Origin of the sequence: Amycolatopsis sp. cmx-4-83 (assembly GCF_046548815.1) — a bacterium.
Lineage (GTDB): Bacteria > Actinomycetota > Actinomycetes > Mycobacteriales > Pseudonocardiaceae > Amycolatopsis > Amycolatopsis pretoriensis_A.
In genome coordinates, this window is record NZ_JAEBEF010000003.1 from 563041 (window position 1) to 678383 (window position 115343).

General features: G+C 71.0%; 90 protein-coding genes and 1 pseudogene (2 of these 91 only partly in view). 41 read left to right on the plus strand and 50 right to left on the minus strand.

Features of this window, described 5'->3' with window-relative positions; all coding sequences use genetic code 11:
* The 3 genes in view from ACLJQM_RS12110 to ACLJQM_RS12120 are tightly spaced (at most 57 nt apart) and all read right to left on the minus strand, a layout consistent with a single transcriptional unit that may run on beyond the window.
* A protein-coding gene (locus ACLJQM_RS12110) for an MFS transporter (protein ID WP_410631245.1) crosses the window boundary here: on the minus strand, positions 1–417 show its start. It extends 969 nt beyond the left edge of the window; the window shows 417 of its 1386 coding nt (coding positions 1–417); it begins with the start codon at positions 415–417; its stop codon lies beyond the left edge, outside the window.
* 41 nt (positions 418–458) lie between these two features.
* Complete coding sequence (locus ACLJQM_RS12115) at positions 459–917, minus strand: MarR family winged helix-turn-helix transcriptional regulator (RefSeq protein WP_410631246.1); 459 nt, start codon at positions 915–917, stop codon at positions 459–461.
* Positions 918–974: 57 nt separating this feature from the next.
* Complete coding sequence (locus tag ACLJQM_RS12120; protein WP_410631247.1) at positions 975–3581, minus strand: fibronectin type III domain-containing protein; 2607 nt, start codon at positions 3579–3581, stop codon at positions 975–977.
* A 196-nt stretch (positions 3582–3777) separates the two neighbouring features.
* Between ACLJQM_RS12120 and ACLJQM_RS12125 the strand changes: the two genes are divergently transcribed.
* Both ACLJQM_RS12125 and ACLJQM_RS12130 read left to right on the plus strand, forming a co-directional pair.
* The gene (locus tag ACLJQM_RS12125; RefSeq protein ID WP_410631248.1) at positions 3778–5703 is read left to right on the plus strand and encodes a hypothetical protein; all 1926 of its coding nucleotides are present in this window, start codon (positions 3778–3780) and stop codon (positions 5701–5703) included.
* Positions 5700–7361 (plus strand): hypothetical protein, encoded by a 1662-nt coding sequence (locus ACLJQM_RS12130; protein WP_410631249.1) that lies wholly within the window; start codon positions 5700–5702, stop codon positions 7359–7361. Before ACLJQM_RS12125 ends, ACLJQM_RS12130 begins: the two co-directional genes overlap by 4 nt.
* Positions 7362–7452: 91 nt before the next feature.
* Here the strand turns inward: ACLJQM_RS12130 and ACLJQM_RS12135 are convergent, their stop codons facing one another.
* On the minus strand, positions 7453–7884 hold the full coding sequence (locus tag ACLJQM_RS12135) for a MarR family transcriptional regulator (protein ID WP_410631250.1): 432 nt from the start codon (positions 7882–7884) through the stop codon (positions 7453–7455).
* 45 nt (positions 7885–7929) lie between these two features.
* On the opposite strand from ACLJQM_RS12135, the gene ACLJQM_RS12140 reads away from it, so the two are divergent.
* Complete coding sequence (locus ACLJQM_RS12140; protein WP_247022420.1) at positions 7930–8616, plus strand: class I SAM-dependent methyltransferase; 687 nt, start codon at positions 7930–7932, stop codon at positions 8614–8616.
* A 92-nt stretch (positions 8617–8708) separates the two neighbouring features.
* On the opposite strand, the gene ACLJQM_RS12145 is transcribed toward ACLJQM_RS12140, so the two are convergent.
* Together ACLJQM_RS12145 and ACLJQM_RS12150 are read right to left on the minus strand one after the other, a co-directional pair.
* Positions 8709–8909: a hypothetical protein gene (locus tag ACLJQM_RS12145; RefSeq protein WP_410631251.1), complete on the minus strand. Its 201-nt coding sequence runs from the start codon at positions 8907–8909 to the stop codon at positions 8709–8711.
* Positions 8887–9450 carry a GNAT family N-acetyltransferase gene (locus ACLJQM_RS12150; protein ID WP_410631252.1) on the minus strand — a complete coding sequence of 188 codons (564 nt, stop codon included), beginning with the start codon at positions 9448–9450 and terminating at the stop codon, positions 8887–8889. Before ACLJQM_RS12150 ends, ACLJQM_RS12145 begins: the two co-directional genes overlap by 23 nt.
* A 2-nt stretch (positions 9451–9452) precedes the next feature.
* On the opposite strand from ACLJQM_RS12150, the gene ACLJQM_RS12155 reads away from it, so the two are divergent.
* Entirely contained in the window at positions 9453–9950 is a 498-nt protein-coding gene (locus ACLJQM_RS12155; RefSeq protein WP_410631253.1) for a hypothetical protein, read from the plus strand.
* Here ACLJQM_RS12155 and ACLJQM_RS12160 read toward each other — a convergent pair.
* Positions 9842–10738 carry an alpha/beta fold hydrolase gene (locus tag ACLJQM_RS12160; protein ID WP_410631254.1) on the minus strand — a complete coding sequence of 299 codons (897 nt, stop codon included), beginning with the start codon at positions 10736–10738 and terminating at the stop codon, positions 9842–9844. The two genes, ACLJQM_RS12155 and ACLJQM_RS12160, sit on opposite strands and share 109 nt — an antisense overlap.
* An 89-nt stretch (positions 10739–10827) precedes the next feature.
* On the opposite strand from ACLJQM_RS12160, the gene ACLJQM_RS12165 reads away from it, so the two are divergent.
* From ACLJQM_RS12165 to ACLJQM_RS12185, 5 genes are all read left to right on the plus strand, one after another.
* Positions 10828–11418 carry a TetR/AcrR family transcriptional regulator gene (locus ACLJQM_RS12165; protein WP_410631255.1) on the plus strand — a complete coding sequence of 197 codons (591 nt, stop codon included), beginning with the start codon at positions 10828–10830 and terminating at the stop codon, positions 11416–11418.
* A gap of 387 nt (positions 11419–11805) precedes the next feature.
* Positions 11806–12252: a hypothetical protein gene (locus ACLJQM_RS12170; RefSeq protein ID WP_410631256.1), complete on the plus strand. Its 447-nt coding sequence runs from the start codon at positions 11806–11808 to the stop codon at positions 12250–12252.
* Between the two features lie 486 nt (positions 12253–12738).
* Positions 12739–13314 (plus strand): TetR/AcrR family transcriptional regulator, encoded by a 576-nt coding sequence (locus ACLJQM_RS12175; protein WP_410631257.1) that lies wholly within the window; start codon positions 12739–12741, stop codon positions 13312–13314.
* The gene (locus tag ACLJQM_RS12180; RefSeq protein ID WP_360783646.1) at positions 13311–13742 is read left to right on the plus strand and encodes a DUF3237 family protein; all 432 of its coding nucleotides are present in this window, start codon (positions 13311–13313) and stop codon (positions 13740–13742) included. Before ACLJQM_RS12175 ends, ACLJQM_RS12180 begins: the two co-directional genes overlap by 4 nt.
* Entirely contained in the window at positions 13739–14647 is a 909-nt protein-coding gene (locus tag ACLJQM_RS12185; RefSeq protein ID WP_410631258.1) for an alpha/beta hydrolase, read from the plus strand. Before ACLJQM_RS12180 ends, ACLJQM_RS12185 begins: the two co-directional genes overlap by 4 nt.
* A 13-nt stretch (positions 14648–14660) precedes the next feature.
* Here the strand turns inward: ACLJQM_RS12185 and ACLJQM_RS12190 are convergent, their stop codons facing one another.
* The 4 genes from ACLJQM_RS12190 to ACLJQM_RS12205 form a co-directional block, all read right to left on the minus strand.
* A complete protein-coding gene (locus ACLJQM_RS12190) occupies positions 14661–15782 on the minus strand; it encodes an epoxide hydrolase family protein (RefSeq protein ID WP_410631259.1) in 1122 nt (373 codons plus the stop codon).
* A 42-nt stretch (positions 15783–15824) separates the two neighbouring features.
* Entirely contained in the window at positions 15825–16643 is an 819-nt protein-coding gene (locus ACLJQM_RS12195; RefSeq protein ID WP_410631260.1) for a family 1 encapsulin nanocompartment shell protein, read from the minus strand.
* 1 nt (position 16644) lies between these two features.
* A complete protein-coding gene (locus ACLJQM_RS12200) occupies positions 16645–17196 on the minus strand; it encodes a hemerythrin domain-containing protein (RefSeq protein ID WP_410631261.1) in 552 nt (183 codons plus the stop codon).
* Positions 17197–17334: 138 nt separating this feature from the next.
* Positions 17335–17736 (minus strand): DUF3253 domain-containing protein, encoded by a 402-nt coding sequence (locus ACLJQM_RS12205; RefSeq protein WP_410631262.1) that lies wholly within the window; start codon positions 17734–17736, stop codon positions 17335–17337.
* A 116-nt stretch (positions 17737–17852) separates the two neighbouring features.
* Between ACLJQM_RS12205 and ACLJQM_RS12210 the strand changes: the two genes are divergently transcribed.
* Together ACLJQM_RS12210 and ACLJQM_RS12215 are read left to right on the plus strand one after the other, a co-directional pair.
* Positions 17853–18446: a TetR/AcrR family transcriptional regulator gene (locus tag ACLJQM_RS12210; protein ID WP_360783664.1), complete on the plus strand. Its 594-nt coding sequence runs from the start codon at positions 17853–17855 to the stop codon at positions 18444–18446.
* Between the two features lie 67 nt (positions 18447–18513).
* Positions 18514–19203, plus strand: a complete 690-nt coding sequence (locus ACLJQM_RS12215; protein WP_410631263.1) for a type 1 glutamine amidotransferase domain-containing protein — start codon at positions 18514–18516, stop codon at positions 19201–19203.
* 33 nt (positions 19204–19236) lie between these two features.
* Here ACLJQM_RS12215 and ACLJQM_RS12220 read toward each other — a convergent pair whose 3' ends face one another.
* Entirely contained in the window at positions 19237–19803 is a 567-nt protein-coding gene (locus ACLJQM_RS12220) for a sigma-70 family RNA polymerase sigma factor (RefSeq protein ID WP_410631264.1), read from the minus strand.
* 44 nt (positions 19804–19847) lie between these two features.
* Between ACLJQM_RS12220 and ACLJQM_RS12225 the strand changes: the two genes are divergently transcribed.
* On the plus strand, positions 19848–20597 hold the full coding sequence (locus ACLJQM_RS12225; protein ID WP_410631265.1) for a zf-HC2 domain-containing protein: 750 nt from the start codon (positions 19848–19850) through the stop codon (positions 20595–20597).
* 48 nt (positions 20598–20645) lie between these two features.
* Positions 20646–21716 (plus strand): annotated as a pseudogene (locus ACLJQM_RS12230) (HAD-IC family P-type ATPase); the annotation flags it as partial.
* On the opposite strand, the gene ACLJQM_RS12235 reads toward ACLJQM_RS12230, so the two are convergent.
* Positions 21701–22726, minus strand: a complete 1026-nt coding sequence (locus tag ACLJQM_RS12235; RefSeq protein ID WP_410631266.1) for an MBL fold metallo-hydrolase — start codon at positions 22724–22726, stop codon at positions 21701–21703. The pseudogene ACLJQM_RS12230 and the gene ACLJQM_RS12235 sit on opposite strands and share 16 nt — an antisense overlap.
* 223 nt (positions 22727–22949) lie before the next feature.
* Here ACLJQM_RS12235 and ACLJQM_RS12240 point away from each other — a divergent pair, with 223 nt between their 5' ends.
* On the plus strand, positions 22950–27818 hold the full coding sequence (locus ACLJQM_RS12240; RefSeq protein ID WP_410631267.1) for an RHS repeat-associated core domain-containing protein: 4869 nt from the start codon (positions 22950–22952) through the stop codon (positions 27816–27818).
* Between the two features lie 436 nt (positions 27819–28254).
* Positions 28255–31071, plus strand: a complete 2817-nt coding sequence (locus ACLJQM_RS12245; protein WP_410631268.1) for a PQQ-dependent sugar dehydrogenase — start codon at positions 28255–28257, stop codon at positions 31069–31071.
* A 501-nt stretch (positions 31072–31572) separates the two neighbouring features.
* Here ACLJQM_RS12245 and ACLJQM_RS12250 read toward each other — a convergent pair.
* Positions 31573–32043, minus strand: a complete 471-nt coding sequence (locus ACLJQM_RS12250) for an ATP-binding protein (protein WP_410631269.1) — start codon at positions 32041–32043, stop codon at positions 31573–31575.
* A gap of 60 nt (positions 32044–32103) precedes the next feature.
* Between ACLJQM_RS12250 and ACLJQM_RS12255 the strand changes: the two genes are divergently transcribed.
* Positions 32104–32955 (plus strand): MerR family transcriptional regulator, encoded by an 852-nt coding sequence (locus ACLJQM_RS12255; protein ID WP_247022465.1) that lies wholly within the window; start codon positions 32104–32106, stop codon positions 32953–32955.
* Here the strand turns inward: ACLJQM_RS12255 and ACLJQM_RS12260 are convergent.
* The gene (locus ACLJQM_RS12260) at positions 32924–33343 is read right to left on the minus strand and encodes a hypothetical protein (protein WP_410631270.1); all 420 of its coding nucleotides are present in this window, start codon (positions 33341–33343) and stop codon (positions 32924–32926) included. The two genes, ACLJQM_RS12255 and ACLJQM_RS12260, sit on opposite strands and share 32 nt — an antisense overlap.
* Positions 33340–34908: a cytochrome b gene (locus ACLJQM_RS12265; protein ID WP_410631271.1), complete on the minus strand. Its 1569-nt coding sequence runs from the start codon at positions 34906–34908 to the stop codon at positions 33340–33342. Before ACLJQM_RS12265 ends, ACLJQM_RS12260 begins: the two co-directional genes overlap by 4 nt.
* A gap of 158 nt (positions 34909–35066) precedes the next feature.
* On the opposite strand from ACLJQM_RS12265, the gene ACLJQM_RS12270 reads away from it, so the two are divergent.
* Positions 35067–36020, plus strand: coding sequence for an SDR family NAD(P)-dependent oxidoreductase (locus ACLJQM_RS12270; RefSeq protein ID WP_410631272.1), 954 nt, complete (start codon positions 35067–35069; stop codon positions 36018–36020).
* On the opposite strand, the gene ACLJQM_RS12275 is transcribed toward ACLJQM_RS12270, so the two are convergent.
* The 5 genes from ACLJQM_RS12275 to ACLJQM_RS12295 all read right to left on the minus strand — a co-directional run bounded on the left by ACLJQM_RS12275 (position 35998) and on the right by ACLJQM_RS12295 (position 44986).
* Complete coding sequence (locus ACLJQM_RS12275; protein WP_410631273.1) at positions 35998–36609, minus strand: hypothetical protein; 612 nt, start codon at positions 36607–36609, stop codon at positions 35998–36000. The two genes, ACLJQM_RS12270 and ACLJQM_RS12275, sit on opposite strands and share 23 nt — an antisense overlap.
* Before the next feature lie 202 nt (positions 36610–36811).
* Positions 36812–36955 (minus strand): hypothetical protein, encoded by a 144-nt coding sequence (locus tag ACLJQM_RS12280; RefSeq protein WP_410631274.1) that lies wholly within the window; start codon positions 36953–36955, stop codon positions 36812–36814.
* A gap of 3 nt (positions 36956–36958) precedes the next feature.
* The gene (locus ACLJQM_RS12285) at positions 36959–41908 is read right to left on the minus strand and encodes an AAA family ATPase (RefSeq protein WP_410631275.1); all 4950 of its coding nucleotides are present in this window, start codon (positions 41906–41908) and stop codon (positions 36959–36961) included.
* A 443-nt stretch (positions 41909–42351) separates the two neighbouring features.
* Positions 42352–42789 (minus strand): hypothetical protein, encoded by a 438-nt coding sequence (locus ACLJQM_RS12290; protein WP_410631276.1) that lies wholly within the window; start codon positions 42787–42789, stop codon positions 42352–42354.
* 127 nt (positions 42790–42916) lie between these two features.
* A complete protein-coding gene (locus ACLJQM_RS12295; RefSeq protein ID WP_410631277.1) occupies positions 42917–44986 on the minus strand; it encodes a PQQ-dependent sugar dehydrogenase in 2070 nt (689 codons plus the stop codon).
* Between the two features lie 141 nt (positions 44987–45127).
* Here ACLJQM_RS12295 and ACLJQM_RS12300 point away from each other — a divergent pair, with 141 nt between their 5' ends.
* The gene (locus ACLJQM_RS12300) at positions 45128–47941 is read left to right on the plus strand and encodes a glycoside hydrolase family 2 TIM barrel-domain containing protein (RefSeq protein ID WP_410631278.1); all 2814 of its coding nucleotides are present in this window, start codon (positions 45128–45130) and stop codon (positions 47939–47941) included.
* A gap of 43 nt (positions 47942–47984) precedes the next feature.
* On the opposite strand, the gene ACLJQM_RS12305 is transcribed toward ACLJQM_RS12300, so the two are convergent.
* A complete protein-coding gene (locus tag ACLJQM_RS12305; RefSeq protein WP_410631279.1) occupies positions 47985–50756 on the minus strand; it encodes a ricin-type beta-trefoil lectin domain protein in 2772 nt (923 codons plus the stop codon).
* Positions 50757–51185: 429 nt separating this feature from the next.
* On the opposite strand from ACLJQM_RS12305, the gene ACLJQM_RS12310 reads away from it, so the two are divergent.
* From ACLJQM_RS12310 to ACLJQM_RS12320, 3 genes are read left to right on the plus strand one after another with little or no spacing between them, the layout of a single operon-like run.
* On the plus strand, positions 51186–52091 hold the full coding sequence (locus ACLJQM_RS12310; protein WP_410631280.1) for an ABC transporter ATP-binding protein: 906 nt from the start codon (positions 51186–51188) through the stop codon (positions 52089–52091).
* Positions 52088–53440, plus strand: a complete 1353-nt coding sequence (locus ACLJQM_RS12315) for an ABC transporter permease (protein ID WP_410631281.1) — start codon at positions 52088–52090, stop codon at positions 53438–53440. The genes ACLJQM_RS12310 and ACLJQM_RS12315 overlap by 4 nt, the downstream gene beginning before the upstream one ends.
* Positions 53441–53444: 4 nt before the next feature.
* Complete coding sequence (locus ACLJQM_RS12320; protein WP_410631282.1) at positions 53445–56201, plus strand: alkaline phosphatase family protein; 2757 nt, start codon at positions 53445–53447, stop codon at positions 56199–56201.
* Between the two features lie 60 nt (positions 56202–56261).
* Here the strand turns inward: ACLJQM_RS12320 and ACLJQM_RS12325 are convergent, their stop codons facing one another.
* The gene (locus ACLJQM_RS12325; RefSeq protein WP_410631283.1) at positions 56262–57014 is read right to left on the minus strand and encodes an IclR family transcriptional regulator; all 753 of its coding nucleotides are present in this window, start codon (positions 57012–57014) and stop codon (positions 56262–56264) included.
* A gap of 95 nt (positions 57015–57109) precedes the next feature.
* On the opposite strand from ACLJQM_RS12325, the gene ACLJQM_RS12330 reads away from it, so the two are divergent.
* Positions 57110–58054, plus strand: a complete 945-nt coding sequence (locus tag ACLJQM_RS12330; RefSeq protein ID WP_410631284.1) for a PDR/VanB family oxidoreductase — start codon at positions 57110–57112, stop codon at positions 58052–58054.
* A 17-nt stretch (positions 58055–58071) separates the two neighbouring features.
* Complete coding sequence (locus tag ACLJQM_RS12335; protein ID WP_410631285.1) at positions 58072–59286, plus strand: cytochrome P450; 1215 nt, start codon at positions 58072–58074, stop codon at positions 59284–59286.
* Between the two features lie 16 nt (positions 59287–59302).
* Here the strand turns inward: ACLJQM_RS12335 and ACLJQM_RS12340 are convergent, their stop codons facing one another.
* Positions 59303–59704, minus strand: a complete 402-nt coding sequence (locus ACLJQM_RS12340; protein WP_410631286.1) for a histone-like nucleoid-structuring protein Lsr2 — start codon at positions 59702–59704, stop codon at positions 59303–59305.
* Between the two features lie 465 nt (positions 59705–60169).
* Between ACLJQM_RS12340 and ACLJQM_RS12345 the strand changes: the two genes are divergently transcribed.
* Both ACLJQM_RS12345 and ACLJQM_RS12350 read left to right on the plus strand, forming a co-directional pair.
* Positions 60170–61525, plus strand: a complete 1356-nt coding sequence (locus ACLJQM_RS12345; protein WP_410631287.1) for an MFS transporter — start codon at positions 60170–60172, stop codon at positions 61523–61525.
* Positions 61522–62283: an N-acyl homoserine lactonase family protein gene (locus tag ACLJQM_RS12350; protein ID WP_410631288.1), complete on the plus strand. Its 762-nt coding sequence runs from the start codon at positions 61522–61524 to the stop codon at positions 62281–62283. Before ACLJQM_RS12345 ends, ACLJQM_RS12350 begins: the two co-directional genes overlap by 4 nt.
* On the opposite strand, the gene ACLJQM_RS12355 is transcribed toward ACLJQM_RS12350, so the two are convergent.
* On the minus strand, positions 62261–62935 hold the full coding sequence (locus ACLJQM_RS12355) for a TetR/AcrR family transcriptional regulator (RefSeq protein ID WP_360781630.1): 675 nt from the start codon (positions 62933–62935) through the stop codon (positions 62261–62263). The two genes, ACLJQM_RS12350 and ACLJQM_RS12355, sit on opposite strands and share 23 nt — an antisense overlap.
* Before the next feature lie 120 nt (positions 62936–63055).
* On the opposite strand from ACLJQM_RS12355, the gene ACLJQM_RS12360 reads away from it, so the two are divergent.
* Positions 63056–63988, plus strand: a complete 933-nt coding sequence (locus ACLJQM_RS12360; RefSeq protein ID WP_410631376.1) for a shikimate dehydrogenase — start codon at positions 63056–63058, stop codon at positions 63986–63988.
* Entirely contained in the window at positions 63975–65804 is a 1830-nt protein-coding gene (locus tag ACLJQM_RS12365) for a bifunctional sugar phosphate isomerase/epimerase/4-hydroxyphenylpyruvate dioxygenase family protein (RefSeq protein ID WP_410631289.1), read from the plus strand. Before ACLJQM_RS12360 ends, ACLJQM_RS12365 begins: the two co-directional genes overlap by 14 nt.
* Positions 65805–65906: 102 nt before the next feature.
* Here ACLJQM_RS12365 and ACLJQM_RS12370 read toward each other — a convergent pair whose 3' ends face one another.
* Complete coding sequence (locus ACLJQM_RS12370) at positions 65907–66437, minus strand: TetR/AcrR family transcriptional regulator (protein ID WP_410631290.1); 531 nt, start codon at positions 66435–66437, stop codon at positions 65907–65909.
* A gap of 89 nt (positions 66438–66526) precedes the next feature.
* Between ACLJQM_RS12370 and ACLJQM_RS12375 the strand changes: the two genes are divergently transcribed.
* Positions 66527–67423 (plus strand): TIGR03564 family F420-dependent LLM class oxidoreductase, encoded by an 897-nt coding sequence (locus ACLJQM_RS12375; protein ID WP_410631291.1) that lies wholly within the window; start codon positions 66527–66529, stop codon positions 67421–67423.
* A gap of 4 nt (positions 67424–67427) precedes the next feature.
* On the opposite strand, the gene ACLJQM_RS12380 is transcribed toward ACLJQM_RS12375, so the two are convergent.
* From ACLJQM_RS12380 to ACLJQM_RS12445, 14 genes are all read right to left on the minus strand, one after another.
* On the minus strand, positions 67428–67913 hold the full coding sequence (locus tag ACLJQM_RS12380) for a flavin reductase family protein (RefSeq protein WP_410631292.1): 486 nt from the start codon (positions 67911–67913) through the stop codon (positions 67428–67430).
* Complete coding sequence (locus tag ACLJQM_RS12385; RefSeq protein WP_410631293.1) at positions 67910–70135, minus strand: molybdopterin-dependent oxidoreductase; 2226 nt, start codon at positions 70133–70135, stop codon at positions 67910–67912. The genes ACLJQM_RS12380 and ACLJQM_RS12385 overlap by 4 nt, the downstream gene beginning before the upstream one ends.
* Entirely contained in the window at positions 70132–71289 is a 1158-nt protein-coding gene (locus tag ACLJQM_RS12390; protein WP_410631294.1) for an LLM class flavin-dependent oxidoreductase, read from the minus strand. Before ACLJQM_RS12390 ends, ACLJQM_RS12385 begins: the two co-directional genes overlap by 4 nt.
* Positions 71286–71639 (minus strand): 4Fe-4S binding protein, encoded by a 354-nt coding sequence (locus ACLJQM_RS12395; protein ID WP_410631295.1) that lies wholly within the window; start codon positions 71637–71639, stop codon positions 71286–71288. Before ACLJQM_RS12395 ends, ACLJQM_RS12390 begins: the two co-directional genes overlap by 4 nt.
* Positions 71636–73099 (minus strand): FAD-binding protein, encoded by a 1464-nt coding sequence (locus tag ACLJQM_RS12400; protein ID WP_410631296.1) that lies wholly within the window; start codon positions 73097–73099, stop codon positions 71636–71638. Before ACLJQM_RS12400 ends, ACLJQM_RS12395 begins: the two co-directional genes overlap by 4 nt.
* Positions 73096–73794, minus strand: coding sequence for an ABC transporter ATP-binding protein (locus ACLJQM_RS12405; RefSeq protein ID WP_410631297.1), 699 nt, complete (start codon positions 73792–73794; stop codon positions 73096–73098). Before ACLJQM_RS12405 ends, ACLJQM_RS12400 begins: the two co-directional genes overlap by 4 nt.
* Positions 73791–74759, minus strand: coding sequence for an ABC transporter substrate-binding protein (locus tag ACLJQM_RS12410; RefSeq protein WP_410631298.1), 969 nt, complete (start codon positions 74757–74759; stop codon positions 73791–73793). The genes ACLJQM_RS12405 and ACLJQM_RS12410 overlap by 4 nt, the downstream gene beginning before the upstream one ends.
* Before the next feature lie 9 nt (positions 74760–74768).
* Complete coding sequence (locus ACLJQM_RS12415; RefSeq protein ID WP_360781611.1) at positions 74769–75557, minus strand: ABC transporter permease subunit; 789 nt, start codon at positions 75555–75557, stop codon at positions 74769–74771.
* Positions 75554–76522, minus strand: coding sequence for an ABC transporter substrate-binding protein (locus ACLJQM_RS12420; protein WP_410631299.1), 969 nt, complete (start codon positions 76520–76522; stop codon positions 75554–75556). Before ACLJQM_RS12420 ends, ACLJQM_RS12415 begins: the two co-directional genes overlap by 4 nt.
* Positions 76523–76623: 101 nt before the next feature.
* On the minus strand, positions 76624–77355 hold the full coding sequence (locus ACLJQM_RS12425) for a DsbA family protein (protein WP_410631300.1): 732 nt from the start codon (positions 77353–77355) through the stop codon (positions 76624–76626).
* A gap of 3 nt (positions 77356–77358) precedes the next feature.
* Positions 77359–77787 (minus strand): cupin domain-containing protein, encoded by a 429-nt coding sequence (locus ACLJQM_RS12430; RefSeq protein WP_247022503.1) that lies wholly within the window; start codon positions 77785–77787, stop codon positions 77359–77361.
* Entirely contained in the window at positions 77784–78215 is a 432-nt protein-coding gene (locus ACLJQM_RS12435) for an RrF2 family transcriptional regulator (protein WP_247022504.1), read from the minus strand. Before ACLJQM_RS12435 ends, ACLJQM_RS12430 begins: the two co-directional genes overlap by 4 nt.
* A gap of 8 nt (positions 78216–78223) precedes the next feature.
* Entirely contained in the window at positions 78224–78880 is a 657-nt protein-coding gene (locus tag ACLJQM_RS12440) for an alpha/beta hydrolase (RefSeq protein ID WP_410631301.1), read from the minus strand.
* Positions 78877–79986, minus strand: a complete 1110-nt coding sequence (locus tag ACLJQM_RS12445; protein WP_360781601.1) for an LLM class flavin-dependent oxidoreductase — start codon at positions 79984–79986, stop codon at positions 78877–78879. The genes ACLJQM_RS12440 and ACLJQM_RS12445 overlap by 4 nt, the downstream gene beginning before the upstream one ends.
* A 160-nt stretch (positions 79987–80146) precedes the next feature.
* On the opposite strand from ACLJQM_RS12445, the gene ACLJQM_RS12450 reads away from it, so the two are divergent.
* Positions 80147–81283 (plus strand): acyl-CoA dehydrogenase family protein, encoded by a 1137-nt coding sequence (locus tag ACLJQM_RS12450; RefSeq protein WP_410631302.1) that lies wholly within the window; start codon positions 80147–80149, stop codon positions 81281–81283.
* Between the two features lie 20 nt (positions 81284–81303).
* On the opposite strand, the gene ACLJQM_RS12455 is transcribed toward ACLJQM_RS12450, so the two are convergent.
* A complete protein-coding gene (locus ACLJQM_RS12455; protein WP_410631303.1) occupies positions 81304–82134 on the minus strand; it encodes a TIGR03620 family F420-dependent LLM class oxidoreductase in 831 nt (276 codons plus the stop codon).
* Positions 82135–82222: 88 nt separating this feature from the next.
* Between ACLJQM_RS12455 and ACLJQM_RS12460 the strand changes: the two genes are divergently transcribed.
* Entirely contained in the window at positions 82223–83089 is an 867-nt protein-coding gene (locus ACLJQM_RS12460) for a LysR family transcriptional regulator (protein ID WP_410631304.1), read from the plus strand.
* On the opposite strand, the gene ACLJQM_RS12465 is transcribed toward ACLJQM_RS12460, so the two are convergent.
* Positions 83080–84882 (minus strand): GH25 family lysozyme, encoded by a 1803-nt coding sequence (locus ACLJQM_RS12465; RefSeq protein WP_410631305.1) that lies wholly within the window; start codon positions 84880–84882, stop codon positions 83080–83082. The two genes, ACLJQM_RS12460 and ACLJQM_RS12465, sit on opposite strands and share 10 nt — an antisense overlap.
* A gap of 211 nt (positions 84883–85093) precedes the next feature.
* On the opposite strand from ACLJQM_RS12465, the gene ACLJQM_RS12470 reads away from it, so the two are divergent.
* From ACLJQM_RS12470 to ACLJQM_RS12490, 5 genes are all read left to right on the plus strand, one after another.
* Positions 85094–85600, plus strand: coding sequence for a hypothetical protein (locus ACLJQM_RS12470; protein WP_360781591.1), 507 nt, complete (start codon positions 85094–85096; stop codon positions 85598–85600).
* A gap of 195 nt (positions 85601–85795) precedes the next feature.
* Complete coding sequence (locus tag ACLJQM_RS12475; RefSeq protein ID WP_410631306.1) at positions 85796–96562, plus strand: LamG-like jellyroll fold domain-containing protein; 10767 nt, start codon at positions 85796–85798, stop codon at positions 96560–96562.
* A gap of 33 nt (positions 96563–96595) precedes the next feature.
* The gene (locus ACLJQM_RS12480; RefSeq protein WP_410631307.1) at positions 96596–97552 is read left to right on the plus strand and encodes a hypothetical protein; all 957 of its coding nucleotides are present in this window, start codon (positions 96596–96598) and stop codon (positions 97550–97552) included.
* Positions 97553–97819: 267 nt separating this feature from the next.
* Positions 97820–98884 carry a polymorphic toxin-type HINT domain-containing protein gene (locus ACLJQM_RS12485; RefSeq protein WP_410631308.1) on the plus strand — a complete coding sequence of 355 codons (1065 nt, stop codon included), beginning with the start codon at positions 97820–97822 and terminating at the stop codon, positions 98882–98884.
* A 5-nt stretch (positions 98885–98889) separates the two neighbouring features.
* The gene (locus tag ACLJQM_RS12490) at positions 98890–99381 is read left to right on the plus strand and encodes a hypothetical protein (RefSeq protein WP_410631309.1); all 492 of its coding nucleotides are present in this window, start codon (positions 98890–98892) and stop codon (positions 99379–99381) included.
* Positions 99382–100150: 769 nt separating this feature from the next.
* On the opposite strand, the gene ACLJQM_RS12495 is transcribed toward ACLJQM_RS12490, so the two are convergent.
* The 3 genes from ACLJQM_RS12495 to ACLJQM_RS12505 form a co-directional block, all read right to left on the minus strand.
* A complete protein-coding gene (locus ACLJQM_RS12495) occupies positions 100151–100492 on the minus strand; it encodes an NUDIX domain-containing protein (RefSeq protein ID WP_410631310.1) in 342 nt (113 codons plus the stop codon).
* Positions 100493–102099: 1607 nt separating this feature from the next.
* Complete coding sequence (locus tag ACLJQM_RS12500; RefSeq protein WP_410631311.1) at positions 102100–102639, minus strand: carboxymuconolactone decarboxylase family protein; 540 nt, start codon at positions 102637–102639, stop codon at positions 102100–102102.
* Between the two features lie 68 nt (positions 102640–102707).
* Positions 102708–104276 (minus strand): ArnT family glycosyltransferase, encoded by a 1569-nt coding sequence (locus tag ACLJQM_RS12505; protein ID WP_410631312.1) that lies wholly within the window; start codon positions 104274–104276, stop codon positions 102708–102710.
* A 170-nt stretch (positions 104277–104446) separates the two neighbouring features.
* On the opposite strand from ACLJQM_RS12505, the gene ACLJQM_RS12510 reads away from it, so the two are divergent.
* A complete protein-coding gene (locus ACLJQM_RS12510; protein WP_410631313.1) occupies positions 104447–105268 on the plus strand; it encodes a CPBP family intramembrane glutamic endopeptidase in 822 nt (273 codons plus the stop codon).
* Here ACLJQM_RS12510 and ACLJQM_RS12515 read toward each other — a convergent pair.
* From ACLJQM_RS12515 to ACLJQM_RS12535, 5 genes are all read right to left on the minus strand, one after another.
* Positions 105252–105926, minus strand: coding sequence for a response regulator (locus ACLJQM_RS12515; protein WP_247022523.1), 675 nt, complete (start codon positions 105924–105926; stop codon positions 105252–105254). The genes ACLJQM_RS12510 and ACLJQM_RS12515 overlap by 17 nt on opposite strands.
* Entirely contained in the window at positions 105923–107068 is a 1146-nt protein-coding gene (locus tag ACLJQM_RS12520) for a sensor histidine kinase (protein WP_410631314.1), read from the minus strand. Before ACLJQM_RS12520 ends, ACLJQM_RS12515 begins: the two co-directional genes overlap by 4 nt.
* Before the next feature lie 92 nt (positions 107069–107160).
* The gene (locus ACLJQM_RS12525; RefSeq protein ID WP_410631315.1) at positions 107161–108681 is read right to left on the minus strand and encodes an alpha/beta hydrolase; all 1521 of its coding nucleotides are present in this window, start codon (positions 108679–108681) and stop codon (positions 107161–107163) included.
* A gap of 84 nt (positions 108682–108765) precedes the next feature.
* Positions 108766–110139: an endo-1,4-beta-xylanase gene (locus ACLJQM_RS12530; RefSeq protein WP_410631316.1), complete on the minus strand. Its 1374-nt coding sequence runs from the start codon at positions 110137–110139 to the stop codon at positions 108766–108768.
* A 145-nt stretch (positions 110140–110284) separates the two neighbouring features.
* Positions 110285–111274 carry a PaaX family transcriptional regulator C-terminal domain-containing protein gene (locus tag ACLJQM_RS12535; RefSeq protein WP_247022531.1) on the minus strand — a complete coding sequence of 330 codons (990 nt, stop codon included), beginning with the start codon at positions 111272–111274 and terminating at the stop codon, positions 110285–110287.
* Positions 111275–111484: 210 nt separating this feature from the next.
* On the opposite strand from ACLJQM_RS12535, the gene ACLJQM_RS12540 reads away from it, so the two are divergent.
* The 5 genes in view from ACLJQM_RS12540 to ACLJQM_RS12560 are tightly spaced (each overlapping or abutting the next) and all read left to right on the plus strand, a layout consistent with a single transcriptional unit that may run on beyond the window.
* The gene (locus ACLJQM_RS12540; protein WP_410631317.1) at positions 111485–112402 is read left to right on the plus strand and encodes a transporter substrate-binding domain-containing protein; all 918 of its coding nucleotides are present in this window, start codon (positions 111485–111487) and stop codon (positions 112400–112402) included.
* Positions 112399–113274, plus strand: coding sequence for an amino acid ABC transporter permease (locus ACLJQM_RS12545; RefSeq protein ID WP_247022534.1), 876 nt, complete (start codon positions 112399–112401; stop codon positions 113272–113274). Before ACLJQM_RS12540 ends, ACLJQM_RS12545 begins: the two co-directional genes overlap by 4 nt.
* Positions 113271–114056 (plus strand): amino acid ABC transporter ATP-binding protein, encoded by a 786-nt coding sequence (locus ACLJQM_RS12550; protein WP_360781573.1) that lies wholly within the window; start codon positions 113271–113273, stop codon positions 114054–114056. The genes ACLJQM_RS12545 and ACLJQM_RS12550 overlap by 4 nt, the downstream gene beginning before the upstream one ends.
* Positions 114053–115192, plus strand: a complete 1140-nt coding sequence (locus tag ACLJQM_RS12555; RefSeq protein WP_360781572.1) for a CapA family protein — start codon at positions 114053–114055, stop codon at positions 115190–115192. The genes ACLJQM_RS12550 and ACLJQM_RS12555 overlap by 4 nt, the downstream gene beginning before the upstream one ends.
* On the plus strand, positions 115189–115343 hold the 5' portion of the coding sequence (locus tag ACLJQM_RS12560) for a CaiB/BaiF CoA transferase family protein (RefSeq protein ID WP_410631318.1). The gene runs 1084 nt beyond the window's last position; the window shows 155 of its 1239 coding nt (coding positions 1–155); it begins with the start codon at positions 115189–115191; its stop codon lies beyond the right edge, outside the window. Before ACLJQM_RS12555 ends, ACLJQM_RS12560 begins: the two co-directional genes overlap by 4 nt.

Consider the following 115343-nt stretch of genomic DNA (forward strand, 5'->3'; position numbering starts at 1 on the left):
GGAAACCACGGAGATCAGGGCGATCGTGGCCGCGCTGCGCTCCTCGGGGAGGTGGTCGCGGGCCACGCCCATCATCAGCGCGGTGAGACCGAGTCCGGCGCCTTGGGCCGCTCTGCCCGCGAGCAGCCAGGCGAACGGCAGCGGCAGCACGGTGAGCGCGCTGCCGACGACGACGATCGCCAGCGTGGCGAGGATCGTGGCCCGCCGGTGCGGGCCGGCTCCGAGCCGGCCGAGGACGGGTGTGGCGACGGCGCCGCTGAGCAGGGCGATGGTCAGCGTCCACTGCGCGCTGTCGAGGGAGACGGCGAAGGTGGTCGCCACGCTGGTGATGAGCGGCGTCCCGAGGCTGGCGACCGCCGCCACGACCAGGGCGACGAACAGCAGCGCGGGGACCAGCAGCCGGGCCTCGGAACGCATCGGGGCAGCGCTCGTGGGCCGGTCGTGCGGGCGGGCCGGGGTCATCGGTCCGACTCCGCCCGGGCGTGGCTTTCGAGCTCCGCCAGGTGAAGCAGCGCCGGAAGGGCCGCGGTCAAGGCTTCGACCTCGTCGGCGGTGAGTTCGTCGATCAACCGCGCGTACGCGTCGACGCCCGCCTGGTGCCGCGTCCGGACGTACGACGTGCCGGCCTCGGTCAGGCTCACCAGCGTGACCCGCTTGTCGGACGGATCACCCTTCCGCTCGACCAGGCCGGATTCCTCCATCACCCGGACCAGGACGGTCATCGCCGGCTGGGTGACGCCCTCGGCCGCCGCCAGCTCGGTGATCCGTCGCGGGCCGGTCTTGGCCAGGGTGGCCAGGGTGGCGGCGGACGTCAGGCTCAGGTCGCGGGGGAGGCGTCTCACGGCCCTGGTGGCCAGACCGTAGAGGGCTGACCCGATGGCATCGGAAGCGCGGCGCGCGGCGTCTCGGCGACTCACGCCTGAAGCATAGCAGCTTTATATAAGTCCTTTATGCATCTCTCGTCTCCCCGTCTTTCAGGCGGCCGCGGTCGTCGCGGTGAAGGTCGCCGCCGGGCCGGTGCCCGTCGCCGTCACCGCGGCCACCGTGAACGTGTATGCCGTGGCCGGCTTCAGGTCGTCGACCACCCGGGTCATGCCCTTGACCGTCGGCTGGGTCACCAGTGCGTCCCGGCCGGTGACCGGGATGGTGCGGCCGTCGGACACGGTGATCAGGTAGCTCAGCACCGGCGTGTCGCCCGCGGCTGACGGCGGGTTCCATCGGATCGAGGCCGCGGTGGCGCTCGGCAGGGCCTTGCCGCCCGTCGGGACGCCTGGCAGCGCCCCGCCCTTCGCGCCCGGGGTCACCGGAGCCGCGGGCAGCGACGGCTCGCTCGTGCCGTAGGCGTTGCGCGCCGCGACCGTCACCGTGTACGCCGTCCCGTCCGTCAGGCCCGGGACTTCCGCGTACGCGCGCTCCGAGAAGTCGGCTGCGGAGATCGTCGCCGACTTCGTCTCGCCGCCACCGGTCGCGGTCACGACGTAGTCGGTGACCGGCGCGTTGTTGAACGCGAACGTCGGGTTCCACGTCGCGTACAGCTTGCCCGGGACCGCGAAAGTGCCGACCCGCGACGGCGCTTCGGCCGGTGCGGAGCCACCGGCCCGGCGCGTCAGGAGGCCGCGGTAGGCCGGTTCGAGGCCCGCGTTCGCGACGACCGCCGCCGGGGCCGCGGCCGGGTCCGCCAGGAGCTGGTTGCCGCGCAGGACCACGCCCTTGTCGTCCTTGTCGCGGTCGCCCTGTTCCCAGTAGTTGCCCTCGATCAGCGTCGGGTCGTTGTTGCGGAGGTCGTCCCGGTAGTCGACGTGCGTCGAGCCGACGTTCGCGTACGCCGTCCGGTAGAGGACGTTGCCGCGGATCGTCTCGTAGGTGTTCCCGTTGTCGGTGTAGACGCCCTTGCCGAGCCCCCACTGGTCGTGGATGACGTTGCCGGTGACCTGCTCGCCGTCGGCCAGGGAGCTGCCGGTGATGCCCTGGGTGTAGATGCCGCCGCCGTCGTCGAGCATCAGCATGTAGTCGAAGATCAGGTTGTCGGAGACGGTGTTGCCGTGCGACAGGTTCGGCGTCGCCGGGCGCTGGATCTTGTCGGGCCAGCCGCCCCAGCCGAGCGAGACCGCCGAGTAGCCGACATGGTCGATCTGGTTGTGGGAGATGGTGTTCCGCACGGTGTAGCCGTCGACGATCGGCACGCCGCCGTGGAATTCGCGCGGCAGCCCGTAGAGGTGGTTGTCGGTGACCCGGACGTCCCGGACCACGTCGGCGTCGGTGTCGGTCACCGGGTTGTCGACGCCGCCGACCTGCACACCGTTGCCGGAGATGTCGGTGAAGACGTCGCCGCGGACCTCGGACTCCTTCGTGCCGTCGATCAGGTCGAGCCCGGCGCCGCCGAGGTGGGCGAAGACGCTGTCACTGAACTCGACGTGACGGCCTCGGGACACGGAGACGTTCGCGGGTTCGCGGGTCCACGACGCGTACGGGCAGGTGCCGCCGGGCACGAACTGGCAGAGGCCTTCGGTGGCCCAGCCGTTCGCGCCGGTGATCGTGTAGCCGGCCTGGATCTCGGAGAACCCTTCCGGTGACGACGGCGTCAGCCACGTCGCGTACGAGAACCGCAGTTCGCGGAAGGCGACGTCGTGGATCCCCCGCGCGTCGACGAGCTTCTCCAGCACCGGCACCTCGACGTCGGCGCGGCGCAGGTCCTGCCCCGGCTTCGGCAGGTAGTAGACGACGTGCGCGGACCGGTCGAGGTACCACTCGCCGGGGGTGTCCAGCAGCTCGAAGGCGTTCTCGGCGTAGGTCGGGTGGCGGCCGTTGGTGAGGTCCGCCGGGCCGACCATGTTGACGCTGCGGCCGGGGATGTCGGGGAACAGCACGCGTTTCGTCGAGTTGTCCCAGCACGGCTGGGCCATGGTGATCGTCGTGCCGTCGGCCGCGGCGAGCGGGCAGCGCGGCTCGGTCCACTGGCCCAGCCCGTCGCGCTGGACGTTCCAGAGCGCCTCGCCGGCGGTGTAGACGAACTCGATGTCCTTCGGGTTGCGCCAGTGCGCGAGAGTGTCGGCGCTCGCGGTGTACCCGGTGGCGGTGGCCTGGACGGTCACCGGCAGCGGGCCGCGGGCGCGCTGCTCGCGGACACCGTCGACGTAGAGCTGCCGCGTGTTGTCCAGCCCGGCGGGCGCGGGCGCGGCGAACAGCCCCGGCCGGCCCGGCACCGGCCGCCAGCCGCCGACGCGCACGCCGCCGTTCAGCTCGGTGTCGCCGCTGCCCTGCCAGGTGACGCGGTGCCCGTTGCCGCCGGAGTCCCGGACGTCCAGCCGCAGCGGCTGGTCCAGCCGGAACACACCGGGCGCGAGGTGCACCGTGAGGTCCCGGGTGAGGTGCGGCGCCCGCTGCCGCACGAGGTCCCGGGCCTCGCCGAGGGTGCGCACGGGCCGGTGCGCGGTGCCCGGAGCGTGGTCGGAGCCGCCGGGCGAGACGTAGACATCGCGGCTCGCGGCGGCCGCGTCCGCGCCGGCCACCGAGCCGGCCGTGGCGAGCAGCGCGCCCGCCCCCAGGAGAACGGTCGCCGCGGCGCCCCACTTGGTCAGCATGGGGGAAACATAGGATCTCTCGCGGTGGATGTCGACTGTTTCCCGCTCAACGGGGCAGGTGGATCAGCCATTCATCAGATGGGTGGAGTTGAGCGGTCGAATCAGGGCCTGGTTGTCTACACCTCGACGTAACGTTCTGCGACGGGGCACGACTGTCTCCGTGACGCGCCGAGCGGCGGTGCGCTCGGGAGGTGTCGTGTCCGGCCAGCTCTACAACCGTACGGTTGAGCCGAAAATCCTGCGGCAACTGCTGATCCGGCCCGAGGACGGCGACCCGCGCTACGCCCCGGCCGTGCTCTTCGAAGGTGACGCGCGCACCGGGAAGACCCAGCTGCTGCGCACTTTCGCGCGAGGGTGGGCCGGCAAGATCCCGTACTCGTTCCTCGACGTCGCCGCCGTCGAAGACCGGCTGGGTGAAGACGCGCTCCCCGAACTGCTCGCCGCGATCGCCGCGCAGCTGTCCCGGCGGTGCGCGCTCTACGGCTCGTTGCGCTTCGACCGCCTGGTCATCGGCCTGAAGGCCGCCCAGCTCGACCTGGACGACGATCCCGCGGGCGCCCGCCGGCAGGTCGAGACCATGCTGACCGAGCGGCTCGGCCTCTCCACCCTCAAGAAGGTGCTCACCGGCGTCGCCCAGCAGGCCCTGAAACAGGTTCCGAGCCCGGTGGAGGCGCCGGGAGGGCTGGTGCAGGTCGCGGTCGACGCCGTCGTCGACGGTGCTGCCGGGCGGCTGCTGACCCGCAACGCTCTCGGACGCGCCCGAAGCTGGTACGCCCACCGGGATCGCCACGAGGTCGGCGACGCGGTCGGCCAGCTGATCGACCTGAACACCGCCCTGCGCACCCCCGAGCTGGCCGATGCCGCGAGCCAGGCCGGTGAACTGCTGTGCGACGCTCTGCTGGCCGACCTCCGCGACAACTTCCGGACCGCGCGGCACGCCGACGAGTGGGCGGCAGGCTGCCTGGTGCTGCTCGACAACGTCGACTGCGCGCTGGGCACCCGGTTCCTCGGCACGGTGGCGGAGTTGCGAACGCTGGACGCCGCCGCCGGGGTGAGCCTGCCGGCGCCGTGGGTGCTCGCCGGGACCAGCCGTGGCGCGCTCCTGGGCGCCCTTCCGCCGGCGCAGCGCGCCGCGGTGCTCGATCTCGGCGCACTCACTGACCTGAACACCCCGGAGGGAACCGATCCGCCGTGGGCGCGGCGCCGGCTGCCGTTCCTCACGGCCGACGACGTCCGCAAGCTCGTCTCGACCGTCCCCGAAGCGCGGCGGCACCCCAACCTCGGCAGCTGCGTGCACCTCGTCACCGGCGGGCACCCCGGTGCGGCCGTGTTCCTCCTCGACGCCGTCGCCGCGACCGCCCCGGGAGATCCCGAGCACCTGCTCGACGCCGCCCACGGCGCGTCCACGGTGCGCGACGCCTTGACCCACCACCTCACGGCCGGCCTCGACGAGACGGTCGTCGAGGCGCTGATCACCTGCTCGGCCGCCCGTGACCGCCACGACGGCCAGCGGCTCGCCACCCGGCTCCCGGCCACTGCCGGCGCTGACCTGCCCCTCGCGATGTGGGACGACACGGGCACCCACCCGACGACCGTGGTGCGGGCACTGTTGCTGCGCAACCTCGCCGACCGCACCGAAGATCACCTTTGGAGCTGGCGCCGGACCCACGAGTTCCTCGGTGGGGCCGGCCCGGCCGACTCCGCCGCACCGGCGCGACTGCTGCATCACACGTTGGCCCTCGGCGAAACCACCGTGGTGCTGGACGAGCTCGCGCGGCGCCTCGGCACGATGCCGCTGCCCGAGTGGCTGACGCTGCTGCTGACCGTCACCTCCGCGCCGGCCCGCGGTGCGCGGACCGTGGCCACCGGTCCCTGGCCGGGATTCCTGCCCTCGCTGGTGAACAGGCTGTGGACCGCGGCCGATCCGTTGTCGTGCGCGAACCGCCGGACCCTGCACACGCGCATCGCCGGCGGCTTGGCGGAACTCGCGAACCACCTCGACGACACCTGCGACGAACTGACCGACCTGATCGCCGACCACCAGGCGCAGGCTCGGCGGTGGCGACCGGCCCTCACCCGATCCGCGGCCGCGCCGGGCAACCGATTCGAAGGAGTTTCGTGAGCGACGCCGTCTACGACTACCCCGTCCGGCCGGCGACGCGGACCCGCGCGCGCCGCCGCGTGCTGGTGCTGGCCGCCGCTGTCCTGCTCCTGCTCGGCGGCGGGGCCACGTGGATCGTCACCTACGTCAAGGACCGGTCGTCGCAGTGCGACGGGACCCCGGGGCGCACGGGCGAGGGCTACGACCTGACCCGGCAGGACGGCGACGGCCAGTGCACCGGCTGGCTCACCAGCTTGGACTACGCGTTCGGCTCGACCGATCCCGCCGCGGCCGGCGTGATACACAAGATCGTCGCCGAGAACCAGCGTGTCGCTCAGCAGAGCGTGCCCTACGTCCGGGTCGCCGTGATGATGCCGATGACGGCCCAGCCGGACAGCAAACTCAGCGCGGGCCCGATCGTGCACGCCCTCGAAGGTGCTTACACGGCCCAGACCTACACCAACAGCGAGACCACCCCCTACGGCGAAGCCAAACCGCAGATCCAGCTGGTGCTGGCCAACATCGGCCGCGACCAGAACCAGTGGCCCGAGGTCGTCGAAGGGCTCGGCTCCCTGACCACCGGGGAGCACCCCCTGGTCGCGGTCACCGGGATGGGTGTCAGTGTGCCGCAAACCCGTGATGCCGCGAAGCGGCTGAACTCCGCATGGCACCTGCCCACCATCGGCAGCGTCCTCACCGCGGACGACATGACCACCCGCGAGATCGGTAGCGAAGACAAACCCGGTCTGTTCAAGGTTTCGCCGTCCAACCACGCCTACGTCACGGCGCTGCAGAAGGCCCTCGGCCCGGTCGGCAAGGGGTACCTGGTGCGGGACCGCAATCCGGACGACTACGTCGAAACCCTCGGCGACGACTTCGTCGACGTGTTCGCCCCGCTGAAGCTCAACGACCACCTGTCGTGGTTCAACGGCAGCACGGGTTCCAGCACGGGGTCCACCGGGCTCTTCGAGGATGCCGTCAACGCGATCGGCATCGGCGACCCCGACGTCGTGTTCTACGCCGGCCGCGACGCGGATCTCCCGGGGCTGGTCCGCAGTCTCAAGTTCCGCCAGGGCGACGGTGCGTCCCGGCAACTGGTCCTGGCCGTGGGCGTCACGGGTCTGGTCGTCGTGCCGACCGACCAGCCGGGCGCGGACGGGGCGCCGCTGACCACCCGCGACCTGCTCGATGCCCGGGTCACGGTGCTCGCCGCGTCGTCGACCGACCCCGACGGCTGGGCGCAGGGCGTGGCGACCCCGGAGCAGTACCCGGCCTTCCGCACCCGGTTCACCACGGGCAGCGCGGCGTTCCCGAGCGCGGACCTGGCCGACGGCTACGCGATCATGCAGTTCGACGCGGTCGCCGCCGCGATCACCGCGATCCACTCCGTGTACGTCCGAAACTCCGCGCACGTCCAGAAACCGGCACTGCCGACCGCGGCCGACGTCCGCGACAAGCTCACCAGCTACCGCGACACCCCGATCCGAGGGGCGACCGGCACGTTCTACTGGACGGAGCAGCAGCCGCCCAACGACCTCTGGCCGATCGGCCACCCGGTGCCGGTGCTGAGGTTCCCCGCATCAGGATCGCGGGGACCCGCTTACACGACGGAGTGCCAACGACTCGACGACCCGCTGAACCGGGCCGCCTACAAGGTGAAACCCTGCGCGACCAACTAGGGTTTCCGGCCGGGACGGCGATCATCGTGCTCGAGCCGGAAGGTGTGGTCGGCGGCGCGCGCGTGACCGTGGTGGCGGTGTCCCGACGGAATCACCGCCGGGACACCACCGCGCCGGCCGCGACGAGGAGCCGCCGGAGCTCGCGCCGGTCGCGGTCGTCGAGCCCGGCCAGGACGCGGTTCTCGGCCTCGGCCACCTCGGGGTCGAGGCGCGCGAGCACGCTCACCCCTTGGCGCGTCAACGTGGCAGGCAACGATCTCCCGGCCGGCACCGTGGCGGGTCGCGCCACCAGGCCGCGATCCTGCAGCGCGAGAACCACCTTGTTCATCGCCTGCGGCGACACCTGCGCCTCGCGGGCCAACTCGGCGTTGGACTTCGGCGACTGCGACAGCATCCGCAGGCAGAGGTACTCGGGCGTCGCCAGCCCCGCCGGCTCGAGCACGGTGGCGGCCACCTCCGCGCGCAAGGCTGCGGTGACCCGGTGCAGCAGGTAGCCGAGTGGTTCGTCCCGGGAGCTTTCCATGTCAACCATGTTGACATATATCAACCAGGTTGACACTCTGGGCGCATGACGAGCTCATCCAGCGACGCGTTGTTCGAATCCGCCTACCGTGGTCAGGCTCCTGAGCTGGGCCAGGGCCTCCGGCCGCCGTGGAGCATCGGCGAACCGCAACCCGAGATCGCCGCGCTCATCGACACGGGCGCGTTCCACGGTGAGGTCCTCGACGCCGGCTGCGGCGAGGGCGCAACGTCGTTCTACCTGGCCGAGCGAGGTTTCACGACGGTCGGTCTGGACCAGTCGCCGACCGCGATCGAGCTCGCGCGTGCGGAAGCCGCTCAGCGCGGCTTGGACAACGCGGGCTTCGCGGTCGCCGACATCAGCGCGTTCACCGGCTACGACGGCCGGTTCGGCACCGTTCTCGACAGCACCTTGTTCCACTCGATGCCGGTCGAGCTGCGCCAGGGATACCAGGAATCGATCGTGCGCGCCGCAGCGCCCGGCGCATCGTATTTCGTGCTGGTGTTCGACAGCGCAACCGTGCCCACCGGCAGGGTCAACTCGGTCTCCGCGGAGGAACTGCGGGAGGTGGTGGGCGCGTACTGGACGATCGACGAGATCCGGCCGGCCCGCATCCACGCCAACGTTCCCGAGAACTTCCCGGACTTCGCGGACTTCGCCGGCAGCGACGTCCGAAACGAGGGCAACGGCCGCAAGTCGACACCTGCTTGGCTGCTGTCGGCACACTTGTCCTGACCGCTTCGCGACGGCACCGATGTGCTATCGCTCCTGGTGAACGCGCTGCTCCGAGTCATGACGCGGGGGCACCACGGCCCCGCACGAGACCGTCACTGAGCCGTCAACCGCTTCAGAATCCAGTTCTCGGCACCACACGACGGACAGTGCAGCCGATACTCGCCACCGACGCCACCGGGATTCGGAAGCCATTCCACTGCCAGGAAGTCGTCATCATTTTCTGGACAGCGCAGTTCTTCCCGGGCGCCCTCGCTGACACGCTTGGCCGCCTCAATCCACGCCATGCGGGTCATCAGTACCTCCCCGGACGCGCTCGTGCTGGTCGACATCGAGGTGGAGGAACTGGAAAGTGCGACCGGTGCTGGGCGCTCGACGGAGTTCCGAAGTCCAGCTGTCACCGATGACCTCGGTCGCCACTTGCCTCCAGAAGCGTGCCGCCGGTTCGTTCTCCTCCACGAACGCGATTGCCCAGCGCCCGCGGCGTGACCGCAGCAGATCGGTGGCAGCCGCCCGTCCGACACCTTGCTGCCGCAGGGCGCGAACGACGAAGAAGGCGTGGATGAAGCTGCTTCCGCCGTCGAAGGGGTGGACCAGGCAGAAGCCTGCGAGCTGTTCGCCGGAGAGGATCAGGTAGGCGTGGTGGTCGGCGTCGGTGAAGAACCGCGACAGCCGCGGGAAGCCGAACTGCCCGTCCGGTCCGGGCAGGTCTCCCGTGAACTGCGACAGTTCGTGCCGTTCCAACTGGCCCAGCCGTTCGACCACCGACCGGGTGCTGGAGTCCGCCGGCTGGAGGGTAACGCTGCCGGAGTGACCCCTGCTGTCCTTGTTCCGCATGGATGCGACGTTGTCAGGTCGAAACGATCACTGCCATCGATTTCCCGATCGCGATCGACCACGACTCCTACCTCGCCGAGCATGTCGGCCGCACGGCTGACGGTCGGCAGTTCTTCATGACCATGCCGTTCATGCCGGCTGCGAAAGGACAGGGCAACGAGTTCGTCGCCCTGTTCCTGTCCGATCGGTCCGGACAGTTGCTGGAAGCCGGGATCGACGAGTTCGGGCCGCGAGCCCAGCTGGATCGGGACCGCCGCCAGAGTCGGTACAACGCCAGAATGCGGGAACTCGGCCAGGTCACTTTCACCCGGATCGAGGCCGCACCCTTCGCCGTCGAGCGGTTCGGCACCACCTTCGGCCTGATCCCCAGGCGAGCCCTGGGGGCTGCGGGTCAACCGATGAACGCGGTCACCGCATCGACGACCGCGCCGGGTTGCTCGTCGGGGATGAAGTGCCCGGCATCGGAAATGACGGCGCCGCGTGTGTCGGCCGCCCAGTGACTCAAGGAAGCAGCCATGTCCGGGATCGAGCCGTGGGAACTGGAGATGCCCAGGACCGGAACGGTCAACGGGCCCCGGCTGAGCGCCTCGTGGTTCCTGCGTCCCGATTCCGCGGCATCGCGGTAGTAGGCGAGAAACGCGCGCAAGCCGTCCTCGGCGGCGATGGCAGCTGCGTAGTGGTCGATTTCGGTGCTGTCGAACGTGTTCGCGGACAGTGCCTTGGCCTTCAAGAACCAGTCCACGTAGGCGCGCTCGTGGCCCGTGAGGAGCAGTTCGGGAACGTCGGGCACCGCGTGGAACGCGAAGTGCCAGGTCTTCCAAGCTCGGCCGGGGTCGGTCGGCACTGACTCCGGAAGGGTGATTCCGGGGATGCCGGCGTCCAGTAGCGCGACACCGTGCAGCCGCTGTTCGCGGTTCAGGGCGAGCGAGAACGCCACCCAGGCCCCGATGTCGTGGGCGACGAGCCAGTACTCGTCCACGCCGAGCTCGCTCACGGCGGCCTGGATCTGCGCGGCGACGGTGTGCGTGTCGTAGCTGCCGTGCGGCCGGTCCGAGTGGCCCTGCCCGGGCAGGTCGAGCGCGATGACCCGGAACCGCCGAGCCAGGTCCGGCATCACCTTGCGCCACGCCCACCAGGTTTGCGGGAATCCGGCGAGCAGAACGACCACGGGACCCGTCGGTTGACCGCCTTCCACGGCGTGCAGCCGGACGCCGTCCACCTCGGGCCAGCGGTGGGTGAAGCCGTCGAGGTCGGGCAGGGGCAGCTCGGGGATCGCGGTGTCGGCCATGTCCCGAGGCTAGCTCATCTTGAACTGTTCGGTTCAAGATAAGATGGGGGAGATCACCTGTCCTGACGCGAGAACGAGGTAGCTGCCGGATGGCCGGACGAAAGCAGTTCGACGTGGAGGTCGTCCTCGACGCGGCGATGGTCCAGTTCTGGCGGGCCGGCTACGCCGACACCTCCGTGGACGACCTGTGCCGGGCGACCGGACTGAACCGCAGCTCCATCTACTCCTCGCTCGGCGACAAGGATTCGCTGTACCTGCGCTGCCTGGACCGCTACGCCACGCGGTACGGCGACCGGTACGACCAAGCCCTCTCGGCCGCGTCCCACGATCCGTTGCGCGCGGTACGTGCCTTCTTCGACGTCACCCTGCAGCGCATCGCCGACCCGGACGTACCCGACGGCTGCCTGATCGCCCAGACCGCGATGGCGATCCCGGCCTTGAGCCCCGCCATCGCCGCGCGCGCGATCCAGGCACTCGACACCCAGCAGGCGCGGCTGCGGACCGCCTTGACCGCCGCGAAGCTGTCCCGCACCGACGCCGCCGACTTCGCTGTCCACCTCGCGGCGATCAACCAGTCGGTGGCCGTGATGAGCCGGGCCGGCGCGAGCCGGCGGCAGCTCCGCACGATTGTCGAGGTCAGCTTGAGCGCGCTCGGGCAAGCCGTGCGTCCTCAGAGCTGACCGGTCTCGCTCGGTGGTGGCCCGGTCGACGCTGGCTCCCGCCGCCGGCGGCGCCGGCCCAGCTCCCATTGGCAGCTTTTCGACGCGAGCTGCACGGTCGGACGCCGGCTGAGAGGTCGATGTGCACCACCCCGGGGTGGGCGGGCCGCGTCCGCTCGGCTGGGCGAGCTGGGCCTCCGACGACCTGGTGGCGGGTGTTCGGCTCGGGCGTGCCGGCGGCCCACGCGTCGCTGTCGCCGGCTCTCCGGGTGAACGAATCTTCGCTTGGCCGCGTCCGCGGTATGTGGGAGTCGTGGACGGGCGCTGAGCGAGTGGTTCGCCGCCGGCTCGTCCACCGACGAGAGGTACAGGTGGTTTCGCGAGATCATCCGGCCCTAAGGTGGTCCGGTGCGAACGAGGCTGCGGACGCTCCGCATCGGGGAGCGGACCTACACCTGGCGGGCCACGATCGGTCAGGTCGCCGGCGACGGAGTCGACCAGCACCGCTGTGTCCGGGTGCGCGCCTGGGGTGCCGGGAAGACCGGCCTCGCCCTGGAGGCCGACTTGCTTTCGAAGGCCACCGGGGTCGGCTGGACCCCGGCCGCGACTGACGGCTCCTACCCCGCGTCGGCCGACGTCCGGCGCCTCATCGAGCACGCGCTGGCCCTCGGCTGGGACCCCGGGGTGCTCGGCGGTACCTTTCGGCTCACCGAAGAGCACGGGGTGGAGCTGCCGGGCTTCCTGCTCACCGATCGGGTGCGCGACCCGGGTGCACCGGACCCGACCGCGCGGGTGATCCGGGCGGCCGGAGCCCCAGGACCGCCTCGGGTAGCAGCGCGAACCTCCCGGGGGTGATGCAGGATCGTCCAGGCGTTCCCGGTGCGGCCCACCCAGCGAGAGGTGATCTGGAAGTTATCGCGCCGGCGATGGGAGAACCGTGCGTTCCCGAGGGACCGACATGCGGCACGAGTGGGCTGTCCCGCGCGTACCTAAAGCGGGCGCTCTGGTGGAGCACATCCCCGGTGACGTGGAGTTCCTCAGTGTGGAGAGGGGGCGTCGCACTTCCCGCGCGGCCGAAGACTACCCACTCGCCCGGCGATCACCCCGATGACGGCGCGAGAAGGGGAACGCCGGCCCGGTGGATCGCCAGGTCGAACGACATCGGTTCGCGAAGGTGAAAGCTCGTCGGAGCGACAGCGACGTCTTGGCTGTCGCGGCGCAGAACTGCCACCGGAGACCGCGGGGTACGACCGACGGGGCCGGCCGGATGCCCGGTGAGGGGGCAGTGTCGAGCAGTCGTGAGCACTTGCCATTTTATTGACAGCTGTCCATTATCGGTGCATGACCGTCGAGTGGACGACCGTCGAGCCGGCCAAGGACCGCAGGGTTCGCCGGTCGCGGGCGGCCTTGATGCGGGCCGCGATCGACCTCGTCGGCGCTCGGGAGTCGGCGAACGTCCCGGTCTCGGACATCGCGGCCGCGGCCGACGTCAGCCGGCAGGTGCTCTACCTGCAGTTCGGTGACCGCGACACGCTGCTGCTGGAAGCCGCGCTGGATCTGGTGCGGCGGGAGCTCCTCGAGCCGCTGACCCGCCGCCCCGGCGGTGGCCGCGCGTCGACGCTGGCGCTGGCGACGCACTTCGCCGCCCACCGCCGGTTCTACCGCGCCATGCTGACCAGCTCGTCCGCCTTCGCCCTGAACAAGGCGCTGACCAGCCTGTTCGTCCCGATCAACCGGCGCTACGCGAGCCGGGTGCGCACCGGTGAGCAAGCGGTCGACGACCTGGCCGCGTTCATCACCGGCGGGGCCGCCGCGCTGGTCAACACCTGGGTGGTGGAGGGCGCAGACCCGCTCGACCCCGAGGAGTTCACCGACCGGCTGATGCGGATCCACCCGGCCCTCGAGGAGCGCCCGTGACCCATCCCGAACTCGCGATGGAGCTGGTGGCGAAGCTGGAAGTGCTGATCGCCGAGCCGATCGACGCCGGCACCACCCCCGCCGGCCACCGGCGCGTCATCCCGATCACCGGCGGCACCGTCACCGGCCCGCGCGTCACCGGCGAGGTGCTCGGGGTGGGCGCGGACTGGAGCGTCGTGCGCGGCGACGGCGTCGCGGTCGTGACGGCGCAGTACCTGATCCGCACCGACGACGGTGTCGTGCTGACCGTGACCAACACCGGCGCCTTCACCCGGCAGGGGATCGTCACGAGCCCGCGCATCGAAGCCCCGGAAGGTCCGTATTCCTGGCTCAACGACGCCGTGCTCGTCGGCACGCTCGTCCCGCTGCTCGACGGCGCGCGCCCGCTCGGGGTTTCGCTGGAGTTCCACCAGATCCGCACGAAGTGAGGTCGCCTGTGTCGATCCTGTCCAAGCCGTTCGTCGCCGACACCGTCGCTCGCCTGATGGCGGCGGGTGCCGCGCGCGTGCAGAAGCCCCGTCCGCTGTTCCCCGAAATCCCGGGCCGCACCGGCGAACTCGCGATCCCGACGCGGCACGGCCCGATGCCCGCGACCCTCTACCGCCCGCCGGGCAAGGCGAAGGGCGTCTACCTCAACGCTCACGGCGGCGGCTTCGTGGTGGGCGGCGCGATCGCCGACGACCCGCTCTGCCGCTACCTGGCCGAGCACGCGGGGGTGTTCGTGGTCAACGTCGACTACGTACTGGCTCCGCACAAGCGTTTCCCGGCTCCGTGCGAGCAGGTCTACGACGCGCTCAGGTGGGCGGCGTCGCCCGATCGCGAATGGGCGGGCGCGCGGCTGTGCGTCGGCGGTCAGAGCGCGGGCGGCTCACTCGCGGCCGCGGCGTCCCGGCTCGCGCTGCGTGACGGCGGCCCGGAGATCGTGTTGCAGGTGCTGCACTACCCGCCCCTGGACCTGGTCACCCCGGCGGCCGACAAGCCCGCCCGCGACGACCGGGTGGTGATCCGGCCGTGGATGGGGGAGGTCTTCAACACGGCGTACATCCCCGACGTCGCCCGCCGGACGGACCCGTTGGCGTCCCCGGCCTGGGGCACCAACGCCGACGACCTGTCCGGCATCGCCCCGGCGCTGGTGATCACGTGCGAGCACGACCGGCTGCGCGCCGAGGCGGTGACGTACGCGGGCAAGCTCGAGAAGGCGGGAGCCTTGGTGGAGCACTACGACATCCGCGGCGTGGACCACGGCTACGACCTGCTGGACGGCGAGCCGGAAGTGGTCCGCGGGGTGTACGAGTTCCTGGCCCGGCACGTCGAACGCGCGGTGACCGCCTGACCGGCGCTGCGGGTCAGCGGACCAGCCGGAAGAACCCGCGCACCTGCTCGACCAGCGATTCCGGCTGCTCCAGCGCGGCGAAGTGACCCCCTCGCGGCAGTTCCGCGAACCAGCGCAGGTCCGTGAACCGCCGCTCGGCTTCCCGGCGTGACGGGCGCGTGATGTCGCGTGGGTAGACCGACAGCCCCGACGGCGCGGTGACCACGTCTCGGAAGCGCGCGAAGCTCTCCCAGTACAAGCGCGCCGACGACGTGGCCGACGCGGTGAACCAGTAGACCGAGATCTCGTCGAGGATCTGCTGCCGCGTAACCGCGTCCTCGGCGTGACCGTCGTTGTCCGTCCACGCCCGGAACTTCTCCGCGATCCAGGCGGCCTGGCCCGCCGGGGAGTCGGTCAGGCCGTAGCCGAGCGTCTGCGGCCGGGTCGCCTGGATCGCCGAATACCCCCGGCCGGTGCGCTGGAATTCCTGCTCGGCTTCGAGGTTCGCGAGCTCCGCGGGGGTCGGGTCGTCGAACACGCCCGCCGCCACCGATCCCAGGTTCACGTGCACGCCGGCGACGCGCTCGGGCGCGACCTCGCCCAGTGCGCCGGACACCGCCGAACCCCAGTCGCCGCCCTGCGCGCCGTACCGCTCGTAGCCCAGGGAGACCATCAACGCGTCCCAGGCGCGCGCGGTGCGCGTGACGCCCCACCCGGCCGTCGACGGCTTGTCGCTCCAGCCGTACCCGGGCAACGACGGCGCGACCACGTGGAACGCGTCCGCCGGGTCCCCGCCGTGCGCGCGCGGGTCGGTCAGCGGGCCGAACACGGCCAGGAACTCGAGCACCGAACCCGGCCACCCGTGCGTGAGCACCAGCGGGAACGCGTCCGGCTCCGGCGAGCGGACGTGGACGAAGTGGATGCCCAGCCCGTCGATCGCGGAGCGGTACTGGGGGAAGGCGTTCAGCCGCGCGGCGAACCCGAAGTCGTAGTCCTCGGCCCAGCTGCGGCACAGCTCCCGCGCGTACGCCAGCGGCACACCCTGCGACCAGTCGTCCACCGGCTCGGGTTCGGGCCACCGGGTCCGGCGCAACCGGTCACGCAGATCCTCGATCTCGGCCTCGGTGATGCCGGCCTCGAACGGCTCGGCGGCCATGGGGAGACTCCTTCGCTGGGTCGAGGCGCCGTTCGTGGCCGGTCAGGGGGCCAGGGTGATGGCGGCGTCGGGTTCGACGACCCGGAAGCTGAAGCTCTCCTCCAGGTAGAGCGCCACCGTTTCGGCGTCGTGGTGGCTGTAGCCGACCGCGAGGTCCTGGCCGAGCTCGAGGGAGAAGCCGCCGCTGTCGAGGCTCACGATCAGCGCGCCTTCCAGGCCCGGGGCGCGCACGACCTTGCCGCCGCCCAGGACGCGGCGGAGGTGGTCGAACAGCAGGTGGCCGCCGTGTTCGGTGCTCTCCACGATCCGCGTGTAGCCGTCGGGGGCGATCGCGAGACCGTACGGGCCCTTGATGCCGGCCTGGCGCAGGGTGTCCACCGCGCGGGCGACGACCCCGGGGTAGGCGTCCGGGTCGTCGCCGAGCGACGGGGTGTCGTACGGGGAGGTTTCGGTGATCCCGGTGATGCCGGCCGCGGCCCAGCCGTGGAAGACGGCGTGGTTCTCGATCATCGCGATCTGCTTCGCCGCGCGGTCGAGGTCGTCGAACTCGAGGTCGTCGGCGCCGCGCTCGGCGTCGTCCAGCTCTTCGCGCGACACCGTGAACGGCACCCGCACCTCGGTGAGCGGCAGCACCCGCCGTTGCCGGACCACCGCGCCTTCGCCCAGCCCGGCCAGCGACCCGGCGGCGACGGTGGCGGTCCGCCCCAGGTCCGTGGCGGAGTGCCGCCAGCCGTGCGGCCCGGCCACGTCGACGAGGCGGCGGGCCGACAGGTGGGTCTGCAGCCGCTCCTTGGCCTCGGCGTCGACCTCCTTCCAGCCCGCGTCGGTGATCGGGGCCAGGTCGCGCATCAGGTGGTTCATGTCAGTCCTGTTCCTTGAGGCTGCCGATGCCGAGCGAGGCGTCGGCCGGACGGTCTCCGAGCTCCTGTTCGACGTACTCCCGCGGGTCGAGGTCGCTGACGTCGAGGTCGCGAGCACCCTCGTGCTGCCGCTTGAACTCCACGAACCGCCGGCCGAGCTCCTCGCGCAGCCCCGGGTCGGCGTGGCGCCGGAAGTCGGAGAGGCCTTCGTCCTCCTCCTCGGCCATGTGCTCGCTGTTGGCGAACCGGGCCTTGTGCACCGCCGCGTGCCAGGCGGTGCTGCCGACCGGGTGCAGGGCGGCCTCGTGGACGCCGTCGCGGATGTCGTTGTGGTCGCCGATGGCGTCGAGCGTCTCCTCTTCGGCGTCTTCGCCGCGGCGCAGGAGGTGGGGGTAGAAGATCTCTTCCTCGGCCCGGGCGTGCACGTCGAGCAGGTCGGCCAGCGGCTGCCAGACCTCGGCCAGCTCGGCCGGGTCGGTGAGGTCGTCGAGCCGGGCGAACTGGCGCCGGAACCAGTCGTGGTCGTCGAGGATGAGGCTGGTGATGTCGGCCATTTCGCATTCCTACCCCACCAGGGGCCTGGCGCAAACCTGAGGACGGGTGATCAGGACCGTCGCTCGTCGTGGTCCGTTTTCCGGATCACGGATTCTTTTGCGGCCGACTTGGGTAAGTTGCTCCCGCGGGCCCGGTCATCACCTCCCCCCTCGGTGACCGGGCCCGTCTCCACGCCTGGCTGGGGGGTGGCCCGTCTCCACGCCTGGCTGGGGGGTGGCCCGGATCCGGATCGGCCCGTGCCAGTCCTCGTCCGGGTCGAGCACGCGGCTCCCCTGGGTGATGCGCACCGCACCGGCCCTGGCCAGCTCCCGTGCGAGTTCGCGGGCCTGCGGCACCAGCGGCCGCCACTCGTCGGCGACCGCCCGCGCGGCGTCGGAAGGGCACGTGCTGCGGTCCGCTCCGCGGCCGATGGCCAGCGCGAGAATGGCGGCGCGCAGCTGGTCTCGCGGCGTCGTGGCGGTCAGGGCGAGCTGGGCTTGCGCGGCGCCGGGGCCGTCGCCGTCCTGGACTCGCCGGAGTTCCTGCCGCGGGCCGCTCACCGCACCACCGTACTCAGGGGAGTAGTGCTCCGGGTGTCCGGCGAGCGGGACGTCCTCCCGCCGGGGAGGGCGGTCGTTCTAGACGACCGGTCTAATCTGCTGCTAGGGTGGGTGCCATGCCGACCGCAGCAGGGAGCACCGACACTCGCCGGAGCATCCTCGATGCTGCCCAGCGGATCATGGGGCACAAGGGGTACGCCGCGGTCGGGATCAACGAGGTGCTCGCCGAGGCGAAGGTGCCGAAGGGGTCCTTCTACCACTACTTCGCCTCGAAGGACGCGTTCGGCGAGGCGATGATGAAGGCGTACTTCCAGGAGTACCTCGCCGACATGGACCGGATCCTGGAGCGGCGCGGCTCGCCGGCCGCCGAGCGTCTGATGGCCTACTGGCAGCAGTGGCACGAGACGCAGAGTCTCGACGAGTGCCACGGCCGGTGCCTCGCGGTGAAGCTGGGCGCCGAGGTGGCGGACCTGTCGGAGGCCATGCGCCTCGCCCTCAAGGAAGGCACCACCGCCATCGTCGATCGCCTCGAGCAGGTGATCGGCCAGGGTTCGCGTGACGGGTCCCTGACGATCGCCGGGGACGCCCGCTCGCTGGCGGAGGTCCTGTACGACATGTGGCTCGGGGCCAGTGTGCTGGCCAAGATCCACCGTGACCGCGGGCCGCTGGACACCACCATGGTGGCCACCCGGCGGTTGCTCGGCCTGTAATGCCCCCTTTTCCGACGCCGGATGCGTGTCCAGCCGGAGACGACCGGTCTAATAGCAGGAGGAAACCGTGAAGGTTCTCGTCGTTCTCACCTCGCACGACCAGCTCGGCGACACCGGGCGCAAGACGGGCTTCTGGCTCGAAGAGCTGGCCGCGCCCTACTACCGCTTCAAGAACGCCGGGTGGGACATCGTGCTCGCCTCGCCCCGGGGCGGGCAGCCGCCGCTGGACCCGGTCAGCAACGAGCCGGACGCCCAGACCGACGACACCCGCCGCTTCGAAGCCGACGCGGAGGCCACCACGGCGCTCGCGAACACGGTGCGTCTCGACTCCGTCGTCGCCGACGACTTCGACGCGGTCTTCTACCCCGGCGGGCACGGACCGCTGTGGGACCTGGCCGAGGACGAGAACTCCGCCCGGCTGATCGAGACCACCTTGCGTTCGGGCAAGCCGGTCACGCTCGTCTGCCACGCTCCCGGCGTGCTGCGCCACACCACCGCGGAAGACGGCACGCCCTTGGTGCGGGGCAAGAAGGTCACCGGCTTCGCCGACACCGAGGAAGCCGCGGTCCAGCTCACCGACATCGTCCCGTTCCTCGTCGAGGACGAGCTGAAGAAGCTGGGCGGGGTCTACTCCAAGACCGCCGACTGGCAGTCCTACGTGGTCCGTGACGGACTGCTGATCACCGGCCAGAACCCGGCTTCCTCCGCGCCCGCCGCGGACGCGCTCATCGAGCTGCTCGGCCGGCGCGCCGGCTGACCCCGGACACGGCCGCCGTCCCGCCGGATCGGCTCAGACGACGTTGTCCCGCTCGTCCCGCGCGGCGAGGAGGTCTTCGCGGGCGCGGGCGACGCGGGAGCGGACTGTCCCGATCGGACAGTCGCAGATCTCGGCGGCTTCGGCGTAGGAGTACCCGAGGACCTGGGTGAGGACGATGGCCTCCCGGCGGTGCGGGTCGAGCTCGTCGAGCAGCAGGCCCAGCTCGACGACGTCCTCGAAACCGCGGCCGGTGCGGCGGGCGGACTCGGCTTCGGCCGCCGCTTCCCAGTCCTGGCCGAAGGATCGCGGGCGGACCGAGCGGGCGCGGAAGTGGTCGACCACGACGTGCCGGGCGATGGACAGCAGCCAGGTGCGGGCGGAGGAACGTCCGGCGAACCGGGCCAGGGCGGTGACCGCCCGGACGTAGGTCTCCTGGGTGAGGTCGTCGGCGGCGGTCGTGTCGGTGAGGTGCGCGACGAACCGCCACACGTCGGCCTGCGTGGCGCGGACCCACGCTTCGAAGGCGCCCTGGTCGCCGCGGACGGCGGCCAGCGCGAGCGCGGTGATCCGCTCGTCGTCGCGGTCCCTGCGGGAGGTCACGAACGGACACGGTAGCCGACACCCGCGGGAACCGGGACCGCCCGGTGGGCGACTATTGGGGTGTGGACTGCTCCGAACTGCGCGAATCGATTTCGGCCCGGGTCGACGGCGAGCAGCCGGTCGTGCCGGACGAAGTGATCGACCGGCACCTGGCCGGGTGCCCGGCGTGCCGGGACTGGCAGGAGCGCGCGGTCGCGCTGCGCCGCCTGACCCTGGTCCGGGAGGCACCGCGGGTGCCCGACCTCACGGACCGGATCCTGGCCGAGGTGCCCGCGCCGCGGCCCCAGCGGTGGGGCCTGCGGGTGGCGCTCGGCCTGGTCGCGCTGGCGCAGAGCGGGCTCGGGCTGGCCGAGCTGCTGGGCGCGGACGTCGGGCACGCGGCCCACGGCGGCCTCGCCGTTGCGGTGCACCTCGGCAACGAGAGCGCGGCCTGGAACGTCGCGATCGGCATCGGGTTGCTGTGGGCCGCGCTGCGCCCGGCGACCGCCGCCGGGCTGCTGCCCGCGCTGAGCGGGTTCGTGGTGGTGCTCGGCTTCGTCTCCGGCGTCGACCTGACGACCGGGCAGGTCGCGTTCGACCGCGTCGCGTCGCACGGGCTCGTCGTCGCCGGGGTCGCCCTGCTGTTCGCGGTGCGCCGGCAGCACCGGCGGCAGACCGCACCCCCTGCGGCCGACCGGCTTCCGGCGCCGGACAGCGCGGACACCGACGCTCCGGACGCGTCCGCGCCTCAGTCCGGTGACCGGCCGCAGCGGCGTCGCTTCCCGCAACGGCCCACCGGCCGGCACGCGGCCTGAGGTCCGCGGGGACCGAAGCGGCCCGCCGGCCGACCATCGGGTGAGGGGATCGCGGCGATGGTCGAGCGGGCGCAGAGCGGCAAGGCCGACGTGCAGCGGCCGGCCGACCGCGTGTCCGCGGTGTTCGTACCCGTGGTCATGGCGCTTTCCTTGGCCACCTTGGGGTTCTGGCTCGGGACCGGGGCGGACACCGCGGTCGCGTTAATCGCGGCCGTCGCCGTGCTGATCATCGCGTGTTCGTGCCCGTGCCCGTGCCCGTGCGCGCTCGGCCTGGCCAGGCCGACGGCGCTGCTCGTCGGCACCGGCCGCGGCGCCCAGCTCGGCGTCCTGGTCAAGGGCCCGGAGGTGCTGGAATCGACCCGCCGCGTCGACACCGTCGTGCTCGACAAGACCGGCACGGTCACCGCCGGCAAGATGAGCCTGGTCGCCGTGCGCACCGGATCGCCGACGCGGTGGTGTCGGCGGCCACCCGGCGAAGCAGAAGGCGGAGCACGCCGGGCACACCGCGGTCATCCTGGCTTGGGACGGCTGCGCCCACGCCGTGCTGGTGGTGGCCGACACGGTGAAGCCGACGTCGGCGGCCGCGGTGTTCCAGCTGCGGCGGCTCGGCCTGACGCCGATCCTGCTGACCGGCGACAACGAGGCCGTGGCCCGCGCGGTCGCCCGCGAGGCCGGCATCACCGACGTCATCGCCGGAGTCTCGCCCGAGCAGAAGGTCGACGTGATCGCCGGCCTCAAGGCCCAGGGCCACGTCGTGGCGATGATCGGCGACGGCGTCAACGACGCGGCCGCGCTCGCCTCGGCGGACCTCGGGCTGGCGATGGGCACCGGAACCGACGCGGCGATCGAGGCCGGCGACCTGACGCTCGTCCGCGGCGACCTGCTGGCCGCGGTCGACGCGATCCGGCTGTCCCGCCGGACGCTGGGAACGATCAAGGCGAACCTGTTCTGGGCCTGGCCTACAACGTCGCGGCGCTGCCGCTGGCCGCGGCGGACCTGCTCAACCCGATGATCGCGGGCGCGGCGATGGCGCTGTCGAGCTGCTTGGTGGTGTCGAACAGCCTGCGCCTGACCCGCTTCCGGCCCGCGGGCGACCGGCCGGGCTATGCCGCGTTGTAGCGGCGCGCCGCCGGTGTCTCGTCGAGGGTGACGCGGCCGAGGTGGGCGAGGACGTCGAGGTGGGCCTCGATCTCCATGACCGCGGACAGCTGGTGTTCGAGCTGGAGTGCGTCGAGCTGCCGGCGGTGCCGGGTCCACGGCAGCTGCCGGGCGACCTCGTAGGCGTTGGTGGCGCCCGCGACGAGCAGTTCGTTGACTTCGTCGAGGCGGTCGCGGTGGTGGTCGAGGATCTCGTGGACGCGGGTATGGGTGCTGGCGCCGACGGGACCGTGCGCGGGCAGCAGCACCGTGTCGGGCCGCGCCAGCAGGAGCTTGAGGGAGGAGATGAACGAGCGCAGCGGCGTCGCCTCGGGAGCGACTTCGAAGCCCAGGGACGGGGTGATGGCCGGCAGCACGTGGTCGCCCGCGAACAGGACGCCGGCGGGGGAGTGGGCGTAGACGACGTGGCCGCGGGTGTGGCCCGGGGTCGCGATCACTTCCAGTTCGCCGTCCCGCACCGGGATCCGGTCGCCGTCGCGGAGCCAGCCGTCCGGGGGCCCGTAGGGGGTGCCGGCCCCGGAGACGTCGATCGCGAGCACCCGCTCGGCCAGCTCTTCGGCGCCGCAGCGGGCCAGGAGTTCCGGGTGGTTGGGGAACGGGCTGGCCGTGTCGAAGCCGTCGATGCTGAACCGCTCGTTCTCGCCGATCCGCAGCTGGACGCCGAGGGTTTCGCGCCACGCGAAGGCCTGGGTGTAGTGGTCCCAGTGGTGGTGCGTGGCGAGGCAGACGCGCACGTCGCCGAGCCGGTGGCCCAGCTCGGCCAGCGCGGTCGTGACGGCGCGTTCGTTGGCCGGGCCCGCCCAGCCGGGATCGATCAGCACTAGGCCGTCGGGGCCTTCGAGCACGTAGGCGTTGACGGTGGTCAGGCCGGTGATCGGCAGGGGCAGCGGGATGCGGTGGATGCCGGGCGCGACCGGGTGCGCGCCGGGGGTGGTCCAGTCGTCCGGCTGGTCGATCGCGTTCGCGGGCATGGGCTGTCCTAGCTGGTTGCGTAGCGTACGCAACGACGTTACCGGGCCGGGTGTCCCGCTCGATCCTGCTTGTGACATATGTCGGTGCTCCGTCGAAGTCGCCTGACCCGTTCGGGAAGTCCGCAGGAGTCGAACGGGCAAGCCGCGGCGGTGTCGCGACCTGCCTCCTATCGGGTCACTAAGATCATCCGAATGCTGAACCTTGGCAGGGGAGTCGGTCGCCGTGGGTAACCCGTTGGTCGCGCAGACGCAGGATTCGACCAAGGCGTACTCCGGGGTGCCGCTCCTCGAAGACGCCATCGGCCTGAAGGACGCCATCGAGAGCGGTGACTGGGCCTCGGTGGCGATGGGCGCCGTCGGTACGGCCCTCGACGCGCTGACCGCGGTGATGGACCCCTTCGGCGCGATCTTCGCCGCCGGGGTCGGGTGGCTGATCGAGCACGTCGGCCCGCTCAAGGAGGCGCTCAACGCCCTCACCGGCAACGCCGACGAGATCGCCGCGCAGTCGCAGACCTGGAACAACATCGCCAAAGAGCTCGAAGACGTCTCGACCGAGCTGACGAACGCCGTCAAGGCCGACCTCGTCGGCTGGCAGGGACCCGCCGCCGACAACTACCGCAAGCGGGCCGAAGACACGTCCGGGCTGCTGGCCGCCGCGCAGAAGGGCTGCGAAGGCGCCGGGAGCGGCGTCAAGACCGCCGGCGAGGTGGTGGGCGCCGTCCGCACGCTGGTGCGCGACATCATCGCCGAACTCGTCGGGCACCTGATTTCGTGGGCGCTGCAGGTGGTGTTCACCCTCGGCATCGGGCTGACCTGGGTGGTGCCGCAGGTCATCGCCGCTGTCGCGAAGACCGCGTCGAAGATCGCGAGCCTCACGACCAAGCTCGTCAAGGCGCTCAAGGCCCTGGTCCCGCTGCTGAAGAAGGCCGGCACCCTGTTCGAGGACGCCGCCAAGGGGCTGAAGAACATCAAGGGCGGGAAGGTCGGCCCGCCGGGCAAACCGGGGAAGATCGACGGCAACCCGAAGTCCCCCGACGTCAAGGACGGCAAGGGCGGCAAGGACGGCGACTCCACCACCACCTCCGGTGACCACTCGGGCGGCACCGGGGACAAGACCCCCGGCGACCCCCCGGGTGGCGGCGGCAAGGACGGCGGTAAGGACGGCGGCGGGGGCAAGGACGGTTCCACCTCGACGTCGGGCGACCACTCGGGTGGCAACGGGAACAAGGCCCCGAGCGACCCGCCGCCCGCGAAGAAGGACCCCGGGAAGGACGGCGACACCGGCGGCGGCGGCAAGGACACCTGGGAGTGCAAGACCGACCCGGTGGACATCGCGCGCGGCAACGTCGTGATCGACCAGCTCGACCTGGAACTGCCGTCGCCGCTGGTGCTGGAGCGCCTGCACGTCTCGTCCTACCGCGCCGGCCGGTGGTTCGGCCCCAGCTGGGTGTCCACTGTGGACCAGCGGCTGGCGGTGGGCCGCGAACGCGTCCGGTGTTTCGCCGCGGACGGCACCACCCTCGTCTACCCGCTCGCCGAGCCGGGCGCGCCGGTGCTTCCCGTGGACGGGCCGCGGCGCCCGCTGACCCGGCACGCCGACGGCAGCTACACCCAGTCCGATCCCTTGCGCGGCCGGGAACTCCGGTTCGCCGCGTTGCCGGGCCGCGGATCCGCCGAGCTCGTCCTGCGGTCGGTCACCGACGCCGACGGCGCCCGGGTCGAGTTCGACTACGACGCCCTCGGCGCACCGCTGGCCCTGCGGCACTCCGCCGGGTACCGGGTGGAACTGGAGACCGAAGGCGGCCGGGTCACCGCCGTCCACGTGACCGACCCGGCCGGCCAGGCGCGGGTCCTGGTGCGGCGCTTCGGCTACGACGAGCTGGGACGCCTGACGCAGGAGTTCAACGCCTCCGGCCGCCCGCAGGTCTACGACTACGACGCCGCGGGCCGCGTCACCGGCTGGCAGGACCGCAACGGCACCTGGTTCCGCTACGTCTACGACACGTCCGGCCGCTGCGTCCGCACCATCGGCGACCGCGGCTTCTACGACGCCGAGTTCGCCTACGACACGCAGCGGCGGGTCACGACCTTCACCGACTCCCTCGGCCACGCCGGGGAGTACCACTTCAACGAAGCCAACCAGCTCGTCCGCGAGGTCGGCCCGCTGGGCGGCGTCACCACGTCCGAATGGGACCGCGACGACCGCCTGCTGTCCCGCACCGACCCGCTCGGGCGCACGACGTCGTTCGCCTACGACGAGCGGGGCGCCCTCCGGTCGGTGACCCGGCCGGACGGCTCGCTCCTGCGGGTCACCCAGGACGCCGCCGGGCTGACGATCGAGACCACCGCGGACGACGGCGTCGTGCTCTCCCGCTTCTACCCGCGCGACGAGCTGCCGGACCCGTTCACCGAGACCCTCGGCATCGCGAAACCGCTGACGTCCGAGCAGGCCGCGTGGACGCGCGGGGACGAAGAGCCGCCACCGGTGGACCGGGACGTGTTCGGGCGGCCCCGGTCGGTGCTCAACCGGTCCGGGCAGCCCGTGGTCCTCGGCTGGACCCCCGACGGCGGCGAACGGCTGCGCGTGCGGCCCTCCGGGGTGCGCGAGAGCCGCGGTTACGACGCGGAGGGCAACGAGGTCGAGCACGTCAACGGCGCCGGGCTGGCCGAACGGACCGAGTACGGCCCGTTCGACCTGGTCACCGCGACGATCGACGCGTCGGGCGCCCGGACGACCTACAGCTACGACACCGAGCTGCGGCCCAGCACGGTCACCAACCCGCTCGGGCAGAGCTGGACCTACCGCTACGACCCCGCCGGGCGGCTGGTCGAGGAGACGGACTTCGACGGCCGCACGCTCCGCTTCGGCTACGACGCCGCGGGCCGGCTCGTCCGGTCGGCGAACGGGGCGGGCGAGCAGACCGAATACGTCCACGACGTGCTCGGCAACGTCGTCGAGCGCCGCTCCCCGGCCGGCACGACCCGGTTCGCCTACGACGCGGTCGGCCGGATGACCGCCGCGGTGGTGGGCGACGTCGAGCTCCGCGTCACTTACGACGGCGAGGGCACCGTGCTCGGCGAGTCGGTCGACGGCCGGACGCTGACCCACGTCCACGAGGCCGACGGCACTGTTCGGCGGCGCACTCCGTCCGGAGTGGACAGTGTGTGGACCTTCGATGCCGCCGGGCGGCCCGCATCGCTCGTCGTCGCCGGGCACACCGTGCGCTTCGAGCACGATGCGGGCGGCCGGGAGGTCGCGCGCACCGTCGAGGGCGGGGTCGCGCTCACGCAGGTGTTCGACGTCGACGACAACCTGGTCGGCCAGTCTGTCCAGGCTGCCGGGGCACCACCGCGGCACCGCCGGTTCAGCTACCGGCCGGACGGGCTGCTCGCCGGGATCGACGACGACGTGGCCGGGCCGACCCGGCTCGTGCTCGACGCCACCGGCCGGGTCACCGAGGTGCACGGCGCGACCGGCAGCCAGGCCTACCGCTACGATCCCGCCGGGAACGTGGTGGAGACGAGGGAGCCCGGCCAGGTGCCGAGCGCGGGGACGCGCCGGTACGCGAACAACCGGCTGGTTTCCGCCGGCGCCGTCGCCTTCGACCACGACCCCCAGGGCCGCGTGATCGCGCGGAACGAGGGTGGCCGCACCTGGCGGTACCGGTGGGACAGCCAGGACCGCCTGCTCTCGGTCACGACCCCCGAGGGCGACCAGTGGTGGTACCGCTACGACCCGATCGGCCGCCGGATCGGCAAGCAGCGCGTGGTCACCTCGGCCACCGGCGCTCGCGTGGTCGCCGAGTCCTACGAGTTCACCTGGAGCGGCGCGCTGCTGGTGGAGCAGGTCCACGTGGACGCGGCGCAGACCCGGCGCGTCACCGTCTGGGAGTACCACCCCGGCGACGACCGGCCGGTCGTCCAGGTCGAGCGCGCGGCGACGCTGCAGGACCGGTTCTTCGCGATCGTCACCGACCTGGTCGGCAGGCCGACCGAGCTCCTCGACGCGGCGGGAACGCCGGTCTGGCGCGGGAACGCGAGCCTGTGGGGCCGCGAGACCGGCCCGGCGGCCACCCCGCTGCGGTTCCCGGGGCAGTACGCCGACGCCGAATCGGGGTTGCACTACAACGTCTTCCGCTACTACGACCCGTCGACCGGCCGGTACCTGAGCCAGGACCCGCTCGGGCTCGGGCCCGCCCCCAACCCGGCCGCCTACGTCGACAACCCGCTGGCGGAGCGCGACCTGCTCGGCCTCGCCTGCAAGAAGGGCGGCGGCAAGAACAAGACGAACGACCAGCCCGGCGGCGGCGACAACGCGGGCAACATCCCCCGCGGCGGCGGGAACAAGGGCAAGGGCAAGAACGACGAGACGCAGGCCAGCGGCTCCGGCGGTGCCGGCAAGTCCGACACGCATTCGTTCGGCAAGCAGGACGGCACCGAGGTGCAGGTCGACTCCCACCAGGGGAAGCACCAGGCAGGCAACCAGAGCTTCGGCATGAAGTACACGGGCGGCTCGGGGACGAAGTTCCCGGACAACGTCAACGACAAGTGGCACAAGGACTACTTCTCCAAGGAAGTCGCCAAGTACAGCAACGACCCCGCGTACGCCAAGCACGGCACGGAGGGCAAGAACCCCGGCTCGATCGACCAGAACGTGAACGCGAAGAAGAGCGATCTCGACGCGCACCAGGAGAGGGTCGACGAGCTCGAGTCGGAGCTCAACGCGAAGAAGGCCGCCTACAAGAACGCCTCGGCGGAGGACAAGCCGGCGGTCATGGAGGAAGGCAAGAAGCTCAACCAGCAGTTCAAGGACGCGAAGGCCGACCGGGACAAGGCGGAAGCGGACTACAACGACGCCAAGGCGGAGCGCGAAAGCTACGACGGCAACCGCAAGTCCGTCCAGTACGACAAGGACGCGAAGGACGACGGCGTCCAGTACGACATGACGTCGTACTGGAAGCCGGACGGCCACGGCGGCGGCAACTGGGTCACGACCTACCACTGCAACCCGGCGGTCCCGAAGGGCGGCAGTGTGGAGAAGGACTGGTGGCAGCCGCACGGGAAGGGCATCGCGAAGGAGTTCGGGCTGTGACGGCCGGGGGCAGCCGGGTGGGCGGGTGAGTCAGGCGGAGGTCTGCCGGCCGTCGCCGATCAAGGTTCCGGTGCGGTACGGCGCGGTGGTGCTGCCGCCGTTGGGGTAGCGCCACAGTGGCCCCCACCGGGGGAGCGGACCGCGCGGCTGCTCGCCTCGGCGCTGGTCGCCGCCGGCCTGGTCGACTACCCGGCCCGCCGGTGGCACTGGCCGTACGGGGACCGCTTCCGGGCGTGGGCGAACCAGGCGCCCTTCGCTCGCTACGGGCTCACCGACCCCGGTGCGCGTGAAGCACGGTGAACCCGGCGGGTGCTTCCGTCTCTTCGGCCGCGTTTCCGGCGCCCGGTCACGAAAAGGTCAATTTACGCACGCAGGTGCAACCGACGGCTCCTTCCCGGCGATACACGACCGCCGGAAGGGACCTGACATGGCCTTGATGAAGCTTCGCGCACTCCGTCACCTCCTCGTGGGGGCAGTGCTGGCAGGGGCGTTGCTGCCCATCGCGTCCACCGAGGCGGCCGCGGTGGCGCTGCCGTCGGGCTTCGTGCTGCGGGACACCGACACCGGGCTCGGTCAGTACCAGCTGACCGACTTCGCCTACCTCCCCGACGGTTCCGTCCTCGCCACGGCCAAGGACGGCCGCGTGCGGTGGCTGCCCGTGAACGGGACGGGCAAGACCATCGCGACGCTGCCCACTCGTGCCGTCAGTGATCTCGGTCTGGTCGGCGTCGCCGTCGCGCCCGACTACGCCACGTCGCACACCGTTTACCTCACGCGGTCGGTCGACCAGGCGAGCGGCTTCGTCATGCGCCTGTCGCGGTTCACGGTCGGCGTGGACGGGACCGCCACGCCCACCGGGCTGAGCGGTGAGCAGTCGCTGCTCGACGTTCCCGGCATCTTCGACGTCCACGGCATCAACGGCGTCGCCGCCGCCGCGGACGGGACGCTCTGGATGTCCATCGGGGACAACGGGGACTTCTCGAAGGTGGACCCGGGGGCGCTGCGCGCGCAGGACATCACCCAGCCCTACGGCAAGATCCTCCACTTCACCCCCGACGGCAAGGGCGTGCCGGCCAACCCGTACTACGACGCCGCCAACCCGGGCTCGACCGCGAGCAAGGTGTTCGCGCGCGGCTTGCGCAACCCGTTCCGGTTCAGCATCGACCAGAACCTCGGGCTGCCGGTCGCGGGTGACGTCGGCTGGAACGCGTGGGAGGAGGTCGACGTCGTCCAGCGCGGCGCGAACCTCGGGTGGCCGTGCTGGGAGGGCAACCAACCGACGTCCGGGTACAGCGGTCTCGCGGGCTGCGCGGGGGTGGCGAACCAGCCGCCGATCTTCGAGTACCAGCACGGCAGTGGTGCCATGCAGGGCAACAGCGTCACCGGTGGGATCGTCTACAACGGATCGAGTTATCCGGCGGCGTACCGCGGTGCGTACTTCTTCGGCGACTACGTGACGCACAAGATCTGGACCCTGCGCTACGACGACCAGGGCAAGCTCACGCAGTCCCCGCAGAACCCGCCGGTCTTCACCGACATCGGCGGGCCGACGAAGTTCGCGGCCGCGGTCAACGGCGACATCGTCTACGCCGACATCCTGTCCGGGAAGCTGCGGCGGCTGAGCTATTCGGCCGGAAACACCGCGCCGGTGGCGAACGCGTCGTCGGTCACCGATCCCGACACCCGCACGGTCTCCTTCGACGGTTCGGGATCGGTCGACTACGACAACGACCCCTTGAAGTACGACTGGGACTTCGGTGACGGGACGACCGCGGCCGACGCCGGCCCGGCGGTGTCGCACACCTACGCGGCGGGCACCGGGTCGTTCACCGCGAAGCTGACCGTCCGGGACCCGCTGGGTGCCACCGGCGCGACCGGCATCGCGGTCGCGCCCGGCAACCACACTCCCCAGCTCACGCTGACGACGCCGGGTGACGCCGCGACGTTCGCGGTCGGCGAGCAGGTTCCCCTGAGCGCCACCGCGACCGACGTCGAGGACGGCGCCTTGCCGATCACGTGGACCTCCGCGGTGCGGCACTGCCCGAGCGAGGCCACGTGCCACTCGCACCCCGGCGCCGGCGGGACGGGAAGCGGTTTCGGGCTGCTGTTCACCGAGCACCCGGACTCGCGGATGGAGTTCACCGCGACGGTGACCGACAGCACCGGGGTGACCGCTTCGAAGACCTACGTGGCCCGGCCGCGCGAGCACCGGATCACCTTGGCCGGCACGCAACCCGCGGCGCTCAGCATCCCGGTCGAGGGCGGCGTCAGCACCGCGATGGTCGCCGAGGGGGCCACGTTCGACGTCGAGGCCGCGCCGCTGGGCATCGACGGCGTCTCGAAGTTCACCGGCTGGCAGGGTGGTCCGGCGGGCACGACGTGGATCGTCACAGTCGGCACGTCCGACCTGACGTTGACGGCGAACTACGCCACGCCGATCGACCAGCGCTACAACGCCGACCCGGCGCTGCAGGCGAAGCTCGGCGCGCCGACCGCGCCCGAGGTCACCGACGGCCCGGTCCACTACCGGGTCTACGCGAACGGGCGGTTGTACTGGAGTGCGGTGGGCGGCACGAAGTTCGTCACCGGCCCGGTGCTGACCAAGTACCTCGCCTTCGGCGGGCACGCCAAGCTCGGCCCGCCGACGTCGGACACCGCGACCACGCCGGACGGGGTGGCGCAGTACAGCCACTTCGTCGACAACGGCAACGTGGGTTCGATCTACTACACGGCGGCGACGGGCGCGCACGCGCTCTATGGTGAGATCCGCAAGAAGTGGGCGGCGCTGGACTACGAGCGCGGGCTCGGGTACCCGACCACCGACGAGAGCGGTACGCCGGACGGCGTCGGCCGGTACAACCACTTCGTCAAGGGTGGCAACGTCGGGTCGGTCTACTACACGAACGCGACGGGCGCGCACGCCATCTTCGGCGAGATCCGCAAGAAGTGGGCGGCACTCGGCTACGAGCGCGGGCTCGGCTACCCGACGACCGACGAAGGCGCGACGCCGGACGGGGTCGGCCGGTACAACCACTTCAGCCTCGGGCACTCGATCTACTACTCGGTGGCGACGGGGGCGCACGCGGTGAAGGGCGAGATCCGGAAGCGGTGGGCGGCCCTGGGTTGGGAGCGGTCCTACCTGCGCTACCCGACGACCGACGAGTACGTGACGAACGGGGTGTACCGCAGCGACTTCCAGGGCGGCTACATCACGTTCACGCTGGCGGGCGGAGCGGTCGACCGTCCTTGGTGAACTGAGCCGCGGCCGGCGGCGCCGGGCTCGCCCCCTACGCGAGCCCGGCGTACCGGTTCCCCTGGTGCGGTCGTCCGGCCCCCCGGCCGAACGCTCCCCGGACACGGCCCCGACGACCGTGTGCGCCGGTGGGACCCCGGCCGGGTGGGGGTGTGACGAGCTCGCGGGTGATGATCACCCGGGCGGGGGAGGAAGGTAGGGCTCGGCGGCAAACGGGGGGCGTTCTGCCGCCGAGCCGAGCTGCGGTCATCGAGCCGGTCGGGGGGCGTGCCGGACCGATCACCTCAGCACACGACAAGAGGGCGAACCGGGAGCGGAATGACGTCTAGGGCCGGAGATCACCTGGTCGAGTGACGCGCCGGTGCCCGGAGCCCAGCGGGGCATCGGCCCCCCGAACCCGCTGGGCCGCCCAGGCACCGACTGGCTCCTTGTACCGGAAATCGGCACCGAACACGGTGGGCGTCACCCGACGGTGCTTCGATTCCACCCTGGCGGGGCAGCTCAGGCCCGGTCGGGCAGGAGCGCCCACACGGTCTTCTCGGTGACGTCGCGGTCCACGCCCCACGCCAGGACGAGGTTGGCGACCACCGCGAGCCCGGTTCCCCGCGAGTGCGCGCCGCCGCGGATCGCGGTGAGGGTGTGCGCGTTCCGCGGTTCGCCGTCGGTCACCTCCAGCAGCAGGCCGGCCCGGTGCCGGGTGTACCGCAGGCTCAGCGGCGCGCCGGTGTGCCGGTAGGCGTTGTCGACCAGTTCGTCGGCGACCAGGAGGACGAAGCCCAGCCGGGTGGCGGGCGCGGACCCGAACCCGACGCCGTCCACGAGCCGTCGGCGGAGCGCCGGTGGCCGTGGGCGCTGCCGCAGGTCGAAGACGCCTTCGGCGGTGGCGGCGATGCGGGCGCACAACCGGTCGACCTCGGCGCTCGGCCGGAGTCCGCTGTAGACGTCGCCCTCAGGCGGGTGTTCGGTGTCCATCGGTTCCCCTCGGTCGATCCGTGGCACGATGCAGGTGCGATGCAAAACGGAGGAGGCCGGATGGACGGCGGGTCCGGCGCACGGTCGCTCAGCTCGAGTGAAGTGGCGCGGGCACTGGGCGTGTCCCAGGTGACCCTGCGCACGTGGGAGCAGCGGTACGGCATCGGCGCCTCCGAGCGCGAGGAGAACGGCCGCCGCCGGTACGCGCCGGAGGACGTCGATCGCCTGCGGCGGATGCGGGCGCTGCAGGCGCAGGGCACCGGCGCGCGCGAGGCCGCCCGGCTGGTGCTGGCCCGGGCCGCCGCCGCCACGACCGCCCACCAGCGCCGGGAGCGGTTGACCGAAGCCGCCGAGCTCCTCGACCTGGCCACGATGGGCGGCCTGGTCGACGACTCGCTCGGCAGCCTGGGCGTGACGAAGACGTGGACCGACGTCCTCGCTCCGGTGCTGCGCGCGATCGGCGCGCGCTGGGCCCGGTTCGGCGACCGCGACGCCATGGCGGCGGAGTGGGCGCTGGCGACGGCCGCGTCCGGGGCGCTGGACCGGTACACGGCCCCGGCGCCGGCCCGGGCGGGGCGGGCGCCGGTCCTGTTCGTCTGCGCGCCGACGGAGCGCCACGAACTGGCGGTCAAGGCGCTCGGCGCGGCGCTGTGCGACGACGGCGCCCCGGGGATGTTCCTCGGCGGGCTCGTGTCGCTCGACGTCCTGCGGGTCGTCAACGCCCGCTTCGCCCCGAGCGACGTCGTGGTGTGGTCGATGACGTCGCAGTCCGCGGACGTGCGGATCCTGCACACCCTGCACGCGGAAGGGGTGCCGGTGCGCCCGGCGGGGCCGGGCTGGCGCGGGCTGCCGACCGCCGGGGAGCCGCTCCCGCCGTCGTTCACCGGTGCCCTCGCCCACTTCGGGTGCTGACCGCCGATCGCCGTGGTCGTCCGATGTGGACGGACAGGACCGCCAGCGGGCCCAAGGTGTTCTGCAGCACGCACACCAGCACGGCCGCCGGGGTGGCGGGGAACCGCGTCGCGGCGGCCCAGGCGGAACCGGCGAGCAGGAAGCTGCCCAGCAGTACCCCGACGACGACCGCGGTCCGGTGCAGCCGCCGGTCGCGGGTGTCCGAAATGGTCAGCAGGAGCACCGCTTGGACGACGAGCCCGGTGGCCGCGCCCAACGCGGGGGAGCCGACGGGCAGCCAGGTGAAGCTGATCGCCGTGGCGACCGCGGACAGGGCGGCCGTGCCCGCGGCGCACCCCGAAGCGAGGCGGGCCGTCGCCGCGCCGCTGCTTCGGAGCGCGGTGGTCATCGCCGTTCCCGTTCCAGGGCCCGGGTTTCCTCGGCCGGGTCGGGGTTCAGCAGCGAACCCGGGAGCGCGCGCCCGGCCGAGCCGAGCTTGTTCATCTTCTTCGGCACCGGCGCGCCCTGGTACTCGAGCGGGCTCGCGCTCAGCGGCTGGTGGATCTCGATGAACTCGCCGTGCGGCAGCCGTTTGATGATGCCGGTCTCGATGCCGTGGTCGAGCACCTCGCGGTCGGCCCGCTGCAGGCCGAGGCAGATCCGGTAGGTGAGGAAGTACGCCAGCGGCGGGGCGATCAGCAGCCCGATCCGGCCGGCCCAGGTCGTGGCGTTCAACGACAGGTCGAACTGCACGGCGAAGATGTCGTTGAAGCTGGAGAGGGTGAGCACGAGGAAGAAGGCGATCGCCATCGCGCCGATCGAGGTGCGGACCGGTGCGTCGCGCGGGCGCTGGAGCAGGTTGTGGTGCGCGGTGTCGCCGGAGAGCTTCCGCTCGATGAAGGGGTAGCTCAGCAGCAGCGTCACGAGGACGCCGATGCCGATGGCGCCGGCGAAGAAGACCGGGGGCACGGTGTGGTCGCCGAGGTAGAGCTCCCACGGCGGCCAGACGCGCAGCAGGCCGTCGGCCCACCCCATGTACCAGTCCGGCTGGGACCCGGCGGAAACCTGGGAAGGGTTGTACGGGCCGAAGTTCCACACCGGGTTGATCTGGAACAGCCCCGACATCAACGCCAGCACCCCGATGACCAGGGTGAAGAAGGCCCCGCCCTTGAGCGCGAAGTACGGCATGATCCGGACGCCGACGACGTTGGTCTCCTTGCGGCGCACGCCGGGGAACTGGGTGTGCTTCTGGTACCAGACCAGCGCCAGGTGCGCCCCGACCAGGGCGAGCATGATGCCCGGCAGCAGCAGGATGTGCAGCGTGTACAGCCGCGGGATGATCTGGTCGCCCGGGAACTCCCCGCCGAAGAGCGCCCAGTGGATCCAGGTCCCCATCACCGGCACCGACAGCACGATCCCCGACAGGGTCGCCCGGATACCGGTACCCGAAAGCAGGTCGTCGGGCAGGGAGTAGCCGAAGAAGCCCTCGAAGCACCCCAGGATCAGCAGCAGCCCGCCGATCACCCAGTTCGCCTCACGCGGGCGCCGGAACGCACCGGTGAAGAAGATCCGCAGCATGTGCACGGCCATCGACGCCACGAAGATCAGCGCCGCCCAGTGGTGCAGCTGCCGCATGAACAGCCCACCGCGGACGTCGAAGGAGATGTCCAGCGTCGTGCGGAACGCCTGCGACATCTCCAGGCCCTGCATGTTCGTGAAGCTGCCGTGGTAGACGACCTCCTGCATGGAGGGGTCGAAGAACAGCGTCAGGTACACACCGGTGAGCAGCAGGATGATGAAGCTGTAGAGCGCGATCTCGCCGAGCAGGAACGACCAGTGCGTCGGGAACACCTTGTTCAGCTGGTGCCCCAGGCCCTTGGCCGCGTGGTACCGCTGGTCGGCGTTGTTCGCGGCGTCGCCCAGCGCCTTCTCGACCGGGCTCGACCCCTTGGTCGGCGTGGTGAGTGAACTCATCCGCCCTCCTCCCCGGCGTTGTCCGGCTCGTCCGATCGTCACACCCCCGCGTCTCCGCTGCCCAGTCGTGCATCGAAGTTGAATCGCAGTGCGTGGCTCGAAGCGATGTGACTATGCTTGAGCGATCAGGCTGGATCGGATATGCATCGGAGGCGTTGGTGTTCGGCACGCTGCTCGACACGGTGCTCGACCGGACCGTGCTCCCGGGGTACTCCCGCCTCGGCTACGCCCTGCGGCGACGCGAGTGGGACGGTCCCGCTCCCGGCGCGTTGGACGGCCGCGTCGCGCTCGTGACGGGTGCCGGTTCGGGGCTGGGGGAGGCCACCGCGACCGGGCTGGCCCGGCTGGGCGCCGAGGTGGTGCTGGTGGTGCGCGATCCCGTCCGCGGGGAGCAGGCGCTCGCGCGCGTCCGCGCGGCGGCCCCGGGGGCGAAGGTCCGGACGGCCCGGTGCGACGTGGCCGATTTCGCGTCGGTGCGGGAGTTCGCGGCCGGGGAGTCGCGTGTGGACGTTCTCGTGCACAACGCCGGCGTGCTGCCGCCGCGGCGCTCGGAGAGCGTCGACGGCCACGAGATCACGTTCGCGACCCACGTGCTCGGCCCGCTGCTGCTGACCGAGTCACTGCTCCCGGCCCTGCGTGCCGCCGGCGACGGCCGGGTGATCATGGTGTCGTCGGGCGGGATGTACACCCAGCCGCTCGCCGTCGACGACCCGGAATACCGGAACGGCCGGTACCGCGGCGCGACGGCGTACGCGCGGACGAAGCGGATGCAGGTCGAGCTGACCCCGCTGCTCGCCGAACGCTGGCGGCCGGACGGCGTGGCCGTGCACAGCACCCATCCCGGCTGGGCGGACACCCCGGGGCTCGTCGGCTCGCTGCCGTCGTTCCGCAGGGTTCTCCAGCCGGTGCTGCGCACACCGGAGCAAGGTGCCGACACGGCGGTCTGGCTGGCGGCGGCCGATCCGCAGCCGGCGCCAGGGCGCTTCTGGCACGACCGGCGGGAGCGGCCGTTCCACGTCCTGCCGGGAACAGCGCCGAAGCCGGGCGAGGCGCAGCGGTTGCTGAGGTACTGCCTGGACGCGATCGGGGTCAGTTCCGGCTCAGCTGGATGATGCGCACGCACGGCTCGTGGTCCTGCCACGGCTGCAGCCGGACGAAGCCGCTGACGCTGCGCTGGTGGGTGACGCCCTCGATGTCGACCTCGATGACCGGGTCGTGGAAGCGCACGATGCCCTGGTCGGGGATCGCCAGCCGGGTCGGTGCCTCCACGCTGAGCGTGATGGTGCCGCCGAGCAGCGACTCCGAGCCGGGGCAGGCCATCGCTTTCGCACCGTCCGGCCCGTCGAGCGCGTCGGCGTTGAGGCGTCGCAGGAACTCCTCGGCCACGGTACGGGCGGCTTGAAGCTGGCTGTCGCTGCCACGCGAGAACGAGGAAGCCGCTGGAGACGGCGCCGCCGAGCTCGGTCCTGGGTTCGCTGTGTTTTCGTGGGGCAGGAAGAAGCCGGGCGCCACGAAACCGGTCACCGCGACGATGACGACGACCAGTCCCAGCGCGGCGAGCGTGACCCACAGTCCGGTACGCCGCGGCCGCGGAGGCACCGGGCCGCGGCCGGGGTACGGCGGTGGGCCGTAGCCCGGGCGGGGTCCCCCGGACCACCCAGGCGGCGGTCCGGTTGGGTAGCCGTGCTGTGGATGCGTCATGACGGTCGCCTTCCCTCCCCGGTCGGCCGACCTCGAGAATAGGGTGATCATGCCGGCCGGCGCACGTCGGACACGCGCGAGCCTCGGGCCACGGCTGTCCGGCGAACAAGCGGGTCGCCTCGACCGCCCAGTCCTGCCACTGTTCTGGTGTCCAGCCGCGATCGAAACAGAGTTTCGTGTAGGTCTCGGTGCTGACCAGGCTCTACACGATGTCGACGGTGCGGTCGTCCGGTTGCCGCTCGTAGACCAGTTCCAGTACTTCGGCGGTGGTCGTTCGCCTTCCTGCCTCGAGCTGGCTGCACCACCCGGCCACCTCGTGGTCACCGGCGGCGGCTTCACCGCCCATCGTCTACGGCCACCATCGGTGCACGTCGCGTAGGGCAGTATCGGCATGTTGGCCGAAGTCCAAGCCTGCAATTCCTGCCAAAGACGAGACGTAGGTGCTCAGGAGGTGTAGACCCCTGGCCCGATCGACTCGGACAAGCACCGTCCGCAGCAAGGACACATACTCACCGTAACCACATACCTCGTTGGCGCGAACCAGCAAAGCGCGTCGTACCTCGTGGTCGCCGTAGGGCAGATTAGCCGCCGCATGGGTCAACTGGTGTGCTGACAGATGCGGCGCCAACCCTGCCACTGCCCTGGCCCGAAAAAAATCGCTGGAAATGGTGGTGGCGGTGGCCAGCGCATCGGTCAGGACGGCAGCTCGTTGATCGACCGGAAGATGGGGTGCCAACGCTGTCAATGCCTCGGCTCGGGAGTATTCGTCGTTGATCGCGGTGGCAGCGGTCAACGCTTCGCTCAACTGCTGTGCGGACAGATGGGGCGCCATACCCGTCAACGCGGCGGCCTGGGCAGGTGCGTCGGTGATAGCGGTGGCAACAGTCAATGCGTAAGCCAGCTTTTGTGCTGACAGATGGGGTGCCAGCGCCGCCAATGCCTCGGCTCGGGAGTACTCGTCGCTGATCGCGGTGGCGACGACCAGTGCTTCGACCAAGACCGCAGCTCGTTGATCGACCGGCAAATACGGCGCCAATCCTGCCACCGCCTCGGCCCAGGCGTACTCGCCGGTGATGGCGGTGGCAGCGGCCAACGCATCAGCCAGCTTTTGGGCTGACAGATGCGGCGCCAACGCTGTCAACGCTGCGGCCCGAGCGGAGTCGTCGGTGATGCCGGTGGCTGCGGCCAACGCCTCGGCCAGGACCGCAGGTCGTTGATCGAGCTGCAGATGCGGCGCCAACGCCGTCAACGCCTCGGCCCGGGCATACTTGTCGCGGATCACGGTGGCGGCGGCCAACGCCTCGGCCAGTCGATGTACCGGCAGATGCGCCGCCAGCGCCGACAACGCCGCCGCCCGGGCATACTCGCTGGTGATCGCAGTGGCAGCGGCCAACGCATCGGCCAACTGCTGAGCCGGCAGATGCGGCGCCAATGCTGTCAACGCTGCGGCCCGAGTGGAATCGTCGGTGATGGCAGTGGCTGTGGCCAGCGCGTCGGCCAGCTGCTGGGCCGGCAGATGCGGCGCCAGTCCACCCAACGCCTTGGCCCGGGAGTACTCGCTGGTGATGGCGGCGGCGGCGGTCAGCGCATCGGCCAGGACCGCAGTTCGTTGATCGAGCGGCAGGTGCGGTGCCAACGCCGTCAACGCTGCGGCCCAGGAGTACTCGCTGGTGATGACGGTGACGGCGGCCAAGGCATCGGCCAGCTGCTGCGCTGACAGATGCGGCGCCAATCTGCCCAACGCCTCGGCCCGAGCGGACTCGTCGGTGATGGCAATGGCCGTGGCCAGCGCATCGGCCAGCTGCTGGGCAGGCAGATGCGGCGCCAATCTGCCCAACGCCTCGGCCCGAGCGGACTCGTCGGTGATGGCGGTGGCAGCGGTCAGCGCATCGGCCAGGACCGTAGTTCGTTGATCGAGCGGCAGCCGCGGCGCCAACGCTGTCAACGCCTCGGCCCGGGAGTATTCGTCGCTGAGGGCAGTAGCGACGGCCAGCACTTCGGCCAGATGCTGGATCGGCAGACGCGGCACCAGCCCCGCCAATGCTCTGGATCGGCCAGATTCGTCATTGATGACAGTGGCAGCGGTCAAAGCATCGGCCAGCCGTTGCGACGGCAGATGCGGGGCCAAACTCCCCAACGCCTGGGCTATGAAGTACTCGTCGGTGATATCGGTGGCGGTGGCCAGAGCCTCGGTCAGGACCGCAGGCCGTTGATCGAGCGGCAGATGCGGTACCAACGCCGTCAACGCCTTCACCCGGGCATACCCGCTGGTGATATCGGTGGCGGCGGCCAAGGCCTCGGTCAGGACCGCGGGCCGTTGATCGAGCGGCAGATGCGGTATCAACGCCGTCAACGCTTCCGCACGGGCATACCCGCTGGTGATGGCAGTGGCAGCGGTCAATGCCTCGGCCAGCTGCTGGGATGACAGATGTGGCGCCAAACCTGCCAATGCCGTGGCACGGGCGGACTCGCTGGTGATGGCAGTGACAGCGGTCAATGCCTCGGCCAGCCGTTGGGGTGACAGATGTGGCGCCAAACCTGCCAATGCCGTGGCACGGGCGGACTCGTCGGTGATGGCGGTAGCGGCGGCCAGTGATTGAGTCGCGACGACGATTCGGTGATCTTCTGGCAGGTACGGGACAAGGGCGGTGAGTGCGGCCGAGCGGGTATCAGGAGTGGGAAGACGGCGGGCGTGGGCTACTGCCCGGGCCGGCGTCCAGAGGTGCTTCCGCAGCAGGTTGACCAGTAACGTGGTGGGGATGGTGGTGGTCAGGCTGGTGATCGAGGCGGTGATCAACCAGTAGCGCAGTTCTTCGAGAAGGCTGGAGGCCGGTCTGCCGGTGGACAGGCAGGCATCGGTACGGCGTTGGCTGTCAGCGGATGCAGTGGCGATATCAGCGAGGTAGTCATCGATGGTGTCCGCCGTGTCGTGGGCAGCGAACCACACGTTCGCTACGCGGCCGTACTCCGTTGTGCACTCGGCGCGCAACAGGTCATGCAGCTCGCTGGACCGGTCAGCGTGAAGGAGATGCCGAGCCAAGTGCCGCAGCGGATATCCGCCGTGACCGCCGGCCAACCCGGGATGGGAGCCCAGACGCTCGATGCCGGTGTCCAGTCCACCGAACAGGTTCAGGTAGTGGGTGGCGATCCGGTCGTGGGCGTGCCTGGAGGCCGCGTCGAGTACTTCCGCCCAGTTTCGGTCTCGATTCGCCGTGTCGGCGTGGTCTCCTGTGAGTAGTTCACGGAAACTGGCGTGCAGGATCTCAAACCGTTGGACCGCCGAACCCCTGCGGCCCTGGCGCCCGATGGGGGCATCCGTGGCGGAGAGAAACGGCCGAAGCGTCTCGTAGCACAAAGATCGCGCGGTGGACTCGGCAACGCCGGCCAGCTCGGCAAGGGTGACCGCAGACAGGGGCTCGCCGACAACGGCCAACGTGGAGAGAACCGGCAGGATCTCACTATCCCACCGGGGCATCCGGCGCCATCTGTCGAGAGTGTTCAGGTAGTAGGCGGACAGGTCGGCCAGTAGGTCGTTGAGGTTTCGAGGATTGCGTTGCCCCAGACGGATCTCTTCCAGGGCATACCGCAGGTACACCCAGATTCCGCCGCACCGCCGCGTCAGCTCCGCAGCGACCTCGTCCGCCGTCGTCCCAGCCTTGAGCAGCTGCACCTGAAGGTCGTTGTCCTGAAATGCCTTCTTCAGGTAGTCGGCGACATCGTCGCGATTGCGGTCATCATGCGGATTGATCGACAACACCACAGGTGTCGGAGTGGACGACGGCGGACTGTAGCCTGAGCGGTAGGTGCCGACCACGAAAACCCCGTCGGGCAAAACTGACGGCAGCCCCCATGGTTGCCGCTCGTCTCCTACCGTGTCGGCCTCGTCCGCGCCGTCGACCACCAAGACCAGTGGTTTGCCGGCCGCCGCTGCCCGGCGAAGTACGCGCTCGAATCCGTCTGCTTTGCCCGCCCACTCCGGCAGCATCCGTCCGGGTGTCAACTCCCACAGGCCACACTGCTGAATCAGTTGACCTGCCAGGTTCCGCAGCCCCACCGTCTCGGACGCACCGCGGGACAGTCGTACGAAATGCCCGGGCCATCCCCGCGATTGCACCAGATGTGACGCGATCGCAGACTTTCCCACACCAGCCGGACCTTCGATCCACACGTATCCCGATCGCCTGTCGGAGAGGGCCTGGTCGATCTGATCGAGCAGCCAGGTTCGCCCGCTGAAGTCCCTGTCCAGTACGGAAGCCATGGCGGAGTCCAGATCGAGGACGGCGTCTTCGACAGACACCGCGCCCGCGCCGACTGCGCCAAAGGTCACCGACCCGATCATCTGTGCCTGAGCGATGTTTCCTGGCACCACGCCGGCGTTGAGGGCGTTGGAGAAAGGCAGGTCTCCCTGGCCTTGCGGTAGAGGCAGCGGCTCACCAGTATCGCCGCGGTCCCCGGCGGCGACGTTGGGGTGGACTGGTACCCGACCCAATGGCGTGTCGAACTGCTGTACGGCGGGCGGTGCGAGGGCCCCGCGGTCAGCGTGCTCGAGCGACTGCCGTATTCGGCTGACGAACCGTTTGACTGTGCCGTAGACCAGAGCCTGACGATCGTGGGGTTTGCAGATGCCGACGTGGTCGGCGTCAATCGGGATCGGCTGGGCCTGCGGCAGACCCGGGTCCGCCGATATCTGGTCGACAACCCACAGGCCTTTGGTGGGACGGCCCTCATGGAACACCAGATGGGCGATCCCGGCCTGGGCTGCCCAGTTGCGATATCGGTCGTTGAGGTGCCGAAGGTGGGCGGCGTTGCGTTGAAGATCGTCAACGGCCGAGGTGTCGCGGCAGACTGGTCCCAGTGCTTCGAACAGCTTGGTGATGCTGGAATCGGTATGGGGCGTGCTCAGGAACACCACACCGCGTGCGGCAACGGCGAAGAAACGGGCGTACTCCGTACGCTCCTCGGCAGCATGGAGGAGGATCTCCTTGGCCAGCAGCCCACCCAGGCTGTGCGTGACGAAACACAGCGGTCGTCTACCGATCCCGTTGTCCTGCAGGTGGGCCAGCAGGTTGACTGCCTCATCCCGCGTGGGCAGGGCGCGGCTGCGTCGCTTGCTGGACCAAGCGTCGTAGCCGACCGACCAAACGGCAACATCGTCGAAGTCTTCCCCCAGCCACTGCGGCCAGAACGCGGACCCGTCCTTCCGGCACCACGTCGCGCGTGGGTCACCGTCCAGGCCGTGGAGGAACACGACATCCAGCACAGCCGGCTGCGGGGTACGCACTGCAACGACTTCCGTCACCCTCACGATCCTCCGGACGACCGCGCCAGCACTCGCACCTGGCTAACACCGAACCACGTCGACTATGCCACCGACCGAGGTGCAGGGCACGAGCCGCGCCGTGGTCGCGACTCGTGGACGCGACCGTCGCTGAGGATAGGGTGCAGTGTTACATTGCGGATACTTTCTGTAATCACACTTTCGTGTGTTGCGGGTTGCCACGCCGATGAGCGCGGGTGGACGGGGATGGCAATGCTACCGAACGAGTCATCGCCCCTCGGATTGTCACACCTATAGTGCGAGCCCCTTCTGACCGCCGCGCGGGAATCGGTCAACCACCAGCACGGCGGTCGGACGACCTCCTCGCCAGTGCCGTCGCAGTGACCGCGATCTTCTGGACCGGCCCCGAAGCAGCACCAGCCAGCAATACCGGCGTCGCCACGACGAGTTGCCGAGCGAGCCTCTTACGCGCGCTCGGAACCGCCGTGAAACACCTCGAGGTGGACTTTCGCTGCTGCCTCGGTGTCCAGCCAGCGCAACTCGAATTGTTCGCCGTACCAGTCGAGCCGGGCCGACGCGAGCTCCTCCTGCGCGCTGTCGGTCCCCGGATCCGAGCGATCCTCGTACCGCCAGTGATCCGGCTCGTTCTCGTCCCGGCGCGCGAACACCATGTCGACGTAAGTGGTGCCGCCGGCTCGGGGGCTCTTGACGAGTTCCGGAACCGTGACGTGGAGGTACCCCTCGAACCGCGTCCCGTCGATCACCTGGGCGGTCCGGCCGGCGAATGCGAAGTCCTCCACCCTACCACGCTTCATCAGCACCTCCGCGGCCCATTGTCGTGCAACGCAGTTGTCGGCTGTCCCTCGGGCAGGGGGCCGCATCACGCTCACGTCGGGTGCCACGCCGGCATCAGCTCCCGGCACATCCGGGGGAGCGCACCCGACCATCACTGCTGGTCACCCCGTGATCGACGGGGTAACCCGCGCGCCAAGCGGCCGGACCCGGCCGGGCCCGGCCAGGCTCCGCGGGCTAGCCGCCGAGGGCGACGTGGAAGAGCTTCTCGTTGCTGTTGTCCGGGATGCTGTCCTTGTCGCCGTTGTTGGTCGTGGTCAGCCACAGGCCGCCGTCGGGGGCGGGTTCCACCGTGCGCAGCCGGCCGTAGGTGCCGGTGAAGTACGCCTGGACGTTCGTCAGGTCGCTGCCGCTGATGACCTCGCGGTACATCCGGGTCCCGCGTTCGCAGGCGACGTACAGGACGTCGCGCACGATGGCGATGCCGGAGCAGGAGCCGTCCGCCGTGGGGTACGTGCGCTTGGGGGCGATGAAGCCGGACGTGCCGCAGGTTCCGGACGTGCCTTCGCACGCGGGCCAGCCGTAGTTGCCGCCCTTGGTGATCAGGTTGGTTTCGTCCATCACCGCGTTGCCGAACTCCTGCTCCCACAACCGGCCCTGCGAATCGAACGCGAGGCCTTGCGGGTTGCGGTGGCCGTAGCTCCACACCTGGTTGCCGAAGGGGTTGTCCGGAGGCACGCTGCCGTCCGGGTTGATGCGCAGCACCTTTCCGTTGAGGCTGGCCTTGTTCTGCGCGTTGTCGCCGTTCTGGGCGTCCCCGGTGCTGGCGTAGAGCTTGCCGTCGGGGCCGAAGCGCAGCCGGCCGCCGTTGTGGAACTTGTTGCGCAGCAGCCCGCTCAGCAGGACCTGCTCGGTTCCGGTGTCGAGCCGGTCGTTCTCGAGCTTGATCCGCACGATCCGGTTGTCGCCGGGGGAGGTGTGCATGAGGTACAGCCAGTGGTCGCTCGCGAAGCTCGGGGCGACGGCCAGCCCGAGCAGACCACCTTCGCCGTCGGTGTTGTCGACGCCCGGAACCGTGCCCACGGTGGTCTTGACGCCGGTGGCGGGGTTCAGGTGGACGATGTCGTGGGCGTCGCGCCGGGTGTAGAGGATCGTGCCGTCCGGCAGGGTCGCCAGGCCCCACGGGATGTCGGTGTCGGTCGCGAGCTGCGTCACCGCGCAGACGGAGTCACCGCAGGACGCGCCGGTCGTCACGGTCGTGGTCGCGCTGGGCGCCGACGCGTTCGCCTGGGCGTCGCGGGCCACCACGTGGTAGCGGTAGGCCGTGTTCGCCGCGAGGCCGCTGTCGACGAAGGTGGTCGCGGGCGGGGTGGTGGCGGTCCCGGTGACGGTGCCGGCCTTGGTGTCGCCGCGGTAGACGTCGTACGCGCGGACGCCGATGTTGTCCGTGGCGGCGGTCCAGTTCAGGGTCACGGTCGTGCCGGCCGCGCTGCCGGTCAGCCGCGTGGGCGCGCTCGGCGGCTCGTTGTCCGGCTGGCACTGCGGTGGCGTGATGGGCACGGTGGCACTGGCCTGCGAGACGTTGCCCGCCGCGTCGCGCGCGTTCACGTAGAGGCCCCACGTCACGCCGCCGACGACGGTGAGACTGGTCGACAAGGTGCTCACCGACTTCATCAGCTGCCCGTCGTGGTAGACGTCGTAGAACGCGACGCCCACGTTGTCGCTGGAGGCGTTCCACGAAAACGTCACCGCGTCGCAGACCAGGTCGCTCACCCGCGGGTTGCCCGGCACGGTCGGCGGCTGGGTGTCGCCGAGGGCGGTCCGCCACTTCTGGTTGTCCTGGCCGGTGCAGGTCCACAACCCGACCAGCGTGCTGTTCGCGGTGCCGGCCCCGGTGACGTCCAGGCAGAGCCCGGACTGCACGCCGGTGATGGAGCCGTCGGCGTTGATCTTCCACTTCTGGTTGGCGCCGCCGTTGCAGGGGTAGATCTGGACGTCGGCGGGCGCGGTGGTGCGCTGGCCGGCGACGTCGAGGCACTGGGCGTCGTCGTAGATCCGCAGTTCGCCCGCGGGGGTGAGGGCCCACCGCTGGTTGGCCTGGCCGACGCAGTCGTAGATGTTGACCCGCGTCTTCGGCGTCGTGCTGTTGCCGACGACGTCCAGGCAGCGGCCGGAGGCGACACCGACCACGGTCGCGCCGGCCGCGGCTTCGGCGGCCGGCGCGACCAACGTGGCGCCGGCGACGGCGACCGCCGCGACGGGCGCCCAGCGGCGTGACCATCGGCGGAGGCGGTTCGAGGGGGACATTGTGCTGCCTTTCGCTTCGGGGCGACGCCGGACGGCGGGAATTGTCCGGCAGCTTGTCCGCTCAGTCGTGAAAATATAACGTATGTTGTCTCATATATCAGATCGACCTATTCGATGACACCCCGAGCCACGGGAGCCCCGGTGGAACTGAACCGTCGCAAGCTGTTCGAGATCAGCACGGCGGGCGTGGCGACCGCGGGGTTGTCCACGCTCGGCGTCCCGCAGGCGAGCCCAGTCGGTGCGGCACCGGCCGGCCCGGTGACCGAAACGGTACTCCTCACCGGCAGCGACGCCGACCACACCGTCGACTGGGACTTCCAGGTCACGGCCGGCCGCCGGGCCGGGGAGTGGGGCACGATCCCGACGCCGTCGAACTGGGAGTGCCACGGCTTCGGCAGCTACCACTACGGCGGCGACCTGGTACCGGCGGAGAAGGGCAGCTACCGGCACCGGTTCACCCCGCCGGCGTCGTGGTCCGGCCGCCGCATCTTCCTGGTGTTCGAGGCCGCCATGACCGACGCCGAAGTGCGCGTCAACGGCGTCTCGGCCGGGCCGGTGCACCAGGGCGGGTTCTACCGCTTCCGTTACGACGCAACCGCTTTGCTGCGGCTCGGCGAGCCGAACCTGCTCGAAGTCACCGTCAGCAAGGAATCCGCGGACGACTCCGTGAACGACGCCGAGCGCCGCGGTGACTTCTGGAACTTCGGCGGCATCTTCCGGCCGGTGACCCTGCAGGCGTACCCGGCCGCCCGCGTCGACCGGGTCGCGGTCGACGCCCGCGCGGACGGGACCTTCACCGCGCAGGTCACCCTCGCCGGCGTGAGCACGGCGTCGCGGCTGACCGCGCGGCTGCGGAGGCTCGACGGCACCGCGGTCGGCGACCCCTTTTCCGTCGCCGTGGCGAGCGGGGCGACCAGCGCGACCCTGACCACGACGGCCGCGCAGCCACTGCTGTGGACCGCCGAAACGCCCCACCTGCACCAGGTCGAGCTGACGCTCGCGAGCGCCACCGGAGTGGCCCTGCACAGCACGGTCGAACGCTTCGGCTTCCGCACGGTCGAAGTCCGGGCCGGGGACGGCATCTACGTCAACGGCCGGCGGATCGTCCTCAAAGGAGCGAACCGGCACACCTTCTGGCCGACCTCCGGCCGCGCGTCGAGTCCCCGCCTGGCCCGGCTGGACATCGAGCTGATGAAGGACATGAACATGAACGCGGTCCGGATGTCGCACTACCCGCCGGACGCGTTCTTCCTCGACCTCTGCGACGAACTCGGGCTCTACGTCCTGGACGAGCTGACCGGCTGGCAACGCGACTACGACGAGGGCGTCGGCGCCCCGCTCGTCGAGGCCATGGTGCAGCGCGACGTCAACCACCCGTCGATCCTGTTCTGGGACAACGGGAACGAAGGCGGCTGGAACACCGCGCTGGACGACGACTTCGGCCGCCACGACCCGCAGCGGCGCGCGGTGCTGCACCCGTGGACGACCTTCAGCGGCGTCGACACCAGCCATTACCAGACCTACAGCAGCACCGTGGCCAAAGCCGCCGGTAGCACGGTCTTCATGCCGACGGAGTTCCTGCACGGGCTCTACGACGGCGGGGCCGGCGCCGGGCTGAACGACTACTGGAAGGTCATGGGTGGCGCGCAACGCTCCGCGGGCGGGTTCATCTGGGCGCTGGTCGACGAAAGCGTGGCCCGCGACGACCGGGGCGGCGCGCTCGACACCAACGGCAGCCGGGCTCCCGACGGGATTCTCGGGCCGTACCGGGAGAAGGAAGGCAGCTTCTTCACGATCAGGGACATCTGGTCGCCGGTCCAGCTGGCCAATCCGGGCTACTACGATTCGGTCTTCCCGGCGTCGTTCGACCAGACGGTGAAGCTGGTCAACCGGTACGACTTCACGAACCTCCGGCAGTGCCGATTCACCTGGCAGCTGCTGACGTTCGCCGCCCCCGGCACGGGCGCCGGGCACCGGGTCGTCGCCGAAGGCCCGGCCGACGGCCCGGACGTCGCACCCGGGGCGACCGGCGCGCTGCGGCTCGGCCTGCCCGCCGACTGGGCCGGCGCCGACGCGCTGCGGCTGGACGTGGCCGACCCGGCCGGCCGGGCGCTCACTGCGTGGACGTGGCGGATCCGCAGGGCGCCGGACTACGCCGCCCGCGTGGTGCGGCCCGCGACCACGGGAAGCGTCGTCACGACCGAGACCACGACGGACGTGACGCTCATCGCGGGCGCCACCCGGATCACGATCGCCAAGGCGAGCGGACGGCTGACCGGCGTGCGCCGGGACGGCTCGCCGGTGTCGCTGGCGAACGGCCCGGCCCCCGCCCACGGGACGGCCGCGCTCACCGGGTTCAGCCACTTCCGTGACGGAACCGGCTGGGTGGCGCAAGCCGACTACAGCGGCGACCTGGCTTCCGTGCGCTGGCGGCTGGACGCGAACGGCTGGCTGAGGCTGGACTACCACTATCGCGCCACCGGAGATCACGAGCACCTCGGGGTGAACTTCGACTACCCCGAGGCGAACGTGCGGGGCCTGACCTGGCTGGGGGACGGGCCGTACCGGGTCTACAAGAACCGGTTGCGCGGGGTGCACCTCGATGTCTGGACCAAGCCGTACAACGACACCGCGACCGGCGCGAGCGGGTTCGGCTACCCGGAGTTCAAGGGTTACCACGCGCGGACTCACTGGGCCGTGCTGCAGACGTCCGAGGGGGCGGTCACGGTGGTCGCCGCGGAGGACGGCCTGTTCCTGCGGTTGTTCACCCCTGCCCCAGGGCCCGATCCCCAGCACGCGGTGACCGGCTACCCGGCCGGCGGGATTTCTTTCTTGGACGGCATCGCGCCGATCGGAAACAAGTTCCACGACGTCACGGCGTTGGGCCCGGAAAGCCGGCCGAACGCCGCCACCGGTGATTACCACCGCACGGTGTACTTCCGCTTCGACGCGTGAGTGCTTGTCGTCCGGATGAACGATTCCCTTCCCGTTCTCGAAATCAGGACCGGCTCCACTGCCGGTTGGCCGGGTCGGCGCAGTCGCCGGTCGTCAGCTCGGTGCTGTTCGCCGTCCCGTGACCGATCGGCGTGAGGCACTGCGCGGACGCGGCGTTGATGACGGCCCCGTCGAACCGCACCTGCCAGTGCTGATCGGCCGAACCGGTGCAATCGGTGATCTGGACGGCAGCCGAGTCCGCTTGCAGGCACTTGGTGTCGTAGACCTCGAGGGCGTTGCTGTCGGTCGAAACCCACGTCTGGTTGCTGCCGCCGTTGCAGTCCCACAGAGCCGGGCGGGTGCCGTTTTCCTGGGACAGGGCCGGAACGTCCACGCACTTGCCGGACGTCGTCCCGCGGAGCACGCCGGTGACGTCGCCGCGGGCCCAGCGCTGGTTCGCGCCGCCGTTGCACGTCCAGACGCCGATCGCGGTGCCGGCGGTGGTGCCGTGCGCGGTGGCGTCGAGGCACTCGCCGGTGCCGGCCTGGGTGACCGTGCCGTCGGCGTTGAGCGCCCACTTCCGGGAGCCGGTGCAGTCGGCGATCTGCGTGGCACCGTCGGCGGTCACGTCGAGGCATTTGCTGCCGTAGACGCGCAGTTCGCCCGCCGCGGTCAGGGTCCAGCTCTGGTTGCTCCCGGCGGTGCAGTCCCACAGCGCCACCCGGGTGCCGTTCGTGGTGCTCGCGGCGGGAACGTCCGCGCACAGGCCCGATTCCGCACCCTTGAGGATGCCGCGCAGGTCACCGGCCGGTTGCGGGGTGATGGTGAGGTTGTCGAATTGGTCGGTCTGGTAGCCGACGACGCCGAGACCGGCCTGCCCGGTGAGGAACGTCCGGTCGGTCGTCGTCGCGAGGGTGGCGCCGTCGGCCTTGGCGGTGATCTGGTTGCCGCTGAACGTGAGGCTGAGCGTGTGCCAGGTGTTCAGGCCCAGTGCCGCGCGCGTGCCGGAGGCCAGGGTGGTCAGGACGCCGCCGGTGGAGGTGCGGGCGATCGACCAGGCGCCGGTGTCGGCGATGCGCAGCTGGTAGGCGGCCTGGTTGCGCTGCGGCCGGTTCTGGGTGCCGGCCCGGCCGAGCAGCGTCACGGTGCCGGCTTGGCGCAGGGTGACGTCGACGCTGACCGTGTAGTTGCTCCAGGACGGATCCCCGACGAGGGTGAAGGCGTCGCTGTCGTCCTGCCAGTTGATCGGCCGGACCGGCGCGACCTGCTGCAGGCACTGCCCGGACCGCCCGCCGGTGCACGGGCGGGTTTCGTAGGAGCCCTGCATGTCTTCGGTGTACTTGGGCTGCTTGCGGGTGGCGTACTGCTCGAAGTTGTCGGCGTAGGGCAGCGCGAGGCTGCCGCGAGCCGGCCCGGCGGCGGTGCCTTTGCCCTGCCCGGTCGTCGTGGTGACCGTGTAGATGTGGTTCGGCTGCAGGGTCAGCCGGTAGCCGCCGTTGGCCGGCGTCACGTCCGGCTGGCGCACGAACCAGTTCGCGGAGCTCGACGAGCCCATGTCGGTGGCCCAGACGTGCACGGTGCCGGTGCTCAGCCCGCCGGACACCCTGACGTCGACGGTCTGCGCCGCGGTGCTGCCGCTCGTTTCGTACACCGTGGAGTAGTCGGTGTTGTTCGGGGACTTCAGCGACACGTAGCTGCCGTTGGCGCGATCGCCGCCGAGGTAGGCGCTGGCCGAGCCGTTGAGGTACTTCCAGCCGGGCTGGGTGAACTGGGCGTAGTGCGCGTTGGCCCACAGGTTCTTGCCGACCCGGTACGCCCCCGACCACGGCGAGCCGGCGTCCATCAGCCCGACCGTCGCGTACGGCAGGTTCGGGGTGATGGCCGCGATCAACGGCCAGTTCAGGTACCCGCTGATCTCGGCGTCGAGGTAGCCGCGGTTGACGGTGCGGATGTAGGGCACGACGCCGTCGTTGTCGTCCTGGGAACCGAACTCGCTGGCCCACAACGGCTTCCCGCTCGAGCGGGCGTTGGCGGTGGTGCTGCACGAGGTCGCTTGCGACAGGTAGCCGCACACGTAGTGGTTGCCCAGCGTGCCCACGGCGTTCTTCAGCGCGGGGTCGGCGGCGAACTCGTCGGCCATGCCCCACCCGCTGTCGTCGCCGACGATCTTGACGGCGGAGAAACCGGCGTTGTCCAAGCCGGTGCGCAGGTTCTTGTACCAGGTGCTGTCGTGGCCGCGTTCGTTCCAGCCGCCCAGGTAGCTGATCGTCAGCCCGTGCCCGCGGGCGCACTTCAGCCACGAGATGTCGTAGTCGATCATGTCCTGGGACCAGAAGCTGCCCCCGCCGATCCAGCCGGGAGCCGCCCAGGGGAGGGCCACGAGCTTGATGCCGGGGTTCCGCGCGACCGCCTGTTCGCCGAGCCAGAACTCGTAGCCGACGTTGCAGTCGATGTCCCCGCGCACGTGCTGGTGCGACGGCTCGGATCCGTCGGTGGAGTTCGCGTCCCCGCCGATCTCCAGCTTCAGCAGTTGCACGGCCGCGCCGTAGCCGGGTTTGAAGAGGTAGTCGAGGATCTGCGAGCGTTGCGGTTCCGGGTAGTCGACCAGCAGACGCGAGTTGCCCCCGCCGCCGCTGATGGCACCGACCCCGTCGAACGTCCGCCCGACGACCCCGCCGTTCACTTCCGCCGTGGTCGCGGCGCCGGCTTCGGGGGCACTCACGATGTGCAGGACGCCGGCCACCAAGGCCAAAAGGGCGAGCTGGACCGCGATGCGGAACGCGCGGGGCTGCTGCTGCCGCGAGGTGCGCCGGGACTGGGGGATCGCGTGAGGCACTCGCTTCTCCTGCCGCTGGAGGAGATCGACCCGCCGCCGGGTCCGGAGCGAGAGCGTGCCGGCAGGGGCCGATCAGTGCTGTTCGTGGAAGCCGATCGAGCTGAAGTCCCGCTGGAGCGTGCGCACGTGGCGGCGGCGCACACTCGGCTGTCGAGTTTCGTTGACTTTCGTTGAAGTCTAGGCGTTATTGCACTGCATCGCTCACGACCCTGTCAAGACCCGACAAGGACCGGACACGGGTAAGGCAGCGGTTAACCCGGAGCAAGCGAAAGGCTTAACTCGGACATTTCACCGGACCTGCCACCGTTCGCCGCACCTCGTTCGCCGAGCGTTCACCTCCGTCGCCTGCCGGTGGTCATTTGCTGTCCCTAAGTTTTTCGGCGCAAGCCACGGACGAAGGCGAAGGGACCCATGGACGCACCGCCGGCAGTGAGAGCGCGTGAGATCACCAAGTGCTTCGACGACGTCGTCGCGCTCGACGGGGTCGACTTCGACGTCGCGCCGGGGGAGATCCACGGATTGGCCGGGCCGAACGGTGCCGGGAAGACGACCTTGCTCGGTTTGCTGCTGAGCCTGGCCGTGGCCGACGAAGGGCGGCTCGAGATCCTCGGTTCGCCGGTCGGGCGGGCGCTCGCCGCGCCCGCCGGGGTGGCCGGGTTCGTGGACGGGCCCGGGCTCTACCCCTCGCTCACCGCGCGGCAGAACCTCGTCGCGCTGGCGGCGTTGCGCGGGCGCGACCGGCACTCGACGCGGATCGGTGACGTCCTCGACGAGGTCGGTCTCGCCGACGTCGCCGACGACCGCGTGCGCGGGTTCTCCCTCGGCATGCGGCAGCGGCTCGGGCTGGCCGCGGCCCTGCTCACCGAGCCCCGGCTGCTGGTGCTCGACGAGCCGGCGAACGGGCTGGACCCGGCCGGCAAGAAGCACGTGCACGGCGTGCTCGGGCGGCTCGCGGCCGGCGGCACCGCCGTGGTGCTCTCCAGCCACCGGATGGACGACCTCGAAGCGCTGTGCTCCGACGTGACCATCCTCGCCACCGGCCGGGTCGTCTTCAGCGGCCCGCTGGGCAAGCTGTCCACCGAGAACGCGGAACTGGACTACCGGCTGCGCACCGCCGATCCGGTGGCCGCGCGAGCGCTGGTGGCCGGGGCCGCCGGGGTCCGCCTCGTCGAGGACGCCGACGTCTTCGTGGTCCGCGCCCGGGTGCCCGCGCTCGACGGACTGGTGCTGCGGCTGGGGGCGGACGGCATCGCCGTGCGCGAGCTCGCGCCCGTGGTGTCCCCGCTCGAAGCCGCCTTCCTCGCCCTCACCGAACAGCCGGAGGCCGGCCGATGACCGCGAACGTCGCCGAAGCACCGGTCGAGCGCCCGGTTCCCGTGCTGCGGGGCTACCGCTTCGAACTGGTCAAGCTGGTGTCCGCGTGGCGCGTCCGCTTGCTGGTGCTCGCCTGCTGGCTCGCGCCGGCGCTGTTCGTCGCCGTGGTGAGCGGGCAGAGCTCCCTGCCGGTCGACACGTTGTTCGGCCGCTGGATGAACGCCACGGGCTGGGCCGGGCCGCTGGTGATGCTCGGTTTCGCGGGCACGTATGCGCTTCCGTTGCTGACGTCGGTGGTCGCCGGGGACGTCTTCGCGGCCGAGGACCGGCTCGGCACCTGGCGGCACCTGCTGGTGGCGGTCCGCTCCACCCGGCGGATCTTCGCCGCGAAAGCGCTTGCCAGCCTGACCGTGATCCTCGTGCTCGTGGCCGGGATGGCCGTTTCCGGTGCGGTGGGCGGAGTCCTGGCCGCCGGGAACCGGCCGCTGGCGGGTCTCGACGGCCACCTGCTCGCCCCGGGCGACGCCGCGGTGCAGGTGCTGCTCGCGTGGGTCTGCGTGCTCGCCCCGACGCTCGCCCTCGGCGCGCTCGGCCTGCTCGGGTCCGTCGTGTGGGGCCGGTCGCCGATGGGCCTGCTGCTGCCCGCCGTCGTCGCGCTCGTGCTGGCGCTCGCCCAGCTGCTGCCGCTGCCCGTCGCCGTCCGCCTCGCGCTGCCGAGCTACGCCTTCATCGCGTGGAACGGCTTGTTCACCGACCCGGTCCAGCTCGGGCCGCTGCTGATCGCGGTCGGCGTCAGCCTGGCGTGGGCGGTGCTCGCGACCGCGCTGGCGTACGTCCTGTTCGTCCGCCGCGACTTCACCAGCCTCGGCCACGACGGTTCGGGGCGGCGCGGGCTCACCGTGGGAGCACTGCCGCTGGCCGGGCTGCTGGCCGTCACCGCGGGACTCGTCGCCGTGGCCACACCGGCGACCGGGTCCGGGATCGACCAGGACAAGGTGCAGCGCTCGCTCGCGACGGCGTTCGCGCACCTCTACCGCCTGCAGGCCGGGCAGCTCAACCGGCCCGACGTCACCGAAGCGCAGCTGGGGGCCACGGCCGCCTGCACCAAGGGCGACGGTCTCGTCGAACCGGACGGCCCCGGCAACGACTGGCGCTGCGTCGTTTCCTGGCACCTGCCGGGGATCGCCGCGACCGGTACGGCCGTCTACCAGCTGGACATCACCTCGGACGGGCGGTACGTCGCCGACGGCGACGGACCGAAGGAAGTGAACGGCTACTTCCAGGTGCGGACCCCCGCGGGGGACCTGCCCAACCCGCTCTGGCAGTTCGACGGCAACGTCGAGCTGCTCTCCTCCACCCCGAAGGGATAACCCGATGCAGGTAACACGCCGCAGACGGCGTGTCGGGAAGGTTCGCCTCCCCGGTCACTTCAGCGGTCACCGGTTCCGGTACGCCACCGCCGGCTCCGCCACGCTCGTGCTGATCGCGACCGGCACCGGCGTCGGTGTCGCGTCGACCGCGCAGTTCGGCACGGACCAGGTCGGCCAGGTCACCGAAAACGGCCAGGTCGTCTCCGCCGACCAGTACCTCAAGCCGATCGGCGACCGGCTGGTCGTCGACAACGGCAAGATCATGGCGTCCTCGGTCAGCCCGGACGGTGCCCACTTCGCCGCGCTGACCACCGACGGCGGGATCGCGCTCACGATCGTCGACCTCAAGAGCTGGAAGGTGCAGCAGCTCGTCGGCAACTCCGCGACGGCGAACCTGCGCATCCCCGGCAACGACGTCGGTCAAGAAGGACCGGCGTACTCCCCGGACGGCAAGGCGCTGTGGCTGGCGCAGACCGACGGCTACACCCGCTTCACGGTGAACCCCGACGGGACCGTCGCCGCCCCGACGCCGGTCAAGATCCCGGCCGACGGCCCGAAGCACGCGCTGGTGGCGCAGGCGGTGTTCTCGCCCGACGGGTCCACTGTGTACTCCGCGGTCAACGGCCAGAACCGCGTCGTCGCCCTCGACGCGGCGACCGGGGCGATCAAGCAGAGCTGGGCCGTCGGCAACGCGCCGCGCGACCTGGTCCGCGTCGGGACCAAGCTGTACGTCAGCAACGAAGGCGGGCGCCCGGCACGGCCCGGTGAGCCGACGCTGAACTCGTACAACACGCAGGTGCCGGCCAGCCGGTTCACCGGCGCGACGACGAGCGGCACGGTCAGCGTCATCGACCTGGCGAACGCGGCCGCCGCGCCGAAGAGCATCGACGTCGGCCTGCACCCGACGGCGGTGTACTTCAAGCGGGGCACGCTGTTCGTCACGAACACCGCGAGCAACACCGTGTCGGTCATCGACACCGGCCGCGACAAGGTCGTCCAGACCATCGCCACCCAGCCGTGGCCGGAGGCTTCGGTCGGCTACGAGCCGGACGGCGTGACCCTCACCGACGACGGCCACCTGCTGGTGACGCTGGGCCGCGCCGACGCGGTCGCCGTCTACCGCTTCCAGTGGGCGCAGGAGCCGGTGAGCTACGTCGGCCTGCTGCCGACGGACTACTTCCCGACGGCCATCACCACGGTCGGCAAGGACGTCGTCGTCTCCAACACCCGCGGCATCGACGCCCGCCGTCCCACCACGGCCGCCGGGCACGGCACGCACGACACGACGTCGAGCGTGCAGAAGTTCCGGCTGCCGGACGACCGCGCGATCCGCGGCTACACCGGCCAGGTCTTCGAGCAGAACGGCTGGACCGACGGCTCGGTGCAGGTGGCGCACGACAACGGCCACCGGAACCCGGTGCCGGTCCCGGCGCGCCTCGGCGACCCGTCGACGATCAAGCACGTTTTCCTGCTGGTCAAGGAAAACCGGACGTACGACCAGGTCCTCGGCGACGACCCGCGCGGCAACGGAGACCCGTCGGTCTCGCAGTTCGGCGAGAACGTGACGCCGAACCAGCACGCCCTGGCGAAGCAGTTCGGGTTGTACGACAACACCTACGACATCGGCACGAACTCCGCCGAGGGCCACAACTGGCTGATGCAGGCCGACAACCCGGAGTACACCGAGTCGTCGGCGGGGGAGTACCTGCGCAGCTACGACACCGAGGACGACGCGCTCGGCCACCAGAGCTCCGGGTTCCTCTGGACCGGCGCGCAGGCGGCCGGCAAGTCGGTGCGGGACTTCGGCGAGTTCCAGCAGTTCCTGACCAAGCCCGCCGGGGCGAGCTGGCAGAACCTGTACTGCGACAGCAAGAACATGGCGGCCACGGGTGAGCCGAGCGCGTACCCGCTGGTGTCGTCGTCGCCGATCCCGTCGCTGAACAACGTTTCGGTGCCGGGCTTCCCGAAGTTCGACACCGCGGTGCCGGACGTCTACCGGTACCAGATCTGGAAGGACGACTTCGAGAAGAACGGGCCGGCCAACCTGAACATGTTCTGGCTGTCCAGCGACCACACCGGCGGCCCGCCGAACGCGGCCGCCCAGGTCGCCGACAACGACCTCGCGGTCGGCCGGATCGTCGACGAGATCTCGCACAGCCAGTACTGGAAGGACTCGGCGATCTTCGTCGTCGAGGACGACTCGCAGGCCGGTCTGGACCACGTCGACGGACACCGGGCGCCGGTGCAGATCATCAGCCCGTACGCCCAGCACGGCGTCGTCGACAGCCACTACTACTCGCAGATCACGATGGTCCGGACGATCGAGCAGATCCTCGGCGTCAAGCCGATGAACCAGAAGGACAGCGCGGCGACGCCGATGAGCGCGGCGTTCACGAAGAAGCCGGACTACACGCCGTTCACCGCGCTGCCGAACCGGACGTCGTTGACGGCGGGCCTGGCGACCCAGCCCCCGTGCGGCCCGGACACCCCGGCCGCGGCGAACCCGGCGGCGGCCCCGGTGCCGTCGTCGGCGGTGCCCGCGGAGAAGGAGCAGGTGGCGGCGCGGTGGCAGGAGTGGACCACGCACCAGCGGCTGACCGGCCCGGACGCGGTCGCCGACTACGCCAACCCCGCGCAGATGAACCACTTCACGTGGTACCAGACGCACGGGTGGCAGCTGCCCTACCCGGGTGAGAAGCAGGTGTTCGCGCCTGAGGAGGTACCGGGCGCTTACCTCCCGTCGGCGGAGTCGGACGGCTGAGCTGTTCTCGCGTTGAAGGCCCCTGGCCGGTGCTGCCGGCCAGGGGCCTTCGCTGTCGGTTCAGCGGCGTCCGGACAGGGTGCGCGTCACGCCTCGGGCCGCGGCCAGCAGGACCGCGATGCCCGCGTCCGCGTGGTCGTCGTTCGGGACGATGATCGAGAGTGCCGCGACGACGTCGTTGAGCGCGTCGCGGATCGGGACCGCGATCCCGGTCGCGTCCTCGTGGACGTGGCCGGCGAGAAAGGCGTAACCCTGCTTCCGCACGGCCGCCCACGCGCGGTCCAGCTGGTCCGCGGTCGTGATCGTCGCCGCGGTGTAGGCGGGCATCGGGCGTCGCAGTACGCGCTGCCTGACTTCGGCCGGGGCGTACGCCAGCAGCACGTGGCCGCACGAGGAGATGTGCGGTGGCAGCCGGCCGGCTATCTGGGAATAGTTGATCACCGCGTCGCGGGCGGACAGGCGCTCGATGAACAGCACCTCGTCGCCGTCGAGGACGCCGAGCTGGGCGTGGTGGCCCACCACCGCGTGCAGGTCCTCCAGGTAGGGCATCGCCGCGTCGCGCAGCGAGGACGTGGGGGAGGCGCGGGCCGCGAGCTCCCACAGCCGGACGCCGATCCGGACCTCGCGGCCGGGGCCGCGGGCCAGCAGGCCGTGCGTGGTCAGCTCGGCGATCAGCCTCGACGCCGTGGCGATGTGCAGGCCGGTGCGCCGCGCGATCTCCGTGACGGTCAGCGACGTCTCGTCGGCGGTGAAGGCGGCGATGATCCGCGCCGCGCGGGCGATGGACGACTCGCCGGTGGGGGCCCGTGGCATGACCACGAGTATCGCCCGGGCCGGTTCTCTCGTCCATTGAGAGTTCGTTTCGCGCTCGCGCCGGGGTCGGCGATGGTCGTCGGGGAGGATCGACGATGACCCTGATGAACACCCTGCGCGTCCACCGCAAGACCGTGGCCGCCGACGGCGTGGTGGCCCTCGAGCTGGCCGCCCCCGACGGCGGCCGGCTGACGGACTGGACGCCCGGCTCGCACCTCGACCTCGTCCTGCCCGGCGGGCTGACCCGGCAGTACTCGCTGTGCGGCGACCGCTGGGACCCGCGGCGCTACCGGCTCGGGATCCTGCGGGAACCCGGCGGCCGCGGCGGTTCGGCCCGCGTGCACGACGAGCTGGCCGTCGGCGACGATGTCGGCGTGGGCGGTCCGCGCAACAACTTCCCGCTGGTGCCCTCGCCGGAGTACCTGTTCGTCGCCGGCGGCATCGGGATCACCCCGCTGCTGCCGATGGTGCAGCAGGCCGAGCTGCTCGGCGCGCGGTGGCGGCTGCTCTACGGCGGGCGGAACCGCGCGGCGATGGCGTTCCTCGACGAGCTCGACGCGTACGGCGAGCACGTCCTGGTCCGGCCCCAGGACGAACACGGCCTGCTCGACCTGGCGGGCTTCCTCGGCGAGCCCCGCCCGGGGGTGAAGGTCTACGCCTGCGGCCCGGCGCCGCTGCTGGGCGCGATCGAGCGGGTCTGCGCGGCGTGGCCGCCCCGCGCCTTGCGCACCGAACGGTTCGCCGTCGACGACTCCGCCGCACCCGCCCGGGCCACGCCGTTCGAGGTCGAACTGGCCCGCACCGGGGTGCGCGTCACCGTGCCGGTCGGGACGAGCGTGCTCGACGCCGTGGCCGGCGCGGGCGTCGAAGTCCTGTCGTCCTGCCGCCAGGGCACGTGCGGCACGTGCGAGACCACCGTGCTCGCCGGCCGTCCCGAACACCGCGACGCGATCCTCGAGGACCACGAGCGCGCCGCGGCCGACTGCATGTTCGTCTGCGTGTCCCGCTCGCTGTCCGACCGGCTCGTCCTCGACCTGTGATCCCCTCGGAGGCCACCGTGACCACCCTCGAAGCTGCCTGCCCGGTCCATGACGGAGACCCGTTCAGCCGTGCCGTTCTGGAGAACCCGCTCCCGCTGCACGCGGAACTCCGCGACGCCGGACCGGTCGTGCGCCTGCCCCGCTACGACGTCTACGCGGTCGCCCGCCACGAGCAGGTGCACGCCGCCCTCACCGACTGGCAGCGGTTCCAGTCCGCGGCGGGCGTCGGCCTGGCGAACTTCCGCACGGAGAAGCCGTGGCGGCCGCCGAGCCTGCTCTTGGAGGCCGACCCGCCCCGGCACGACGCACCCCGGCGGGTGCTGAGCAAGGTCCTGGGCCCCCGCGCGCTCCGGCACCTGCGCGAAAGGTGGCTGGCCGACGCGGAAGAACTCGTCGGCCGAGTCCTCGCCGACGGCCCGCGGTTCGACGCCGCCACGGCGTTGTCCCACGCGTTTCCGCTGCGCGTTTTCCCCGACGCGGTGGGCATTCCGGTCGACGGACGCGAGAACCTGCTGCCGTACGGCGACCACGCGTTCAACGCCTTCGGCCCGGACAACGACCTCGTCGCGCGAGGCGCGCCCCGGGTGCCGGAACTGTCGGGCTGGGTGAGCGAGCAGTGCCGCCGCGAGGTCCTCGCACCGGAGGGCTTCGGCGCGGAGATCTGGGCGGCCGGCGATCGCGGTGACATCACGCACGAGCAGGCTCCGCTGATCGTGCGATCGTTGCTCACGGCCGGGGTGGACACGACCGTGCACGCGCTTTCCGCGGTGCTGCACGCATTCGCCACGCACCCGGACCAGTGGCGGCGGTTGCGTGAGAATCCTGGCCTGGCGCGGGTGGCGTTCGACGAGGCGGTGCGCTGGGAGTCGCCGGTGCAGACGTTCTTCCGCACGACCACGACCGAGGTGCGCGTCGGCGACGTCCGGATTCCCGAGGGGCACAAGGTTCTGATGTTCCTCGCCGCGGCCAACCGCGACCCGCGCCGGTGGAGCGACCCCGACGCGTTCGACCTTTCGCGCGATCCGTCGGGTCACGTCGGTTTCGGCATGGGACTGCACCAGTGCGTCGGCCAGCACGTCGCCCGCCTCGAAGCCGAGGCGCTCCTGACGGCACTGGCCCGGCGCGTGAGGACGATCGAGCTCGCCGGAACACCGGAGCGGCACCTGAACAACACGCTTCGCGCGTGGCGCTCGCTGCCGGTCCGGGTGCGCACTGATCGAGCTCCCGCGTGAACTCCCGGCACGGCGGCTACTTCCGGGCGGCGGCGACCTTCTTGCGAGGTGCGCGCTTGCTGGGCGCCTTGGCGGGCTCGGCGTCCTGCGCCCGGGCGGCGTCGTAGGCGGCGATCACCTCGGAGGAGAGCCGGCCCCGCTCGGAGACTTCGTAGCCGTTCGTGTTGGCCCAGGCGCGGATCTGCTGGTTGCGCTCGCGGTCGGACGCGGTCGACTGGCCGGTCGCGACGCGGACCTTGCGGCCGCCGGTGCGACGGGCGGCGTCGATGTAGCGGGCGAGTCCGCCGCGCAGGGCGGCCGCGTTGCCGTCGGAGAGGTCGATCTCGTAGGTGACGCCGTCGAGGGAAAACGGGATGGTGTGGGCGGCGGGGGTACCGTCGATGTCGTCGAGCATCTCGACGAGGACCTTCTGGGCCATTCCTGCTCCTTGCGGCGGTATATACCAGTAAGTGAACGCGCGAATTCCGCGGTCTCCGTCAAGTGTATACACAACTTTCCCGCCGCGGAAATTGGTTCGTCCCGCCGGTTGCACGAATCCGGGAAACGCGCCGCGAGCCTGATCGGCGAATTCCCGTCGGGCACGAACAACCGGCCCGCGGCGAAAACGGTGCCTTTTCCGTATCGGGTTCCGGGTCGCGATGTTCACCGGGCCGCTTGCCGGGGGCGACCGGCTCCGCGACGAACAGGCCGATGACGGCGCCGAGGGGCAGGCTCGAGCCGGGCACGGCGGACGCCACCGCGCTACCCGACCGCGGGCCGCCGGGTGGCGGACAAGTACTTGACAAGCCCGCGGGCGCCGTTCAATCTCTCTAATTAACCGTACGGTACATACCTGACCGGGTGGTACCTGGACTGCGACGGCGCACCCGCGGAGGAGATTGACGTGACCGATCGTCCGGATGGCGCAGTGGGCGCCCCGCCCGCGGGCCGGCCCGCCAAGGCGGCCTTGGCCGCGTGGATCGGCAGCGCGCTCGAGTACTACGACTTCTTCATCTACGGCACGGCGGCCGCGCTGGTCTTCAACAAGATCTTCTTCCCGGCCTCCTCGCCCGCGACCGGCACGCTGCTGGCGCTCTCGACCTTCGGCGTCGGCTACGTGTCGCGGCCGCTCGGGGCGCTTTTGCTCGGGCACCTGGGGGACAAGTTCGGCCGCAAACGCGTGCTGCTGGCGACGTTGCTGCTGATGGGACTGTCCACTGTGCTCGTCGGCTGCCTGCCGGGCTACGGGACGCTGGGCGTGGCCGCGCCGATCCTGCTGGTCGCGCTGCGGTTGCTGCAGGGCCTGTCCGCCGGCGGGGAGCAGGCCAGCGCGAACTCCATGAGCCTCGAACACGCCCCCGAGCACCGGCGCGCGTACTACACGAGCTTCACCCTCAGCGGCACGCAAGCCGGGCAGATCCTGGCGACCGCGGTGTTCCTGCCGGTGGCCGCGTTGCCGCAGGAAGAGCTGCTGTCCTGGGGCTGGCGGGTGCCGTTCTGGCTCAGCGCCGTCGTGGTGCTGGTCGGGTACTACATCCGGCGTTCGCTGGAGGAGACGCCGGTGTTCCAGGAGGAGGTCGCGAGCGGCGAGGTGGTGAAGCTGCCGCTGGCCGTGCTGCTGCGCGACCACTGGGCCGACGTCCTGCGCGTGGTCGTGGCCGCCCTGATCGCTTCCGTCAGCACGATCTTCACCGTCTACGCGCTCAGCTACGCCGTGAACACGGTGGGCCTGAGCAAGACGCCGATGCTGTGGGTCGGCGTGCTGGCCAACGTCGCCGCCGTCGTCTCGATCCCCTTGTGGGCCAAGTTCTCCGACCGTTTCGGGCGCAAGAAGATCTTCATGGCCGGGTCGCTGGGCTGCGCGATCCTGATCTTCCCGTACCTGGGCGCCATCGCGGCCGGCAGCTACCTCTGGATCTTCGTCGTCGGCATCGGGATGTTCGGCATCGTCTACACGGCCACGAGCGCGGTGTGGCCGTCGTTCTACGGCGAGATGTTCCCCGCGCGGGTCCGCCTGTCGGGCACCGCGATCGGGACCCAGATCGGGTTCGCCATCAGCGGGTTCCTGCCGACCATCGCGGTCGGGGTCACCGGGACGGGCCACGGCGCGTGGGTGGGCGTCGCCGTCTTCACCGCGGCGCTGTGCCTGGTCAACGTGATCGCCGTGGCCACCGGGAAGGAGACCTTCCGGGTGCCGACCGCGCGGCTGGGCCTCAAGGACCCGGCACCCGAGCGGAGCGGGGCCGGCGTCCCGCGGTGAGCGGCTTCGAGGTCTACGCGCTCTGCTACGGACGGCGGACCGGGTACCGCGGCGAGCACTTCCTGGGCCACGGCCGGGATTCCGCGGAACCCCACCCGACCGCCTACTACGTCTGGCTGGCGGTGTCGCCGAAGCACACGGTGCTCGTCGACGCGGGCATCCGGGCCGAACGCGCGCGGGAGGTGGCCGGGCTCGAGTACGTCGAGCCCGGCCGGCTGCTCGCCGAACTCGGGGCGACGCCGGACATCGTCGTCCTCACGCACCTGCACTACGACCACTGCGGCACGGTGGCCGACTTCCCCGGTGCGCGGTTCGTGGTCCAGCGGTCCGAAGTGGACTACTGGACCGGCCCGTGGGCCGAGCGGATCGAGCGGGAACGGTGGCTGCTCGACGAAGTCGCCCTCGACCACCTGCGGGCCGGGCCGCTCGACCTCGTCGACGGGGACGCCGAGGTGGTGCCCGGGCTCAGCGTCCACCTGGTCGGCGGGCACACCGCCGGGATGCAGGTCGTCCGCGTCGAGACGGCCGCCGGTCCGGTCGTGCTGGCCTCGGACGCCGCCCACTTCCACGAGAACCTCGACGACGACCGCCCGGCCCCGCTGCTGCACTCGATGACCGGCGTGTACGGCGCTTTCGACCGGGTTCGCGCGCTGGCCGGCACCGGTCCGGTCGTCCCGGGGCACGACCCGGAAGTGCTCACCCGGTACCCGCCGGTGGGGGACCGGATCGTCCGGCTCAGCGGGTCGTCAGGTAGCTGACCAGCATGTCGGCGACCATGCGGCGGTGGTGGTCGCGGTGGACGGGGTCCAGCATGTCGCGGTCGAAGATGGCGTTGAAGGTGTAGCGGTTCGCCGTCCGGAACACGCAGAACGCGCTGATGACCATGTGCACGTCGAGCGCGTCGACGTCGTCGCGGAACTGCCCGGCCGCCCGGCCGCGCTCGAGGATCCGGGTGAGCACGTCGAGGGCCGGGTTGGCCAGGTTGGACAGCGCGTTCGACCGGGCGATGTGCTCGGCGCGGTGGATGTTCTCGATGCTGACCAGCCGCACGAAGTCCGGGTGGGACTCGTGGTGGTCGAAGGTGAGCCCGGCGAGCTGCCGGATCGCCTCGGCGGGGTCGAGGTGGTCGACGTCGAGGTCCTGCTCCAGCGAGCGGATGACCGTGTACGCCCGTTCGAGCACCTCGACGAACAGCTGGTCCTTGTTGGTGAAGTAGTAGTAGATCATCCGCTTGGTGGTGCGGGTCTTCGCGGCGATCTCGTCCACGCGGGCGCCGTCGAAGCCCTTCTCGGCGAACTCGCGGGCGGCCGTGTCGAGGATTTCGGCACGCGTCCGGTCGGCGTCGCGGATGCGCTCGGGCCCGCGCTTCGCGGCGACGTTCGAAACCTCATCGGGCGATGGTGCTGCCACGGCCTTCCTTCCTCGCGCCGGCTGTTGTGCCCACTCTAGGGTGCCGCGGGCTCTTCACGGGGCCGACGCCATGAGGTACAAATAACGTACTGGTTCGTACATTAGGAGTGTCCGGTGTCCCTGCCTTCGGCCGTCGAGGCGATCCGCGTACACGCTGGGCGGGCGGCGCCGGGCACGCTGCTCACCGGGCTGATCGGCACGGGCATCGGGCCGTCGCTGAGCCCGCCGCTGCACGAGGCCGAGGCCCGCCGGCTCGGGCTGGCGCTGGGGTACGCGCGGTTCGACCTCGACGACCACGGGGTGCCCGCCACCGCCGTCGGCCCGATGCTGGCGGCGGCCCGGGACGCGGGGTACCGCGGGCTCAACATCACGCACCCGTGCAAACAGGTGGTGCTCGGGCACGTCGACGAGCTGTCGCCCGACGCCGCCGCGCTCGCCGCGGTCAACACCGTCGTGTTCCGCGACGGCCGGTCGATCGGGCACAACACCGACTGGTCCGGCTTCGCCAGCGGCCTGCGGACCGGGCTGCCCGACGCGCCCCTCGGGTCCGTCGTGGTGCTCGGCGCGGGCGGGGCCGGCGCCGCGGTGGCGTACGGCTTGCTCACCGCCGGCACGGCTCGAATCCACGTCTTCGACCTGGACACCGGGCGGGCCCGCGAACTCGCCGCCACGCTCGCGGGCCGCTTCGGGACCGGCCGCGCGGCGGCCGGGACGGACCTCTCGGCGGCCGTCGGCGCCGCGGACGGGTTCGTGCACGCCACCCCGACCGGGATGGCCGCCCACCCGGGGCTGCCGCTGCCCGCCGAACTGCTGCGGCCCGGCCTGTGGGTCGCCGAGGTGGTCTACCGCCCGCTCGAAACCGAGCTGGTCCGGGCCGCCCGCGCGGTCGGCGCGCGGGTGCTCGACGGCGGCCGCATGGCGGTGTTCCAGGCCGCGGAAGCGTTCCGCCTGTTCACCGGCGCGGAACCCGACGCCGGGCGGATGCTGCGCCACCTCGCGGTGCTCACCGGAAACCCACCCCTGGAAAGGCAACCCGCCGATGTCCTCGACTGAACCCCGCCGCTCGATCGCCACGGTCTGCCTGTCGGGGACCCTGGCGGACAAGCTGACCGCGGCCGCCCGCGCCGGGTTCGACGGGGTGGAGATCTTCGAGAACGACCTCATCGCCTCGTCGTGGTCGGCGAAGGAGATCAGCGAACACTGCGCCGAACTGGGGCTGTCGATCGACCTCTACCAGCCGTTCCGCGACTTCGAAGCCGTCCCGCCGGACGTGCTCGCGCGGAACCTCCGGCGCGCGGAGCTCAAGTTCGACGTCATGGAGCAGCTCGGTGCCGGCACGATGCTGGTGTGCTCGTCGGTGTCCCCGGACGCGGTCGACGACGACGAACTCGCGGCCGACCAACTGCACCTGCTCGCCGAGCGCGCCGCGGCCCGGGGGATCCGGATCGCCTACGAAGCCCTGGCGTGGGGCCGGTTCGTCAACACCTACGAGCACTCGTGGCGCATCGTGCGCCGCGCCGCCCACCCCGCGCTGGGGCTGTGCCTGGACAGCTTCCACATCCTGTCGCGGGGCAGCGACCCGGCCGCGATCCGCACGATCCCCGGGGAGAAGCTGTTCTTCCTGCAGCTGGCCGACGCGCCGCGGCTGCAGATGGACGTCCTGCAGTGGAGCAGGCATCACCGCCTCTTCCCCGGCCAGGGCGCGTTCGACCTGACCGCGTTCACCGGGAACGTGCTGGCGGCGGGCTACCGCGGACCGCTGTCGCTCGAGGTGTTCAACGACGTCTTCCGCCAGGCCGACCCGGCGCCGGCCGCCGTCGACGCGATGCGGTCCCTGCTCGCGCTGCAGGAAACCCTCGGTGTCACGGACGTCCCGCCCGCACCGGAGCTCGCCGGGCACGCGTTCGTCGAGCTGGCCGTCGACGACGTGTCGGAGCCCCGGCTCGCGGAGGCGCTGAGCGGCCTCGGGTTCGCCGAAACGGGCCGGCACCGGTCCAAGCCGGTCCGGTTGTGGCAGCAGGGTGACGCGCGGATCCTCTTGAACCGCACCGCTTCCGGCCAGCAGGGGAGTGCGTCCGTCGGCGCGGTCGCGGTGGAGAGCGCGGACCCGGTCGGCTCGGCCCGGCGGGCCCAGCGGCTGCTCGCCCCGCCCCTGCCGCGCGACCACCGCGCCGGCGAAGCCGACCTGTCGGCGATCGCCGCCCCGGACGGGACGTCGGTCTTCTTCTGCCGCACCGGCGCCGAAACCGGCGACAGCTGGCTGGGCGACTTCACCGTGACCGAGCCGGCCGGCCCGGGCACGGGCGTGACGAAGATCGACCACCTGGCGCTGGCCCAGCCGTTCGACCACTTCGACGAGGCGGCGCTGTTCTACCGCGCGGTGCTCGGCCTGGAGCCGGAGCCGGTGACGGAGTTCGCGGCGCCCTTCGGGCTGGTCCGCAGCCGCACGGTCGCCGACCCGTCCGGCCGGGTGCGCATCGCCCTCCAGTCGGCGTTGCTGCGCCGGGGCGACTGGGCGCCGAAAGTGCGGGAACCGCAGTGCGTCGCGTTGAGCACGGGCGACGCGCTGGCGAGCGCACGCCGGATGCGTGAGCGGGGCGCGCCGCTGCTGGAGATCCCGGGGAACTACTACGACGACCTCGACGCCCGGCTGGCACCGGAGCCCGCGCTGCTGGCCGCCCTGCGCGAGCAGTCGGTGCTCTACGACCGCGACGAGCACGGCGAACTGCTGCACTTCTTCACGGTGGTGCTGGGCGGCCGCGTGTTTTTCGAGGTGGTGCAACGGATCGGCGCGTACGCGGGCGACGGCGCCGCGAACTCCCCGGTCCGCATGGCCGCCCACCGGCGGCAGCGCGAAGCCGGCGCCTGAGTTCCGCGCGGACGCCGTCCGCGCGCCGGCCGTAACCCGCGTCCCCGAGCCGGTGCAGCAGGTCGTCGCGAGCCGGGTAGCCGGCCCGGCCACCGTGCTTCGCTAGCCCGGGCCGCGCCTGAGCCCGTCCAGCATGACGATCGTCAGGTAGTCGTCCGGGCGGGCGCCGGGGCGGCAGACGATCGTGCTCAGCAGCCGCTGGGCTTCCGGCAAGGGGATGTCCGCGCGCAGCGTGCCCTCCCGCTGGGCGCGCACGATGACGTCGGCCAGCAGCGAGTCGACCGTGTGCTCGAGCTCGGCCTGCGTCTCGTCCTCGGGCAGCAGCTCGGTCAACGACTTCGCCAGCGCCAAGGGCAGCGTCGCGCAGTGCCCGATGATCGCCAGCAGTTCCGCCCAGGCCGTCTCTTCGCGCTCGCGGGCCCCGCGCGCGAAGTCCGCCAAGTCGCGCAGGGCGCCGGCGCCGATTTCCCAGGCGAGGGCGCGGCGGTCGGGGAAGTGCCGGTACAGGGTTCCGACGCCGAGGCCGGCCGCGTCGGCGATCTCGCACATCGGCACGTCCGGTCCGCGCTCGGCGAACAGCCGCACCGCGTGCTCGACGATCCGCTCGCGGTTGCGCACGGCGTCCGCCCGCATGACCGGCCTCCTCCCAAAACGGAATCCTGGATTCATCTTATGCTACGTTCGCGGCACAAGGTGAATCTGATATTCCGGTTGGAGGCAGCATGCGGATCGGGCTCTACGCGACCGGTCAGGCGGGACTCGAGGGGATCGTCGAGGACATCGCGGCGGCGGAACGGCTGGGGCTGGACAGCGCGTTCCTCCCGCAGCTCACGGCGTGGGACGCGCTGACCGTCGCGGCGCTGGCCGGGCCGCGCGTGCCGCGGATCGGGCTGGGCACCGCGGTCGTGCGGACCTACGCCCAGCACCCGCTGGCACTGGCCGGCCAGGCGCTCACGGCGCAGGCGGCCACCGGCGGGCGGCTGACCCTGGGGATCGGGCCGAGCCACCGCGAGATCGTCGAGGGCGGCTACGGGCTCTCTTTCGACCGCCCGGCGCGGCACGTCCGCGAGTACCTCCAGGCGCTGCGGCCGTTGCTGCGCGGGGAAAGCACCGACTTCCGCGGCGAGACGCTCTCGGTGTCCGGGACGGTCGACGTGCCGGGCGCCGAGCCGCCGCCGGTGCTCGTGTCCGCGCTCGGCCCGGTGCTGCTCGGCATCGCGGGCGAGCTGGCCGACGGCACGGTCACCGTGTGGGCGGGACCGGAAGTGCTGGGCGAGTACGTGGTCCCGAAGATCACCGACGCCGCGAAGCGCGCCGGGCGGCCGGCTCCGCGGGTGGTCGCGTCGGCGATGCTGTCGGTGACGGCGGACCCGGACCGGGTCCGGGCCGACATCCGCGGCCGGTTCGGTGCGGCGGGGGAGTTCGCGAGCTACCGGCGACTGCTGCGGCAGCAGGGTAAGGCCGGGCTCGAAGACACCGTGGCGGCCGGTGACGAGGACTTCGTGGCCGCCACGGTCGCCCGGTTCGCCGCGGCGGGCGTGACCGACCTGCTGGTCAGCCCGGTCGGCACCGACGAGGAGCGGGAGCGGACGCTGGCGTTCGCCGCCCGCCTGCGCTGAGCTTTCACACCGCGGCGAGCCGGCGGAAGCGGCTGCCGTGGAAGACCAGGGGCGGGGTCTCCGCCGTGTGCAGGCCGTGGATCCGCAGCAGCGCGATCAGGTGGTCACCGGCGGGCACCTCTTCCTCCAGCGAACATTCGAGCAGGGCGCTCGACCCGGTGATGAACACGCCGCCGTCCGGGCCGGGCTGCCACGGGATGCCGCGGAACCGGTCGCCCCGCGACGACAGCCGGCGGCAGGCGTCGTCCTGTCCCTCGGCCAGGACGCTCAGGCCGAGCCGCCGGTCGCGCAGCCGCGGCCACGTCGACGACGTGCGCTGGATGCACAGCGACACCAGCGGCGGGGCCAGCGAAACCGACGTGAACGAACTCGCGGCCATCCCGTGCGGGACGCCGTCGATGAGGGCGCACACCGCGGTGACGCCGGACGGGAAGCAGCCGAAGGCTTCGCGCAACCGGCTTTCGGACGTCACGGGCTGCAAGGCGATCATCGGTGGCCTCTCACGATCGGGGGACGCAGGACACTCACTTCCGGGACCGGGCCGTCGAAGAGCTCGACGTCGACGGCCGCGTGCTGGCCCGCGCAGCCCTGCGACAGGCGGGACGACGGGATGTCGGCGGTCAGGACGTTCGGGTTGCCGTGCGCGCACAGCGGGCCGGTCGGGTGGTCCTCGACCGGGTCGAACCAGGCACCGGTCGGGAGCTGGACGACGCCGGGCCGGAGCGCGTCGTCGAGGACCGCGCCCGCCAGGCACGCGCCGCGCGCGTTGAACACCCGGACGACGTCGCCGGTCGCGATGCCGCGGGCCGCCGCGTCGGCCGGGTTCAGCCGGATCCGCTCGCGGCCCGCCACCTTGCCCGCGCGGCTGGTGTCGCCGGCGTCGAGCTGGCTGTGCAGGCGGGTGTGCGGCTGGTTCGCGATCAGCCACAGCGGCCCGGTTTCGCCCGGGGGCAACCAGACGGGGTGCCCGGGGCAGTCGGGGTAGCCGAAGCTCGCGACGGTCGCCGACGTGATTTCGATGCGTCCGCTCGGGGTGTGCAGGGGGTGGGCGGCCGGGTCCGCGCGGAAGTCCGCGAACAGCGTGTGGTGCTCGCGCCCGGGCGGCAGGCGCAGCCCGCCGTCGGCCCAGAACTGCGCGAACGACGGTGTCTCGCGCCAGCCGGCGTAGAGGTGCTCCAGCCACTGCCGGGCCGTGCGACCTTCGGTGAACTCCGCTTCGACGCCGAGGCGGCGGGCCAGCGCGGCGAAGATCGAGTAGTCGTCCCGCGCTTCCCCGGCGGGCGAAGCGATCCGGTGCATGGCGATCACGTGGGTGTCGCGGCGGCCGGAGCCGATGTCCTCGCGTTCCAGCGCGGTCGTCGCGGGCAGCACGATGTCGGCGTGCCGCGCGGTGGCCGTCCAGTGCGGTTCGTGGACGATCACCGTGTCCGGGCGGGTGAACGCGCGGCGGAGGCGGTTGAGGTCCTGGTGGTGGTGGAACGGGTTGCCGCCTGCCCAGTGGACGAGCCGGACGTCGGGGTAGCGGCGGACCTCGCCGTCGTAGTCGTAGGACTCGCCGGGGTGCAGCAGCAGGTCGGCGATCCGCGCGACCGGGATGAACTCGCGCACCGGGTTGCCGCCTTGGGGCAGGTACGGGATCCGCAGCTCCGGCCCGGTGTCGCCGACGTCGCCCATCGAGCCGTAGCCGTGGCCGAACCCGCCGCCGGGCAGGCCGATCTGCCCCAGCATCGCCGCCAGCGCGATGCCCGCCCACACCGGCTGCTCGCCGTGTTCGGTGCGCTGCAGGGACCACGTCACCGTGATCAGCGTCCGCTTCGCGGCCATCTCGCGGGCCAGCGCGACGATGTCGGCCGCCGGGATGCCGGTGAGCTCCGCCGCCCAAGCCGGGTCCTTGTCGAGCAGGTAGCGCTCGAACTCCGCGTAGCCGATGCAGTACCGGTCGAGAAAAGCCTTGTCGTGCTGGCCTTCGACGACGAGGGTGTGCGCGAGGGCGAGCATCAGCGCGGTGTCGGTCGCGGGCCGCACCGGGTACCACCGTGCGTCCACTGTGGACGGCAGGTCGTCGCGCAGCGGGCTGACGAGCGCGACGCTGCCGGCGTACCGCGCCAGGTGACCGGGTGTGCCGTGGATCGTGACGCCGCCGGGCGTGACGAAGACGTTCTTCTCGGGCACGCCGCCGAACGCGACGATCAGCTCGGTGTGCTCGAGGATCGTCGGCCAGGTCGACGCCTGCCGCAGCACGGCGTGGGTGTCGCCGACCACGTGCGGTAGCAGCACCGACGACGTCCCGTTGCTGTAGGTGTTGCGCGAAGACGTGAAGCCGCCGATGGTGTTCAGGAACCGGTGCAGCTGGCTCTGCGCGTGGTGGAACCGCCCGGCGCTCGCCCAGCCGTACGAGCCGCCGAAGATCGCCTGGTTGCCGTGCCGGGTGCGGACGCGGTCGAGCTCGGCGGCCACCCGGTCGAGCACCTCGTCCCACGGCACCTCGACGAACTCGTCGCGGCCCCGGCGCTCGTCCGGGCCCGGGCCGTCGTCGAGCCAGCCGCGGCGCACCGCCGGCCGGGCCACCCGGGTCGGGTGGTCCAGCGCGGCGGCGAGGTTGCCCAGCAGCGGCGACGGCGCCGGGTCGGCCGGGTGCGGCTCGACCCGGAGCCGGCCGTCGGCGTCGACCTCGGCGGAGAAGGCGCCCCAGTGGGAAGTGCTCGGCTTCATGCCCCGACGGTACTGTGCTGATCGTTACCCATCCGACCACAGTCACGGCCGAATGACTTCGTGGCAACGGTTGCGTGGCGCGCGGGGGTCGGCCTGCCTTTGGCCGGATCGGTAGCGTCCGCGCGCTCCCGGACCAGCCGGACGAGCGTGCCGTAGTCGCGGGCGTCGGCCAGCGGCGAGAACCCGCGGATCAGCAGCGTGCCGACGCCGAGCCGGACGTAGTCGAGCAGCGAGTCGGCGACCTGCTCGTAGCTGCCGACCAGCGCGGTGGAGTTCCCGGCCGCGCCGGTCGTCTTCGCGACCGCCGTCCACAGGCGTTCGTCGACGACGTCACCGGTCGCGGCGGCCTCGAGCAGGCGTCGCGACCCGACGGCCTCGGTCGAGTCGCGACGGCCCTTGAACTCGCCGACGCGGTCCTGGGTCAGCCGCAGGACGTCCCGGGCCCGCTCCCACGCCTCGGCTTCGGTGGCCGCCGGGATCGGCCGCAGGCTGACGCTGAACGCGACGTCCCGCCCGGCCGCGGCCGCCCGGACCTGGTCGATCCGCTCGGCGATCCCGGCCAGCGGCTCGCCCCAGAACGCGTAGACGTCGGCGTGCTTGCCCCCGACCCGGATCGCGTCGGTCGAGGCGCCGCCGAAGTAGACCGGGATCGGGCGCTCGGGACGGACGTCCGAGAGCGCGCCGCGGACCCGGTAGAACTCGCCGTCGTGGTCGAACGGCTCGGCCGACTCCCACGTCCGGCGCACCACGGAGAGGAAGTCGTCGGTGCGCCGGTAGCGGGTGGGCTTGTCGGTGAAGTCGCCGTCGCGGGCCTGGTCGGCGTCGTCACCACCGGTGATCACGTGCAGCGCGACCCGCCCGGGGTGGAACGCGTCGAGCGTGGCGAACTTCCGGGCCAGCTGCGTGGGCGCGACGAACCCGGGCCGGTGGGCGAGCAGAACACCGAGCCGTTCGGTGGCGGCGAGCACCTGATCGGCGAGCACGAACCCGTCGGGGCTGCTCGCGGACTGGGCGATGAGCACGCGGTCGAACCCGGCTTGTTCGTGTGTGCGGGCGATTTCGCGCAGGTAGTGGGGTTGGATGGTGGGGCCGTCGGGTGCGATGGTTTCGCTGGTTTGGCGGCCGGCGGCGTAGCCGATGAATTCGAGGGTCACGGGGTCTCCTGTCCCAGGGCGCGGGCGGCGGCGAAGATGTCGCTCATCCGCCAGCTCTCGTTCGGGTGGGTGCGGCGCGCCCGGCCCCAGCCGGAGTCGCGCCGGTACTGCGCCGGCCAGTCCGTGGCGCGGACGGCCGTTTCGTCGACGCCGACGGGGGTGCGGCAGTCCGGGTCGACGAACAGCGCGTCGACCGGGCAGTACAGCTCGCACAGGAAGCACGTCTGGCAGTCGCTCTGCCGCGCGATGACCGGCGGGGCGTCCGGTACCGCGTCGAAGACGTCGCTGGGACACACCTGGACGCACTTGTCGCAGGCGATGCAGCGGTCGGCGAGGACCAGTTCGATCACGCGGCGGCCTCCTTTCCGTCGATGCGCCAGTGCATGCCGAGGGTTTCCCGCCGGTGCAGCGCCGCCTCCTTGACCCAGCGGCCCATGGCGACCAATGACGCGGTCTCCCGCGCGGTCACCGCGTCCCGACCGGTGCCGGTCAAGCTGCCTTCGACCTCCGTCCACAGGGAATCCAATGTGGACGAGGAGGCGCGCAGGCCCGGCTCGTTCCGGAACATGTTCTTGTCGTAGGCGTTCAGCTCCTCACGGACGACATCGACGACCGCGGTGGTGTCCACTGTGGCCGCCCGTCCGCTGGGCCGGATCCCGGCGCGGCCGGCCGGGTGCAGGGGTGCCGGGCCGGCCGAGCGGGCGTGCTTCACCGCCGCGCGGCCGGCCCAGGTGCCCGACGAGACCGCCCACGCGGAGTTCGGTGAGCCGCCGCCGGAGATCGCGCCGACCACCGGTACCCGGCTCGCGACGTCGCCCGCGGCGAACAGGCCCGGCACGTCGGTGGCGCAGTCCGGGGCCGAGACGGTGAGGCCGCCGACGCCGCGGATCGTGCCTTCGCCGAGGAGGGTGACCTCGAACCGGTCGGTGTAGGGGTCGAGGCCGCGGCGGGTGAACGGCAGCAGGAAGTTCGGCTGGACCACCGGCATCTTCCGGCGCACCCACTCCGGCGCGCGGTCGAGGGTGGTGAACACCGGCCCGCGCAGCAGCGCCGCGCCGAGGACGCGGTTGCGGTCCGGCCCGGACGGCAGTTCGAGCTCGCGGCCGTCGGCGTCGGTGTAGGTGCCGAACAGGTACGACATCGACCGCGCCATCGTCGAGAAGGCCGGGGCGAGCGTGTAGTAGTTCGAGAACTCCATGCCCGAGAGCCGGGCACCCGCTTCGACGGCCATCAGGTGGCCGTCGCCGGTGTTGCCGCGCGAGCCGAGCAGGTGCGAGCGGAACGCCGTCCCGCCGGTCGCCAGCACGACCGCCCCCGCGTGGACCCGCCAGCTTCCGCCGGCCTGGCGGCGGACGCCGGCCGCGCCGCCCGCCGAGCCGTCCGGCCGCAGCAGCAGCTCCAGCGCCGGGTGGTGGTCGAGGATCCGGACGCCGGCGCGGTGGACCAGGCCGCGCATCGCGCGCAGGTACTCCGGGCCGCGCACGTTGTGGGTGCGGTCGGGTTCGCCGCCGCGGACCGGGAACGGGTAGTACCTGTCCAATGTGGGTAGTCGCTCCCACGTCGTGCGCAGGACCCGCAGAGCCTGTTCGGGATCCGCGAGCCCGCCGGCGTGCGCGTGCCGCTCGGCGACCGCCTGTTCGTGGCGATCGGGCGGCACGAACCAGTGCGTGACCCCGGCGGTCGCGGTGACGCCGCTGGTGCCGCAGTAGCCCTTGTCCACGAGCACGACGTCGCCGCCGGCCTGGGCCGCGGCCAAGGCGGTCCAGGTCGCGGCGAGGCCGCCGCCGATGACGAGCACGTCGGCGTTCACCGGGTCCCGGCCAGTTCGGCGACGCCGAGTTCGGCGAGCAGGCGGTGGCGCAGCTCCTCGAACTCGGGGTTGCGGCGGCTGCGTTCGCCCTCGAAGGTCACGCGGTGCTCGGCGGCGAGCCGGCCGGACCGCATCGCGACCACGCGGTCGGCGAGGAGAATGGCCTCGTCGACGTCGTGGGTGACGAGCAGGACGGCCGGGCGGTGCGCCGCCACGAGCTGCCGGACCAGCGCGTGCATCTTGATCCGGGTCAGGGCGTCGAGCGCGGCGAAGGGTTCGTCGAGCAGCAGGAGCCGCGGCTCGCGCACCAGCGCCCGGGCGAGCGCGACGCGCTGGGCCTCGCCGCCGGAGAGCGTCACGGGCCAGGCGTCGAGGTGCCCGGCCAGGCCGACCTCGGTCAGCGCCCGGGCGGCGGCCTCGCGGGGGAGCCCGAGCGCGACGTTCCGCCACACCCGCCGCCACGGCAGCAGCCGGTGCTCCTGGAAGACCACCATCCGCTCGGGCGGGGCCGCCAGGTCGCCGCCGTCGGGCCGGTCGAGCCCGGCGAGCAGCCGCAGCAACGTCGTCTTGCCGCACCCGCTTTCGCCGATGAGCGCGACGAACTCGCCGGGCGCGATGTCGAGGTCGAGTCCACTCAGGACGGTCCGGTCGCCGAAGCGCTTGGCGAGCCCGCGCACGCGCACGGCGGTGCTCACAGCTTCACCGCGTGGTCGGCGACGGTGATCGGGCCGCTGAGGATCTTGCGCTGGGTGAGCCAGTCGGCGCCGCGCTGCAGCTGGGCGATCCCGGCGTCGTCGATCAGCGCCAGCTTGGTCCGCACGTTCTTCGCGGCCATCTTGTCCAGCACGGCCTGCGGGTAGTGCGAGACGGCATTGCCGATGTCGAGGGACTCCTGGTAGTGCTGGTTCTGCCAGTCGTAGTCGGCCTGGAACGCGGCGACGACCTTGCGGATCGTGTCGGCGTTCTGCTCGGCGTAGTCGCGGCGGACGAGGAAGCTGGTGAAGTCGATCTGGAAGTCCAGCTCGTCGCCGTCGACGAAGATGGGCTTGGCGCCGTACTGCACCTCGGCGATCTCGCGGAAGCCCTGCCAGATGGCCCAGGCGTCGATCTTCCCGGCGCCGAACGCGGCGGACGCCTCGGGCGGGTTGAGGTAGGTGACCTTCACCGATTCGCGCGGTACGTGGTACTTCTCCAGCGCGGCGACGAGCAGGAACTCGCCGAGTCCGGCCTTGTTGACCGCGACGGTCTTGCCCACGAGGTCGGTGACCTTCGTGATGCCGGTGTGCGCGCCGGCGACGATCGCGGTGGTGCGCGGGGTGGAGGTCGCCCACGCGACGTAGACGAGGTCGGCGCCGGAGAGGATCGCCTGGTCGGCCGGGGTGGTGCTGCCGCCGAAGCTGAAGTCGGCGGTGCCGCCGACGACGGCCTGCAGCGTGGGCGCGTGGTTGGGGAACGGGCCGACCCATTCCACAGTGATGTCCTGCTCCTTGAGCGTCTTTTCGAGCACCCCGCGGGACTTCGGGACGGAGATGGTGCTGTAGGTCAGGCGCACCTTGCCCTGGGTGGCGCCGCCGGCCGAGCCGGTGGCGCACGCGGCGAGCGGCGCGGCCAGCGCGGTGAGCCCGGCAGCGGTCAGGAACGTGCGTCTCGAGAATGTCATGGGGTTTCCTCAGGCGTTCAGACGGGCGTAGGTGGGGTGCCAGCGCAGCAGGCGGCGTTCGAGGAGCCGGGTGACGAGGTCGCAGAGGATCCCGATCACGGCGTAGATGAGCACGACCAGGACGATGACGTCGGTCTGCAGGAATTCGCGGGCGTTGGTGGCCATGAACCCCAGCCCCGCGTCCGCGCCGAGGGTTTCGGCGATGACGAGGGCGAGCCAGGCCGCGGTGAGGGAGAGCCGGAGGCCGCCGAGGATCGAAGGCAGCGCGCCCGGCAGCACCACCCACCGGATCTGCGCTGTCCGGCCGAGCCCGACGACGTCGGTCATCTCCAGCAGCTTGGGGTCGATCTGCCGGATGCCGAGCACGGTGGTCAGGTAGAGCGGGACGGCGGTGCCCAGCGAGATCAGGAAGATCTTCCCGGCCTCCCCGATCCCGAACCAGACGATGACCAGCGGCAGGATGGCCAGGAACGGCACCGCGCGCACCATCTGGATGCTGCGGTCCAGCACGGCTTCGGCCACTTTGGACAGTCCGACCAGCAGTCCGGTCCCGAGTCCGATGGCCGCGCCGAGCACGAACCCGGTCGCCGAGCGCTGGAGGCTGGCCAGCAGGTTGGTCACCAGCTCGCCGTCGGCCAGCAGTTCGCCGGCCTTGGCCAGCACGCTGCTGGGCGCGGGCAGGACCTGCTCGGGCAGGATCCCGGTCCTGGCCAGCAGTTCCCAGAGCGCGAGCAGGGCCACCGGCGTCAGCCAGGAGACCGCCCGGTACGGGAACCGGAACTCGCGGGCCGGGGTCACCGCGGATCGAGTCCGGAGTCGATGTACTCGGTCAGCTTCTTGCCGCCGGGGAACAGGCCTTGCTGCACCCAGGTGTCGTAGGTCTTCTGCAGCTGGGCCGCGAGCGCGGCATCGACCGGGATGCGCTGGTACGTCGTCTCGTCCGGGCGGACCTGCGCGGCGATCGCCAGCGGCTGGTGCGCGAACCCGGCGTACCACTTGTCGAACGCGTCGGGGTTGTCCTTGGACCAGGCGTAACTCTTGTCGACGCGGCTCGCGAAGTCCTGGATGGCGGTGCGCTTGCGCGGGTCGCCCAGTGCCTTGTCGGTCGCCGAAAGGACGTTGAGGCCGGAGTTAATGCCCGCGCCGTCGGACAGCACGCGGGCACCGAGTTCGCCGCGGGCGCGGGCCGCGTAGACGCTCCACGTGGCCCAGGCGTCGATGTTGCCGGTGGAGAAGGCGCCGTTCGCCTCGGACGGGGCGAGGAAGTTGAGCGTGACGTCCTTGTCCGACAACCCGGCCTGCTTGAGCGCGCCGATCACCAGGTAGTGCGCGACGCTGCCGCGGGTGGTCGGCGAGATCCGCTTGCCCTTGAGGTCGGCGACCGTGCGGGCCGGGCTGTCCTTCGGCACCAGGAGGTAGGTGCCCTTGCCACCGTTGCTCCAGGCCGCGGCGACCTTGATCTTCGAGCCGCCGGCGATCGCGGTCACGGTCGGGGAGTCGTTGGCGCCGCCGATGTCGATCGCGTCGGCGCGCAGGGCTTCGTGCAGGTTGACCGCGGCGGCGAACTGCGACCACTCGACCTGGTACGGCAGGTTGTCGAGCAGGCCCGCGGCCTTGAGCCGGGACTGCGTGGCGCCGGTCTGGTCGCCGACCCGCAGCACGACCTCGCCGGAAGCGTCCGAAGTGGACGATCCGCACGCCGTGAGCGTGGTGAGGCCGAGCAGCGCGGCCACGAGCAGGGCGAGCCGGGGTTTCGAGGGCATGCGGGAACTCCCCAATGCGAGTCAGGGTGCGGAGATTCGGTGACGGTGCCGGGCTAATCAGTCACCGGCATGTGTCTATTTTCCCCGGCGGGCGGGGAGAGTCAACGCCCGCGGCCGGGTTCCCACGAGCCGGGAAGGGTTCCACTGTGGACCGACGCGGCGCGCGCCGCGTCGAAGTACTCGCGCAGGGGACGCCAGCCGGGCACGACGAACCGGCCGCCGGGGCCGGTGAACGTCAGCGTCGGCAAGGCGTAGCGGACGTGGTGTTCGAGGTGTTTCGCGCGGCCGCTGTGCGGTCCAGGCGCGGTGATGTCGAGGACTTCCGGGCACGGGTTTCGCGTCTCACGCCAGTCTTCGCGCACGGCCCGGCGGACTTCGTCGCTCGCCATCGCCGTCCGCAACGCGGGGAGGTCGAGGCCCGGGACGCCGTCGACGGCGGAGAGCACGCGCTCGGGGTCGTCGGCCGGGGTGCCGAGCAGGAACGTCGTCTCGCGCAGCCGCTGCAGGACCCGGTCGGCCACGGCTTCCCCTTGCGCCTCGGCGGCCTTCGCGGCCAGGGAAGCGGGCCAGCTCGTCTTCGCCACCCAGGACAGGTGCGGCGGTTTCGGGGCGCCGGTGTGTTCGGTGACGCCGTCGATGAACTTCGCGTACCAGGCGGCTTCCGCGGCCGGGTCCGGCGCGGGGTCCTCGTCGTCGTCGAAGAGGATGCCGAACACCCGGCGCCACCGCACGGCCGGCAGTTCCGCTCGCAGCAGGCGGAACTTCGGCTCCGAACCCCACGCCCACGGGCACGCCGGGTCGGTGTACTCGACGACTTCGAGCGCCGGGCCCATACGTCAGTCCTCGGGCACGTCGACCGGGGACCAGAGACTCGGCAGGTTGACCACGATGCCTTCCTGGCTGCTGCGCGCGATGATCACGACCGCTTCTTCGTCGGTCGGGTTCTCCTCGCGGTGCGGCACGTAGGGCGGCACGAAGATGTAGTCACCGGGGCCGGTTTCGATGCGGACCTCTTCGTCGCCGTCGGCGAAGACGAACACCGGGTGCCCGGACTTGACGTAGATCGCGGTCTCGGCCTCGCCGTGGTGGTGGTCGCCCGAGTTGGTCACCGGCGCGACGTGCGTCTCGCCCATCCAGACCTTCGACGAGCCGACCGTCTTGCCGGAGATCGCCTCCAGCCGGGTCATCCCGGTCGTCTGGTTCGTGTCGCCGGTCAGGTCCGCGCCGCGGATGTGGCGCAGCGGCTGGTGCCAGAGGTCGGTCATGCCGGGGTGTCCTTTCGTCGGCCGGTGGCGGCACCGGTGAGCAGGTCGGCGAGCGTCGTCGCGCGCAGGATCGAGTCCAGGCCGGCCTCGACGCCGGACCAGAACGGGCCGAGCCCGGCGGCGGTGCCGTGGTAGGCGAGGGCGGGGCGCGGTTCGCCGCGGACGGAGAGGAACTCGCCGTCGACCGCCACGACGGCGTCCCGCACGGTGATCTCGGTGGCCGTCCTGGCCAGCCAGTAGCCGCCTTCGCAGCCGCGCTGGCTGCGGACCAGCCCGGCCTGGCGCAGGTCGCGCAGGACGGCCTTGATGAACCGCGCCGGGATGTCCTGGGTGGACGCGACGGCCTCGCAGGTGATCGGCCGCGTGGTGTCCGCGGCCAGCTCCAGCAGGACGCGGATCGCGTAGTCCGCCCGGGCCGAGATGCGCATACCCGCCATCATCCCCGGATCAGGGCCGGCGCGCCCGCTCCGGCCCGCAGCCACTCCAGGAACTGGACGATCTCGGCGGCGACGCTGCGGTGGTCGACGTCGTTGAGCACGTCGTGGCGGCCGCCGGAGACCAGCACGAACCGGGCGTCCGGGAGGTTCGCCGCGTATGCCCGGGCGGCCTCGGCGTCGGCGACCCGGTCGGCTTCGCCGTGCAGGACGAGGACCGGGACCGGGGGACGGGCGGACGACGTCCGTGCGGGCTCGCCGAGCTCGCCCCGGGCGAAGCGGTCGTCGGATTCGAGCAGCGCGCGGTGGACCGGGCAGGCGGTCCGGGCATCCAGCTCGTCCTCCCAGCCGCGCGGCGCGCCGAGGGGGAGCCCGCTGGCGACGACGGCGGCTACCGGCAGGGTCGAGGCGAGCTCGAGGGCCCGGGTGGCACCGGTGTCGTGGCCGAGCAGCACCACGGGCCCCGGGCCGGCGGCGACCTTCACCGGGACGCCGGGGTCCGGCACCGTGACGCGGTAGCCGTCGAACGCGAGCCGGGCGCCCAGCCGGGGGTAGGTCCCGGCGTGTTCGCCGCGGCCCGGCAGCACCAGCACCGTGCCGCGGACCGCGGCGCTCGCCGGCGGGCTCCAGCTCGCCGGGACGGGTGGGGCGAGCGTCATACGGCGGCCGCCGTGGCCGGTCGCCGGTCGCGGCGGGCGAGCTCGGCGCGGACCAGCGGCAGCAGGTGCCTGCCGTAGTCGATCGCGTCGTCGAGGGGGTCGTAGCCGCGGATCAGCAGGGTGGTGACACCGATGTCGACGTAGTCCAGCAACGCTTTCGCGACGGTTTCCGGCGTGCCGACCAGCGCGGTGGAGTTGCCGGCCGCGCCGGTGGCGGTGGCCGTGGGTGTCCACAGTGCACGGTCGTGGCGATCGGCCTTCGCGGCCGCGGCCAGCAGCCGGACGCTGCCGACGTTGGCCGGGGCGCCGCCGTCGCGCCACTCGCGGGCCGCCTTCGCCGCGCCGGACGCCGTGATCGTGTCGAGGATCCGCTGCGCGCGTTCCCAGGCGAGGTCCTCGGTGGGGCCGAGGATCGGGCGGAACGACACGCTGATCCCCGGCAGGGTGAGCCGGCCGGCGGCCTTGGCCGCGGCCCGGACGGCGGCGATCTGCTCGGCCGTTTCGGCCAGCGGCTCGCCCCAGAGCGCGAACACGTCGGCGTGCTTGCCGCCGACCCGGTAGGCGGCTTCCGAGGAACCACCGAAGTACACCGGGATCCGCGGGTTCTGCAGCGGCCGCACCTGCGGGGTGTAGCCGTCGAGGCGGTAGTGCTTGCCGTGGTGGGAAAAGGCGTCGCCGGAGGTCCAGGAGCGCTTGAGGATCTCCAGGTACTCGTCGGTGCGCTCGTAGCGCTCGTCCTTGCCGAGGTAGTCGCCGTCGCGGGCCTGCTCGACGTCGCTGCCGCCGGTGATGGTGTGCACCGCGACCCGGCCGCCGCTGAAGTGGTCGAGCGTCGCGAACGCCCGCGCGGCGAGCGTCGGTGCGACGAACCCGGGCCGGTGGGCGATGAGCAGGCCGAGCCGCTCGGTGTGCGCGGCGGCGTAGGCGGCGACCTGCTGGCCTTCGGGCCAGCCCGCGCCGTAGCCGATCAGCACGCGGTCGAAGCCGCCGTCCTCGTGGGCGCGGGCGAACCGCCGCACGTAACCGGGGTCGATCACCGGTCCTCTGGCCGGCCGGGTCTCGCTCGCGTCCCGCGTGCCGATCATGCCGACGAACTCGACGGACATCTGTTTTTCCTTTCGCCGCAACCCAAACGCCTTCGTAGCGAACGGCATCGGCCGCGGCGCTGTCAATTGGTCAGCTCCGGGTGTCCATTTGCTGGACGCGCTGGCCCCGGGCGCGCGGGACGGCTTATCGTCCCCGCAACCCGACTCCCCGGAGGACTTCGTGAGCACCAGCGTCGCCACCGTGCCGCAGCCCGACCTGGGCGCGCTGCCGTCGATCGCCACCGCGCTCGCGGCCCGCGCGGGGGAGCACGACCGCGAAGCGACGTTCCCGCACGAAGGCGTCGAACTGGTGCACGCGGCGGGGTTGCTGACGACCACGGTGCACCCGCGCTACGGCGGCCCGGGCGCGGGCGTCCTCGACACGGCCCGCCTGCTCGCCGAGCTCGGCCGAGGCGACCCGTCGGTCGCGCTGGTCACGGCGATGACGCTGTTCGTGCACGCCGCGCAGGGCGAAACGCCGACGTGGCCCGACGAGATCTACCGCGAGGTGCTCGCGGAGTCCGCGGACCGGCCGGTCCTGATCAACGCACTGCGCGTGGAGCCCGAGCTGGGCTCGCCCACCCGCGGCGGCCTGCCCGCGACGATCGCCCGCCGGACCGCGGACGGCTGGCGGCTCACCGGCCGCAAGATCTACTCGACCGGCTCGGAAGGCCTGCGCTGGCTGGTGGTCTGGGCCCGGACCGACGAACCCGAGCCGCGCGTCGGCGGATTCCTGGTGCGCGCCGACGCGCCGGGCATCACGATCGAACCGACGTGGGACCACCTCGGCCTGCGGGCGAGCGCGAGCCACGACGTCGTCTTCACCGACGTCCCGGTTCCGGCGGACGCCACCGCCGGACTGTCCACACCGGACACCCAGCGCCCGCCGGTGCTCACCTTCCCGCTGGCGCTGCCGGCGCTCTACCTCGGCGTGGCGCGCAACGCGCTGGACTGGCTCACCGGCTTCCTGCGCGAGCGCGTCCCGAGCGGGCTGGGCAAGCCGCTGTCGACGTTGCCGCGGTTCCAAACGGGAGTGGGCGAGATCGCCGCCCGCATCACCGGCGCCCAGGAAATCCTCTTCGGCGTCGCCGCCCGGGCGGACCAGGGGGTCGTCGGAGCGGACGCCGGCGTCGCCAAGGTGCTGGCGACGCGGCTGCTCATCGAAGCGGTCGAGCACGCGGTCGCCCTGGCGGGCAATCCCGGCTTGACGCACGGGAACCCGCTGCAGCGCCACTACCGCGACGTCCTCTGCAGCCGCGTCCACACGCCCCAGGACGACGCGGTGCTGACCGGGCTGGGCCGCTCGATCCTGGGGTGAGCGGCCCGCACCCGGTGGGATCAGGCGCCGGTCACGGCTTCGGCGACGTCGCGGAGCGTGCGGACCGGGTCCTCGCCGAGCGGGTAGACGCCGACGTGGTCCGCGCCGGCGTCCAGGTGGGCGTGCAGCCCCGCCGCGACGGCCGCCGGGCCGCCGTGTGCGACCAGTGCGTCGATGAGGCGGTCGCTGCCGGCGTCGGCGAGGTCGTCGTCGGTGTAGCCGAGCCGTCGGAGGTTGGTGGCGTAGTTGGTGACCTGCAGGGCCGTGCCCGGGGGCGCGGAGCGGGCCAGCTTCCGGGCGCGCCCGGGGTCGGGGTCGACGACCGCGAAGTGGCCGGGCAGGAGGAGCTTGCCCGGGCCGAGGATCGCCCGCGCCCGCCGGGTGTGCTCGGGCGTGCTCATGCACGGGAGGGTGCCGGCCGTGCGGTCGCGGGCCAGTCGCAGCATCCGCGGGCCGAGCGCGGCCAGCACGATCCGGTCTTCGGGCACCCCGGCCGCGGTCAGCCGGTCCAAATAGGACACCAGGGTGTCGTACGGGGAGGCGTAGCCGGTGTGCACCTCGCGGTGTCCGATCCCCACGCCGAGCAGGAAGCGGCCGGGGTGCGCGGCGGCGATCCGGTGGTACGAGGCGGCGACGGTGTCCGCGTCGGCGGTCCACACGTTCACGACGCTGGTCCCGACGGTCAGCCGCGTGGTGGCGTCGAGCAGCCGTTCCGCCAGGGCGAGGTCGGCCGGGGGAGAGGCGTCCAGCCACAGCGTGCCGTACCCGGCCGCTTCCAGTTCGGCCGCCCGGTCCGGGGTCACTTGGTGGTCGCGCAGGTGGGCACCGAGCACGCCGAGTTCGATGGTCATGCGACGACTTCAGCACCCGGCCCGGCGGTGAACCAGATCCGAAGCTCACGTGCAGCGATAACTTGTCGTTATCGTGCGAGGAGGAGACGTGGAACTACGAGCGCTGCGGTACTTCGTCACCGTCGCCGACGAACTGCACTTCGGCCGCGCCGCCGAGCGCCTGCACATCGCGCAGCCCGCGGTCAGCAGGCAGATCGCCCGGTTGGAACGCGAACTGGGTGCCCGGCTGTTCGACCGCTCCCCGCGCCGGGTCCGCCTCACCGGCACCGGCCGCCGCGTGCTCGACGCGGCACGCGCCGCCCTCGCCGCCGCCGATGAGGTCCGTGCCGCCGCCGCGGTGCCCGCCGGGACCATGCGCATCGGCACCGCCGCCGGGTTCACCGGCCGCCTCGAGCGCGGTATCGACGCCCTGCGCGCGAGCCCGGCGTCCTTCGACGTCGTGCTCGTCGACCTCCCGCTCGCCGCGCGCCTGAACGCCCTCCGCCAGGGCGACCTCGACGTGGCGCTGGCCCGCGGCGTGCCGTCGGTGCCGGGCCTCCGCACGCTGCCGGCGTGGTCGGAACCGCTGTTCGCCGTCGTCTCCCGGCACCACCGGGCGGCGGAGCTCCCCGCGGTCGCCCTCGCCGACCTGGCCGGCGGCGTCCTGCGGGTCCCGGACGCGTCCGTGCACGACGCGGTGACGACCGCGTTGCGCGAGGCGGGGGTGAGTCCCCGGCTGGGCCGCCCGGCCGGAGCGGTCCAGGACACCGTCGTCGAGGTCGGCTCCGATCCGCCACAGCTGGGCGGTGCTGCCCGCCGACCAGGTCGCCGAGATCGGCTCGACCCGCGTCCGCGCGATCCCGCTCCGGCCGGCCCTGACGATCACCGGCAGCGTCGTCGTCCCCGGCGACCTCCCGAACCGGTGCGCCACAGCGCACGTGGCGGCCTTCCGCGACGCGGTTTCCGTCAGCTGTAGGTGACCGTGGTCGCGCCGGTACTGGTGTTGTACGTGACGCCACCGTGCTGGAAGTCGTTGCGGCGCCCGACGGACACGCCGTATTCGTCACTGGTCGGGTAGGCGAGTGCGCTGCGCTCCCAGCCCAGCGAGGCCCACTTGTCCCGGATCGCGCCGTGGATCGACCACGCCCCCGTGGACGCGGACCAGTAGACCGACGCGGAGTTGGTGAAGTGGTTGTAGCGGCCCACTCCGTCCGGGGTGCTCGACTCGTCCGTGGTCGGGTAGCCGAGGCCGCGTTCCCAGCCGAGCGCGGCCCACTTCTTCCGGATCTCGCCCTGGATGCTGTGGGCGCCGGTGTTCACGGTGTAGTAGATCGACGAGCCGGTCGTGAAGTGGTTGTACCGGGCGACGCCGTCCGGGGTGCTCGACTCGTCGGTCGTCGGGTAGCCGAGGCCGCGTTCCCAGCCGAGCGCGGCCCACTTCTTCCGGATCTCGCCCTGGACGTTGTGGGCGCCGGTGCCGACCGTGTAGTAGATCGAAGCGTTGGTGCTGAAGTGGTTGTAGCGCGCGACGCCGTCGGGTGTCGACGTCTCGTCCGTCGTCGGGTAGCCCAGGCCCTTCTCCGCGCCGAGCGCCCGCCACTTCTTGCGGATCTCGCCCTGGATGCCGTGCGCGCCGGTGCCCGGCGTCGTGTAGATCGAGCCGATCGCGAAGTCGCTGTAGCGGCCGGCGCCGTCGGACGTCGTCGTCTCGTCGGCCACCGGGAAGCCGAGTGCGCCGGCCGGACCGCCGAGGCGCTGGTAGGCGGTCAGGATGTCGCCGTGCACCGCGAACGCGCCGGTGTTCGGCGCGTAGTCGATGACGCCGCCGGTGTACTTCTGCTCCCAGCCACCGGCGACCGGGGTCTCGCCGCCCACCGGGGTGCCCAGGTAGGACGCGGCGCCGCCCAGCGCGGCGTAGTGGTCGGCGATCTTGTCCGGCCCGCTGCCGAGCGCGACCGCCCGGACCTGGTCGGCGGTTCCGCCGAAGTAGTCCTGGTCGCCGGGGAAGGTGCCGGAATCGGCGTACTGCCAGAACGTGTAGGCGCTCCACCCGCCGGGGATGGTGCCCGGGTCGGTGCCGTTGTGGGCGATCCACAGTGGACTGTTCGCGGCGGTGCCGGTGTCGCCGCCGGTGCAGTTGGCCCACCAGCCGTTGGTCGTGTAGATCGCCGGCCAGCGGTTCGTGCGGTCGTGGACGGTGGTGGTGAAGTCGGTGATCCACGCGGTCAGCTGCGCCGGGGTCAGGCCGTAGCACCAGCCGGCCCAGTCGGCGGTGCCGTACGGGTTGTACTCGATGTCCAGCACCGGCGGCAGGGTGTGCCCGTCGGCGACCCAGCCGCCGCCCTGGGCGAGGAAGAAGGTGGCTTGCGCGGCACCGGAAGCGGTGTCGGGCAACGCGAAGTGGTAGGCGCCGCGCATCAGCCCGGCGTTCGCCGAGCCCGCGTAGTTCGCGGCGAACCGGTCGTCGACGTAGGTCGTGCCCTCGGTGGCCTTCATGTAGGCGAAGGTCGCCCCGTTCGTCGCGGCCGTGGTCCAGTCCACCGAGTTCTGCCAGTGGCTGACGTCCATGCCCACCGCGTTCGGAGTCGCGGCCGCCGCCGCGGCGCGGGTCGTCGCGCGGGCCGTGCTGTGCCCTTCGACGCGGTGCACCATCGAACCCATGAAGTCGGATTCGGGGTGGGCCGGCGTGCTGTTCGCTTGTGCGGGAACGGTGCACAACAGCATTCCCGCCGCCAACGCGGGCACCACGACAAGAGCGCGCAACACCATGGAGTCCTCCCCGGTTTCGATCCGAGCGGGACTTTAACCGACGCCGAATTCCCTGGGTAGATCCGTCCGGGAACCGAGGAAAACGGTTCGTCGGTCAATTTCTCACCGGTGTCGCGGCCGGTCGGTCGGCGCGGCCGATCGCGGCGATCGGGCGGCAAGGCACACTGACCGGGGAGCGTCCGGAGCCGGGCGCGGAAACGAGGGGGTTCCTGTGCGGCGTTGGTGGGTGGCCGCGGCGGCCGGGGTCGTGGCCGCCGGTGTCGTCGTGGCGGTGGCGGTGTGGCCGTCGGGGGAGCAGCCGGACCTCCCGCCCGCCCGGGCACGGGTGTACGCCGACTTCTCGGCGTGCCTGCTCACCGGGGGTCAGGGCCTCGCGAGCCCCGGCGCCGGCCCGGTCTGGGCCGGGCTGCAGGACGCGTCCGGCGACACCGGGATCAAGGTCTCCTACCTCGCCGCGGCCGGCCCGGCGACCGACGCGAACTACCGCCCGTACTTGACTTCCCTGCTCCAGCGCCGGTGCGACGTCGTCCTGACGGTGGGCGAGCCGGGCGGCGCCGTGGCGCTCGCCGAGGCCCCCGGGCACCCCGCCACCGGGTTCGTCGTCGTGGGGGATTCCGCCCCGCAGGCGGCCAACGTCTCCCCCGTGCGGGTGACTGATCATGTCCGCCAGGACGTCGCCGAGGCGGTCCGGACGGCCGCGCACACCGCCGGGCACTGAGGAATTGGATTCGTTCGTCCGATTTGGTCCCTTTTGTTCTTCGCGGCTGGTGTCCGGGATCTCAAAACTGGTTGTTTTGGAGTCTTTTCCGGACACCCTTCCGTGTGGTGAACTCATCCGCCGTTCGTCGGGGATGGACATCGAGGGGGACTCGTGCGTCATCGCGCTGCGCGGATTTGCGCTGCCTCAATTCTTTTGGGACTGGGGCTTTCGCTGGGCACCGGGCAGGCGGACGCGGCTCAGCTGACGCCGGGGCACCTGCCGGTCACCGAGCTCGGCTCGTGGCTCGGTTCGCTGTTCTCCGGTTCCCCGCACTGGGGCGCGACCCCGCGGCAGGGGGGCGGCACGGCCGACGGCAAGGGCCACGACGCGAGCACCGCGTCGACCCGCGCCCGCGGCGGGACGGGCCACGCGCCCGGCGCCGCACCCGGTGAGCTGCCGGCGGATCGGGACCACGGCCGGAAAGTGACGCCGGGGCCGAGCGGCGTGGCGACCCGGGGCTTCGACGCCGCGACGAGCCGGCGCGACGCGGTGAAGTCGAGCGCCACGATGAACTACTTCACCAACGCCGACGGCTCGGTCACCCGCGACTACACGCGGGGCCCGGTCAACTTCGCCGACGGGCCGTGGGGCTGGCGGCCGATCGACACGACGGTGCGCGGCGGCCAGGACGGCCGCTGGCACGAGACCGCCAACTCGCTGGCCGTCGACTTCGCCGGCAACGCGGCGGATCCCGCACTGGCCACCCTGACCGTCGACGCCGGTCACGCCGTTTCCTACGGCCTGCAGGGAGCCCGTGCCGTCGCCCCGCGCGTCGACGGCCACGCCGCGACCTACCCGGGCGCGCTCGCGGGCACCGACGTGGCGCTCGAGCCGACCGCGACCGGGCTGAAGGAGTCGCTCGTCCTGCACGCCGCGACCGCGCCGAACACCTGGGTCTTCCCGCTGGCGCTCGACGGCCTGACCCCGCGGCTGGAAGCCGACGGTTCGGTGAGCCTGCTCGACGGCGCAGGGGCGACCCGGCAGCGGATCCCCCGCGGCTACGCCTTCGATTCGCGCGTCGACCCGGTTTCCGGCGAGCCCGCCACGACGTACGCGATCAAGTACGAGCTCAGCTCCGCGGCGGGCAAGCCCGCGCTGAAGATCACCCTGGACCCGAAGTGGCTGGCCGACCCGGCGCGGGTGTTCCCGGTGACCGTCGACCCGACCTTCACCGACACGCCGTCCTCGACCTACGCCGAGATCGGCGCGCCCGGCGACCACTCCATGGAGAAGGTCGTCAAGATCGGGTCGTTCAACTCCGGGCCCGACTCGGCGAACACCTTCCTCCAGTTCCCGAAGGACCTCGACGGCTCGCAGGTCACGGTGAGCGCCGCGACGCTGAAGCTGTTCGACACCTGGGCGTCGACCTGCACCGCCGAACGCTTCGACGTCGCCCCGGTGACGCAGACCTGGACGCCGTCCGGCGTCTCCGCGTACCCGGGGCCCTCCTACGGCGCGAGCATCGGCAACGTCACGCCGTCCGTGCCCACCGCGTGCGCCAACCGCGCGGCCGACCGCACCAAGGGCGACTGGGTCAGCGTGCCGCTGTCCACGGCGACCTTCACCGGCTGGGCCAACGGGTCGGTGGCGGACAACGGCCTCGCCGTCTACGCGGCCACGAACGACTCGCTGCACTGGAAGCAGTTCGACTCCTGGCAGATGAACGCCGGGTTCCAGCCGGTGCTGTCGCTGACCACGAGCGGGAACGTGCCGCCGGTCGTCGACTCCGCCTACCCGGGCGCGGGTGGTGTCACCACCAGCCTCGTCCCGTTCCTGTTCGCCACGGCCCACGACATCGACGCCGGCCCGGGCGCGCTGAAGTACCGCTACCAGGTCGCCGACCAGGCGGGCACGACCATCGCCGACTCCGGCCTGGTCGCCGAGGGCACCTGGCGGGTGCCGGCCGGGAAGCTCAAGTACAACCAGACCTACTACTGGGCCGTGCAGGCCTACGACGGTTCGTCCTATTCGGCCGATCCGCCGTGGAACCCGCTCACCGTCAGCGTCGACCAGCCGCTGGTGACGTCGTCGCTGTCGCAGAACACCGGCGTGCACGGGGTCGAGCCCAGCATCGGCAACTACACGACTTCGGCCACCGACGCGGAAGTGCGCGGGGTCGGCCCGGCCCTGTCGGTGGTGCGCGACTACAACTCCCGGGATCCCCGCACGTCGGGGGCCTTCGGCGCCGGCTGGTCGAGCTTGGTCGACGCGCGCGCGGCCGAGCAGTACGACTTCGACGGCTCCGGCACGGTCGTCAGCGTGCTGGTGACCTACCCGGACGGCTCCGAAGTGGGCTACGGGAAGAACGCCGACGGCACGTTCTCCCCGCCGGCCGGGCGGTTCGCCACCTTCAAGGCGATCACCGGCGGCTACAGCCTCACCGACAAGAACGACACGGTCTACACCTTCACCCAGGCGCTCGGCTCGGGCGTCTACCAGCTGTCCTCCATCGCGGACGCCAACGGCCGCGCCGTGAACCTGACCGTCTCCGGCGGGCACCCCGCGACCCTCACGTCCGCGGTGTCCGGACGGGCCCTGCACCTGGCCTGGACCACTCCGGCCGGCGCCACGAGCGCGCACGTCGCCACGGTCTCGACCGACGAGCTGACCCCGGGCACGCCGCTGACCTGGACCTACGGGTACACAGGCGACCAGCTCACGAGCGTCTGCCCGCCGGGCACGACGACCGGCTGCACCCGCTACGGCTACACGGCCGGTTCGCCGTACCGCACCAGCGTCCTCGACGTCGGCCCGCACTCGTTCTGGCCACTGGCCGAAGCGACCGGGACGACCGCGGCGAGCGCGGTGCTGACCAACGAAGGCGCCGACGCCGGCACCTACCACGACGTCACCCTCGGCCAGCCGGGTCCGCTCGCCGGGTCCGCCGCGACCGCCGCCGGGTTCAACGGCACCTCGTCGTACCTGCAGCTGCCGCGCGCCGACGCGGCCGCGCCGAACACGATGTCGGTGTCGATGTGGTTCAAGACCGCGGCCACCAACGGCGTTCTGTTCTCCTACAGCACCATGCCGCTGACCGAGACGACGAGCCCGGCGTCGCAGTACACGCCCGCGCTCTACGTCGGCAACGACGGCAAGCTCGTCGGCGAGTACTGGACCGGCGCCACGGACAAGACGATCACCACGGCCAACCCGGTCAACGACAACGCGTGGCACCACGTCGTGTTCACGCACTCCTCGACGAGCCAGGGCATGTACCTCGACGGCCAGTTCGTCGGGTCGTCGATCGGCGCGATCGTGCCGATGGGCCCGCAGAACCGCTACATCGGCGCGGGCTTCCTCGGCAACGCGTGGCCGGACCAGTCCCACAGCGGCCAGCCCGGCACCGCGACGTTCTTCAACGGGCAGATCGCCGACGTCGGCATCTGGGACAAGTCCGTCCCCGGCGTCCAGGAGATGCCGCTCTACCAGGCGGGCAAGCAGCAGGCCAGCCTGCTCACCTCGATCACCCGCCCGTCCGGCGCGGTGCACACGACCGTCTCCTACGACCCGGTTTCCCAGGCGGTCACGCAGATCGGCGACGAGAACGGCGGCACGTGGAAGTACGCGCCGCTGACCGCGGCCGGCTCGAGCCAGGTCTACCGCGGCGCCGTGCTCGGCTCGCACCCCGAGCTGTACCAGCGGCTCGCCGACGCGCCGGGCACGGCCGTCCCGGCGGGCGAGGTCAACTACCGGCCCTCGGCCTACACGAACGCGACGCTCGGTGTCACCGGGCCGTTCACCGACTCGACCGCGGCGAAGTTCCCCGGCACGGTCGCCGGCGTCACCCTGCCCGACCACGTGGTGAGCGCGTCGAACACCGCGTCGGTCGAGCTGTGGTTCGCCACGACGTCCGCCGCGGCCGGCATGCTGTTCTCGACCGGGAACTCGCCGCTCGGCGCCGCGAACCCGTCGACCGGTGCGATGCCGGTGCTGTACGTCGGCACGGACGGCAAGCTGCACGGGCACTTCTGGGACAACTCCGTGGCCGGCATGGCCTCGGCCGGGAAGGTCAACGACGGCAAGTGGCACCACGTCGTGCTCAGCGGCGCGAACACCGGCCAGGCGCTCTACCTCGACGGCCAGCAGATCGGCTCGCTGTCCGCGCAGATCTTCAACGTCGACCCGTACGCCTTCGCCGGCGCGGGCGTCTTCAACACCGGCGGCTGGCCCGCGGCGCCCGCGGGCACCACCTGGAACTACTTCACCGGGTCCATCGGGGAGCTCGCCTACTACCGGTCGGCGCTGTCCGCCGGCGAGGTCGCCCAGCACTTCCTCGCCGCGGGCAACTCGCAGGGGCTCGCCCCGCTGACGACCTCGACGGTCACCGATCCCGGTGGCAAGACTTCGGTGCTGCAGTACGACCCGGCCGCCGGCAACCACAAGGTGGCCGAGACCGACACCGCCGGGCACCGGACGACCTACGGCTACGACACGTCCGGGTTCCTGCACACCAGCACCGACCCCAACGGCAACGTGGTCACCGTCGGCCACGACGTCCGCGGCAACACCGTCTCGCAGACCACCTGCCAGAACCAGGCCGCCGAGAAGTGCTCGACGACGTATTCGACGTACTTCCCCGACGACACCACCCCGCAGCTGACGACCGCCGACGCGCGCAACGACCTGATGCTCACCTCGCGGGACGGCCGGTCGGCGAGCGCGACCGATCCGGCGTACCTGACGACTTTCGGCTACGACACCGCGGGCAACCGGACCTCGGTGACCACGCCACCGGTCCCGGGCTTCCCGAACGGGCGCACCACGGCCATCGCCTACAGCGACGGCACCGCGGCTTACCCCGCCTCCGACACCGGCAACGTCCCGGCCGGGCTGCCGGTCAAGACGACCTCGCCCGGCGGCGCGGTCAACAAGATCGCCTACCGGCACAACGGTGACGTCGACAGCACGACCAACGCCGACGGGCTCGTCACCCGGTTCACCTACGACCCGCTCGGGCGCGTGCTGACCAAGACCGCGGTGTCCGACAGCTACCCGGCGGGGCTGGTCACCTCCTACGGCTACGACGGCAGCGACCAGGTCGTCTCGCAGACCGACCCGGCGGTGACCGACCGGGTGACCGGCGCGGTGCACACGGCCGTCACCACCAGCGTCTACAACGCCGACGGCAGCATCACCTCCCAGACCGTCGCCGACGGCACCGGCGGCGACGCCGCCCGGACCACCATCTCGGTCTACAACGACAAGGACCAGGTCGCGTCCACCACGGACGCGAACGGCAACGTCACCACCTACACCTACGACGCCTACGGCAACAAGAAGAGCGAGACCGATCCCAACGGCACCGAAACGGACTGGACCTACGACGGCGAAGGCCGGCTGCTCACCCAGGGCTTCTGGTACACCGGCAACCCGGCCGACCCGCAGCCGGCGACGTTCCTGACGCAGAAGTCCAACGCCTACGACCCGGCCGGGCGCCTGGCGTCCGAAACGGACTCGATGGGCAACACCACCGCCTACACCTACACCGACAACGGGCTCACCTCGACCGTCACCCGCAAGGACCCGACCGGGCAGCAGTCCTTCGTCACCGAGTCGAACACCTACGACGCGGCCGGCAACCTCGTCGGCGCGGTCACCGGGAACGGCGCGAACACCTCGGCGTCCACAGTGGACGCCGCGGGCCGCGTCGCGCAGACCGTCGACGACCCCGCCGGCGCGGCGCGCACGACTTCGGTGTCCTACACCCCGGACGACAAGGTCGCCACGAGCACGCAGTCGGACCCGTCCGGGCGCAGCCGCACGGTCAGCACCACCTACGACCCGATGGGCGTGCTCACGTCCCGGTCGCTCGCCGCCGACGGCGCCGGGCACCCGGTCGGCTGGTGGAAGCTGAACCAGCCGTCCGGCACGACGGTCACCGACTCCTCGGGGACCGGCAACACCGCCGCCGCTTCCGCGGTCACGTGGTCCGGCGGCGCCGCGACCCTCGACGGCACCAGCTCGCAGATCGCCACCAACGGCCCGGTGCTCAACACCGCGGCCGCGTACACGGTGTCCGCCTGGGTCAACCCGGCCACGCTCGGCACCGCCTGGCAGACCTTCGTCGTGCAGAAGGGGACCGTGATGAGCGGTCTCTACCTGGAGTACGACGGCTCCGCCCACAAGTGGTCGTTCTCGCGGCACGGCACCGACGCCGCGAACGCGACGGTCTACCGCGCCGAATCGGCGGCGACCGCGCAGGCGGGGTGGACCCACCTCACCGGCGCGTACGACCCCGGCACCGGCGCGATGACGCTGTACGTCAACGGCGCGGCCGCCGGGAGCACGACCGACCCGTCGCCGATGGCGTCGGGCGGCCCGCTGGTGATCGGGCACGGCTGGGCCGGCGGTGCCAACGGCAACTACGCCACCGGGCAGGTCGCCGGTGTCCAGGCGTACTCCCGCGCGTTGTCCGCGGCCGAGGTCTCGACCATCTTCACCGGCGGCCGGAACGGCGGCACCGCGGCGTCTTCGGCGGCCGAAACGACGACGTGGACGGTCGACCAGCGCGGGCTGCCGACGTCGATGACCGACGCGAACGGCAATGTCACGGCCTACGCGAACGACGAGGCCGGGAACCCGGCGGTGACCACCGCGCCGACGGTGAACACCGAGACGAACGGCGGCGCGCCCGTCGCGGTGCACCCCGTCACCACGAACGGGTACAACACGTTCGGTGAACCGGTCGAGAACGTCGACCCGGACGGCAACCAGATCACCACGGTCTACGACGCGTCGGGCCGGCCGGTGTCGGTCACCAACCCGAACTACACCCCGCCGGGCGGCGGTGCCCCGATCACCGCGACCACCGTCCGCATCTACGACAAGATCGGGCAGGTGATGTCCGAAAAGGACCCGCTGAACCACGTCACCGGCTACAAGTTCGACCAGCTCGGCAACCTCGCCCAGGTCACCAAGCCGTCCGGCGCGAAGTCTTCGTCGACCTACGACACCAACGGCGACCGCCTGTCGGTGACCGACCCGAACGGCGCGCGCACCGAGGCGACGTATGACTTCCTGTCGCGGCCGCTGACGTCGACGGTGTTCGAGCGCTACCCCTCGACGCTGACCGCGACCACGACGAACTCCTACGCCGCGTCCCCGCCCAACCCCGGTGGCGCGAACCTGGCGTCGACCAGGACGCCGAACGGCGCGCTCACCTCCTACGGGTACAACGCGCTCGGGGAAACCACGTCGGTCACCGACGCCGCGGGCAACACCACCCGCTACGGCTACAGCTACCTCGGCGAGAAGGCGTCGATCACCGCGGCGGACAACACGTCCACGGTGACCAGCTACGACCAGTCGAGCAGGCCGGTGCAAGTCACCCGCAAGGACGCGACCGGCGCGGTGCTGAAGCAGACGTCGGCGGCCTACGACGCCGGCGGCCGCCTGACGTCCAGTGTGGACGGCCGGGGCACGCCCCGGACGTTCACCTACGACGCCGCGAACCGGCTGGCGAGCGAGCTCCAGCCGGTGTCGGCGACGTCGTCGATCACCACGACGTTCGGCTACGACGCGGCGGGCAACCGGACGCGGTTCACCGACGGGCGCGGCAACCCGACGATCACCCGCTACAACCCGTGGAACCTGCCCGAGGCGCTGGTCGAGCCGGCCACCGCCGCCTACACCACCGATGCGGACCGGACGTCCACTTCGGTCTACGACGCGGCGGGCCGCGCGGTCACGCAGACCCAGCCGGGCGGGGTGACCGTCTCGGCGGGCTACGACGACGACGGCAACCTGGTCAGCCAGACCGGCGGCGGCGCGGACGCCGCGACCGCGTCCCGGACGTTCGGCTACGACCCGGGCGGCCGGCTGACCTCGGTCGCCACCGCCGAAGCGGGCGTGACCGGTCACTCGGACCACCAGGCGGCCTCGAGCGAGACGCTGGGCTACAACGACCGCGGCGAACTGCTCACCGCGAGCGGGTCGGCGGGCTCGTCGTCGTTCGCCTACAACACCGACGGGCTGATGACCGCGCGCACCGACGCGGCGGGCACCACCTCCTACGGCTACGACGGCGCCGACCGGCTCTCGAACATCACCGACGCGGCCACCGGCGGCTCCCAGACCCTGAGCTACAACGCGCTCAACCAGGTCAGCGGGGTGACGTACGGGACCGGCAACACCCGGACGTTCGGCTACGACGGCCTGCACCGCCTGACCGGCGACACGCTGAAGACGGCCGGGGGAGCGGCGATCGCGTCGGTCGGCTACGGCTACGACGGCAACGACAACCTGACGTCGAAGACGACCGCCGGCTTCACCGGCGCGGCGGCCAACACCTACACCTACGACCTCGCCGACCGGCTGGCGTCGTGGAACAACGGCGTCAGCACGGTGGCCTACGGCTACGACGCGGCGGGCAACCGCACGCAGGTGGGCTCGTCGACCTACACCTACGACGCGCGCAACGAGCTGACGTCCGACGGCTCGAACACCTACACCTACAGCGCGCGCGGCACGCTGCGGGAGCGGGCGTCCTCGACCAGCTCCCTGGTGTCCTCTTCGGACGCTTTCGGCCAGATGATCGTGCAGGGCTCGCAGAACTTCGGCTACGACGGGCTCGGCCGGAACCTGACCGACACGACGATCGCGTCCGGCGCGACGACGACGTTCGCGTTCTCGGGGCTGGGCAACGCGATCGCCTCGGACGGCACGTCGACCTACAGCCGCGATCCCGGCGGCGGCCTGGTCGGCATCGCCTCGGGCGGCACCGGCGCGTTCGCGTTCGTGGACCAGCACACCGATGTCGTCGGGACGTTCACGGCGACCGGCTCGGCGTTGGCGGGTTCGAGCACGTACGACCCGTTCGGGAACGTGCTGGCGTCGGCGAACGTGAAGGGGAAGCTGGGGTACCAGTCGGGCTGGACGGATCGGTCGACGGGCAACGTGAACATGGCGGCGCGCTGGTACAACCCGGCGGTCGGGCAGTTCATGAACCGCGACACGGTGTCGAACAGCCCGGTGCCGAACCCGATGGAGGCCAACAAGTTCGCCTACGTCGACGACAACCCGATGACGGGCACGGACCCGTCCGGGCACGGCTGGTTCAGCGACGCGTGGTCGTTCGTGAGCAACCACGTGGTGCAGCCGGCGGCGTCGTTCGTGTACCACCAGGTGATCCAGCCGGCGGCGCACTTCGTGAACACGTATGTGGTGCAGCCGATCGTGCACGTGGCGGTGGCCACGTACCACGTGGTCCGCGACGCTTACCACGCGGCGGCGCGGGTGGTGCGCACGGTGTACCACCATGTGGTCCGAGCGGTGAAGAAGGTTTACCACGCGGCTGTGCATGTGGTGAAAACGGCGTACCACGCGGTGGCGAAGGCGGTGAAGACGGCAGCGCACGCGGTGGTGCACGCGGCGGCGGCGGTGGGCCACGCGGTGGCGTCGGCGGCGAAGAGCGTGGGTCATGCGGTGGCTACGGCCGCGACGGCGGTGGGGCATGCGGCGGCGTCGGCGGCTTCGCACGTGGCGACGTTCGTGAAGGATCATGCTTCGACGATTGCGGGCATCGCGGCGGGAGTGATCGTCGGCGCGGCGTGCACGGCGGCGACGCTGGGGATCGGCGCGGTGGGCTGCGCGGCCATCGGTGGTGCGGTCGGTGGTGCGGTGTCTTATGGGATGGATTGTTCGAAGGCGCACAACTGTTCTGTCGGTGGTGCGGTCGAGGCAGTGGGTCTCGGGGCTTTGGGCGGCGCTTTGGGTGCCGGCTTGGCGGGCCCGCTGGGCGGTCGGCTGGTGTCCGAGGCTTTGGACGGTGTCCTGCCCCAGGCGGCTACGCAGGGCTTGATCGGTGCGGGCTCGGGTGCGGTCAGCGGCGGCGTGACGGCGTTGGCGGGCTACGGGTTGAACTGCGGCCGAAGCTGTTCGGTGGGTGGCGCTTTGTCGGCGGCTGGCTCCGGCGCGCTGGTCGGTGGTGCCGGTGGGGCCGCGTTCGGGGCTTTGGGTGGTCTGCGAGCCCGGGGTGGCAGCTCGGCGCGGGAGGCGGTGGGGTGTCACAGCTTCCTCGCCTCCACGAAGGTGTTGTTGACGGATGGTTCGTCGAAGCCGATTTCCTCGCTGAAGGTGGGGGATCGGGTGGCGAACTCGCAGCCGGGGAAGGCGGGGCTGGAGGCGCACGCGGTCGATCGGGTGATCGTGACGGAGACCGACCACGATTTCGTGAACGTGAAGGTGAAGCCGTTGCGGCGGGCGTTGGGCCGTGCGGCAGCGGGTCTGGCTGTCGCGGCAGCGGTGGTGACCGGTGCCGCGGCCCCGGCTTCGGCGGAGCCGACGACGTTGACGACGACGTTGACGACGACGTTGACGACGACGTTCCACCACCCGTTCTACGACGTGACGCGGGGCGAGTTCGTCGAGGCGGTGGACCTGCAGCCGGGTGACCACTTGCAGACCGCAGACGGCGGCGAGGCCGAGGTTGCGGAGGTGGTGTCGTACCACTCGACGGAGGTCACGTACGACCTGACGATCGACTCGCTGCACGCGTACTATGTCTTTGCTGGCGACGTCCCGGTCCTGGTCCACAACTGTGACGAATTCATGGACTTCGCACATGGGACGACGACGGCACACGCGGAGAACATCGCGGCGAACGGGTTGAACTCTGCTTCCGCAAAGGCCGCTTCGAGTGGTGGTAGCGTTGCTCAGCCCGGGAAGTACTTCACTTACCGGGTCTCCGGAGGTGACGATCCCAACCTGAGCACGGCCGCTCAATGGGGAGTGACGAGGAATGGCGGTTCCGTGGAAGGAGCGTCGGTCGTCATCGGCAGGATGTGCAAGTGTACCTATGATCGACTAGTGGAAGAAGGGCACATCACCACCCGGGTGACGGGCGAGGGCATGCCTGAAGAGACCATCTTCGGACCAGGAGCGCTTCCTTATCTGAAGGTGCTCACACACTTCCCTCTGTGAGATGTGTACTCGAAAAGCGACCGGGAGACAACAATGAGCTTTGACTGGAAGGGATCGAGGTCCACGAGGGTCAATGTTGTCTCTTGGCCAACCTCGGAGAATCTCGGAGAAGGCCGGGAACGGGCAAGGTGGGATCTCGAGACCCTTGAAGAAGCTCCGGCGCAGGAATTGGAAAGAGATGTGAGTTTCCTGGCTGGGCAGGACTCTCAAGATGCCATGCACGTCGAATTCGAGGCTTCGGGGCCGAAGATCTTGACGATGATCTGCGACTACGACAGCTCACTGCCGGAGCCGATGCGCATCGAGGCTGTTTCTGTGCTCTGGCGTTCCATTGATGAGCGGGTGGCCCGGCTGTGGCTGATCGGCTCGGTTCCTCGAGTACGGTATCCGGCGTTCATGCGGCAGAGACGCGACCTCGTCCGGATTCTTCCTGTCGGCCTTCAGTTGAATTGGCTGGCCTTGTCTCTGGTGCGCCTCGAGCCGTTGGTGGCCGTGCTGGCCGGGAAAACGAGTGACTTTCAGCGTCTGGCTGAAAAGATTTCAAACGATGGTGGCGAGCGTGACGTTCTGCGGGCCGTCATAAACAATATTTCTGACCTTGAAGGTCTTGTTGGCGGAAACCCTGTCAGAAGGCGCATTTCTGCTTCGCAAGGGAAGGCAGATTTAGGTAATCTTCTTTTGGAGCTTGGTGGGGTTCTTATTGATGTGCGAAAAAGGTCGGATTTAGACTCCATTGCTGGTTGTACGGAGCGGGTGTTCGACGCCCTGCACCTGGTTGACAGTGAATACGGTCGCCAGGTGGAAAGCGGACTTGCGAAGCTGGAGGATCGTTCGTGGTGGCGGGATGCTCGCAAGCTTGCTGATGGGGGTGCCGGCGCTCTCGCCGCAGCGGCCATGGAGGCAAGTTCGTGCGCTGAGCGTGTCCGATCAACCTGTGTTGAGGTCGATCTCAGAAGTCAGTTTCTGAACGTCGGAAACGGAGATCGGTAAGCGGCGGCTGAGGTGCTCGTGGGTCCTTCGTTCGGGTGAGTGATCGGTGGCGAACTCGCAGGATGGTGGCTTCGTGGGAGTCGACCTCGACGATGGTCTCCGCGCCGCGATCGGCTGGATGGTTCGAAACCGAGTTGATCAAGGACGACCCGGATCTCTTGGATCTTCATCTGGGCGGTCGTCTGGTGTCTGAGGCGCTCAGCGGCGCGTTGCGGGAGGTGCCGCGCGGGGTCTGCCCAGCGCGGCGTATTTGCGGTTAGCGGCGGTGTGACGGCGCTGGCGGGCTACGGCCTGAACTGCGGCCGTGATTGTTCGGTGGGTGGCGCGTTGTCGGCGGCTGGGTCGGGTGCGTTGGCCGGTGGTGTCGGCGGTGCGGCGTTCGGGGCGCTTGGCGGTCTGCGGGCTCGGGGGCGAAGTTCTTCGGAAGAGCCGGCGGCCTGCCCGATCCACAGCTTCCTCGCTTCCACGAAGGTCTTGTTGGCTGATGGTTCTTCGAAGCCGATCTCGGCGTTGAAGGTGGGGGATCGGATCTCGAACTCGCAGCCGGGGAAGGCCGGGCTTGAGGCGCACCCGGTTGACCGGGTGATCAAGACGGAAACCGACCACGACTTCGTGAATCTGAAGGTGAAGCCGAACCAGGTTCGTCGCGCGGTGAGGGGTGTAGTGGCGGGTCTGGCGGCCGCTGCGGCTGTGGTGACGGGTGGCGCGACCACGGCATCAGCGTCAACCTTGACGACGACGTACCATCACCCGTTCTACGACGTCACCCGCGGCGAGTTCGTCGAAGCGGTGAATCTGCAGGTGGACGACCGCCTGCAGATGGCGGATGGTGGCGAGGCGACAGTCGAGGAGGTGACGCCGTACCACTCGACGGAGGTCACGTACGACCTGACGATCGACTCGCTGCACACGTACTATGTATACGCCGGTGATGTCCCGGTACTGGTGCACAACTGTGGCGGTGGAGTTGATGCCAAGGGCAATTCGTGTGATTGTGCGGCGGAGAACCCGACCAACTGGAACACGAACAGTCGGCCGACATTTGGCCACACATTCAGCGAACATGGTGCTGGTCCCCGAAACACGCGGAGCTTGACTGATCGAGCTCGTAGTACAGGTACTGATCAGGGGCAATGGTCGAATGACGCCGACGCAGCTGCGTTTCTGAGAGATCACTATGACCCCAGTTCGGGGGCTAGGCAAATTCCTCTGGAGGAAGGAATGGGGACTGTTATCAAGCCGGACGGTTCAGTTGTGCCGGCGACCCATGCTCAGCTTGTGCCTGGGCGAACCGGTCCGTATCGGACCGCGTTCCCGATAGTCGTGGGATAGGAATGATGTCAACGTCGTTCAAAGTCAACTTTTTGGCTCCTGATTCCATTGTTTCGGAGGCGCCTGCGCTACCGTCCTCCCTCGAATTCGAGTCGGTAGTGATGGACCTGTGTGCGGTGCTGGCGGAGAATGAATGTTCCTTTGAAGTTAGCGGGTTCGGGCAGCTTGAATGGCCGGTTGACGTCAAATATGATCTTTCAACATTCGTTGAGCAGTTGCCGGAAGCATTGAGGGGAATTCGGGATCGTACGTCTGCTGAGATCGACTTCTATGGGCAAGGGCTTGAAAGGCGCTTGATCTTCGAGTTCAAGGGCGAACTTGTGAATATTTCCTGCGAGTCTCGCACGAACTGGGTGCCGAAGCCTAATGTGGAAGAGATTGGTTATCAGGAACTGCTGTCAATGTTGGAGTCAGTTGCCAGCAAGTTCGCCTCTTCGCTGCGATTGGTGTGGCCACAACTGGAGAACAAGGACCCGTTCTGTAATTGGGGCAAATGACGACGACATGAATAGCCGTCGGCTCGAGGCGGGCTCTTTGACGGCGACGGGCCGACGAAGATGCCGGGGCTGGACGAGGAAGGTGGCGACGAGCTGTTCGCGCTCGTCGAGCGGTATCGGAGCTCCATCCGCACCACCCGGAGTGCCGGGCGACAACCCCGCGCGGCAAACACCTGGATAGACAGGCGCCGGCAGTCCATTCGTCGCGCGCAGTTACTGGAGCGGTGGATGAGCGCGGTATGGCGACGCTGGCTTCTTGGCCAGCTCACGACTGACCGTGGCTTGAAGGAAGGGAACCGCGCCGGGCAACGGCCCGCAGCCTTCGTCCGTGCGGCGGCACCTGTTTGGAGCTGCGGATCGAACTGATGCGGAGACGAAGTGTGTGGCATCGGTCGGAGAATGCATCGACCGATGCCACACCCCTCGCGCTGGTGATCCACACTCCTCAGGGTGCCGGCTGCGACGACCACGAAGTTTCGAGGCTATTGGTCGCCGAGCCCGGGGATCGGCGTGCAACCTGAAGATCCAGTTGCATGGCAACGCGCGAAGCGTATCGGGTCCGCGCGAAACGGCCGACAGCACCTGCCTGCGCTCTCGATGAGGCATGCGGCGCCGATCGTGCCGACCTGGAACGCCGTCGCCCACGCTCAGTGGGGCTGGAGACGGTGGGTGAGGGCGGTGTGTCGGCACCCGGCAACCTGGGCCGGTATCGGCTGAGAGCGCGACCGTCAACGCTGCGCGTGCGTCTCGAAAGATGCGACCGCGTCGCTCAACCGATCCGGGCTGGCCCGCTGATCGCCCGCGCGATGCGGGGCCCGACCCGGCGCTCGGCCACGGCGAATGGGTACCAGGCGGCACCCGTCACCTCGGACTCTTGGATGTCCCCGATGTCCGCCTGCGCCGTCGTGAAGGAGTAGCCGATGTCGAGGTGGTAGTGCTGTGGCTCGTCCTTCGCCGGTCGCGCCGGGACCTCGTCGAACTCGATATAGACAGGGGTCTGCGACGCTGGGACGACCTTGCCGGGGTCAAGACCGGTCTCCTCCGCCAGTTCGCGCACCGCCGCGTCGATCAGCGTGATGTCGGTCGGCTCGAGGTGGCCTCCGGGCTGCAACGTGTCCCGTACGCGTGGTGCTCCACCAGCAGGATCTCGGCATAGGCCGCGCAGCTGTCTGAGCCGCTGCGGCTAGCTGCGAGGCGTCCCCAATCAGGGGTGAGTACGGCTCAAGATCGAGATCCTTGCCTTCGTCCTTGGTGATGGATAGTCGGAGTGGCATGAAGCGACTTAGTGAAATTTCCAGTGAAGCGCTTGGTGTGGTTTCTACGCTTTCGATTCAGCTTTGCGTATGTTCCATCGGGGGCGTCCCGGCTTCCGGGATACTCGCTTCAGGAATGGAATTCGCCGGACCTCTGGCGGGCGAGCTGCCAGGGATCGGGCACAACCCGGACGCGCTCGGTGAGTATTTCGCGTCATGGGAGGGTAGGATGACGCACGTGGATGCGAAAACAGGGTCACAAGTCGCTTACGACGCCGTGAATGGCAATATGGTCGTCGATAATTCTTACATGATCCACGGATATCAGATGTCGGCGGACGCATTCAATGGAGCTCAATTCAAGGGGCCTGGCGGAAGTATGATTCCCCGGTATGTGCGCCGATGAGGGCCGGATTCCGAGTTGCTCCTGTCGATGGAGGAGTTGAACTCCAGATTACGACGTCGAGTCGGGATGTAATACGTGCGGCTACTTTGGTGGCCCAGGATGTTCATATTTCCGAGACTGCGTTCTTGGTTCAATTTGGCGTTCTTCAAAATGCTGTCGTCGAGGCGGGGAGTCGATGCTCGGGCTCCGATGCCCTTGCGGTGTCGCTCACTGTCGCTGAATTGCATCTTGTCTACCTGCTCCTGGTATCCGTGCCGAGGTGGTTCCCGTCCGAAGAGTCGTTCCATATTCGTACTGGGTATTTCAAGGAGAACTTTGCGGAAATCGGTCGTGGGTTGCTGAGTGCTAGTGCGACAGTCGCACTTGGATGATCTTGGCTGTTCGGGGCATTGGCGAGACCTTGTTGATCGTGATGGCTGCGGCTGCCACGGTGGATGGTAAGCGGGCGGTGGCGAAATTGGGCGTACTGAGGTGACAGTCAGGATTGGTTCCTCCGAGCTGGGGCCGGCCGAGTCGGAGCGCAGGTGTCTCGTTGCTGCTTCTGCGGCGTGTGCGTACGAGATCCTGTTCCTCATCGAAAGGAACGAAGTTCGGCTCGAGCTCGCTCGGGTCGCCGTGAGCAAATTCTCGCCTTGGGATTTGTGGTGGAAAAGTACTCGGGGCGCCGGCCGCGAGCTGCCGAACCGCTGGACGTCCTTGCCGACGCTATCGTGCCGAAGGTCATGAAGGGTTGATGGCGAGGAAATTGTGAGCAGCGAAGAATTCGATGGGACGCGGCTGGCTGAGATCGAAGAAATGGCCGCTTCGGCTACTCCTGGACGACTTCCAGGGGCTGACTCCTCGGGGGTTGTCGCCGCAACGCTCGTTCAGCATCCCCTGTATGCGGATGCCTCGGACGGGAGATGTGAAGAGAACGCGCGACTCATCGCCGAAGCGCGTCGGGTGGTGCCTGGGTTGCCGGCTGAAGTGCGGAAGTTGCAGGCGCGTTTGATCAAGTTCGGCGAGAACGAGTAGTCACGGCTTCCGCGGCCGGGCCCGCGGGCCCGGCCGCAGCGTCGGTCAGCGCGTCAGCGGAATCCGCTTGAAGTCGACCGGAACCTCCAGCGCCACGTTGATGTAGTTCGTGAACACGTTCAACGCCACGTGCGCCACCGTCTCGACGATCTCCTCCTGGGTCAGGCCGGCGTCGCGGGCGGACTGGAGGTCCGTGTCGCCCAGCTGGCCGCGGTGGTCCACGAGGGCCGTCGCCAGCTTCAGCACCGCGTCGGTGCGGGGGTCGGTGGAGTGGCCGGTCTGCGCCGTCGTCATCTCCTCGGCCGTCGCGCCGGCCTTCTTGCCCAGCATCGTGTGGGCGGAAAGGCAGTAGTCGCACCGGTTGCGGTCGGCGATCGCGACCGCGATCTGCTCGCCGAGCTTGGCGCCGAGGGTGCCGGTGCCGAGGGCGGCGAACTGGGACCACATGCTCGTCAGCGCCGCGGGGGAGTTCGCGACGGCGCGGAACATGTTGGGTACCAGGCCGAACGCGCCCTTGATCTCCGACAGCGTTTCGGCGCGCTGGTCGGTGATCCGGTCGGGGTCGACGAGGTCGATGCGGGTCACGGTTTCTCCTGGGGTTCACGGGCGGGTGGTACGCCACCAGCATGCCACAAAGTAGCTAGGAGTCCTACCTAAAACTGCGGCCGCCGGTAGATCGTGATCGAGTGGCCGACCTCGTCGATCGGCACGCTTCCGGAGAGCAGCGCCGTGAGCTGGGCGTCCGCCTTCGCGATGGCCGAGTCCGACACCGCGAGCAGCCCGTGGACCTCGTCCGGGGGCACGGTGCGGGGGTCGGCGGCGTCGATGCCGTACGCCGAGGGCACGCCGCTGCCCTTGTAGACGAGCCAGAGCCGGTCGTGCGGGTACCGCTGGTGCAGCCGGCCCAGGTCCTGGCCCCAGTCGACGTTCGAATCGTGCAGCCGGAGGTGGGTCTCGGCCGGGCCGCCGAAAGCCTCGTTGGAGTACGGCAGGTAGTAGGGGAACGTCCGCAGCGAGCTGACGGCGGCGAAGACGACCAGTGCGGCCACCGCGGCGTGCACCCACCGGCGGTGGACGACGACCAGGCCGGCCGCCGCGACGGCCAGGAACATCGGGACGGAAATCGCGTACCGGACGCCGAGGTCGCGGGTGCTGGTCATGGCCGCGGCCAGCAGCACGGCCGTGGGGACGAGCACGTACAGCGCCGCGGGACGCAGCCGCACGACCAGCACGACCGCGCCGGCGAGGCCGAGGGCCAGTGCGCCCAGTGGCAGCTTCACCAGCAGTGCCGCCGGGACGTAGTACCACAGCGCGCCGGGGTGGTAGGTCCCGAACAGGAACGTGCTCCACGTCCGGTCCTCGAAGGCGAACTGGACGCGCATCCCGTCGACGTACGGCCGGGGCAGCGGCAGCCACCCGGCGAGGGAGCGCGGGCCGTGCAGTGCCGGCAAGCCGGCGGGCTCCGCCCAGCGCAGCCGCGGATCCACCGCGAGGTAAGCGGCCCACACCACGGCGACCGCGATCAGGGCGACCCCGATCGCCGCCGCGACAGCGCGCCCGAGCCGTGGAACGGTTCGCCAGGAGGACACCGCGGCCAGGGTCAGCAGCACGGGAACCGCGGGAAGCGCGCTCATCTTCGTGGCCAGTGCGGCGCCCAGGGCGAGCCCGGCGAAGGGCAGGTACCGGGCCGGGCGGTCCCGGGCCCGCCACAGCAGCCACGTCGAAGTCAGCAGGAACCCGGTCACCGGGACGTCGAGGGTGGCCAGCGAGCCGTGCGCGATGACGTCGGGGGAGAACGCGTACAGCGCCAGCGCCGTCACCCCGCCCGCCGGGCCCGTCAGATCACGCGCGAACGCGAAGACGACCAGCCCGAACAGCAGCGTCAGCACGATCGTCGGCAGCCGCGCCAGGAACAGCAGCCGCCCGGGGTCGTTGCCCGGCTCGTACAGCACGTGCCGGCCCAGCTGCGTCTGGTCGCCGGCGAAAGCCGGGTCGAGGTGGACGTCGGCGAAGGCCAGCCCGCTCGCCACGATCAGCTTGCCCAGCGGCGGGTGCTCCGGGTTGTACCGGAGGCTGTGCTGCTCCAGGTAGACCGTCGCCGTGCCCACGTAGACCGGCTCGTCGATCGTCGGGGACTGCGCCACGGCCGTCGTGATCATCGCGATCGCCATCTCCGTGAGCAGCGCGACCACGACGAGCGGGAGCGACCACGGGCGAAGCACGAGGGACACCCCTTCCGCGCGCGAGAACCGGGTCACTCCTCAGGACGTCCGGCGGGCAGCCACGGTTCCCTCTCGAGAGCTACACAGGTGTCCGGCACGGAGTGACGCGGAACTGCACGGCTCGCTCGTAATCTCGCCGCACCCCGGAAAACTCGGCGAGAGGATGCCCGATGACCAGCCCCACCGAACGGAAGCCGGCGCTGCTGCGCTTCCGGGTTCCGCTCCTGCTCCTGGCCACCGCCGTGCTGCTGGTCGCGGCCCGCGGGCTCGACGCGCTCGTCGCGGGCGTGCCGGTCCTGCGGCTCCTGGTCGGGTTCGCCGCCGCCGCGGGCGCGGTCGTCGCCTACAAGTGGGTGGTCCGGCGGGTCGAAAACCGGGACGAGGTAACGGAACTGGCCACGCCGGGGCGCTGGGGTGGTCTCGGCCGCGGCGTGCTCGTCGGGGCCGGTGCCTTCCTCGCGACCATGCTGCTCGCCTTCGTCTTCACCGGCGCCGACGTCTCCGGCGGCTCGTTCTGGGCCTGCCTCGGCGTCGCCGGGTCGATGGCTTCGGTGGCGGTGACCGAGGAACTGCTCTTCCGCGGCGTGCTCCACCGCATCCTCGAACAACGCGTCGGCAGCGTGCTCGCGATCGTCGTTTCGTCGCTGCTCTTCGGCCTGACGCACCTGGTCAACGGCAACGCGACCCTGTGGGGCACGCTGGCCATCGCCGTCGAGGGCGGCGCCATGCTCGCCGTCGCCTACACCGCGACGCGGTCGCTGTGGCTGCCGATCGGCCTGCACTTCGCGTGGAACTTCCTCCAGGGCGGCGTGTTCGGCACCGCGGTTTCCGGCGCCGAAAGCGAACCCGGCCTGCTGCGGACCGTCCTTTCCGGACCGGACGCGCTCACCGGCGGCGCGTTCGGCCCGGAGGCCGGCCTGTTCGCGCTGCTCTGCTGCGGCACGGTGACGGCGCTGCTGCTGCGCCGCGCGAAGCTCATCCCGCGGCGCTGACCAGCCCGGTCCGGTAGGCCAGCACCACGGCCTGCACCCGGTCCCGCAGGTCGAGCTTGGTGAGGATCCGCGAGACGTACGTCTTCACCGTCTCCACGCTCAGCACCAGCTCGGCCGCGATCTCGGCGTTCGACAGGCCGCCGGCGATCAGCTCGAGCACCTCCCGCTCCCGCGGCGCGAGCCGGTCCAGGGGACCGCCGGCGGGCGCCACCGGCTGGAGCCGGTCGGCGTAGCGGCCGATGAGCGTCCGGGTCACCGCGGGGGAGAGCAGCGACTCGCCCCGCGCGACCGTGCGCACCCCCTCGGCGAGCTCGTCGAGGGGCGCGTCCTTGAGCAGGAACCCGCTCGCTCCGGCCCGCAGCGCGTCGTAGACGTACTGGCCGACGTTGAACGTCGTGACGATCAGGACCTTCGCCGGGTTCGCGGCGTCGGGGCCGGCGACGCGCCGGGTCACTTCGATCCCGTCCAGCAGCGGCATCTGGATGTCCATCACGACGACGTCCGGGCGCAGCCGGCCGATCTCGGTGAGCGCGTCGCGGCCGTTCCCGGCCTGTCCCACGACCTCCATGTCCGGCTGGGCGCCGAGCACGGCCACGTACCCCGCGCGGATGAGCTGCTGGTCCTCGCAGATCAGCACGCGGATCGGGTCGTCGGTCATCGGTCGCTCCCGGCGGGGATCTCGGTGGTGGGGAAGGCGGCGCTGACGCGGAAGCCGTCCCCGGACGGCCCCGCGCTGAACCGGCCGCCGAGCGCGCCGACCCGGTCGCGCAGCCCGGCCAGCCCGCGGCCGCCGGAGCCGAGCGCACCGGCCGCCGTCGGCGGACCCTCGGTGGTCACCTCGATTTCGAGGAGGTCCGCACCGTAGCCGACGCGCACCTTCGCGGGCCGCCCGGCGGCGTACTTGGCCGCGTTGGTCAGCGCTTCCTGCACGATCCGGTACGCGGTGAGCTCGGTTTCCGCCGGCAGCTCCGGGCGTTCGCCCGCTTCGACGAGTTCGACGTCCCGGCCCGGCTGCTCGACGAGGCCGCGCAACGCGCTCAGTCCTGGTGTGCGCGCGCCGGTCGCTTCGAGGACGCCGAGCAGGAACCGCAGCTCGGTGAGCGCGTCGCGGCCCGAGCCGGTGATGGCGGCGAAGACGCCGGGGGCGTTCTCGGGCGGGAGGTACCGGGCGGCGTCGGCCTGGACGACCATGGCCGTCACGTGGTGGGTGACGACGTCGTGCAGTTCACGCGCGAGCCGGGCCCGCTCGTCCGCCGCCGCGGCCCGGGCGGTGAGCCGCCGCCGTTCGGCTTCCTGCCGCCGTCGTTGCCGCACCAGCGCGCCCAGCGACCAGAACAGGCCCAGCACGACGTAGTAGACGGCGTAGGTGAGCAGTTCCGTGGGGGAGCCGCGCAAGGTGACCAGGACCGCGAAGAGGACGTAACCCGCTGACACCGCGATCGGCGCCGCCCGGCGGAACCGCTCCTCGCGCGCCCCGGCCGAATAGAGCGCGAAGTACAGCGCGAGACTGCCGACCGTCGGGGGGTACGCGAGCACTTCGTGCGCCGCGAAACAAGTCGCGATGACCGCCAGGCTCGCCGCGGGCCACCGGCTGCGCACCGCCAGCGGGAGCGTCTGCCCGAGCACCAGCAGGAGCGCCGCGGCCCCGCCGTCGTGCCTCGGCAGGTCGCCGAACTGCGCCCCGATCATCGACAGCACCGGCACGAACGCGGCGGCGGTGACGACCGCGGCGAGAGCGCCGTCCCTGGCCGCCGGGGTCACGCGCGCCCAGCGGTCCCGGAGACGTCCCAGCGTCGGCATGGCGGGGAGCCTAGCGAGGCCGGGCCCTTCGTGGTCGCGCCGCTGCCCATCGCCCTCGGGGAGAGCGATGGGCAGCGGCGCACCGGACCGGATCAGTGTGCGGTGACGTCCGTGCAGTCGAGGTCCTTCTCCGGCAGCCGCCCGCTGTCGAGGAACGTGACGGTCGCGTTGTCGGCGCACGCCGAACCCTCGTGGTAGACGTAGTGCCCGCCGTTGTCGACCCCGACGAGCGCCGCGCGGTTCCCCAGGGCGCGGCGCAGCCCGACGCCCGACTCCCACGGCGTGGCGTGGTCGCGGCGGTTCTGCAGGATGAGCGTGTTCCGCGCACCCTGGTCCGTCACGGTGACCGGCTTCTCCACCGGTTTCGGCCAGAACGCGCACGGCCAGATGTTCGCCGGCATGCCCGCGGTCAGGGGCCAGGCCTTCCGGTCGGCGGCCGTGGCACCGGCGTAGCTGCCGACGTCGTGGGACCACTCGGCGTCCCCGCAGGTGAGGGCCAGGAACATGGCCGCCTGGTTGTCCGCGGGCACCCCCGGGGCCGCCGGGCTGTCGGCGAAGACCTGCTGGACGACCTTGCCGTCGGCTTCGGTGAGGTGGCCGTCGGCCAGGTCCGCGGCGGCCTTCCAGACCTGGGCGAGCACCGGCAGGGTGTTGTTGTGGATCAGCAGGGCGTAGGTGACCCCGCGCAGCATCGCCCCGCTCAAGGACTGGTTCGTGCCCGGGACCGGCGCCGGCGTGCGGTCGAGCCGGTCGGCGAGCGCGAGGTAGGTCCGGGTGACGTCCTCGGGGGTCTTGCCGAGCCCGAGGGAGACGGCGACGGCGGCCGCGTCCGGGAACCGCTCGGCCATGCCCTTGCCCCAGCTCCGCGCTTCCCCGGCCCAGACGTGGGCGGGGTCGACGTTGCCTTCGAGGACCACGCGGTCGGTGTGGTCCGGGAACAGCGTGCCGTAGACGGTGCCGAGGTAGGTGCCGTACGACTGGCCCCAGTACGAGATCTTGGCTTCGCCGAGCGCTTCGCGGACGCGGTCGAGGTCGCGGGCGGTGTTGGCGGTGGTGAAGTGGCGCAGGTTCTCCCCGGCCTCGGCGGCGCACTTCCCGGCCGTGGCGCGGGCGGCCTCGACGTTCGCGTCGATCGAGCCGTCGGCGGCGGGGAAGGGGAACAGCGCGGCGACGCTGGGGTTTTCGAGTCCGCAGGTCTGCGGGGTGCTGGTGCCGACGCCGCGCGGGTCGAAGCCGATCAGGTCGTAGCCGTCCAGGACGGACTTCGGCAGCGTCGGCGCCATCGCGCCGGGGGTGTCGAGACCCGGCAGCGCCGGACCACCCGGGTTCAGCAGCAGGACGCCGTGCCGCTTCGCGGGATCGGTGGCGCCCAGCCGGGAGACGACGACCTCGATCGCCGTGCCGTCCGGCCGGCCGTAGTCGAGCGGGACCTTCACCTTCGCGCAGGTGAGCCGGGGATCGCGGGCCGTGCCCGGCGCCGCCGCCGGGCACGGCCCCCATGCGAGCGCCGCGGCCGCCGGGTGGTCTTCGTCGTCCGCGCTGTCGCAGGCGGCCACCCCGGAAACGGCCAGTGTGGTGACCGCGAACGCCGCGGCCAGTCGTGTTTTCCTCATGGGGGCGAAATTAGCGAGCACCGGCAAGGGAAAACGTCACCCCGGAGCGAGCAACGGGTGTAGCTCGCCCGGGGGACAGAAGGCTCAGGAACTGCTGCAGCTGACGCTCGGCCAGTTCCAGTTCCCGTTGTGCTGGATGGTGACACCCCAGTTGTTGCCGTTGCCGTTGGGTGTCGCGACGAGGACCTGGCTGCTGGGCCACGTGGCGTTGATGTTCCAGGTGGCGCTGATCCTCGCCGGGCTCGGCACGGTCATGGTGACCGTCCACGAACTGGCGCCGCTGACCGAGACGTTGAGGTTGTACCGGTCGCTCCACGACTGCCCCGCCGACAGCGAAGCGGTGCAACTGCCCCCGCCCGGTGTGGTCGTTGTCGTCGGTGTCGTCGTGGGATCCGTCGGTGTGGTGGTGGGGGTCGTGGTCGTGCCCCCGCCGGAGTTGAGGACGTTCAGCACCGAGTTGTACGCGGCTTTCTTGTTCCCGTTGCCGTCGAACAGAAGCGGGCTTTCATTCGAGCGCCAGGAATCGCTGTCGCGCACGCCCCACACGGTGATGCCGACGCACCGCGCGACGTTCATGCACGCCTGGGTCAGCGCGGCGTACTGCGAGGTCGACGAGTTCGTGACGTCGACTTCGGTGAGCGCCACGTCGACGCCGAGCGCGGCGAAGCTGGAGATCGTGGTCTGGAGGTTGCTCGGGACCGAGCTGCCTCCGGTGAAGTGGGCCTGCAGGCCGACGCAGTCGATCGGGACGCCGCGGGACTTGAAGTCCCGCACCATGTTGTAGACGCCCTGGGTCTTGCCGTAGTTCCAGTTGTCGATGTTGTAGTCGTTGTAGCAGAGCTTGGTCGACGGGTCGGCCGCGCGCGCGGTCTTGAAGGCGACCTCGATCCAGTCGTTGCCGGTGCTCTGCAGGTTCGACGAGCGGCGGCTGCCGTCTTCGTTGAAGGCTTCGTTGACGACGTCCCAGTACGCGAGTTTCCCTTGGTAGTGGGCCATCACCTTCTGGATGTGGTTGATCATCGCGTTGCGGAGTGAACTGCCGCCCATGTTCTGCATCCAGCCCGGCTGCTGGGCGTGCCAGGCCAGGGTGTGCCCGCGGACCTTGGCGCCGTGGCCGACCGCCCAGTTGTAGATCTGGTCGCCGGAGGAGAAGTTGAACTGGTTCTGGTTGGGCTCGGTCGCGTCGGGCTTCATCTCGTTCTCGGGCGTCACCATGTTGAACTCGCGCGCGGCGATCGTGGTGTAGGCCGAGTTCCCGAGCTTGCTCGCGGCGATCGCGGTGCCGAAGTACCGGCCCGACTGCGCGGCCGCGGCGCCGAGGGTACTGGCCGCGGCGTCGGCGCCGGGAGCGGTCACCAGGACGGCGGCCGTCGCGGCGACGGTGGCCACTCCCGCCAATGCCCGGGTGGCGGGCGATCGCCACCATTTGCTGTGCGGTCCCGCCGAAGTTCTTGCCATCCGTGGTCTCCTTGCCGGCACGCGATGAAGTCACTTACCGCAAGCAGAAGAACACGGCGTCTCGCCGTGTCGCAAAGACTTTCGATCGACTTTCGAGGCCGGAGCCCGGGCAGGTGCGCGTGCGCCCGGCGGGGGAAGTGCCGCCTCAGCGGTGCCGCGCGTCGTCCAGGCGGCGAGCCTCGGCGGCCTGCTCGAACGGGGTGTCGCCGGCCGGGTGGCGGTCGCCCAGGCCGGCGAACAACGCGGCCACCTTGACGGAGTCGTGGTGAGTGGCCAGCTCGGCCAGTTCGGGGTCGGTGGCCGCGAGCACCTGCCGGAACCGGAGCTCGGCCAGCGGGCCGAGGCGGTCGTAGATCTGCAGGAACACCTTCTGGGCCCGGTCGCGCGCCCAGCCGGCGGGCAGCAGCTCGGCGGGCAGGTCCGGGTCGGTCTCGGGGAACCGCCGCCAGTCCACGCGCAGTTCGGTACGGGTGTGCAGCGCCTGCGCCGGGCTGATCAGGCCGGCGTCCAAGCCGGTGAGCACCTGCTCGTAGCGCTCGACGAACCCGTCGTACTCCCGGGCGAGCGGCTCGAGGTCGAACGCCGCGACCGCCGCGCCCGAGCCGGGAACCTCGGTGGCGCGGAAGACCGTCGCGCTGCGGAGGTCGAGCTCGCGCAGCGCGGTGAGCGCGGGTTCGGCCAGGTCGTGCGGGCTGACCCACACCCCGTCGTAGAGGGCGGCGAACCGCAGCACCCGCAGCCGCGACCGCAACGCCGTGCGCAGCCCCCGCTCCTGCTCCGGCACCGAGAACGTGACCACCGTCCACTGCCCGTCCCACGCGGGTGCGCTCGTGCCGAAGGTCAGCATCCGGTGCGTGCGCTCGATGATCACCTCGGACGTGCGCGCGGGGATGCCGTACGCGGTCGTCCGCCCGCTGCGCGACACCGTGAGCAGGCCGCGGGCGGCGAGCCGGCGGATCGCCGCCCGCGCGCTCGCCGGGCTGATGTCGAACTCGCCGAGCAGCTGCACCAGCGCGGCCGAGGGGATGTGCTCGTCGCGCCAGTACCAGAAGTCGCCGAGCAGGGACGTCAGCAGCAGCTGGGGCTCGGCTCCCTGCTGGGAGCGGGGCAGCGGCCCCGAGGGCGTCGCTGTCATCGCGCGCGTGCCTCTTCCGGGTTCGGGTCGGCGGCCGGCCGGGTGTGCCCGCCGCGGGTGTCCATGGTGGCAGTGCCGTCCGGGTGGCCGCTCCGAGGGGGTTGAATCACGCGACACATCATGCGACGATCGGCGCCAAGATAGCAACCAATTGATCCCTCGGGTTCCCGCGCCGCCTGCTCCGGGTGGCCTTCCTCAGGAAGAAACGACATGGGCTCCTCTCTTCGTCAATGGCGTCGAAGCTCGCTCGCCGCGGTCGCCGCCGGGCTCGTCCTGGCCGGCTGCACGGTCGAGGACGGCGCGGCCCCGGCGCCCACGGCCGCCGCGCTGACCGCCGACACCGCGTTGCACGACCAGCTGCCCCAGGCGGTCAAGGACTCGGGCGTCCTCCGGTTCGCCGGCGACTCCCACCCGCCGTACCGCACCGTCGGCCCGGACGGGAAGACCGTCACCGGCATCGACCACGACTTCCAGCAGGCGCTCGGCCAGCTCCTGGGCGTGCGCACGGAAACCACCATCGTCAGCGGGCTCCCGGCCGCGCTGCAGGGCATGCTCAGCGGCCGCTACGAAGCCTTCAACGGGCCGGTGAAGGCCACCGCCGAACGCGAGAAGCAGTTCGACACCGTCACGTGGATGACCACGCGGACCTCCTACGTGATCCCCGAAGGCTCCGCGGCGGGCATCAAGCAGGCCGCCGACCTGTGCGGCAAGCGCGTCGCCGTGGTCACCGCCAGTGTCGTGGAGGACCAGCTCGCCAAGCTGTCGAAGTTCTGCGAAGGCGCGCGGAAGCCGGCCGTGCAGGTGGTCGGGCTCGACGACACGAACGCCACCCTGCTGGCCGCGAAGTCCGGCCGCGCCGAGGCCGCCGGGATGACCCAGGCGGCCGCGATCGACGTGACCACCCAGCAGAAGGGGCAGTACGAGTACGTGACCCAGACCGAGGAGCAGGGCGCCACGAAGGACAACCTCGCGCTGTACACGCCGAAGGCCGGCAAGCTCGGACCGGTGCTGCAGAAGGCTTTCGAGGAACTCTTCCGCAACGGCACCTACACGCGGATCATGCACCAGTGGGGCCTCGGCGACGTCACGGTCCCGCAGCCGGTCTTCGACGCGGCGTCGGCGAAATGACCGCGGTGTCCACAGTGGAGGAAACGACGGCGCCCCCCGACGACGTCGCCGCCGCCCGCGGCCGGTTCCGCCCGCTGCGCTGGCTGTTCGTGCTCGTGCTGGCCGTGCTGCTCGCGCAGCTGGTCGTCTTCCTGGCCGGCAACTCCCGGTTCCAGTGGGACGTCGTGGTGAAGTACCTCTTCGAGAAGAGCGTCATGGCCGGCCTGGGCACCACGGTGCTGCTCGCGGTCGCGGCGATGGTGCTCGGCTCGCTGGCCGGTGGCGTGGTCGCGGCGATGCAGCTGAGCGGGTTCGGGCCCGCCCGCTGGGTGGCGACGCTGTGGGTGGGCCTCTTCCGCGGGATCCCGCCGCTGGTGCAGCTGATCTTCTGGTTCAACCTCGCCTACCTGCTGCCGAAGCTCTCGATCGGTATCCCGTTCGGCCCGGTGTTCGGCACGTGGGACGCCAACAGCGTCATCACGCCGCTGACGGCCGCGGTGCTCGGCCTGTCGCTGGTCGAATCGGCCTACCTGGCGGAGATCTTCCGCGCCGGGGTGTCGTCGGTCGACCCCGGCCAGCGCGACGCGGCCCGAGCGATGGGCTACCCGCCGGGCCAGACGCTGCTGCGGATCGTGCTCCCGCAGGCGATGCGCGTGATCATCCCGCCCGCGGGCAGCCAGTTCATCAACGTCCTCAAGGGCACCGCGCTGGTGTCGGTCATCGCGATGTCGGACCTGCTCCACTCGGTGCAGGTGATCTACAACCGCACCTACGAGATCGTGCCGATGCTGCTGGTCGCCTGCTTCTGGTACCTGGTCGTGGTCACCGTCCTGACCGCCGGGCAGCGCCGGCTGGAGCGCCGGTTCTCCCGCGGCCACCGGGACGTCCGATGACCGCCCCCGTGCTGCGGATCAGCGACGTCCGCAAGGAGTTCGGCCCGGTGACCGCGCTCGCGGGCGTCAGCCTCGACGTGCACGAGGGTGAGGCGGTCGTGGTGATCGGGCCGTCGGGCTCCGGCAAGTCGACGCTCGTCCGCTGCGCCCACCAGCTGGAGCCGATCGACGGCGGGGCGATGTACCTCGACGGCGAGCTGCTCGGCCACCGGCGCTCCCCGGGTGGCCTGCGCCCACTGACCGAGCGGCGGATCGCCGCCCAGCGCCGCCGGATGAGCATGGTCTTCCAGCAGTTCAACCTGTTCCCGCAGTTCACCGTGCTGCGCAACGTGACCGACGCGGCGATCCACGTCCACGGGCGCGATCGGTCCACTGTGGAGCGAGAGGCCCGTGAGCTGCTGGAGCGCATCGGGCTGGCCGGGCGCGAGGACCACTACCCGCGGCAGCTCTCGGGTGGGCAGCAGCAGCGGGTCGCCATCGCCAGGGCTGTGCTGGTCCGGCCGCGGATCATGCTGTTCGACGAGCCCACCAGCGCCCTCGACCCGGAACTCGTCGACGAGGTCCTTGCCGTTCTGCGAAACCTCGCCGCGGCGGGCACGACGATGGTCGTGGTCACCCACGAAATGGCCTTCGCCCGCGAGGTGGCCGACCGGTGCGTGTTCATGGAAGCGGGCCGGATCGTCGAGGAAGGGCCGCCGGGTGAGCTGTTCGCGCGGCCGCGGACCGAGCGGCTGCGGGCCTTCCTGTCCCGTCATCTGTCCGAAAAGGAGGGTGTTTCGTGATCACTGTCGGCGCCGTCGGCGACCTCATCCTGGACGAGCCGGACCCGGAATCGTTCCTCGCCCCGGCCGCGCCGGTGCTGCGGGGGATGGACCTGGCCATCGGGCACGTCGAGGTGCCGCACTCGACCACGGCGGTCTCGCGCAGCACCGACGTCCCGGCGCCCCCGTCGGACCCGGAAGCGCTGAAAGCGGTGGCCGATGCGGGCTTCGCCGTCGTCACCCTCGCGGGCAACCACGTCTGCGACGCCGGGGACGGCGGACTGGCCGACACCATCGCCTACTCCCGCGCGGCGGGGATGGTGACGGCGGGGGCCGGGCCGGACCTCGCGCAGGCCCGCCGCCCGGCGATCGTCGAGCGCGGGGGGCTGCGCATCGGCGTGCTGTCCTACAACTGCGTCGGCCCGCGCGACTCGTGGGCGACCTCCCGCAAGCCCGGCTGCGCGTACGTCCACGTCCTCACCCACTACGAGCTCGACCACGCGAGCCCCGGCGGGCCGCCGAAGATCTACACCTTCGCCGACCCCGACAGCCTCGAGGCGATGGCCGAAGACGTGCGCGCCCTGCGTGCCGAGGCCGACGTCGTGCTCGTGTCGCTGCACAAGGGCGTCGGGCACACCCCGGTCACGGTCGCGATGTACGAAGGCCCGGTCGCCCGCGCGGCGGTCGACGCCGGGGCGGACGCCGTGTTCTCCCACCACCCGCACATCATGCGCGGCATCGAGGTCCACCGAGGGCGGCCGATCTTCCACGGGCTGGGCAACTTCGTCACCGTCACCCACGCCCTCACGCCGGGAGCCGGCGTGGGCGCGGACGAGCTGCGCGCGTGGGCCGAGCGGCGGACCGAGCTCTACGGCTTCGCGCCGGACCCCGCCATGCCGTTCTTCCCGTTCCACCCCGAAAGCCGCAACACCGCCATCGCCTTCTGCCGTTTCGACGGAACCGGGTTGCGTGAAGCCGGTTTCGTCCCGTGCTGGATCGACGACCACGGCCGTCCGGTGCCGGTCGGCGGCACCGCGCGAGGCGAGGCCGTGACCCAGTACGTCGAGGACATCACCCGCGGGGCCCGGCTCAACGGCCGGTTCACCCCGCGCGGCACCGAAGTGCTCGTCGATCTCTCCGAGGGGGCTCCTTCATGACCGACCAGCCACTGGCCGGCCGCACCGTCGTCGACCTGACCACCGCGCTCGCCGGGCCGTACGCGACGCTGCTGCTCGCCGGGCTCGGGGCGACCGTGATCAAGGTCGAGAACCCGGCCACCGGCGGGGACTCCTCCCGCAACAACGCGCC

Coding starts and splice junctions, on each gene's coding strand:
- ACLJQM_RS12420 (WP_410631299.1), bottom strand. CDS start 76,522: ATGCCCTCGAAACCCCGGCTCGCCCTGCTCGTGGCCGCGCTGCTCGGC.
- ACLJQM_RS12200 (WP_410631261.1), bottom strand. CDS start 17,196: ATGGCCGACATCACCAGCCTCATCCTCGACGACCACGACTGGTTCCGG.
- ACLJQM_RS12315 (WP_410631281.1), top strand. CDS start 52,088: ATGACCGCGAACGTCGCCGAAGCACCGGTCGAGCGCCCGGTTCCCGTG.
- ACLJQM_RS12175 (WP_410631257.1), top strand. CDS start 12,739: ATGACCGTCGAGTGGACGACCGTCGAGCCGGCCAAGGACCGCAGGGTT.
- ACLJQM_RS12325 (WP_410631283.1), bottom strand. CDS start 57,014: ATGCCACGGGCCCCCACCGGCGAGTCGTCCATCGCCCGCGCGGCGCGG.
- ACLJQM_RS12425 (WP_410631300.1), bottom strand. CDS start 77,355: ATGGGCCCGGCGCTCGAAGTCGTCGAGTACACCGACCCGGCGTGCCCG.
- ACLJQM_RS12195 (WP_410631260.1), bottom strand. CDS start 16,643: ATGAACCACCTGATGCGCGACCTGGCCCCGATCACCGACGCGGGCTGG.
- ACLJQM_RS12265 (WP_410631271.1), bottom strand. CDS start 34,908: ATGAGTTCACTCACCACGCCGACCAAGGGGTCGAGCCCGGTCGAGAAG.
- ACLJQM_RS12365 (WP_410631289.1), top strand. CDS start 63,975: ATGTCCTCGACTGAACCCCGCCGCTCGATCGCCACGGTCTGCCTGTCG.
- ACLJQM_RS12145 (WP_410631251.1), bottom strand. CDS start 8,909: ATGACCCGCATGGCGTGGATTGAGGCGGCCAAGCGTGTCAGCGAGGGC.
- ACLJQM_RS12320 (WP_410631282.1), top strand. CDS start 53,445: ATGCAGGTAACACGCCGCAGACGGCGTGTCGGGAAGGTTCGCCTCCCC.
- ACLJQM_RS12510 (WP_410631313.1), top strand. CDS start 104,447: ATGACCAGCCCCACCGAACGGAAGCCGGCGCTGCTGCGCTTCCGGGTT.
- ACLJQM_RS12525 (WP_410631315.1), bottom strand. CDS start 108,681: ATGAGGAAAACACGACTGGCCGCGGCGTTCGCGGTCACCACACTGGCC.
- ACLJQM_RS12150 (WP_410631252.1), bottom strand. CDS start 9,450: ATGCGGAACAAGGACAGCAGGGGTCACTCCGGCAGCGTTACCCTCCAG.
- ACLJQM_RS12490 (WP_410631309.1), top strand. CDS start 98,890: ATGTCAACGTCGTTCAAAGTCAACTTTTTGGCTCCTGATTCCATTGTT.
- ACLJQM_RS12535 (WP_247022531.1), bottom strand. CDS start 111,274: ATGACAGCGACGCCCTCGGGGCCGCTGCCCCGCTCCCAGCAGGGAGCC.
- ACLJQM_RS12545 (WP_247022534.1), top strand. CDS start 112,399: ATGACCGCGGTGTCCACAGTGGAGGAAACGACGGCGCCCCCCGACGAC.
- ACLJQM_RS12465 (WP_410631305.1), bottom strand. CDS start 84,882: ATGGTGTTGCGCGCTCTTGTCGTGGTGCCCGCGTTGGCGGCGGGAATG.
- ACLJQM_RS12140 (WP_247022420.1), top strand. CDS start 7,930: ATGACGAGCTCATCCAGCGACGCGTTGTTCGAATCCGCCTACCGTGGT.
- ACLJQM_RS12160 (WP_410631254.1), bottom strand. CDS start 10,738: ATGGCCGACACCGCGATCCCCGAGCTGCCCCTGCCCGACCTCGACGGC.
- ACLJQM_RS12135 (WP_410631250.1), bottom strand. CDS start 7,884: ATGGAAAGCTCCCGGGACGAACCACTCGGCTACCTGCTGCACCGGGTC.
- ACLJQM_RS12540 (WP_410631317.1), top strand. CDS start 111,485: ATGGGCTCCTCTCTTCGTCAATGGCGTCGAAGCTCGCTCGCCGCGGTC.
- ACLJQM_RS12120 (WP_410631247.1), bottom strand. CDS start 3,581: ATGCTGACCAAGTGGGGCGCCGCGGCGACCGTTCTCCTGGGGGCGGGC.
- ACLJQM_RS12275 (WP_410631273.1), bottom strand. CDS start 36,609: ATGACGCATCCACAGCACGGCTACCCAACCGGACCGCCGCCTGGGTGG.
- ACLJQM_RS12250 (WP_410631269.1), bottom strand. CDS start 32,043: ATGGACACCGAACACCCGCCTGAGGGCGACGTCTACAGCGGACTCCGG.
- ACLJQM_RS12430 (WP_247022503.1), bottom strand. CDS start 77,787: ATGACCGACCTCTGGCACCAGCCGCTGCGCCACATCCGCGGCGCGGAC.
- ACLJQM_RS12520 (WP_410631314.1), bottom strand. CDS start 107,068: ATGCCGACGCTGGGACGTCTCCGGGACCGCTGGGCGCGCGTGACCCCG.
- ACLJQM_RS12330 (WP_410631284.1), top strand. CDS start 57,110: ATGACCCTGATGAACACCCTGCGCGTCCACCGCAAGACCGTGGCCGCC.
- ACLJQM_RS12455 (WP_410631303.1), bottom strand. CDS start 82,134: ATGACCATCGAACTCGGCGTGCTCGGTGCCCACCTGCGCGACCACCAA.
- ACLJQM_RS12255 (WP_247022465.1), top strand. CDS start 32,104: ATGGACGGCGGGTCCGGCGCACGGTCGCTCAGCTCGAGTGAAGTGGCG.
- ACLJQM_RS12190 (WP_410631259.1), bottom strand. CDS start 15,782: ATGGCCGCCGAGCCGTTCGAGGCCGGCATCACCGAGGCCGAGATCGAG.
- ACLJQM_RS12380 (WP_410631292.1), bottom strand. CDS start 67,913: ATGATCGCCTTGCAGCCCGTGACGTCCGAAAGCCGGTTGCGCGAAGCC.
- ACLJQM_RS12375 (WP_410631291.1), top strand. CDS start 66,527: ATGCGGATCGGGCTCTACGCGACCGGTCAGGCGGGACTCGAGGGGATC.
- ACLJQM_RS12515 (WP_247022523.1), bottom strand. CDS start 105,926: ATGACCGACGACCCGATCCGCGTGCTGATCTGCGAGGACCAGCAGCTC.
- ACLJQM_RS12295 (WP_410631277.1), bottom strand. CDS start 44,986: ATGTCCCCCTCGAACCGCCTCCGCCGATGGTCACGCCGCTGGGCGCCC.
- ACLJQM_RS12210 (WP_360783664.1), top strand. CDS start 17,853: ATGCCGACCGCAGCAGGGAGCACCGACACTCGCCGGAGCATCCTCGAT.
- ACLJQM_RS12385 (WP_410631293.1), bottom strand. CDS start 70,135: ATGAAGCCGAGCACTTCCCACTGGGGCGCCTTCTCCGCCGAGGTCGAC.
- ACLJQM_RS12530 (WP_410631316.1), bottom strand. CDS start 110,139: ATGGCAAGAACTTCGGCGGGACCGCACAGCAAATGGTGGCGATCGCCC.
- ACLJQM_RS12280 (WP_410631274.1), bottom strand. CDS start 36,955: ATGGGCGGTGAAGCCGCCGCCGGTGACCACGAGGTGGCCGGGTGGTGC.
- ACLJQM_RS12245 (WP_410631268.1), top strand. CDS start 28,255: ATGAAGCTTCGCGCACTCCGTCACCTCCTCGTGGGGGCAGTGCTGGCA.
- ACLJQM_RS12235 (WP_410631266.1), bottom strand. CDS start 22,726: ATGCCCGCGAACGCGATCGACCAGCCGGACGACTGGACCACCCCCGGC.
- ACLJQM_RS12435 (WP_247022504.1), bottom strand. CDS start 78,215: ATGCGCATCTCGGCCCGGGCGGACTACGCGATCCGCGTCCTGCTGGAG.
- ACLJQM_RS12155 (WP_410631253.1), top strand. CDS start 9,453: ATGCGACGTTGTCAGGTCGAAACGATCACTGCCATCGATTTCCCGATC.
- ACLJQM_RS12445 (WP_360781601.1), bottom strand. CDS start 79,986: ATGTCCGTCGAGTTCGTCGGCATGATCGGCACGCGGGACGCGAGCGAG.
- ACLJQM_RS12260 (WP_410631270.1), bottom strand. CDS start 33,343: ATGACCACCGCGCTCCGAAGCAGCGGCGCGGCGACGGCCCGCCTCGCT.
- ACLJQM_RS12440 (WP_410631301.1), bottom strand. CDS start 78,880: ATGACGCTCGCCCCACCCGTCCCGGCGAGCTGGAGCCCGCCGGCGAGC.
- ACLJQM_RS12550 (WP_360781573.1), top strand. CDS start 113,271: ATGACCGCCCCCGTGCTGCGGATCAGCGACGTCCGCAAGGAGTTCGGC.
- ACLJQM_RS12165 (WP_410631255.1), top strand. CDS start 10,828: ATGGCCGGACGAAAGCAGTTCGACGTGGAGGTCGTCCTCGACGCGGCG.
- ACLJQM_RS12480 (WP_410631307.1), top strand. CDS start 96,596: ATGAGCTTTGACTGGAAGGGATCGAGGTCCACGAGGGTCAATGTTGTC.
- ACLJQM_RS12410 (WP_410631298.1), bottom strand. CDS start 74,759: ATGACATTCTCGAGACGCACGTTCCTGACCGCTGCCGGGCTCACCGCG.
- ACLJQM_RS12370 (WP_410631290.1), bottom strand. CDS start 66,437: ATGCGGGCGGACGCCGTGCGCAACCGCGAGCGGATCGTCGAGCACGCG.
- ACLJQM_RS12340 (WP_410631286.1), bottom strand. CDS start 59,704: ATGGCCCAGAAGGTCCTCGTCGAGATGCTCGACGACATCGACGGTACC.